100 protein-coding genes and 2 tRNA genes are annotated in these 115,343 nt (G+C 39.8%); 41 read left to right on the top strand and 61 right to left on the bottom strand.

Translation table 11 applies throughout. The annotated features are described in order from the left end of the window. The first annotated feature begins 356 nt into the window (after positions 1 to 356). The 3 genes from H5201_RS02740 (at position 357) to H5201_RS02730 (ending at position 3,415) form a co-directional block, all read left to right on the top strand. The gene (locus H5201_RS02740; protein ID WP_182739260.1) at positions 357 to 1,643 is read left to right on the top strand and encodes a citrate synthase; all 1,287 of its coding nucleotides are present in this window, start codon (positions 357 to 359) and stop codon (positions 1,641 to 1,643) included. Between the two features lie 130 nt (positions 1,644 to 1,773). Beyond that, positions 1,774 to 2,988 (top strand): aminotransferase class V-fold PLP-dependent enzyme, encoded by a 1,215-nt coding sequence (locus H5201_RS02735; protein ID WP_182739259.1) that lies wholly within the window; start codon positions 1,774 to 1,776, stop codon positions 2,986 to 2,988. A gap of 13 nt (positions 2,989 to 3,001) precedes the next feature. Next, positions 3,002 to 3,415 (top strand): SufE family protein, encoded by a 414-nt coding sequence (locus H5201_RS02730; RefSeq protein ID WP_145233851.1) that lies wholly within the window; start codon positions 3,002 to 3,004, stop codon positions 3,413 to 3,415. Here the strand turns inward: H5201_RS02730 and tcdA are convergent. From tcdA to H5201_RS02695, 7 genes are read right to left on the bottom strand one after another with little or no spacing between them, the layout of a single operon-like run. Continuing rightward, on the bottom strand, positions 3,412 to 4,212 hold the full coding sequence (tcdA, locus tag H5201_RS02725; RefSeq protein WP_182730946.1) for a tRNA cyclic N6-threonylcarbamoyladenosine(37) synthase TcdA: 801 nt from the start codon (positions 4,210 to 4,212) through the stop codon (positions 3,412 to 3,414). The two genes, H5201_RS02730 and tcdA, sit on opposite strands and share 4 nt — an antisense overlap. Then, on the bottom strand, positions 4,213 to 4,890 hold the full coding sequence (locus H5201_RS02720; protein ID WP_182717867.1) for a TIGR01621 family pseudouridine synthase: 678 nt from the start codon (positions 4,888 to 4,890) through the stop codon (positions 4,213 to 4,215). It abuts the gene before it with no gap. After that, positions 4,891 to 5,649 (bottom strand): 3-deoxy-manno-octulosonate cytidylyltransferase, encoded by a 759-nt coding sequence (gene kdsB / locus H5201_RS02715; protein WP_149981069.1) that lies wholly within the window; start codon positions 5,647 to 5,649, stop codon positions 4,891 to 4,893. Beyond that, on the bottom strand, positions 5,637 to 5,834 hold the full coding sequence (locus H5201_RS02710) for a Trm112 family protein (RefSeq protein WP_145233843.1): 198 nt from the start codon (positions 5,832 to 5,834) through the stop codon (positions 5,637 to 5,639). The genes kdsB and H5201_RS02710 overlap by 13 nt, the downstream gene beginning before the upstream one ends. Next, entirely contained in the window at positions 5,824 to 6,804 is a 981-nt protein-coding gene (gene lpxK / locus H5201_RS02705) for a tetraacyldisaccharide 4'-kinase (protein WP_182783665.1), read from the bottom strand. The genes H5201_RS02710 and lpxK overlap by 11 nt, the downstream gene beginning before the upstream one ends. Continuing rightward, positions 6,801 to 8,546 carry a lipid A export permease/ATP-binding protein MsbA gene (msbA, locus tag H5201_RS02700; RefSeq protein WP_182783662.1) on the bottom strand — a complete coding sequence of 582 codons (1,746 nt, stop codon included), beginning with the start codon at positions 8,544 to 8,546 and terminating at the stop codon, positions 6,801 to 6,803. The genes lpxK and msbA overlap by 4 nt, the downstream gene beginning before the upstream one ends. Before the next feature lie 58 nt (positions 8,547 to 8,604). Continuing rightward, complete coding sequence (locus H5201_RS02695) at positions 8,605 to 10,638, bottom strand: DNA internalization-related competence protein ComEC/Rec2 (protein ID WP_259399647.1); 2,034 nt, start codon at positions 10,636 to 10,638, stop codon at positions 8,605 to 8,607. Positions 10,639 to 10,863: 225 nt separating this feature from the next. Here H5201_RS02695 and H5201_RS02690 point away from each other — a divergent pair, with 225 nt between their 5' ends. After that, complete coding sequence (locus H5201_RS02690; RefSeq protein ID WP_182783657.1) at positions 10,864 to 11,373, top strand: DUF2062 domain-containing protein; 510 nt, start codon at positions 10,864 to 10,866, stop codon at positions 11,371 to 11,373. A gap of 111 nt (positions 11,374 to 11,484) precedes the next feature. Here H5201_RS02690 and H5201_RS02685 read toward each other — a convergent pair whose 3' ends face one another. The 21 genes from H5201_RS02685 to H5201_RS02585 all read right to left on the bottom strand — a co-directional run bounded on the left by H5201_RS02685 (position 11,485) and on the right by H5201_RS02585 (position 40,502). Beyond that, complete coding sequence (locus H5201_RS02685) at positions 11,485 to 13,218, bottom strand: DUF3466 family protein (protein ID WP_182783654.1); 1,734 nt, start codon at positions 13,216 to 13,218, stop codon at positions 11,485 to 11,487. 11 nt (positions 13,219 to 13,229) lie between these two features. Next, positions 13,230 to 15,149, bottom strand: a complete 1,920-nt coding sequence (locus H5201_RS02680; RefSeq protein WP_182783652.1) for an ABC transporter ATP-binding protein — start codon at positions 15,147 to 15,149, stop codon at positions 13,230 to 13,232. Between the two features lie 15 nt (positions 15,150 to 15,164). Continuing rightward, entirely contained in the window at positions 15,165 to 15,401 is a 237-nt protein-coding gene (locus H5201_RS02675) for a glutaredoxin family protein (RefSeq protein ID WP_182783650.1), read from the bottom strand. Further along, positions 15,394 to 17,511: a bifunctional 23S rRNA (guanine(2069)-N(7))-methyltransferase RlmK/23S rRNA (guanine(2445)-N(2))-methyltransferase RlmL gene (gene rlmKL, locus H5201_RS02670; RefSeq protein ID WP_145233826.1), complete on the bottom strand. Its 2,118-nt coding sequence runs from the start codon at positions 17,509 to 17,511 to the stop codon at positions 15,394 to 15,396. Before rlmKL ends, H5201_RS02675 begins: the two co-directional genes overlap by 8 nt. Before the next feature lie 90 nt (positions 17,512 to 17,601). After that, entirely contained in the window at positions 17,602 to 18,132 is a 531-nt protein-coding gene (locus tag H5201_RS02665) for a cell division protein ZapC domain-containing protein (protein ID WP_145233823.1), read from the bottom strand. 120 nt (positions 18,133 to 18,252) lie between these two features. Beyond that, positions 18,253 to 19,263: a quinone-dependent dihydroorotate dehydrogenase gene (pyrD, locus tag H5201_RS02660; protein ID WP_145233821.1), complete on the bottom strand. Its 1,011-nt coding sequence runs from the start codon at positions 19,261 to 19,263 to the stop codon at positions 18,253 to 18,255. Positions 19,264 to 19,377: 114 nt separating this feature from the next. Then, positions 19,378 to 24,219 (bottom strand): NAD-glutamate dehydrogenase, encoded by a 4,842-nt coding sequence (locus H5201_RS02655; protein WP_182783648.1) that lies wholly within the window; start codon positions 24,217 to 24,219, stop codon positions 19,378 to 19,380. Between the two features lie 210 nt (positions 24,220 to 24,429). Then, positions 24,430 to 26,754 carry an RND family transporter gene (locus H5201_RS02650; RefSeq protein ID WP_182783645.1) on the bottom strand — a complete coding sequence of 775 codons (2,325 nt, stop codon included), beginning with the start codon at positions 26,752 to 26,754 and terminating at the stop codon, positions 24,430 to 24,432. Continuing rightward, positions 26,754 to 27,755 carry a YCF48-related protein gene (locus H5201_RS02645; RefSeq protein WP_149981058.1) on the bottom strand — a complete coding sequence of 334 codons (1,002 nt, stop codon included), beginning with the start codon at positions 27,753 to 27,755 and terminating at the stop codon, positions 26,754 to 26,756. The genes H5201_RS02650 and H5201_RS02645 overlap by 1 nt, the downstream gene beginning before the upstream one ends. A gap of 153 nt (positions 27,756 to 27,908) precedes the next feature. Continuing rightward, on the bottom strand, positions 27,909 to 29,273 hold the full coding sequence (locus tag H5201_RS02640) for a DUF1329 domain-containing protein (RefSeq protein ID WP_149981191.1): 1,365 nt from the start codon (positions 29,271 to 29,273) through the stop codon (positions 27,909 to 27,911). Positions 29,274 to 29,283: 10 nt separating this feature from the next. Beyond that, positions 29,284 to 31,380: a DUF1302 domain-containing protein gene (locus H5201_RS02635; RefSeq protein WP_149981057.1), complete on the bottom strand. Its 2,097-nt coding sequence runs from the start codon at positions 31,378 to 31,380 to the stop codon at positions 29,284 to 29,286. A gap of 245 nt (positions 31,381 to 31,625) precedes the next feature. Then, positions 31,626 to 31,847, bottom strand: a complete 222-nt coding sequence (locus H5201_RS02630; RefSeq protein WP_149981056.1) for a DUF2835 domain-containing protein — start codon at positions 31,845 to 31,847, stop codon at positions 31,626 to 31,628. 3 nt (positions 31,848 to 31,850) lie between these two features. Next, a complete protein-coding gene (pepN, locus tag H5201_RS02625; protein WP_182783643.1) occupies positions 31,851 to 34,445 on the bottom strand; it encodes an aminopeptidase N in 2,595 nt (864 codons plus the stop codon). 49 nt (positions 34,446 to 34,494) lie between these two features. Next, the gene (nhaC, locus tag H5201_RS02620; protein WP_182717879.1) at positions 34,495 to 35,973 is read right to left on the bottom strand and encodes a Na+/H+ antiporter NhaC; all 1,479 of its coding nucleotides are present in this window, start codon (positions 35,971 to 35,973) and stop codon (positions 34,495 to 34,497) included. A 162-nt stretch (positions 35,974 to 36,135) separates the two neighbouring features. Then, on the bottom strand, positions 36,136 to 38,175 hold the full coding sequence (gene prc / locus H5201_RS02615) for a carboxy terminal-processing peptidase (RefSeq protein ID WP_149981053.1): 2,040 nt from the start codon (positions 38,173 to 38,175) through the stop codon (positions 36,136 to 36,138). A gap of 26 nt (positions 38,176 to 38,201) precedes the next feature. Beyond that, positions 38,202 to 38,852, bottom strand: a complete 651-nt coding sequence (gene proQ / locus H5201_RS02610) for an RNA chaperone ProQ (RefSeq protein WP_149981052.1) — start codon at positions 38,850 to 38,852, stop codon at positions 38,202 to 38,204. A gap of 15 nt (positions 38,853 to 38,867) precedes the next feature. Continuing rightward, positions 38,868 to 39,146, bottom strand: a complete 279-nt coding sequence (locus H5201_RS02605; protein WP_064666123.1) for a hypothetical protein — start codon at positions 39,144 to 39,146, stop codon at positions 38,868 to 38,870. Then, complete coding sequence (locus H5201_RS02600) at positions 39,143 to 39,604, bottom strand: GAF domain-containing protein (RefSeq protein ID WP_149981051.1); 462 nt, start codon at positions 39,602 to 39,604, stop codon at positions 39,143 to 39,145. Before H5201_RS02600 ends, H5201_RS02605 begins: the two co-directional genes overlap by 4 nt. A gap of 125 nt (positions 39,605 to 39,729) precedes the next feature. Then, positions 39,730 to 40,125, bottom strand: a complete 396-nt coding sequence (locus H5201_RS02595) for a hypothetical protein (RefSeq protein ID WP_182783641.1) — start codon at positions 40,123 to 40,125, stop codon at positions 39,730 to 39,732. Between the two features lie 143 nt (positions 40,126 to 40,268). Continuing rightward, positions 40,269 to 40,359: transfer RNA gene (locus H5201_RS02590), tRNA-Ser, on the bottom strand. 52 nt (positions 40,360 to 40,411) lie between these two features. Beyond that, positions 40,412 to 40,502 (bottom strand) — tRNA-Ser (locus tag H5201_RS02585). Positions 40,503 to 40,754: 252 nt separating this feature from the next. On the opposite strand from H5201_RS02585, the gene H5201_RS02580 reads away from it, so the two are divergent. Genes H5201_RS02580 through H5201_RS02555 form a run of 6 tightly spaced genes read left to right on the top strand, consistent with a single transcriptional unit; the run spans position 40,755 to position 43,458 of the window. Next, positions 40,755 to 41,420, top strand: a complete 666-nt coding sequence (locus H5201_RS02580; protein ID WP_145233793.1) for a Bax inhibitor-1/YccA family protein — start codon at positions 40,755 to 40,757, stop codon at positions 41,418 to 41,420. Between the two features lie 55 nt (positions 41,421 to 41,475). Beyond that, positions 41,476 to 41,829 carry a sulfurtransferase complex subunit TusD gene (gene tusD / locus H5201_RS02575; RefSeq protein ID WP_149981050.1) on the top strand — a complete coding sequence of 118 codons (354 nt, stop codon included), beginning with the start codon at positions 41,476 to 41,478 and terminating at the stop codon, positions 41,827 to 41,829. Continuing rightward, positions 41,826 to 42,182, top strand: coding sequence for a sulfurtransferase complex subunit TusC (gene tusC, locus H5201_RS02570; RefSeq protein WP_145233789.1), 357 nt, complete (start codon positions 41,826 to 41,828; stop codon positions 42,180 to 42,182). The genes tusD and tusC overlap by 4 nt, the downstream gene beginning before the upstream one ends. Next, positions 42,179 to 42,445, top strand: coding sequence for a DsrH/TusB family sulfur metabolism protein (locus H5201_RS02565; RefSeq protein ID WP_149981049.1), 267 nt, complete (start codon positions 42,179 to 42,181; stop codon positions 42,443 to 42,445). The genes tusC and H5201_RS02565 overlap by 4 nt, the downstream gene beginning before the upstream one ends. 3 nt (positions 42,446 to 42,448) lie before the next feature. Then, the gene (locus tag H5201_RS02560) at positions 42,449 to 42,778 is read left to right on the top strand and encodes a TusE/DsrC/DsvC family sulfur relay protein (protein WP_145233784.1); all 330 of its coding nucleotides are present in this window, start codon (positions 42,449 to 42,451) and stop codon (positions 42,776 to 42,778) included. A gap of 2 nt (positions 42,779 to 42,780) precedes the next feature. Next, entirely contained in the window at positions 42,781 to 43,458 is a 678-nt protein-coding gene (locus tag H5201_RS02555; protein ID WP_182717880.1) for a pseudouridine synthase, read from the top strand. Between the two features lie 58 nt (positions 43,459 to 43,516). Here the strand turns inward: H5201_RS02555 and H5201_RS02550 are convergent, their stop codons facing one another. After that, positions 43,517 to 44,800, bottom strand: coding sequence for a sensor domain-containing diguanylate cyclase (locus H5201_RS02550; RefSeq protein WP_182717881.1), 1,284 nt, complete (start codon positions 44,798 to 44,800; stop codon positions 43,517 to 43,519). Between the two features lie 477 nt (positions 44,801 to 45,277). Here H5201_RS02550 and H5201_RS02545 point away from each other — a divergent pair, with 477 nt between their 5' ends. From H5201_RS02545 to H5201_RS02535, 3 genes are all read left to right on the top strand, one after another. Then, a complete protein-coding gene (locus H5201_RS02545) occupies positions 45,278 to 45,853 on the top strand; it encodes a hypothetical protein (RefSeq protein WP_182730960.1) in 576 nt (191 codons plus the stop codon). 92 nt (positions 45,854 to 45,945) lie between these two features. Then, entirely contained in the window at positions 45,946 to 46,860 is a 915-nt protein-coding gene (locus H5201_RS02540; RefSeq protein ID WP_149981045.1) for a M14 family metallocarboxypeptidase, read from the top strand. Between the two features lie 175 nt (positions 46,861 to 47,035). Continuing rightward, the gene (locus H5201_RS02535; RefSeq protein WP_182717884.1) at positions 47,036 to 47,461 is read left to right on the top strand and encodes a hypothetical protein; all 426 of its coding nucleotides are present in this window, start codon (positions 47,036 to 47,038) and stop codon (positions 47,459 to 47,461) included. A gap of 1 nt (position 47,462) precedes the next feature. On the opposite strand, the gene ccoG is transcribed toward H5201_RS02535, so the two are convergent. Together ccoG and H5201_RS02525 are read right to left on the bottom strand one after the other, a co-directional pair. Next, positions 47,463 to 48,845: a cytochrome c oxidase accessory protein CcoG gene (gene ccoG / locus H5201_RS02530; RefSeq protein ID WP_149981043.1), complete on the bottom strand. Its 1,383-nt coding sequence runs from the start codon at positions 48,843 to 48,845 to the stop codon at positions 47,463 to 47,465. A 141-nt stretch (positions 48,846 to 48,986) separates the two neighbouring features. Then, positions 48,987 to 50,405 (bottom strand): sigma-54-dependent Fis family transcriptional regulator, encoded by a 1,419-nt coding sequence (locus H5201_RS02525; RefSeq protein ID WP_149981042.1) that lies wholly within the window; start codon positions 50,403 to 50,405, stop codon positions 48,987 to 48,989. Positions 50,406 to 50,792: 387 nt separating this feature from the next. Here H5201_RS02525 and H5201_RS02520 point away from each other — a divergent pair, with 387 nt between their 5' ends. Together H5201_RS02520 and H5201_RS02515 are read left to right on the top strand one after the other, a co-directional pair. Further along, positions 50,793 to 51,731: an ABC transporter ATP-binding protein gene (locus H5201_RS02520; protein ID WP_182783639.1), complete on the top strand. Its 939-nt coding sequence runs from the start codon at positions 50,793 to 50,795 to the stop codon at positions 51,729 to 51,731. After that, positions 51,728 to 52,927: an ABC transporter permease gene (locus H5201_RS02515; RefSeq protein ID WP_182783637.1), complete on the top strand. Its 1,200-nt coding sequence runs from the start codon at positions 51,728 to 51,730 to the stop codon at positions 52,925 to 52,927. The genes H5201_RS02520 and H5201_RS02515 overlap by 4 nt, the downstream gene beginning before the upstream one ends. A gap of 38 nt (positions 52,928 to 52,965) precedes the next feature. Here H5201_RS02515 and H5201_RS02510 read toward each other — a convergent pair whose 3' ends face one another. After that, positions 52,966 to 53,514 (bottom strand): TIGR00645 family protein, encoded by a 549-nt coding sequence (locus H5201_RS02510; RefSeq protein WP_145233766.1) that lies wholly within the window; start codon positions 53,512 to 53,514, stop codon positions 52,966 to 52,968. Between the two features lie 227 nt (positions 53,515 to 53,741). Between H5201_RS02510 and H5201_RS02505 the strand changes: the two genes are divergently transcribed. Continuing rightward, positions 53,742 to 53,984, top strand: a complete 243-nt coding sequence (locus tag H5201_RS02505) for a hypothetical protein (protein WP_149981038.1) — start codon at positions 53,742 to 53,744, stop codon at positions 53,982 to 53,984. 99 nt (positions 53,985 to 54,083) lie between these two features. On the opposite strand, the gene topA is transcribed toward H5201_RS02505, so the two are convergent. Beyond that, positions 54,084 to 56,804: a type I DNA topoisomerase gene (gene topA / locus H5201_RS02500; protein ID WP_182739243.1), complete on the bottom strand. Its 2,721-nt coding sequence runs from the start codon at positions 56,802 to 56,804 to the stop codon at positions 54,084 to 54,086. A 250-nt stretch (positions 56,805 to 57,054) separates the two neighbouring features. Beyond that, the gene (locus H5201_RS02495) at positions 57,055 to 60,729 is read right to left on the bottom strand and encodes an Ig-like domain-containing protein (RefSeq protein WP_182739242.1); all 3,675 of its coding nucleotides are present in this window, start codon (positions 60,727 to 60,729) and stop codon (positions 57,055 to 57,057) included. Between the two features lie 204 nt (positions 60,730 to 60,933). On the opposite strand from H5201_RS02495, the gene H5201_RS02490 reads away from it, so the two are divergent. Further along, positions 60,934 to 62,265, top strand: coding sequence for a dicarboxylate/amino acid:cation symporter (locus H5201_RS02490; RefSeq protein WP_182739241.1), 1,332 nt, complete (start codon positions 60,934 to 60,936; stop codon positions 62,263 to 62,265). A 70-nt stretch (positions 62,266 to 62,335) separates the two neighbouring features. On the opposite strand, the gene sohB is transcribed toward H5201_RS02490, so the two are convergent. Beyond that, on the bottom strand, positions 62,336 to 63,352 hold the full coding sequence (gene sohB / locus H5201_RS02485; protein ID WP_182783635.1) for a protease SohB: 1,017 nt from the start codon (positions 63,350 to 63,352) through the stop codon (positions 62,336 to 62,338). A gap of 96 nt (positions 63,353 to 63,448) precedes the next feature. After that, positions 63,449 to 65,854, bottom strand: coding sequence for a VolA/Pla-1 family phospholipase (locus H5201_RS02480; protein WP_182783632.1), 2,406 nt, complete (start codon positions 65,852 to 65,854; stop codon positions 63,449 to 63,451). Positions 65,855 to 66,104: 250 nt separating this feature from the next. Here H5201_RS02480 and H5201_RS02475 point away from each other — a divergent pair, with 250 nt between their 5' ends. After that, the gene (locus H5201_RS02475) at positions 66,105 to 66,851 is read left to right on the top strand and encodes a YciK family oxidoreductase (protein ID WP_182734863.1); all 747 of its coding nucleotides are present in this window, start codon (positions 66,105 to 66,107) and stop codon (positions 66,849 to 66,851) included. A 220-nt stretch (positions 66,852 to 67,071) separates the two neighbouring features. On the opposite strand, the gene rluB is transcribed toward H5201_RS02475, so the two are convergent. The 3 genes from rluB to H5201_RS02460 all read right to left on the bottom strand — a co-directional run bounded on the left by rluB (position 67,072) and on the right by H5201_RS02460 (position 69,129). Further along, on the bottom strand, positions 67,072 to 67,941 hold the full coding sequence (gene rluB, locus H5201_RS02470; RefSeq protein WP_145233749.1) for a 23S rRNA pseudouridine(2605) synthase RluB: 870 nt from the start codon (positions 67,939 to 67,941) through the stop codon (positions 67,072 to 67,074). Next, the gene (scpB, locus tag H5201_RS02465) at positions 67,938 to 68,528 is read right to left on the bottom strand and encodes an SMC-Scp complex subunit ScpB (RefSeq protein ID WP_149981032.1); all 591 of its coding nucleotides are present in this window, start codon (positions 68,526 to 68,528) and stop codon (positions 67,938 to 67,940) included. The genes rluB and scpB overlap by 4 nt, the downstream gene beginning before the upstream one ends. Before the next feature lie 169 nt (positions 68,529 to 68,697). Continuing rightward, positions 68,698 to 69,129: an exonuclease III gene (locus H5201_RS02460; RefSeq protein WP_145233745.1), complete on the bottom strand. Its 432-nt coding sequence runs from the start codon at positions 69,127 to 69,129 to the stop codon at positions 68,698 to 68,700. Between the two features lie 247 nt (positions 69,130 to 69,376). Between H5201_RS02460 and xthA the strand changes: the two genes are divergently transcribed. From xthA to rlmA, 3 genes are read left to right on the top strand one after another with little or no spacing between them, the layout of a single operon-like run. Next, positions 69,377 to 70,183: an exodeoxyribonuclease III gene (gene xthA, locus H5201_RS02455; RefSeq protein WP_182783630.1), complete on the top strand. Its 807-nt coding sequence runs from the start codon at positions 69,377 to 69,379 to the stop codon at positions 70,181 to 70,183. Between the two features lie 29 nt (positions 70,184 to 70,212). Then, complete coding sequence (locus H5201_RS02450) at positions 70,213 to 70,860, top strand: energy-coupling factor ABC transporter permease (RefSeq protein ID WP_182783681.1); 648 nt, start codon at positions 70,213 to 70,215, stop codon at positions 70,858 to 70,860. Beyond that, positions 70,857 to 71,669, top strand: coding sequence for a 23S rRNA (guanine(745)-N(1))-methyltransferase (rlmA, locus tag H5201_RS02445; protein ID WP_145233741.1), 813 nt, complete (start codon positions 70,857 to 70,859; stop codon positions 71,667 to 71,669). The genes H5201_RS02450 and rlmA overlap by 4 nt, the downstream gene beginning before the upstream one ends. Here rlmA and yfbV read toward each other — a convergent pair. Further along, positions 71,650 to 72,096 carry a terminus macrodomain insulation protein YfbV gene (yfbV, locus tag H5201_RS02440; RefSeq protein WP_145234096.1) on the bottom strand — a complete coding sequence of 149 codons (447 nt, stop codon included), beginning with the start codon at positions 72,094 to 72,096 and terminating at the stop codon, positions 71,650 to 71,652. The two genes, rlmA and yfbV, sit on opposite strands and share 20 nt — an antisense overlap. Positions 72,097 to 72,414: 318 nt before the next feature. Here yfbV and H5201_RS02435 point away from each other — a divergent pair, with 318 nt between their 5' ends. From H5201_RS02435 to H5201_RS02405, 7 genes are all read left to right on the top strand, one after another. Further along, positions 72,415 to 73,626, top strand: a complete 1,212-nt coding sequence (locus H5201_RS02435; RefSeq protein WP_182717894.1) for an acetate kinase — start codon at positions 72,415 to 72,417, stop codon at positions 73,624 to 73,626. 2 nt (positions 73,627 to 73,628) lie between these two features. Further along, complete coding sequence (pta, locus tag H5201_RS02430) at positions 73,629 to 75,779, top strand: phosphate acetyltransferase (protein WP_182759802.1); 2,151 nt, start codon at positions 73,629 to 73,631, stop codon at positions 75,777 to 75,779. 224 nt (positions 75,780 to 76,003) lie between these two features. Next, positions 76,004 to 76,402, top strand: coding sequence for an ACT domain-containing protein (locus H5201_RS02425; RefSeq protein ID WP_145233734.1), 399 nt, complete (start codon positions 76,004 to 76,006; stop codon positions 76,400 to 76,402). Continuing rightward, complete coding sequence (locus tag H5201_RS02420; RefSeq protein ID WP_145233732.1) at positions 76,402 to 76,896, top strand: PTS glucose transporter subunit IIA; 495 nt, start codon at positions 76,402 to 76,404, stop codon at positions 76,894 to 76,896. The genes H5201_RS02425 and H5201_RS02420 overlap by 1 nt, the downstream gene beginning before the upstream one ends. A gap of 5 nt (positions 76,897 to 76,901) precedes the next feature. Beyond that, positions 76,902 to 77,249, top strand: a complete 348-nt coding sequence (locus H5201_RS02415; RefSeq protein WP_182739236.1) for an ArsC family reductase — start codon at positions 76,902 to 76,904, stop codon at positions 77,247 to 77,249. Then, on the top strand, positions 77,246 to 78,376 hold the full coding sequence (gene dapE / locus H5201_RS02410) for a succinyl-diaminopimelate desuccinylase (RefSeq protein ID WP_145233727.1): 1,131 nt from the start codon (positions 77,246 to 77,248) through the stop codon (positions 78,374 to 78,376). The genes H5201_RS02415 and dapE overlap by 4 nt, the downstream gene beginning before the upstream one ends. Then, a complete protein-coding gene (locus H5201_RS02405; protein ID WP_182717898.1) occupies positions 78,373 to 79,074 on the top strand; it encodes a M15 family metallopeptidase in 702 nt (233 codons plus the stop codon). The genes dapE and H5201_RS02405 overlap by 4 nt, the downstream gene beginning before the upstream one ends. Here the strand turns inward: H5201_RS02405 and H5201_RS02400 are convergent. Continuing rightward, on the bottom strand, positions 79,055 to 79,936 hold the full coding sequence (locus H5201_RS02400; protein WP_182739235.1) for a DMT family transporter: 882 nt from the start codon (positions 79,934 to 79,936) through the stop codon (positions 79,055 to 79,057). The genes H5201_RS02405 and H5201_RS02400 overlap by 20 nt on opposite strands. 341 nt (positions 79,937 to 80,277) lie before the next feature. On the opposite strand from H5201_RS02400, the gene H5201_RS02395 reads away from it, so the two are divergent. From H5201_RS02395 to H5201_RS02380, 4 genes are read left to right on the top strand one after another with little or no spacing between them, the layout of a single operon-like run. Beyond that, a complete protein-coding gene (locus H5201_RS02395; protein ID WP_182783628.1) occupies positions 80,278 to 81,642 on the top strand; it encodes a tetratricopeptide repeat protein in 1,365 nt (454 codons plus the stop codon). An 8-nt stretch (positions 81,643 to 81,650) separates the two neighbouring features. Then, a complete protein-coding gene (locus H5201_RS02390) occupies positions 81,651 to 82,076 on the top strand; it encodes a YcfL family protein (protein WP_145233718.1) in 426 nt (141 codons plus the stop codon). An 11-nt stretch (positions 82,077 to 82,087) separates the two neighbouring features. Then, the gene (lpoB, locus tag H5201_RS02385; protein WP_145233716.1) at positions 82,088 to 82,723 is read left to right on the top strand and encodes a penicillin-binding protein activator LpoB; all 636 of its coding nucleotides are present in this window, start codon (positions 82,088 to 82,090) and stop codon (positions 82,721 to 82,723) included. Positions 82,724 to 82,743: 20 nt separating this feature from the next. Next, positions 82,744 to 83,211 carry a glycine zipper 2TM domain-containing protein gene (locus tag H5201_RS02380; RefSeq protein ID WP_149981188.1) on the top strand — a complete coding sequence of 156 codons (468 nt, stop codon included), beginning with the start codon at positions 82,744 to 82,746 and terminating at the stop codon, positions 83,209 to 83,211. Positions 83,212 to 83,282: 71 nt separating this feature from the next. On the opposite strand, the gene H5201_RS02375 is transcribed toward H5201_RS02380, so the two are convergent. Together H5201_RS02375 and H5201_RS02370 are read right to left on the bottom strand one after the other, a co-directional pair. Then, a complete protein-coding gene (locus H5201_RS02375) occupies positions 83,283 to 84,500 on the bottom strand; it encodes a pyridoxal phosphate-dependent aminotransferase (protein ID WP_145233714.1) in 1,218 nt (405 codons plus the stop codon). Positions 84,501 to 84,606: 106 nt separating this feature from the next. After that, the gene (locus tag H5201_RS02370; protein WP_145233710.1) at positions 84,607 to 84,951 is read right to left on the bottom strand and encodes an Hpt domain-containing protein; all 345 of its coding nucleotides are present in this window, start codon (positions 84,949 to 84,951) and stop codon (positions 84,607 to 84,609) included. A gap of 150 nt (positions 84,952 to 85,101) precedes the next feature. Between H5201_RS02370 and H5201_RS02365 the strand changes: the two genes are divergently transcribed. Continuing rightward, entirely contained in the window at positions 85,102 to 85,707 is a 606-nt protein-coding gene (locus H5201_RS02365) for a tRNA-uridine aminocarboxypropyltransferase (protein ID WP_182783626.1), read from the top strand. Next, on the top strand, positions 85,704 to 86,483 hold the full coding sequence (locus tag H5201_RS02360) for a CLCA_X family protein (RefSeq protein WP_182717904.1): 780 nt from the start codon (positions 85,704 to 85,706) through the stop codon (positions 86,481 to 86,483). The genes H5201_RS02365 and H5201_RS02360 overlap by 4 nt, the downstream gene beginning before the upstream one ends. On the opposite strand, the gene H5201_RS23430 is transcribed toward H5201_RS02360, so the two are convergent. The 3 genes from H5201_RS23430 to apbC all read right to left on the bottom strand — a co-directional run bounded on the left by H5201_RS23430 (position 86,434) and on the right by apbC (position 90,841). Further along, on the bottom strand, positions 86,434 to 88,953 hold the full coding sequence (locus H5201_RS23430) for a bifunctional diguanylate cyclase/phosphodiesterase (RefSeq protein WP_182783624.1): 2,520 nt from the start codon (positions 88,951 to 88,953) through the stop codon (positions 86,434 to 86,436). The genes H5201_RS02360 and H5201_RS23430 overlap by 50 nt on opposite strands. A gap of 217 nt (positions 88,954 to 89,170) precedes the next feature. Further along, complete coding sequence (dcd, locus tag H5201_RS02350) at positions 89,171 to 89,758, bottom strand: dCTP deaminase (RefSeq protein WP_145233702.1); 588 nt, start codon at positions 89,756 to 89,758, stop codon at positions 89,171 to 89,173. A gap of 3 nt (positions 89,759 to 89,761) precedes the next feature. Next, positions 89,762 to 90,841 (bottom strand): iron-sulfur cluster carrier protein ApbC, encoded by a 1,080-nt coding sequence (gene apbC, locus H5201_RS02345; protein WP_182783622.1) that lies wholly within the window; start codon positions 90,839 to 90,841, stop codon positions 89,762 to 89,764. 176 nt (positions 90,842 to 91,017) lie between these two features. Between apbC and metG the strand changes: the two genes are divergently transcribed. After that, entirely contained in the window at positions 91,018 to 93,042 is a 2,025-nt protein-coding gene (metG, locus tag H5201_RS02340; protein ID WP_149981018.1) for a methionine--tRNA ligase, read from the top strand. Between the two features lie 133 nt (positions 93,043 to 93,175). Here metG and H5201_RS02335 read toward each other — a convergent pair whose 3' ends face one another. The 3 genes from H5201_RS02335 to lepB all read right to left on the bottom strand — a co-directional run bounded on the left by H5201_RS02335 (position 93,176) and on the right by lepB (position 95,107). Next, complete coding sequence (locus H5201_RS02335; RefSeq protein WP_182739230.1) at positions 93,176 to 93,565, bottom strand: hypothetical protein; 390 nt, start codon at positions 93,563 to 93,565, stop codon at positions 93,176 to 93,178. A gap of 115 nt (positions 93,566 to 93,680) precedes the next feature. Beyond that, on the bottom strand, positions 93,681 to 94,109 hold the full coding sequence (locus H5201_RS02330; RefSeq protein ID WP_182717908.1) for a hypothetical protein: 429 nt from the start codon (positions 94,107 to 94,109) through the stop codon (positions 93,681 to 93,683). A gap of 347 nt (positions 94,110 to 94,456) precedes the next feature. After that, the gene (gene lepB, locus H5201_RS02325; protein WP_182717909.1) at positions 94,457 to 95,107 is read right to left on the bottom strand and encodes a signal peptidase I; all 651 of its coding nucleotides are present in this window, start codon (positions 95,105 to 95,107) and stop codon (positions 94,457 to 94,459) included. A 163-nt stretch (positions 95,108 to 95,270) separates the two neighbouring features. On the opposite strand from lepB, the gene H5201_RS02320 reads away from it, so the two are divergent. After that, positions 95,271 to 95,996 carry a flagellar brake protein gene (locus H5201_RS02320; RefSeq protein WP_257325865.1) on the top strand — a complete coding sequence of 242 codons (726 nt, stop codon included), beginning with the start codon at positions 95,271 to 95,273 and terminating at the stop codon, positions 95,994 to 95,996. A 54-nt stretch (positions 95,997 to 96,050) separates the two neighbouring features. Here H5201_RS02320 and H5201_RS02315 read toward each other — a convergent pair whose 3' ends face one another. The 4 genes from H5201_RS02315 to aceK form a co-directional block, all read right to left on the bottom strand. After that, positions 96,051 to 96,305 carry a DUF2999 family protein gene (locus tag H5201_RS02315; RefSeq protein WP_149981015.1) on the bottom strand — a complete coding sequence of 85 codons (255 nt, stop codon included), beginning with the start codon at positions 96,303 to 96,305 and terminating at the stop codon, positions 96,051 to 96,053. 62 nt (positions 96,306 to 96,367) lie between these two features. Continuing rightward, complete coding sequence (locus H5201_RS02310; protein ID WP_182717911.1) at positions 96,368 to 97,330, bottom strand: zinc-binding dehydrogenase; 963 nt, start codon at positions 97,328 to 97,330, stop codon at positions 96,368 to 96,370. A gap of 21 nt (positions 97,331 to 97,351) precedes the next feature. Beyond that, a complete protein-coding gene (locus H5201_RS02305) occupies positions 97,352 to 97,744 on the bottom strand; it encodes a hypothetical protein (RefSeq protein WP_182717912.1) in 393 nt (130 codons plus the stop codon). Positions 97,745 to 97,826: 82 nt separating this feature from the next. Next, positions 97,827 to 99,614, bottom strand: a complete 1,788-nt coding sequence (gene aceK, locus H5201_RS02300; protein WP_149981013.1) for a bifunctional isocitrate dehydrogenase kinase/phosphatase — start codon at positions 99,612 to 99,614, stop codon at positions 97,827 to 97,829. A 104-nt stretch (positions 99,615 to 99,718) separates the two neighbouring features. Between aceK and H5201_RS02295 the strand changes: the two genes are divergently transcribed. Further along, the gene (locus H5201_RS02295; RefSeq protein WP_145233680.1) at positions 99,719 to 100,666 is read left to right on the top strand and encodes a LysR family transcriptional regulator; all 948 of its coding nucleotides are present in this window, start codon (positions 99,719 to 99,721) and stop codon (positions 100,664 to 100,666) included. Between the two features lie 149 nt (positions 100,667 to 100,815). After that, positions 100,816 to 101,265: a hypothetical protein gene (locus H5201_RS02290; protein ID WP_149981184.1), complete on the top strand. Its 450-nt coding sequence runs from the start codon at positions 100,816 to 100,818 to the stop codon at positions 101,263 to 101,265. A 1-nt stretch (position 101,266) separates the two neighbouring features. Here H5201_RS02290 and icd read toward each other — a convergent pair whose 3' ends face one another. Beyond that, the gene (gene icd, locus H5201_RS02285) at positions 101,267 to 102,526 is read right to left on the bottom strand and encodes an NADP-dependent isocitrate dehydrogenase (RefSeq protein ID WP_182739228.1); all 1,260 of its coding nucleotides are present in this window, start codon (positions 102,524 to 102,526) and stop codon (positions 101,267 to 101,269) included. A gap of 167 nt (positions 102,527 to 102,693) precedes the next feature. On the opposite strand from icd, the gene H5201_RS02280 reads away from it, so the two are divergent. After that, on the top strand, positions 102,694 to 103,506 hold the full coding sequence (locus H5201_RS02280) for a hypothetical protein (protein ID WP_149981011.1): 813 nt from the start codon (positions 102,694 to 102,696) through the stop codon (positions 103,504 to 103,506). Here the strand turns inward: H5201_RS02280 and H5201_RS02275 are convergent. The 5 genes from H5201_RS02275 to H5201_RS02255 form a co-directional block, all read right to left on the bottom strand. Next, positions 103,495 to 106,197 (bottom strand): 7TM diverse intracellular signaling domain-containing protein, encoded by a 2,703-nt coding sequence (locus H5201_RS02275; protein WP_149981010.1) that lies wholly within the window; start codon positions 106,195 to 106,197, stop codon positions 103,495 to 103,497. The genes H5201_RS02280 and H5201_RS02275 overlap by 12 nt on opposite strands. 30 nt (positions 106,198 to 106,227) lie before the next feature. Further along, positions 106,228 to 108,498: a TonB-dependent receptor gene (locus H5201_RS02270; protein WP_145233672.1), complete on the bottom strand. Its 2,271-nt coding sequence runs from the start codon at positions 108,496 to 108,498 to the stop codon at positions 106,228 to 106,230. Positions 108,499 to 108,604: 106 nt separating this feature from the next. Next, entirely contained in the window at positions 108,605 to 110,851 is a 2,247-nt protein-coding gene (locus H5201_RS02265) for an NAD(P)-binding protein (RefSeq protein WP_182783620.1), read from the bottom strand. Between the two features lie 9 nt (positions 110,852 to 110,860). Further along, positions 110,861 to 111,817 (bottom strand): acetoacetate decarboxylase family protein, encoded by a 957-nt coding sequence (locus tag H5201_RS02260; protein ID WP_182783618.1) that lies wholly within the window; start codon positions 111,815 to 111,817, stop codon positions 110,861 to 110,863. Between the two features lie 68 nt (positions 111,818 to 111,885). Next, a complete protein-coding gene (locus H5201_RS02255; protein ID WP_149981006.1) occupies positions 111,886 to 112,437 on the bottom strand; it encodes a dienelactone hydrolase family protein in 552 nt (183 codons plus the stop codon). A 449-nt stretch (positions 112,438 to 112,886) separates the two neighbouring features. Here H5201_RS02255 and H5201_RS02250 point away from each other — a divergent pair, with 449 nt between their 5' ends. After that, positions 112,887 to 113,030 carry a hypothetical protein gene (locus H5201_RS02250; RefSeq protein ID WP_182717921.1) on the top strand — a complete coding sequence of 48 codons (144 nt, stop codon included), beginning with the start codon at positions 112,887 to 112,889 and terminating at the stop codon, positions 113,028 to 113,030. A 126-nt stretch (positions 113,031 to 113,156) separates the two neighbouring features. Then, positions 113,157 to 114,044 carry a TIGR02285 family protein gene (locus H5201_RS02245; protein WP_182717919.1) on the top strand — a complete coding sequence of 296 codons (888 nt, stop codon included), beginning with the start codon at positions 113,157 to 113,159 and terminating at the stop codon, positions 114,042 to 114,044. Between the two features lie 19 nt (positions 114,045 to 114,063). Here H5201_RS02245 and H5201_RS02240 read toward each other — a convergent pair whose 3' ends face one another. Beyond that, positions 114,064 to 114,642 carry a YceI family protein gene (locus tag H5201_RS02240; protein ID WP_145233661.1) on the bottom strand — a complete coding sequence of 193 codons (579 nt, stop codon included), beginning with the start codon at positions 114,640 to 114,642 and terminating at the stop codon, positions 114,064 to 114,066. Between the two features lie 3 nt (positions 114,643 to 114,645). Then, positions 114,646 to 115,200 carry a cytochrome b gene (locus H5201_RS02235; protein WP_149981004.1) on the bottom strand — a complete coding sequence of 185 codons (555 nt, stop codon included), beginning with the start codon at positions 115,198 to 115,200 and terminating at the stop codon, positions 114,646 to 114,648. Positions 115,201 to 115,343 lie beyond the last annotated feature (143 nt).

The raw sequence follows: 115,343 nt of genomic DNA, 5'->3' as shown, positions 1-115,343 counted from the left end.
CCAAAAAACGATTTTTCTGATGGAACTATCTAAGTAAAGCGTTTTGTTACGACTAAAATTCACATTTTTGCAAAGATTAGCTGTAAAAATAACGTTTACCTACAGACAATACGGTATAAAACCTTCGATAGTATATATAGCCAGAGGTCTTTTTACAATTCTTGTTTAGTTATAGCTATTTGCGAATTAGCCAATGGTATAATATTTAATCCCGTGAGAATATTTATTATACATTTGTGCATAATGTTTATAAAAATTGACTTTAACCCCCTCTTTCACGTTAAAATGAAAAGAATGTGCTTAAACAGATTCAGAACATAACAATCAGAGTTGTTATCTTAATAGGAGATAAATAGATGGCGGATAAGAAAGCCACAGTCCATATTGATGGTCTAGATCCAATCGAACTTCCAATTTACCAAGGTACTGCTGGTCAGGATGTAATCGATGTACGTACGTTAGGTGCTCATGGTCATTTCACATATGATCCAGGTTTCATGTCGACTGGTTCTTGCGAATCTTCAATTACATATATCGACGGTGGCAAAGGGATATTACTTCACCGTGGTTACCCAATTGAACAACTAGCCGAAGACTCAGATTATGTTGAGTTGTGTTATTTACTGCTAAATGGTGAGTTACCAACTAAAGAGCAATATGCTGATTTTGCATCACAAATTACACATAGCACGATGCTTGATGAGAAAATTGCAAACTTCTTCCAAGGTTTCCGTTTTGATGCCCATCCAATGGCTATGCTATGTGGTGTAGTTGGTGCATTATCATCTTTTTATCATGAAGATCTTGATATTACTGATGCAATACAACGTAAAACAAGTGCAGTAAAATTAATTGCTAAGCTACCAACTATCGCAGCGATGGCTTACAAATATAACGTAGGTCAACCATTCGTTTATCCACGTAATGATTTAAGCTATGCAGAAAACTTCTTACATATGATGTTTTCTGTACCAGCTGAAGAATATAAAGTTAATCCAGTGACTGCTAAAGCAATGGATAAAATCTTTATGCTTCACGCTGATCACGAGCAAAATGCATCAACGTCTACAGTACGCTTAGCTGGCTCTTCTGGTGCTAACCCATATGCATGTATTGCAGCGGGTATCGCATCACTATGGGGCCCTGCACATGGCGGTGCTAACGAAGCATGTTTAAACATGTTAGAAGAAATTGGCTCTGTTGATCGCATCGACGAATACGTTGCTAAAGCAAAAGATAAGTCGGACCCATTCCGTCTTATGGGCTTTGGACACCGTGTTTACAAAAACTTCGACCCGCGTGCAACTGTAATGCGTCAAACCTGTCACGAAGTACTTGCTGAGCTTAATATTCAAGATCCATTGCTGGATATTGCAATGAAACTTGAGCAAATTGCCTTAGAAGACCCATACTTTGTTGAGAAGAAACTTTACCCTAACGTAGACTTCTACTCAGGTATTATCTTAAAAGCAATTGGTATCCCAACAAGCATGTTCACTGTGATCTTCGCAATGGCACGTACTGTTGGTTGGATCACACACTGGGACGAGATGTTATCGCAACCTGGTCATAAGATCAGCCGTCCACGTCAGCTATATACTGGTCACACACACCGTGATTACGTAGCGACAGACAAGCGTTAATTTTAGTTAATGCTAAAAAGGGCCGCATTTGCGGCCTTTTTTGTATCTAGTCCTTGAGAAATATCACAAAGCCATTACAATTCCGATTCAGTTTTTAATTCGGCTTTGCTGTGCTTGGTGTTGAAAAGTTATGTTTAATATAGAAAAAATTCGCGCAGACTTTCCTGCCCTAAAACAACTCATCAACGGGCAACCGCTGGTCTATCTTGATTCGGCTGCAACCACACAAAAACCACTGTCAGTTATCAGCGCGACTGAGCAATTTTACGCACGCAATAATGCTAATGTTCATCGTGGCCGCCATACCTTAAGCGAACAAGCAACCCATGCCTATGAACAAGCAAGACAGACCGTTGCCAATTATTTTAATATCGATGCAAATGAATTAGTTTGGACCAAAGGAGCTACTGAGGCAATAAACTTAGTGGCGAATGGCTTAACTGAGCAGCTTGATAATGATTCAACCATCATCATTTCAGCCTTAGAGCATCACGCTAATATTGTGCCATGGCAACAGTTAGCAAAGCGCACGGGAGCAAAGCTACTGGCACTTCCGTTACAAAAAAATGGCTGCTTTGATGTTCAAGCATGTGTTGAATTCATCAGTCAGCATAAGCCATCTGTACTTGCTATCACTCACGCGTCTAATGCGCTTGGTAATATCACAGATCTTGACCCAATATTACATGCCGCAAAACGCCATGATGCAATTACCTTAGTGGATGGTGCGCAAGCTGCGCTGCATTTACAGCCAAATTTACCTCAACTTGGTTGTGATTTTTATGTTTTTTCGGCTCATAAAATGCTCGGCCCAACCGGATTAGGTGGATTATATGGTCGCTATGATCGATTAAATAGTTTAGCTGTGTATCAAACTGGTGGCGAAATGATTGAAACTGTAACATTAGCAAAAACAATATTTCGTCAGGCACCAGCAAAGTTTGAAGCAGGTACACCAAACATTGCTGCAGTGATCGCTTTTGCAACTGCAATCGATTATCTAACCAGTTTAAATAAGACTAATGTATATACTCATGAACAAGTAATTTTTAATTATGCGGCAGAAAAACTGCAAGCCATCGCAGGAATTACCGTTTATAGCAACATTGAGAACAATATTGGTACCCTTTGTTTCAATTATAAAGACGAACACCCTTTCGATATAGCAACACTTTTAGATGGTTATGGTATAGCAGTTCGCAGCGGTCATCATTGTGCGCAGCCATTAATGCAACATTTAGGTATTAATGGCAGTGTTCGAGCCAGCTTTGCATTTTATAATAACCATAGCGATGTTGATTTATTTATCGCTGCTTTGCAAAATTGCTTAGAGTTATTAGACTAATTATGGATAAGACATGATTAAAACGTTTAAAGAAATTGCTTCATCGCTTGAGAGCTCGCCATCATGGCAACAAAAATACCGTGAAATAATGCTACTAGGTAAACAATTACCAGCTATGCCGGCTGTTTTAAAAACCAGCGATGCCCTTGTACCTGGCTGTGAGAGTAAAGTTTGGCTGTATTTGGATTTTGATCTTGAAGAAAATTGCCTAGTTATTATTGGTGACTCAGATACCCGCATAGTAAAAGGATTATTAGCGATCATTCTGTCGCTTTATAATGGCTTAACCCCTGAACAAGCTATTAACACTGACGCATTTGCACAGTTTAATCATTTAGGGCTTATCCAGCACCTTAGTCCTTCCAGAGGCAACGGTATTAAAGCCATGGTTGAGCGTATTCAAACCATGGCAGAACAGAAAAACTAATTTTTCACGGTACGTGCGCAGCGATCTAAATATTTACGTATTGATTTTGCTGCGACAAAAAAACCAAAACTTCCGGTTACCATAGTCGCTGAACCAAAACCGTTGTTACAATCCATATTCATCGAGCCATCAGCCCCCTGTTTAGCATGACAAACGCTGCCATCAGTACTTGGATATACCAATTGCTCAGTTGAATAAACACAATCGATGTTGAATTTTCGCTTTGGATTGCTACTAAAGTTGTACTGCTTGCGCAAAATATATCGGACTTTTGCCAGTAATGGATCATGGGTGGTCTTTGCTACATCACCAAAAGTGATTTGACTCGGATCAGTTTGACCGCCAGCACCACCGGTGGTGATCACCGGTATTTTGTTACGTTTACAATGCGCTATTAATGCCGCTTTTTCTTTTACTGCATCAATGCAATCTATGACATAGTCAAAACCACTTATATGCTCACGAATATTATCTAAAGTAATAAAATCATCGACAACACTGACCTCACACAGTGGATTGATCAATTCACAGCGGGCCTTCATTGCGACAACCTTTGCTTCACCCACCGTGCCTGTTAATGCATGTATTTGCCGATTCACGTTGGTTGCACAAATATCATCAAGATCAATTAAGGTTATTTTACCAACTCCAGTACGTGCTAGAGCCTCTGCCGCCCACGAGCCCACGCCACCAATACCAATAACACAAAAGTGGGCTTGTTGTAGCCATTCAAATTCAGTGTTGCCATATAATCTTTTGATACCACCAAAACGGATATCGGTTACTTTTTCACTCATTTACCAATCCAGTTGCCATGGTGTCTGCCAAGGCTGAAAATTTTCATGTTCAATTAATGTTGTAAACTCATCATCGTAATGCGGTAACAAACTAAATTGCTGTAGTTTACCTTGCCACACAAAACTTAGTGCAAAAGCATGTAAATAGGTGCGCTCAGCAGCAGTACCACCGTATATTACATCACCTAAAATCGGCGCAGAAAGGCTTTTTAGCGCGACCCGTAGTTGGTGCGTTTTACCCGAGTAAGGCTTTAAAATAAATGCCCTTCTATTGGCTTTAAAATTAATAGAATAAAAGCGAGTTATGGCTGGGTTTTCTTTACTTGTTAGTAGCTTATAGGTACTACGGCGTGATTTAGCCATATCCCCTTTGATCCAACCTTGCTTTTTCTTCGGTTTGCAATCACTTATCGCCAAATAAAACTTATTAACTTGATGAGCAGTAAATAAAACTGTCAGCTTTGCAGCCGCTTCACTACTGCGTGCTAAAATTATTAGCCCCGATGTCACTTTATCAAGGCGGTGCACAGCATATAACTTTTCTGCGAGTTGTTGCTCAGCCAGTACTACAAAACCTGGGCCTTCTTCACTATGGAAATTAAGCCCGGCAGGTTTTTCTATAATATAAAAATCAAGGTGCTTTGCTATAACCTTGAGTAATGTGAACGTGTTCACCACTTAATGACTTTGCAGTATAGCGACTACACGCGCTAAATCATCAGGCGTATCAACCCCTGCTTGCGGTGTTATTTTTGCCTGTTCTATTTTTATTTTATAGCCATGATATAAAACACGTAATTGCTCAAGAGATTCAAGTTGCTCTAATGGGGATGGCGTCAGTGAGATGTATTGTTTAATAAAACCAGCGCGGTATGCATAAATACCCACATGACGTTGAAAATCTTGTATGTCTAATCCGTTATTTTCACCTGTGTACATATGACTTCGATCATAGGGAATGCTGGCACGAGAAAAGTACAGTGCGTTTTTATTTACATCGCTGACGACTTTAACTGCGTTGGGATTAAAGATCTCATCGACACTATCAATGGCAGCACTCAAGGTCGCCATTGGCGCACTTGAATTAGCAAGTAAAGCAGCAACTTGCGAGACATTTTCAGCGGCTAATAAAGGCTCATCACCTTGTACATTCACTACAATAATATCGTTATTGAGAGATAATAAATCAACAACTTCTGCTAGCCGTTCAGTGCCTGACTGATGATCATCTCGAGTCATTAATACATCATTAGTAAAACCTTTGACAACATCAAAAACCTGTTGGTGATCGGTGGCTATCACGACCTTACTTGCCCCTGACGCCATCGCCTTTTCATAAACATGTTGGATCATCGGTTTGCCACAAATATCAGCAAGTGGTTTACCTGGTAGACGACTCGATGCAAAGCGTGCAGGAATAACGACTACGAATTCCACTTTTCAATCTCTTCTAAGCTCAATTCACGCGCTTCATTTTCTAGTAATACAGGAATATCATCTCGAATAGGGTAAGCAAGTTTTGCAGCTGTGCTGATCAATTCACTGTTTTCTTTGTCTAAACGTAATTTGCCTTTACACACTGGGCAAGCAATTATTTCAAGTAATTTTGTATCAAAGGCCATCTAGGATCCCTTTTTCTCTCAGTAATAAGTTAAGTTTAGAAACCACCGCAGGGGATGGCTCTGCGTCAACGGGTAAAAAATACCACGTTGGTTTTGCAAATGAATGACATTTTACCGCATCTTTCTCCGTCATAAACACTATATCATCATTAAATTTTATGAAATCTTGTGCTGTATAACCATAATGATCTCGAAAATGATGGCAACTTAGCAATGTAATGCCTTGTTGACGTAAGCTATTTTCAAAACGTTGTGGATTACCAATGGCGCTCACTGCGTGACCGGTCAAAAGCGGGACTTTAGTTGCTATATTAGTGGCAACATTTACTAAATCAGCACTTTTTAGCTGATAATTAAACGTGGCGTTCCCCCCATTTTCAATAACTAAGTCAACTGATTTTAAACGTTTTTGTGTTTCTCTCAGTGGCCCCGCAGGCATTAACAAGCCATTGCCAAAACGCCGTTCACTATCAACAATACAGCACTCTATTGTTCTGGCCATTTTATAATGTTGCATACCATCATCGGAAATAATCACATCAAGCTGATAATGCGCAATTAATTGTTTTATATTCGCTTGTCGATCTGGGCCTACAACTACAGGGCAGTCAAGCCTGCGTTGAATAAGTACCGGCTCATCACCTGCCTGAGTCGTGTCGGTATGCTCAGTCACAGTAAGTGGATAGCTATCACTATTACCGCCATAGCCGCGACTAATAATGCCAACTCTTAAGCCACGCTGCTGTAAGTAATTCGCAAGCCAGATCACAAAGGGGGTTTTCCCATTACCACCAACGCTAATATTACCTACCACGATAACTGGCACAGGGCTTTGGTATGCCTTCATTAAACCTAGCTTATACGCTAATTTACGCAGATCACTTATAAACCAAAATAACACACTCAGTGGTAAAAGTAATATGGTAATAAAGCTTAGTTCTCGATACCAACTTTGTTCTATTTTACTCACCCGTGATCACCAAATTGCATCTTGCAAAGCGCTGCATACGTGCCATCATTAGCCAGTAAGCTGGTGTGGTCACCACTTTCTATCACTTGACCATTATCAATAACATAGATGCGGTCGCTTTGTTCGATTGTTGATAATCGGTGGGCAATCACAATAGAGGTTTTATTTTTCATTAATGCTTCTAAAGCTTGCTGGATCAGTTTTTCAGACTCAGTATCCAATGCAGAGGTTGCTTCATCTAAAATCAAGATTGGTGCATCTTTTAATATCGCCCGCGCAATTGCTATTCGTTGTCGCTGCCCGCCTGATAACATTACACCATTCTCACCGACCATGGTATTTAGACCATCGGGTAAATCTTTAACAAATTCCCACACATGTGCTTGTTTTGCCACATTCAACACCTCGTCATCGCTAAGTGAACGTGCAATGCCATAACTGATGTTATTAGCAATAGTGTCATTAAATAACACTACTTGCTGGGATACTAAAGCAAATTGGCGACGTAAATCAGTTAACTTATAATCCGCCAATGGCACACCATCGAGTAAAATCTCACTGGGCGGTTGTAAGTCATAATAACGCGGTAATAAGTTTGAAATGGTTGATTTACCAGAACCAGAACGCCCAACTAACGCAATACTCTCGCCTGCTTTTATAGTGAGCGATAAGTTTTTTAATACAGCTTCTGCTTTCGTTGGGTAATTGAAGGTGACATTTTTAACTTCAATCATACCTTTTACTTTATCTACACTAATTGTACCGACGTCTTTTTCAGCCTCTTCATCAAGCACTAAAAAAATACTTTGCGCTGCAGATATGCCACGCTGTAAATCACTATTTACATTAGCTAATTGCTTTAAAGGGCGTAATAACATCATCATCGATGAAATAAGCACCACAAAATCCCCAGAGCTCACTGTATCAATCATTGATGGCATGGAAACCACCCAGAGAATAACGGCCATTGCACTGGCAGCCAAAATTTGAATCACAGATACACTAAGCGCTTTAGTGGCATCCATTTTGATACGCTGCTGACGGTTATGGTTATTAATTTTTGCAAACTGAGTTATTTCTTGCGCTTGACCGCCAAAGCCATGAATAACTTTATGACCACTGAGCATTTGCTCTGAGCTACGGGTAACTTGTCCCATTGCTGATTGAATGTTTTTAGAGATATGGCGAAAACGTTTTGATACAACAGAGACAATAACGGCCACTAAGGGAATTATAACCAAAAAGATTAACGACAGCTTCCAACTGGTATAAAACATCACAGCTAGCAAAAACACCACAAACGCGCCTTCTCTGACCACAATGAGCATCGCTTTGGTGATCGCTTGCTGTACTTGCTCTGTATCGAACGTTATTTTTGAAATCAAATCACCCGTTGAATTTTGATCATGAAATGCAACCGGTAAATGTAAAATATGCTCAAATAATTGCTGACGTAACGAACGGACAACTTGTGAACCCACATAACTTAAACAATAAGACGAGATATAATTAAAAACACCTCGGCCAAATACTAACGCGATGACAACAAATGGCGCGTATTTTAATACTTCAGCGTTGCGTTGATTTAAGCCCTGATCTATAAATGGCTTCATTAGTTGGATAAATAAAGCATCCATCGCTGAGTAACCAATCATGCCAATAACAGCAAAAATGGCAACGCTTTTATAATCCCCCACATACGTCAATAAACGCTTATAAATTTGTGATGTAGTCTGGTCCATAATACTCTCTTATTCATAATCTGTGGCTATTGTAGCCTCCAGTTGCACAAAACTAAACTCAATCTTTTAGAAACCAATAACTTTCATCTTCACGAGCTAGGTTTACTGTGTAGTGATGTGGATAAAATTCAATTTTAACCTGCCCTTTATTCGCTGTTGTATATTGTAAAGCATGCTGTGTAGCATAACGTGCTATAACTTCTGTACGTGGAAATTGCCACTGTCCTTTATATGCCGTTGAATGAATAACAATCTCAGGAGCAACCGCAGCAATAAATGCATCACTCGATGAGGTATTACTGCCATGGTGAGGACTCAGTAATACCGTACTTTTAAGCACCCCTTGCTGCTGGATTAGTTGCGCTTCTCTTGTTGCTGAAATATCACCTGGAAGCAAAACACTGAACCTGCCATCGCTAATGCGCACGACACAAGAGTTATCATTATCAGTTATTAAATGCTGTGCTGGCTCGCTCACGGTAATGGTTAAGTCATAAAAACTATATTCGCCCGCTCTGCAAACTTGCTCTGGCCCATTTGGTTGTAGCAATTTAAAAGTATGCTGATAACCTTGCTCTAACCAATGGATAAGCCCTCCAGCATGGTCTTTATCCATGTGGCTGATGAGCGCAACTTCCGCCTCAATGCCGTTTCTTTTTAAATAAGGTATTAAGGTGCTGTTGACCCGCGTAAATGTATTAAAATAAATTGGGCCAAGATCATAGATAAAACCTTTACCTCGATTACTGACTAACACCATGGTGCCATGACCGACATCGAATACATTTAGCTGCCAGCGCGGTTTGGTCAGTAAATAATGATCGAGTACAACCAGTAATAATGGTATGCATGCCAATAAACGCCAGGGCAAAAAACACACAATTATTGCTGTAATGTAGCTACTAATAAGCCATTGCTGGCTAAAATTTGTGGTATCAAACCAACGAAAATCAACCGGGATCAACAATAAGAGTTGATAAATATGTTGTAATAATGAATCAAACACGCTAATCAACCCGCTAATATCAAAAAACACACTAATAGCAGAAAACATTACTAAGCAAGGCATGATAATTAAACCAAGTAATGGGATAGCCACTAAATTAATAACTAAGCCAATTACACTGACCCCATTAAAATAATAAAGTGATAATGGTAGTAAACCAATAAACAATGCAAACTGTAGAATAATAAGTGTTTTTATGATGGCTAAAAAGCCAGAGCTGGTTACGGTTATAACACTAAAAACCCAAAAGATAATTGCCACCGCAGTGAATGAAAAATAAAGCCCCGGATTAAGTAAACTAAATGGATCAATAAGTAATACACATACCAATGCAAACAAGATAAATCGCCAGCGTAGTGCCTGCTTAGCAAAGTAATAAATAACTAAATAACACCCTAGCATGGTCAGCGCACGCGTTGCAGAGACGATAAAACCACTTAAGTACACATAACTAAAAGCAAGCACAAATCCACCTAAACTATAAATAAGTGACAAATTGATCTGCTGTGTAGTTGGTTTAACCACAAAAATAAAAAGGCTTGTTAAATAGCGAGTTATAAAAAAACCGATACTAAACATCAAGCCAATGTGTAATCCCGAAATAGCCAATAAATGGCTAATACCAAATTGCTGTAATTCTTGCTTTTGTGAAAAACTCATAGCACTGCGGTCGCCAGTCATTAGCGGATAAAACAGCCAATTTAGTGAGTTATGCTGGTAGGTGAGTTTGATAAAATTACGATATTTTTCAATTAGCTCAAATTCATGGTTGTTAGATATTTCGATAATACTACCAACTTGCTTGCCTTTAAAAAATAGTCGCTCACTAAATGCGTAACGCTCTTTATCAAACACATCATAATTTTTTTGGCTGCGATATTTTTCTAATTCAAGCCACGTTGTAACGTGATCACCTACTTTGAGTCTCTGGTCGTTTTTTAAAGTGAGCAATGCAAAAGGAGGCTTAATATTTGATAGAGGCTGATTATCTATCTCATTGAGCTGAACTTTTAAATAATAGTTATCACGCTGAGAAATAACTTCAACAATCGTAATATTACTTAGATGTGGTTTATTTTCATCCAAAGCCAAGCTGGAAATTGCATAAAAGCTGGAAAAATGTCCCCATACACACAAAATTCCACAAATAAAACCTAACAATACACGGTAAAACGGCTTAAAATAGGCACTCGCAATTAACAGAGATAACGCGAAAACTGTAAATACAAGGGTCTGATAATAATAAACGGTTATAATACAACCAACGACAAACCCAACGCTTAACCAAACAGATGTAAATGGTTGCTTTAAATGGCTAAAAAAACGATCCAACGGTTTTTACCCGATCACAATAAAGTTAAACATCATAAATATTTAAGAATTTTTGGTCGTTTACTCCACGATGCTAATCTATGGCATTTAAATCGTCGCTCAGCTCGTGGGGCATTTTCAGTCGGTTTATTCTTCGCTTTCATCCCTGTTCCTTTTCAGATGGTGCTTGCTGCTGCGTTGGCTATTCCATTACGAGTAAATCTACCTATTTCTGTCGCCGTAGTATGGATCACTAACCCGCTAACCATGCCACCTATTTTTTATTGTTCGTATTTAATTGGTACGTTAGTGTTAGGGCAGCCGGAGCAACATTTTGCATTTGAACCAAGTTGGCAGTGGTTTATGGAAAGCTTAACCACCATTGGTCCTGCTTTTTTAGTTGGCTCGCTTATTTCTGCCTGTGTTGCCTCAATAATAGGCTATTTCGGTGTTGATTTACTATGGCGACGCTCAGTGCGAAAAGCATGGTTAAATCGTCATAAAAAATAACTGTTTCAATTTAAAGTATAGACAAAAAAAACCCTGCTTAGCAAAGCAGGGTTTTTTATTTTAATACTAAGTGACCGTTAATGCTGGATCACCTAGCAATAATTTCAATACTTATCGCAATATACGACGCAGACCAACTAACGGTAGTAACAATAACGTATACCAAGGGGAACTAGACGATTGACGTTCATAAGTTTCCGTTTCAGGAGCTGAACAACTATCAATAGTCCCGTTAATAGGAGATAACTTCACTGGCACTGCAATACTTTCGTATTCTATTTCACCATTGATATCTCGTACAACACCGCCTAATGAATCAGTTTTTTCGACCGTTTTAGTAGCAACACCAAAAATTTCGTTTTTATTGTTAATCACTTTAGCTTCTGCAACAACATAACCGTAACGTGTTTCACCATCTGCTTCGTAGCAAGGCAGTAAATCATTTATGTTTGTAATCGCATCTTCACCAATTTTGTACAGGAAACCTTCGCGGCGACGCGCACCAACATTAAATAGGTCAGTTTCACCTTCACCAACAATATAACCATTGTCATTAATATCATTGGCAACTGAGCTGGAGCTATTAAAGAAATCCGTTGGGAATACAGTACTATTACTGGCAACATCATGATAAAAGAATTTTTGACGATCTGAGCCATCAATTCTCTTTATTCCATAACCAACAATCGTATTATTATTATTAATTGCTACTGCCTTACCACCTGTCCAATCATCTTCTTGATTGAGCATTTCAACAACGTTTCCGTCTTTGTAATAAACAGGTAACGATCTAATTGTTGACGAGCTGTTATTATCACGAATGTCAGAGTAACCGGCAACAATACCATTACTATTAACAGCAAGTGCATTACTTATAAATGCAAACCCATCATCATCTTCTGGTGTAAGACCCAAACCAAGCGGTTCAGTTTTAGTAATGTTTAAATTTGTATCAAGTGTCCACTTAACTGCACGGGTATCGAACAATCGTGATGATGTGCTTCTATACAAATTCTCAATACAAACACTGACAGGTTCATCTTCACCATCACAATTATCATCAATATTTTCTTGTCTATCAACTGGGATCCCTGTTGATACTTGCCCAACGACAATATAACCGGTGTTTGTTTTAACGATATCGTTGGCTGAACTTAAGCCACCAAATTCCGCATACTCAGGCACTAACGGCACATTTAAACCCGATGGCGATACAACAACTCCCCGAGAAATAAAATCACGCACGAATCGTGTTTCTTCTTCACTTTCACCCTCAGGAAGAAAGCTAGTTTTCTCATAAGGTGCACTGCCCCAACCCGCAGTAACACCGTCTTCTGCTACTGCATTATAATTATTGCTAACGGAGCGTGTAAGGCCATCATAATCAACTGATGCAACATCAAAAAGAACTTGTTCTTGCGCTTCACCATTTAAAACATTGTAACCGATGATATTAGCCAATTTTTGATATTCTGAGTTGTTAGCTTGTGCTGATAAAAATGAAAGCATAAAACTGTGTGCATCTGGGTTAGTCGCCGCTGCATTATTATTTTCAATATCATCTAGAGTAAAGGTAATTTGCTTATCAATTAACTCGAAATTATTTTCTTGCTGATCGTATGCCCTTTCGATTAGGCTATCAGTAAAATCTATATAGCTAACATCAATAGGTAAATTGTAAATACCGTTAGCAACGCCGATTATATTGCCACTTTCGCTGACATCTTTAACGTAGTTATGCTTTGCTTCGTCTAAAGAACTCAGCTCTGTTAACTGATACGTGGCACTGAGTGCCGATGTACTCATCGTAGCTAAAATACTAGCCGCGAGTAATTTATATTTCATTTTAATCCTTACTACTGATTCTTTAAATCTTCAAGTTCTTCCCAGCGCTCCAGAGCGGCTTCAAGGTCAGACTCAAGTTGTGCTAAATGGTTCAATTCTTTGGTTGTCGCACTGGCATCTTGTTTAAAGAAATCAGCGTCATTAACCACAACTTGCTGCGCTTCTAATGCTTGTTCAAGTTGTTCCAGCTTACTGGGTAATTGTTCTAATTCAAGTTTTAATTTGTAAGAGAGTTTATTACTTTTGTTATCTGCTTTAGCCACAGGAGCTGGTGCAACGACTGCTTCTTTTTTAGCAGGTGTAGTTAGCTGTTTTTTTTGTTCCTGTGCTAAATAATTAGTATAGGCTTCATAATCACTGTAACCACCAACAATATCTGTAATTACCCCATTACCTTCAAACGCCCAAACACTGGTACAGGTATTATCAATAAACTCACGGTCATGGCTTACAATTAACACAGTTCCCTGATACTGATTAATAATATCCTCTAACAGCTCGAGGGTTTCTATATCTAAATCATTGGTCGGCTCATCAAGCACAAGAATATTTGATGGTTTTAAAAATAGTTTAGCTAATAATAAGCGATTTTTTTCACCGCCAGAGAGTGCTTTAACCGGTGTACGAGCACGCGCAGGTGGGAATAAAAAGTCTTGTAAATAACCGAGTACATGACGTGAGCGTCCGCCCATCATTACTTCTTGCTTACCTTCGGCAACGTTATCTTGTACGGTGGCTTCTTCATCAAGCTTTTGGCGGTATTGATCAAAGTAAGCAAACTCTAAGTTCACCCCTTGCTTAACAATCCCTGCATCAGCTTCAATATCACCAAATAGCAGTTTTAATAAAGTCGTCTTACCAATACCATTAGGGCCAACTAAGCCAATACGATCGCCACGCATAACAAGGGTTGAGAAATCCTGAGCAATCACTTTGTCTTTATTAAATGCATGATTTAAGTGCTTAGCTTCAAATACTAATTTACCTGAACGGTCAGCTGTTTCAATGTTGAAGTCAGTTTTACCCACTTGATCAACACGCTGTTTGCGTTCATTACGTAGCTGTTTGAGCTCGCGGACACGGCCTTCATTACGCGTTCGACGTGCTTTTACACCTTGGCGGATCCACGTTTCTTCTTCTGCTAAGCGTTTATCAAATAATGCGTTTTGCGTTTCTTCTACTTTTAAATCATGAGCTTTTTGCTCTAGGTATGTCGCATAATCACCAGGGTATGAAATTAACTTACCGCGATCTAAATCAAGAATACGCGTAGCAACTGCACGAATAAAAGCACGGTCATGAGAAATAAAGACAATACCGCCTTTAAACTCTTTTAAGAATTGTTCAAGCCACATCACACTTTCCATATCTAAATGGTTAGTAGGCTCATCAAGTAATAATAAATCCGGCTCACTGACAAGTGCCCGTGCAAGAGCAACTTTGCGTAACCAGCCACCAGAAAGTGATTCAAGTTTGGCTTCTGGTGCTAATTCTAACTGTGTTAATACAAGTTGAATTCTACTATCAAAACGCCAACCATCTGCGGCTTCGAGTTGATTTGATAAACGTTCAAGTTTATTGAGTAGTTTATCTGTGCAGTCAGTTTGTAACTCAGTGCTGACGTGATGAAAGTCAATTAATAAATTTGCAATCTCAGGCATACCTTGAGCAACATAATCGAACACCGAGCCACTAGCTCCTTTTGGTGGATCTTGCTCTAGACGCGATATTTTAATACTACCTAACTGATTTATTTCACCATCATCTAAAATAACTTGGCCATCAAGGACTTTTAGTAACGTTGATTTACCCGCACCATTACGACCAACCACACACACACGCTCACCAGTTTCGATGACGGCATCAGCGTTGTCTAACAGTGGATGCGTACCATACGCGAGTTGAGCTTTAGAAATTCTAATTAAATCCATACTATCTGTTTACTCTTATTCTGTTTGCGTAAAAAACTGACGCACATCTTGCGCAGTGAAAGGCCAAAATAATTGCGGGCCTTGATCGCTTTTTAAAACGGGTATACTGGTCTGATATTCTGTAATTAATTCTTCATCACTCATAATATCAACAAGCTGTAACAGATCATCACCCAACGACGGCGTGATCAAGCTCTGCGCTTGCTCACATAAATGACAGCCATCGGTATGATACAAAATCCACTTAGCCATGGGTTATCAACCAGCTATTATGTATTTTTTTATTGCGTTTAAAGTCAGGAGAAATCGTCTGCTCTGAAATATTAACAGCTTTTAAGCCTAAGCCAATCAAGCCAACTTCATCCATGGTGAAGCCACGCATATTATTCGAGAAAATCAACGTGCCAGATGGACTGAGGATTTTTTTGACCCATGTCAGTAATTTAATATGATCATTTTGTACATCAAAAGCATCTTTCATGCGTTTTGAATTTGAAAACGTTGGCGGATCTAAAAAGATCAAATCGTATTGGCTTGTGGCATGCTCAAGCCACTTCAAACAATCAGCTTGTTCGAAACGATAACGAGTATTGCTAATATTGTTCAGGTCAAAGTTATCTTGGCCCCATTTTAAATAGGTTTTCGATAGATCAACCGTGGTTATCGCTTTAGCGCCACCCAGAGCGGCATGTACAGAGGCTGTCCCTGTGTAGGCAAATAAATTCAAGAAGCGTTTATCTTTGGCATTTTCTTGGATATAACGACGCGCAAGACGGTGGTCTAAAAACAAGCCAGTATCTAAGTAATCAAATAAATTGACTTTAAACTTCGCGCCAAACTCCTCAACTACTTGAGTACGATTTTGCTTAGCCATCGGTGTGTATTGCTCTTCACCTTTTTGCTTTTTACGTACTTTTACAGCAATATTTCCAGGTGCTATATTGAGCTGCTGTGAGGTTAACGAAATCACGTCTTGTAAACGTTTGTGCGCTGTTACATCGTCAATTTCTTTCGGCGCAGCGTACTCAAATATTACCGCTGAATCACCATAAATATCAACAGCTACATTGTATTCAGGGATGTCAGCATCGTAGACACGATAGGCCTGCACATCATTTTGTTTGAGCCAATTTTTCAAGCCTTGCTTATTCTTTTTAACCCGATTAGCAAACGACATTGAACCTTCAAAGTTCAATGCAGGCTTATCTTCAGTTGTTTGGCTGACTTGTTTGTCATCAAGTTGATATAAATTAAGTACCACATCAAGTGGACCATTTTTAAATTTATAACGCTTGAGTTTCACCAGCTTTAATAATTTAAATAAACTCTCATCCATGCCTAGTAGAGCAAGTTTCCAGTTATTAAAATGTTTTTTAAAGCCTGTACCTAAAGCACTGTGTAAACTTACCAACTCAGCCATCGAACCAATACGTTCACCATACGGTAAATTTGAAATAACCACACCTGGTAATTTCGCCACTGAAGTAAGCTTAGTTGCATCGCTTTGTTTAAACTTGATCACATCGCCTAGATCAGCTCTACGAGCATTATCTACTGCTTTGCTTAGTACATTAGCGTCATTGTCATGGCCAATAAGCCATAGTTTAGGATCTGTAATTTGTGCTGTAAGCTGCTCTTTTAACTCTTTGTATTTAGCAATACGGAAACTTGGTAAGCGCTCAAATGCAAATCCCTCACGGAATAAACCCGGCGCTTCATTACGCGCCATGCCAGCAGCTTCAATCAAAATAGTGCCAGCACCACAGCAGGGATCAAATAGCGGCTGTTGAACATTATCAAGCCAACCACTGCGTTTGATCAGTGCTGCCGCTAAATGCTCTTTAATAGGTGCCTTACCTTGACCTTCTCGGTAACCACGTTCAGATAAACGCGGCCCTGAATAATCGATATACATGGCCACACCTTGACGCGATAAACGCGCAACAACGCGTACATTGGCATCTTGTTTATCAACATTTGGCCGCTGTTCAAATAAATCATTAAAATAATCAACAATCGCATCTTTGATCACTAAACCTGAGAACTGGGTATTTTTAAGTGAGTCGTTGGTACCATTAAAGTCGACTGCAAAAGTTTGCGTTGGACCAAACCATTCCTGCCAAGGCTGTGAGCGAGCAAAATTGTAAAGGCTTTCTTTATTATTAACGCCCTCCTTCTCTTCGATCAACATCAGCACTCGTGTCGCGAAGCGGCTCATTAAACAGACCTTTTGTGCTAATGTAGTGTCGGCGTCAAAACGCACAGAACCGACTGTTTGTTTGGTCACCGTAGCGCCAATGTCAGTAAGTTCATCAACCAATAAATTTTCGATTCCGATAGAAGTAAGTGCGATAAAATGCAAAGTAATAACCCTTAATAGCTAATTGCGCGGGATTATAACATAGGTTGGGCGACAAACACGCGATAAACAAAGGAACTACAAAAAATATGCTTAGGCTGTTTTACTATTTTGTGCGTGGTTATAAATTGGATGGACACGATTGTTAAGTATACGAATAGCTTCAAATTGATTAAGGCTTAAGTTTTCATCAAGCTTAAAATGCTCAGATAGACAAATGCATAAAGAGGCTTCTTTACAGTGGTCAACAATCAAAAACTCACCACTTTGTTCGCTAGTTTGCAATTTTATAACGGCTTCTATACTGGGCTCATTGCCTTTGTAGGGTTCGAAAAACCAACTTTTTGCCAGCATTGGCTTTAAATAAAATTTAGCTGCTGTCGCATTGAGCGCAATTTGACATAGCTGCGCGCCATTCCAAAGATTAAATCCAGCAAGATATTGGTAAACCTGCTGATAAAAGGCGGCATCTTCTAAACTAAAGTTAGGTTGGGTTAAAATAGCATCGGTGAGTTGACGTAGTTTATAAGGCGTGCACAGCTGCATATCTTGATCTAAATCGATCAATAAACGATTTCTTACTGGACAAGCAATCCATTTCCACTGCTTTGATGCTTGTAACATGCGTTCCCTACGCCCCTACTAATTAATCTTATGAATATTGTAGTATAGCGGCTTTTGACCAATTAATATATATTTCTTTAGAACATTTATTGAACGATCAAAAGCTTAAATAACGGATCCTTATAAGCCTTGCAGGATCGTTTTTACCAATTGCGGTCCTTTATATATAAATCCAGTGTATACCTGTACAAGATCCGCTCCTGCTGATAATTTTTCTTTCGCACTGGCTGCATCATCAATTCCGCCCACTCCAATGATTGGCAGTTTTCCTGCGGTTAAACGTTTTAATTCTTGCACTACATGAGTGGAGCGCTCACGTACTGGCTGACCTGAAAGGCCTCCGGCTTCATCAGCATATTGTTGTCCATGCACCGCAGCACGCTCTAAGGTAGTATTCGTCGCTATTACACCATCGATGTTGTTATTTAATAATGATTCACTAACTTGAGCTATTTGCACAGCATCAAGATCTGGGGCAATTTTTACTAGCATTGGCACTTGTTTATTATGTTTGGCGATCAAATCAAGCTGCTCATTTTTAAGGCTTTGCAATAGATCATCCAGTGCAGCACCATATTGCAGATCGCGAAGTCCAGGCGTATTTGGTGATGAGATATTGACAGTAATATATGAGGCATGTTCAAACACTTTGCGCATACAGTGGATGTAATCGTCTTTACCTTGTTCATTTGGGGTATCTTTATTCTTACCAATATTGATACCTAGAATGCCGTCGTATTTAGCAGCCTTAACGTTATTAATTAGGTTATCAACACCTTTATTATTAAAGCCCATACGATTGATAATTGCATTTGACTCCGGCAGACGGAAAATACGCGGCTTGTCATTACCGACTTGTGGACGAGGTGTCACAGTACCTACCTCAATAAAGCCAAAACCCATCTTTGCAAACGCATCAATGCATTCTGCATTTTTATCAAGGCCAGCTGCTAATCCTACTGGGTTTTTAAACTGTAAACCTAAAAATTCGACTGGACGATCTGCCACTGATTGCGACCATGCAGCACTGAACGGGGTATTGTTAAAACGGCGCAAGTTATGAAGTGCAAATTCATGGGCCCATTCCGCATCACGGGTGAACATAAAACGGCGAGCAAGATCGTAAAACATGAAATAATCCTCTTAATAAAAAAATACCCCAGACTAGGCTGGGGTATTGTATAACAATTTTAACGATTAACTCATTATTTTCATGTGGGAAAATAATCAGTCAGTATCAATTGCTTATTTTGCAGATGTATCACAGTTATGACTAAGTAGCATAAGTTCACGTAATGCAACTGAGAACTTAGCAAAATCATGACTTTGTGAAGTCTTAAATTCAGCTAACATTTGCTTCCAGCGTTGTAGTAACAAATCTTGGCTGTCCATCCACTGATCAATTTGACCGTCAACATCTTTGTTATCACCAGCAAAGTTATTTAAAACAACTTCAGATAGTGTACGTTGTTGCCAATCAAGTTCTTCACGGTATGAAGCGCGGGCCAATGCTTGCCAATGATTCGCCACTGGCTGATGAGTAATTTGGTCAAGGAACCAATGCAGTCCCATCCGTGCACCTAGTTTGAAGTAGGTATTAGATACCATATCAATACTACGCCCTGAATTTGCAGCAACTTCTGCTAAGTCCATTACTGAGAACAAGCTAGAGAGCGATACAATACGTGTTGCAAGCTCAGCTGGCACTGCACTTTCAATAAGCTTGTCTGCGGCCGCAGATAAACGTTCACTTTCTTTTTCAACCATGTAGGTAGTTAAGTTTGCACTTAAATCAGCGAAGGTCGGTGCAAAGAAGGCAATTGTTTGCTCAATATTTTGCGCTTTATTGCGATGACGTAAGAACCAACGCGTTGCACGGCGTACTGTACGACGTAATTGATACAACATTTCAGTTTGCACTGCGGCTGGGATCTTGTTATCAAGATCAACAATTGCAGACCACGTATCACGCATTTGGAATACTTCACTGGCAACAGAGTAACATAGTGCAACTTCAGCTTCATTAGCACCAGTTTCTTCATGCATACGTACCATGAAGTTAAGGCCCATATCGTTAACGATATTGTTAGCAAGTTTAGTTGCAATGATTTCTTTACGCAGTGGGTGATTATCCATCGCTGCATTAAATTTTTCACGCAGTGGTAATGGGAAAGATTTCACTAACAGCTGACGATAATACGGGTTTTCTGTAATCTCGTCTGTCACTAATGACTCTTTTAATACCATTTTCGCATAAGAAACAAGTACTGATAGCTCTGGACGAGTTAAATCTTTACCTGCTGCCGCGCGCTCGGCTAACTCTTCATCGCTTGGAATAAATTCAATTGCACGATTTAACTTGCCATCTTTTTCAAGGGCATGAATAAAGCGTACTTTTTCTTTAAGCGTTGATGAGCCTTTTGATTGCGTAATTGACAGTGTATGCGTTTGACGATAACAGTCTTTCAGTACCAGTTGTGCAACTTCATCGGTCATTGAATACAGTAGTTCATCACGTTGTTTACGCGTTAAATCACCGGCAGTAACTAAACCATTAAGTAAAATTTTGATATTTACTTCGTTATCAGAACACGCAACTCCACCTACGTTATCAATGAAGTCAGTATTAACGCGACCGCCTTTAGCAGCAAATTCAATACGTCCTAATTGGGTTGCACCTAAGTTGCCACCCTCACCGAGTACTTTTGCACCAAGCTCACTACCATTGATACGTAGGGCGTCATTTGCACGGTCGCCTACATCTGCATCGCTTTCTTTACTGCTCTTAATGTAAGTACCAATGCCGCCATTCCATAATAGATCGAATTCCATCATTAAGAATGCTTTGATCAGCTCGTTTGGTGTCATGCTGGCTTTTTTAGTGCCCAACATTTTTTTCATTTCTGGCGTTAAAGTGATTGATTTAGCCGCACGTGAGAACACCCCGCCGCCCGCTGAAATCAAGTCTTTGTTGTAGTCTTCCCACGATGAACGAGGTAAGTTAAATAGGCGCTCGCGCTCTGGGTAAGACGTCGCTGAATCTGGGTTTGGATCAACAAAGATATGCATGTGGTTAAATGCCACTTGTAAACGGATATGCTTGGATAACAACATACCATTACCAAATACATCCCCAGCCATATCACCAATTGCAACTACCGTAAAATCAGTTGTTTGTGTATCAATGTCCATTTCGCGGAAATGACGTTTAACCGATTCCCATGCACCTTTGGCTGTAATACCCATTTTCTTATGGTCATAACCTACTGAACCACCTGATGCGAATGCATCACCTAGCCAGAAGTTATATTCATTGGCAATGCCATTGGCAATATCAGAGAAAGTGGCTGTACCTTTATCAGCTGCTACAACCAAATATGCATCATCTTCATCATGACGAGTTACATCAACCGGCGGCACAATTTCGCCTTGGATAATGTTATCTGTGATATCTAATAAACCACGAATGAAGATTTTGTAACACTCTTGGCCTTCTTTGAAGAATGCGTCACGATCCGTTGGCAGTTGTTTACAAACAAAGCCGCCTTTTGAGCCTACAGGTACAATAACTGTATTCTTTACTTGTTGTGCTTTAACTAGACCAAGTACTTCAGTTCGGAAATCTTCACGACGATCTGACCAACGCAGGCCACCACGCGCAACTTTACCACCACGTAAATGCACACCTTCTACACGTGGAGAATAAACAAATATTTCAAATGCCGGTAATGGCAATGGCATATCTGGAATTAAGCTTGGATTTACTTTGAACGACACATAAGACTTAAACTGACCTATGCCATCTTTTTGGAAGTAGTTAGTACGCAGCGTAGCAATGATCATATCGACGTATAAACGAATAATACGGTCATCATCTAAGTTAGCAACGTTTTCAAGTTCTACATAAATTTGTGTAATTAGCTTATCAAGCGTTTTAACACTAGCAGGGCTTTTAACAGAGAACTTTTTAGCAAATAAATTAACAATTTGCGAACCAATGTGCGGGTAATTAGCTAATGTGCTCTCGATGTAGGTTTGCGAGAAAGTAACCCCAACTTGGCGCATGTATTTTGCATAAGCGCGTAATATTGACGCTTCGCGACCAGTTAAGCCACCCATTAACACTAAACGGTTAAAGCCGTCATTTTCTAAACGGTTACTCCACACACTAGTAAGTGCGGCACGAAAACGTGCTGATACTTTATCGAAATCTGCAATGCCTTTGCTATCAAGTAGCATTGAGAAATCCATGATCCAGTTGATACGGCCATCGCTGGTTTTAACTGAATAAGGCGTTTCACCAATGACGCGCAAGCCAAAGTTTTCAAGCATTGGCATAACGTCTGATAAATGGATTGGCTCATCTTTGTGGAATAAGCTCAGACGTACAATGTTGCTGTTCGCTTCTTCTTGCGGACGGTAAAACAACATTTCAAGCTTGTTATCGTCATTCAATAGTTCAAGCTTTTCAATATCAACAACAGCGGCACTTGGCAGTACTTCATCTTTGTATGAACGAGCAAACGCATTACAATATTTGCGGTTTAATTCGTTACCACGTGCTTCACCCGCAGACTCTAACAGTGCTGATTGTAATTTATCTTCCCAAGTACGAGCGGCTTCTACTAAATTATTTTCGATGTCTTTCACGTTATATTCTATATTGTTGTCAGTCACACGCACGGTATAATGAGTACGCGCCAGTGTAGACTCAGAGAAGAAGGTAGTAAATTCGACTTTATCGTCTGAATTAAATGCATTGCCTAAAATATCTTGTGTTTCACGGCGCAGCGCTGTGTTATAACGCTCACGTGGTACATAGACCATGCAAGAGAAAAAACGACCATAGGCATCTTTACGCACAAATAAGCGACACATATCGCGCTCTTGTACTTGTAAAACACCCATTGCAACTTCAAGTAACTCGCTTTCACGGGCCTGAACAAGTTCATCACGCGGATAGGTTTCAAGAATATTTAATACCGCTTTATAAGCATGAGTGCCTTTGGCAAAATCACACATTTCCATGATGCGATTTATTTTACTTTTTAAAACTGGCACATCAGCGGCGCTGTTGTTATAAAAACTTGATGAAAACAACCCGATGAAACGGTCTTCGCCAATCACATTCCCCTCATCATCAAAACGTTTAATCCCTACATAATCTATGTATGCTGGGCGGTGTACGCGTGATAACGAATTGGTTTTTGTAAGGATCAACAGGTTATTGCTACGGGCTTCTTGACGGGCAACTTCTGGTAATTCAGATAACAGGCGAGAATGCTCTTCGGTTGAATTCTTCATTAAACCTAAGCTGCTCTCGATTTTACCTTTGAGCTGGTAATCGCCTTGTACTGGCGACAAATCGTATTGGCGATAGCCCATTAATGTGAAATTATCTTTTACTAACCAATCTAAGAATTCAACAGTCTCTGCGACTTCACTTGCATTGTTGTTATGGTTACGTTTTGGTAATTCTTTACTGACCGCAATTAACTTTTTGCGGATCGGTTGCCAATCTTCTACCGCAGTAGACACATCGTTCAACACTGACTCAAGCTCTTTTTTGAACGAGTCAATCACTGAAGAATCTGTTTGGCGATCAATTTCGATAAAAAACACTGTTTTTGTAGAGCTAGACTCTTGTTCGGCTTTTAAATTTGATAAAGCCGAAATTTTAGCGTTTTTATCGCGTTGAATCTTAAGTGGGCTGTGTAATAGCAAATGAGATGCGATATTTTCGCGGGTCATCGCCATACGAACAGAATCAACTAAAAATGGCATATCTTTAGCGATAATTTCGACGATTGTGTGTGATGACTGCCAGCCATCTTTTGCTACTTCAGGATTGAAAACGCGGATCACCGCATCATCAGAGGTATTTTTTTCTAGCGAGTTCCATAGGCTAAGTGCAGCGCCATATAAGTCACTATCATTGCGATGTGCCAAATCTTCTTTAGACATATTGCTGTACAAGGATTTGGCGAATTTCTCAACGAGTAACACATTATCAGCGTGAACTTTTTTCTGGATCAGCTTACAGACATTATCTAAGATAACCGAGGCTTGCCCTTCATTTCGTGTCATTACATGTTCCTTAAATCTATACCACCTACTTAGATGGAAAATTTGTACAGCAATTTATTGTGTGGAGTCAGGCAAATTCTAACCCTTTTAAAATTAATAAACAGCCCTTTCGATGAAAACATTTTAAGCATTTCAGTTATTTGGTCATCTATTCACAAATTATAGATATAAATGGCCTTTACAGGCCATTTAGGAGCAAAATTATTCACATTATTTTTTCTGGTCAGTCCAGATCAAACTACCAATTGCTGGTAAAAGTAATACTGCGCCAAGCATATTGACTAAAAACATGAAGGTTAACAATATTCCCATGTCCACTTGGAACTTAAGATCAGAGAAAATCCAGGTGCTCACACCAATAGCTAACGTGATACCGGTAAATAACACCGCACTACCACGCTCAACGAGTGCATTACGATACGCCACTGGTAAGGCAACACCTTGCTTTAATTGCCCCATCATCGATGACAAAATATAAATCCCATAATCCACCCCAATACCTACACCTAGTGCAATCACTGGCAACGTTGAAACCGTCAGACCGATTTCAAGTTGTACCATTAAAGCTTGCGCAAGAGTCGATACAATATACAAGGGTAACACTACCGCTATGGTCGCTTTTACACTCTTAAAGCTAATCAAGCATAAAATAATAACTGCACCATAAACGTATAACATCATAGGTAATTGTGCAGCAGAAACTGATTCATTCGTCGCAGCCATGACGCCGACAGGCCCTGAGGCCAACTTAAACTGCAGCATATCGGTTTGTTCTTCAATGGCAAATTGCTTAACACTGGCAATGATATGTTCAATGGTCTGCGCTTTATGATCATCTAAAAAGATAATCACTGGCATAACTGAACAATCACCATTGAGTAAACCGGTACTGGTTTCGACTCGTGAGGTAGATTGCACCAAACTTGCCGTATTACGAGGCAAACTTTGCCATTTTAAATTACCTTCGTTATACCCGGCATTAACCGACTGCGCTACTGAGCTTAGGGATACTGCTGATTGAACACCTGCTAAGTTTTCAACTTTATATTGAAAACGACTAATGCGATCCATTACGTCGTGCTCTGTACATGCTGCAGGGTAAGCTTCGACAATCACTTTTAGAATATCGGATGAAATTGTATATTTGTCCGATATTAAAAAGGTATCTTGGTTATAACGGGCATCTTGATGCAATGACGGTGCACCTGCATGTAAATCGCCGATATGCATTTTCCCTGCTTGCCAATAACCTACAGCAAACAATACTAAGGTGCAGCCAATAATGATTTTCGCGCATTTTGGATCCGTGGCTTTGACTAACAGATCACGAATTGAATCAAGTAAGTTTGGTTTTTCGCTGTTGCCTGATTGAATATGAACTGTGTTTTCAAAGCGCATATACGATGCCCATACTGGCAATAAAATCAAATTAGTAAAAATAATAACAGCCACACCTAAACTTGCTGTGATAGCCAGTTCACGAATTATACCTATATCTATGGTTAGTAACGTCAAAAAGCCGACCGTGTCTGACAGCAATGCAATACCACCGGGTATTAACAGCGATCTAAAACTAGCCTGACAGCAAAGACGCGTATTACTGCTTCCTTCGGCGACTTTTTTACCTATTGCATTGATCATCTGTACGCCATGACTTACGCCGATTGCGAACACTAAGAATGGTACTAGAATCGACATTGGATCTAGACCAAAGCCTAAGCTCGACAATATCCCCAACTGCCAAACCACGGCAATAATTGAACAGGCTATAGGTAAAATAGTGAGCTTGATGCTGCCGCAAAATAACCACACCATGATGAGAGTAAACGCGATAGCAATAGCAAAAAATAACACAACCCCTTTCGCACCTTCGGCAATATCACCGGCCATTTTGGCAAAACCAATAATGTGGATACTTACTTTATCAGTGCTCAATGGCTCTCGAATTTCGCTTTCTAGCTTTTGTGCAAACGCTAACGTATCTAATTTTTCTTGCGTTTGCGGATCAGTTTCCATCAACTGCGCGGTTACCATCGCACACGAATAATCAGAGGCAATCATCCTGCCTACGACTTTCGCTTTTTCGATATTCTCTTTAACAACCGCTAAACCTCGTTGATCAGCAGTAAAATTGGCGGGAATAATTGGCCCACCCGCAAAGCCGTCTTCAACAACTTCAACAAAACGTGCACTGGGTGAAAAAATTGAATTCACTAACGGACGATTCACCCCAGGAATAAAATATAACTGATCATGAACGGCTTTTAATTGGGTGAAAAACTCAGGATTAAAAATATCACCGCTATCATCACACACTGAGATCAAAATACTATTTGCGCCACCAAATTGCTTTTCATGCTTTAAATACACTTTCATATAATCATGATTAAGTGGAATATTTTTATTAAATGAAGCATCAAGTTGGATTTGTGTGGCTTTAAAACCTAAAAAACATGTTATTAAAATAAAACTTATCACCATCATTAATCGATGACGAAAAACTGCTTTCTCTAAAAAATTGACGATTGTGTGCATTATGGAGCCATCCCCTTCACTTTAATGCCATTTTCTGATGCCATAACCAATTGATTTTCAAAAATAACGGCATCAAGAATTGCTTTACCATCCGCTAACTGCTCAATAGTAAGTTGATTATTTTTATAGTGGAAAATCACACCGCTGTTGGCAAGTAACAACCATTGATTATCACCGCTAGCGATAATACTATTGATTGTGGCGGTTTTATTATTACTTATTGGTTGCCATTGCTCACCTACCTGACGGCTAAAAATATTGCCTCTTAAACCCGCGACTATTTCTTGCCCTTGTTCATCGCTGGCATAAGCAAAAAAAGAACCCCGGTAGATTTCTTCATCGCGTTGCCATGTTTTTCCGTTGTCTGTACTGTGCGCTAACAAACCCATTTCGCCCACTAACATAAGTTTATCTTTTGTTGTGACAATACGATTAAAGTGCGGCAATATTGATGCAGTTTCGGCTTCATAGCCTTGAGGATCGGATTCTTTTAAATCATTTAAGTAATCTCTATCATCTGCAAATAATAAAGAATCCAGAAAACGCTTTTGCCAATGTTTGCCACCATCACTGGTTTCATAAAACATACCATAGGCACCCACAGCAAAGCCGTGAAGTTCACTGGTAAATAAAATATCTAAGCAAGGTTTATCTAATTGCGTATTCACTTGTTGCAACTGCCAGTTTGCACCACCATCATTGGTATGAACAATAGTCGCATCATGCCCGCAAGCCCAACCGAGTTCACTGCCACTGAAGGCAACCGCCGTTAATAACACTTGCGTTGGAACGCTCGCTTGTTGCCAATTTTTTGCATTACTGCTTGTAATAATAGTGCCATGTTTTCCGACAGCGACCAGTTGCTTTCCTGTGTATTCAATATCAGTCAACAGGGTTTTATCTGCTTTAGTTGCGACAATTGCAGCAAGTGGTTCAGCTGCAATAGAAAGAGTTGAAAGGCTCGCCACAGCGGCAAGACCTGCATAAAGCATGTACTTCATAAATTAAAATCGCCTTGAAAAGAATGTGTTTGTCGGTATATAACGTGCAGTCGGGGGACTCGGTTAGTGTCATGACCCAGTGCGTGTCAGAGTGACAAACGCGATTTGAAATAATAAAAAAGCACCTAGATAATTCCAGGTGCTTAGAGTGTATTAACGACCTTCGCGGCGCAGTGCACTTGAGGTAAATTCATTATCATTAAACGATTGTGAGAAATCATACATTTTCTCTTGGTTATCTAAACCAATCGCTAGGTAACGGCGTGAATTCAAATCGTAGTAAACGTCTAATGTACTCCAGTTAGTGAGCGCATCGTAATAGTTAATTGTATGAGCCATCGCTACACGGTACATTTGGTCACGGTTATCATAGATATCCGTCACTTGAACTTGCCAGCTATCTTCATCAATATAAAATACGCGCTTCTTATAAATATGACGAGTGTCGCCTTTCAGATCTGCTTCTACAACCCAAACACGGTGTTTTTCATAACGTACATGTTCCGGGTTGATGTGACCGGCCATCAGAATATCGTCATACTGTAGCTTATCACTGTGTAGCTTATAACTATTGTATGGTACATAAAGCTCTTGCTTACCTTTGAGCGTCCATGTGTAGCGGTTTGGCGAACCGTTAAACATATCGAAATCATCGGTTGTACGCAAGCTATCAGCTGCTGTTCCTGGTGCATCATAAGCAACATTAGGGGCGCGGCGTACCCGACGCTGGCCAGAATTGTAAGTCCACGCTTGTCGCGGAGTTAAAATTTGGTCCATGGTTTCATGAACTAATAGCGCCGTGCCAGCTAAACGCGCAGGCTCGGTGACTTTTTGTTTAAATTTAAACAAAATATTAGATTCTTGTAACTCTGCTGGTGTTGCTTTTGGATCTGAGTACTTAACTAACAGTTGCTCATCAAAGCCAACTAAATTATATGAACCTGAGGCTATAGGAGCTGCTTGACCGCCAAAACGCTCAATTGACAGACCACGGTAGCGTAATAAATGGTTCCAAATTGCCTCTAAGCCAGTTTTTGGAATAGGAAAAGGAATACCAATTGCGGTATTTTTTATCCCATTACCTTCTTCTATCAACTCTGCAGTTGGTGCGTATTTTTTTGTCGCATCATAGACAAACTGTGGGTTTGAAGCACTGCGATGAGTAGTATAGATATTCATTTTAAACGTATCTGGATACGCTTCAAAAAGAGCTACTTGACCAGGACTTAAATTTGCTTTGTATTTATCAACATTCGATTTATCAATGGTGAAAAGTACTTTGTCGTCAGCGTACGGATCTGGATGATGCATTCCCGGCGTATAACCTGCCGGTGCTTTAGTAATACCACCTGTCCACGCAGGAATCGAACCATCAGCATTACCTGCTTTTTCTGCACCTAAAGGAGTTAGATCTGCACCTAAACGTGCTACTTCTTCACTGGTCATTTTGGCAACGACCGCTGTTGTAGAAAACAAACTACATAGCGTTAGTGCAATGAGGGTAGGTTTTTTTATCATCATGATACCCCTAAATTGAATATTTAATATTGAAAGAAACAAAATCACGGTCTGAGAAAGTATTTATATCACCGCCACCCCAGAAAGAGTTGTAGCTAAAGTCAAATGACCATGCATTTTGATAATTAAAGTTCGCTGTAACACCAAGTGACTTACGATCTTCTATAAATAAGAACATCGGATCGGGTGTGTTACCATTTACATCGTGCGAAAATACAATACGAGGTGAGAAGTTAACTCCTTTGAAGAAGTTATAGTAATCGCCTTTGGCAATTAAGCGATATCCCCACGATGATGCTGATGCAAACTCTTTTTGCTCTGGCCCATTTGATAAAGCCATATGAAGTGTTGAGTAATCATCGGTACCTGGTCCAGTCATAATACCGCTTCGACCAGTGCCTGATACATTTAAACGCATTTCATCATATTCAGGCATGTTATTAATGTGCACACCACCAATTTCACCCACAACAGCCCAGCTATCAGCCCAAAGTGATGGGCCAAATAAATGTGTTGCTGTAAACTGCAATTGGCTAGTATTACGCTCAATATAACCTTTTGCTAATTCGCCAGGTCCTACAACGCTAATCGCATCCCCCGGACTCATTTGTGAAATACCTGCAAACTCAGGACGAAGCCCCGCTACCGCTAACTGCTCAGGCATAGCAGCATAAAGCAATTCTACGTCATCGATTTGTAATGGTTCGTCTTCACGGAAGGTGAACTCACCAGCAAACGCTGTTTCACCAATTGATGTATTAAAGCTTAACCCATACAGTTTAATATCTTCTGGATACTCATTGGTTGCTTTAGCAAATGCTTTTAAATCAGAGACATTGTCAGAAGTGATTTTAGTCGTTGCTAACATGGCTAAATCTTGAGCCATTGAGGCTTGTGTAAAGTTAGATACGCGACCAGAGATAAGCGGGCGACGACTATGGTAGTTTACATGATAAAGTGCAACCTCAGTGTCATTAAACTCTGGTAAAAACATACCTAAACGTAAACCATATTGGCCACCATCATCAGGCTCAGTTTTACCATCCCCTCCTTTGCCTTTAAGCGCGACTTTAGTAGGGTACGCTAGATAAGTTTGTGCTAATAACGCTTTACCTTCAGGGCTTGCAGGATCGATCCCTTTAGCGGCAGCAGCTTGACCAAAGGTGGTCATCAAGTTATTTAAGCTATCAGTTAAAAACGCTAAATCTATATCAGGGTTAGAGGTAAAACCAAGCTGTACATTTTGCTGATAACCATTTTCTGCGGCAAAGTCATTGGTTGAAAAATACGTACCAGCTGCAGGTAAGCGTGTTTCATGCCATTGGTACTGGTAAAAGCCTTCCAAAGTCACATTTTCAGTGATCCCTAAAGATGCCCATAACATACCAACTGGAATAAAGGCTTCTTTTAACTCGGCACCAGGCGCTTTTAATCGGTCAATATCGACCGGATTTACGTTAATACCGTGAGAAATTAATGTGCTTTCACCCCAGTTTATAACTTGTTGGCCAAGGCGAATAGAAAGTGGATTATTACCCTCATTCAAATCAAAGTTGGCCCATACGTAAGCATCTAATAGACGAATATCTGCGCAGCTTTGTTTTTTAGTGTCTTTATCATCACAAGGATCAACTCCTTGGCCTGAAGTTGGATTAACATAGGCGCGATCGCCATCCATCAATTCAAAATCATAAAAATACATAAAACGGGTGAAAAGGCCGTAGTTATCTTTGTTGATCGATAAATCGTGTGTCCCTTTCAACAGCTTTGAAAAAGACTCACCACTATCAAAGTTCAAATCCCCAGCGTCACCGTTATTAGAGTAAGAGCCAGGTTGGGCCCAGACATCTTGCGCTGAATAAATAGGATTTAAAACGGAGTTGTAGCCTGTCCAATCAAAAGACGGGTTATTACTTTTCCCTATTAAGTTAAAGTTTCGGTCTTCAACACGAATACTTTGCCCATAAGAGAAAGTCGAGTCGAAGGTTATATCAAACCCTCCGGCCTCAAATGTTGCAGCCTGTGTTGGTGCTGCTGATAACCCTAAAGTAGCGGCTGCGATGCCTAGTACTAGTTTATTTTTAACAAAAAGCGATCTTCTTATCATTGTGTGTCCCCCTGTCGCGGGTAATTTTGTGATCAAGTTATTGTTTTTAGTGTAGTCGTAACGATAGAAGCGAAATAAAGAAATTACAAATAGAACGCGTTCAATCGGTCATAATTTTTCTGTTTAGTTGACGTTCACCTAATGGTAAGACGTCCTACCAGATAATTTATACACGTAAATTAACAATAGGACAAATCGAATTAACAAAAAAATAATATTATAAGTGATTATTTTAAAATATTGTTTTAGGCAACACGTTCCAAACGTAAAAATTTATGCTCTGGGGTAAGCAAAAGTCGAAAGCGCCCTCTTACTCCTAAAGAAGAAATAAAAGGACGCAAATGGCTGGCCGCAAAACGTACTTTTTTGCCACCATCTTCAATTACTTGAACTGATGTATACTTACCTTCATAGTAATCCATGCACTGTTTGTAAGTTAAGTTCAGTAAAAAATAATATTCGACCATAATTTATTGTAGTGCTTTATCAACTTTTTCATACAAGTCGTCACTTAAATTATCAAGCAAAGCAAGACGTTGCAGCTGAGCTTTGATAGCAACCGAACGTACTTCATCGTATCTACGCCATGACATAAATGGCGTTAACATACGTGATGCATTTTGAGGGTTGATTGCATTAAGCTTAACTAATAAGTCACCTAGCAATTGATAACCTGTGCCGTCTTCACGGTGAAACTGTGCGGTATTAAAATGGCTAAAACTGCCCACTAACGCCCTGACGCGGTTTGGGTTTGAAAAATCAAAACAAGGGTGATCATATAACTTTTTGATATTAATAATGGCGTCATCGCCACCTTGCATTGCTTGCAATGCAAACCACTTATCCATCACTAACACATCATGGCGCCACTGACTGTCAAATTGGTTTAACAACTCTTTTGCTAAGGGATTGTCAGCTTTTACCACCGCACTGAGCGCGGCGAGTACATTGGTCATATTGTGTGAATTAGCAGTACTAACAAGGAGTTGATTAATATCAAGCTCATTAATTTTTGCCAAATAATGTAAGCACATACCTTTTAATGCACGTATAGCGACAGCTGTTGCACTTACAGAGCCGTCATCAATTAAACTTTGATAACAGTCTAAGAGCTCACTACGCAATTGCTGAGCAATTTGTAACTCAAACTGATTTGTCACTGCAACCAATTGATCCACAGGGATCACATTAAACTCAGCTGCGAGGGTATCAAAACTAGGCAGCTTTAATAATTCCGCAATTAAAGCTAAATCTCCCTCCTGCTCAACTAATAAACTACGTAATGCAGAAATAATTGCTGGATCCAATTGATTATTTTCAGGTGTTGTAATGGCCCCTTTAACTGCCCCAATGAATAATTGTTGTTGAGCATCCCAACGCGAAAAGTCACTGCGCGCAAAGCGCATAATGTGTAATAATTCAGTGGCTGTATTTTGTTGCTCAACAATACACGGCGCAGAGAAATCCTCTAGTAGCACCGCTACAGGCTTCGCGGTTAAACCATCAAAGCTAAACGTTTGCTGCGCTGTTGTGACATCTAAGACATGATCAAGTGGCTGTCCTTCAAACTGTAAAGGGACAGACTCGCCCTGTTGATCAAGTAGCTCGATAGCAAATGGGATATGTAATGGCGCATTTTCTGGCTGATTAAGCGGTGCCAGCTGCTCTATGTGCAGTGAAAAAGTACCATTGAGCTTATCAAACTCTTGTTTTACGATTAGCCGTGGTGTGCCAGCTTGGCTATACCAACGTTTAAACTGAGTTAAATCGATACCTGAGGCATCACTCATAGCCGCAACAAAATCATCACAGGTGACGGCTTGCCCATCATGACGCTGAAAATAAAGTGCCATGCCCTGCTGGAACTTTTCTTCTCCCAATAACGTGTGCATCATGCGAATAACTTCAGCGCCTTTGTCATACACAGTTACTGTATAGAAGTTATTCATCTCAATCACTTGTTCAGGACGGATCGGATGTGCCATAGGACCGGCATCTTCACTGAATTGATGAGTACGCATTACTTTAACCGCATCAATTCGATTCAGTGCCCGCGAGCCTAAATCACTGCTAAACTCTTGATCACGAAAAACTGTTAAGCCTTCTTTTAACGACAGTTGAAACCAATCACGACAAGTCACTCGGTTTCCTGTCCAATTATGAAAATACTCATGGCCAACGATTGACTCTATGGTGTGATAATCTTTATCAGTGGCGGTTTCTTGATTCGCCAACACACATTTAGAGTTGAAAATATTAAGACCTTTATTTTCCATCGCGCCCATATTGAAAAAATCCACAGCAACGATCATGTAAATATCTAAATCATACTCAAGATTAAAACGCTGCTCATCCCACCGCATTGATTTTTTAAGTGATGCCATCGCATGAGGGGTTTTCGGTAAATTCCCTTTATCAACAAACAAGGCTAAATCTATTGTACGACCACTTTGCGTAACAAAGGTATCTTCAAGTACATCAAAGTCCCCTGCAACAAGTGCGAACAAGTAACTTGGCTTTTTGAATGGGTCTTGCCATTTTGCAAAGTGACGGCCATTGTCTAATTTACCTTCCGCTAATTTATTACCATTTGATAATAAATGAGTAAACTGCTCGTCAGCAATAATTGTCACGTCAAAGCTTGCAAGTACGTCTGGGCGGTCAAGATAATAGGTTATTTTTCTAAAACCTTGCGCTTCACATTGTGTACAATACGCACCGCCAGATAGATATAAACCTTCTAAAGATGTGTTAGTTTTTGGCGCTATTTCATTAACGATTGTAAGCTGACATTGCGCTGGTAAATTATGGATCACAAGTTGCTCATCACGTAGGTCATAATCTGTATATGCGTTGTTATCTACAGTAATTGAGATCAGCGTCAAATCAATGCCATCAAGCACTAAATCTGCCACACCAGCTATTTTTTTCGTGATCGTCATTACACTCGTAACACGGGTGTTTAACGGCAATAAATCAAAGGTCAAATCAATGTGATCAATTAAAAATGGTGGAGCTTGGTAATCTTTAAGATACTGTGCTTGAGGTTTTTTTAATGCAGTCATGTGAAACTCCAAAGTGGCTCCTCTTGACAGAGGAGCGTATAATTTATGGCTATTGTTTTGGCTTAATACGTAAAATTTTAATGCCTAGGTAAGCATAAATAACAGCTAGTAATGGATTAATAAGATTAAAAAATGCATATAGCGCATAATCAAATGGGTTGATCAGTAATACACTTTGCATATATGCACCACAGGTATTCCAAGGGATCAGAGGACTGGTTATCGTCCCGCCATCTTCTAATGTTCTTGATAAATTAACAGGTTTCAAACCACGCTTTGCATATTCTTCTTTAAACATCCGACCAGGGACCACAATAGCGATATACTGATCTGCAGCAATTACATTGGTACCAATACAGGTCGCAATAGTAGCAGTAATTAAAGAGCCAGTGCTTTTGGCAATTTTAAGAATACTTTTTACAAAAATATCTAATAAACCTGTTTTTTCCATAATGGCGCCAAACATCAATGCCGTCATGATCAGCCACGTTGTGGTTAACATGCCAGACATCCCACCACCACTGAGTAATGAGTCCATTTTTTCATCGCCTGTCAGGATACTAAAGCCATCAAAAAATGTACTCCAAACCAATTTAAAATAACCGACAATTTGCCCCTGGGAGCCATCAATTTGTGTTGCAATTAGGTCTGATTGAAAAATCATTGCCCATACTGCACCAAGTACCGCACCGATAGAAATTGCCGGAAATGCAGGCATTTTTTTAATTGCTAACACCAGTAAAACAATCAGTGGCACCAGCATCTCTAAACCTATATTAAAGTTTTGTTGTAGAATAGCGGTTATTTCATCAATACGCCCAGCCTCACTTGACGCTGTGGCATTAAAGCCCATAAAAATAAAGATGATTAATGCAATCACAAAACTTGGTACAGTCGTCCATAGCATATGATGAATATGCTCGAATAAATCAGCTCCCACAACCGCAGGAGCTAAATTTGTTGTTTCAGACAGTGGACTGAGTTTATCGCCAAAGTAAGCCCCAGATATTACGGCACCGGCCGTCACTGTTTGCTCTAATCCAAGGCCAGTAGCAACACCGAGTAGCGCTACACCTATTGTCGCCGCCGTGGTCCAAGAGCTACCAATACTCATTGCTACAATGCCACAAATTAAACAGCTTGCTGCGTAAAACCAACTAGGATTAATTACCTGTAAACCATAATAAATAAGTGTAGGTACAGTGCCTGACAGCAGCCAAGTGCCGATCAGCGCGCCAACCATTAACAAAATTAATATAGCGCCCAAAGATAGAGTGATCCCCTCTATCATCGCTTGTTCAAGTTTTTTCCAAGTATAGCCATTTTTAAGGCCAATAAGAGCAGCTGTAAATGTAGCAAACAGTAGCGCAATTTGATTCGGTCCTGATGACGAACTATCACCAAATAAATAGACAGCAGCACCTAATAAACAAATCAGTACAGAAATTGGGATCAAGGCATCGAAAAAGCTGGCCTGTAGGATGGGTTTTTCTTTTTGTGAATTCAAAATTAAGACTCCTACGCGCATTTTTATGCGCGTTTAATTATTATTTTTTAGCACAGACGCGACGCTTAGCCTAACTAAGTTACTTACTTTTGTCAGCGTTTAATCAGTAATTATAGCAATATCAAGAGTTTTAGGCAGCAAAAAAGGCGCCAAAGCGCCTTTTTTATTAATATGTAAAACAAGTTATTTCTTAGCTACACGACCAAACTTAATATAATCTTGGGTAATTAATGCAGCTTCTTCTAGGAATGGATCTAAGTCGTCTAAGACATCAGGCGCATCATCCAAGCTCTCAATCGGTTTTTCACCTAAACGAGTAAGCCTTTCATTAGTACGAGCTAATGCACGCGCTTCACCATCGTCTTTTTCTTTAATACGCTGCGCTTCTACAAGAGAAATAGTTTTCCGGTCTTTCTCTTCTTTATAACGCGTAATATCTTGAAAAACATAGTTAAACTCAGGTTCTGATTTAATGCGTTCAGCATGCGCTTTGCTTAAGTAAGCAATAGCTGGGTGTAAGTCATCAACCGAGTTATATTTGGCGCGTACGATACTGTCCCACGGTAATGCATTATCCTCTTGGCTTTCGCCCCATTCCGCTGGATCAATTGCTGATGGGAATGAAATATCTGGGATCACACCTTTATGCTGTGTACTACCACCATTGATACGATAGAACTTTGCAATCGTATATTGCACACTGCCAAGTGGATTATCGTATAAATCGTAAGCACGGCCTAAGCCCTTATGCTGTTGCACAGTGCCTTTACCAAACGTTTGCTCACCAATTATTACTGCTCGACCATAGTCTTGCATCGCTGCAGCAAAAATCTCAGAGGCAGATGCGCTGTACCGATCAACAAGTACTGTTAGGGGGCCGTCGTAAAACGTAACACCATCGCGGTCTTTTTGCTCTTCAATGCGATTATTTAGAGTATGAATTTGTACCACTGGACCTTGGTCAAAAAACAAACCAGATAGTTGTGTTGCTTCATATAATGAACCACCACCATTTTGGCGTAGGTCAATTATAATGCCATCTACTTTGGCTTCTTTTAATTTCGCCAATTCTACTTTAACGTCTTTAGACAAGTTGTTATAGAAACCAGGGATCTCAATAACACCTATTTTGCTGGTTAAATCAGAATATTTTGCTTTGAATACTTCTGATTTTGCCGCTCTATCTTCGAGGCGAATTTTATCGCGAATAATTTCAACTACTTTAGGCGCGCCATGATCATCAGCACCTTTTAAGTATTGTAACCGCACCTTAGTGCCTTTTGGTCCTTTGATTAAATCAACTACGTCATCTAAACGCCAGCCAATGACATCAACAAATTCTTCTTTGTCTTGAGCAACGCCGATAATACGGTCGTCAGCTTTAATTTGCTCCGATTTATCAGCAGGTCCGCCTGGAACTAAGCTGCGAATAACCGTGTAGTCTTCGTCGTAGCTAAGTACTGCACCAATACCTTCTAGTTCAAGATCCATGTCCATTTTGAACTGTTCAGCTCTGCGTGGCGATAAATAGGAGGTATGTGCTTCAATACTTCGCGCAAAAGAGTTCATTACGATCTGAAATACATCTTCACTATTGGTTTGCACTAAACGTTTTTGTGCATTGTGATAACGCTTAGTTAATAATTCTTTTATACCAGGCCAATCTTTGCCGGTCATTTTTAATCGTAGTGCATCATATTTTACACGTTCACGCCAAAGCTCATCTAACTCAGCTTGCGTTTTTGCCCAATCAGCATCTTCACGATCAAAGTAATATTCATCAGCCTTATCAAAGGTCATTGGTGTTTCAAGTAACTTTAAAGAATACTCATAACGCTCAAACCGACGCTGCATGCTTAGGTTGAAAATATCAAAGGTAAAATCAAGTTTACCGGTCGTTAATGCATTATCAAATTGGTTGCGGTATTGCTCAAATGAGGCAATATCCGCAGCCAAAAAGACGCTTTTATTAAAATCAAGGGATTCGATATAACGGTCAAACACTTTACTTGAAAGTGCGTCATCAAAACGAATTGGTTTATAATGTGCACGAGTAAATAAGTTTGTCACCCGTTTGCTAGCCGTACTATGCTGACTCTCTTGCGTAAGTACTGGCAAGTCTTTTGCTGTAACTACATCATTAACATCAGCAATATCTGATGCAAATAATAAACCTGAATACAGGGCGGCAACTAACGGAATGAGCTTAAACTTCTGACTCATACACAACTCCTTAATTTATATACAGCTTAAATAATGTACAGGCTGTCTGCTTTAGTTTTAACTTGCATGCCAGTTACCAACTCTACATGAACGTCTTCTTTGTTCACTTCAGTGATTACTGCATTAACAAGGGCTTGGCCAAGTTTAACTTTAACTTTGTTATTAACCTTGACCTCACTTGCTGGTAAAGGTTCAATTTTACCTGAACGTTTAACCGGCGCAGCTTTTGCTGGTGTGGCATTAACTTTAGCGTTTTTATCGCCTGGTTTAGCGAATTGGCCTGGTTTCTTTTTGTAAGATTTTGTGTCTGAATCATTACGTGGACGTTGTGACTTTTTACGTTTAGCCATTTTCGCACGACTTTCTTCAAGTGCTTTTTGAGCATGATCAATGTGCTCTTGTTCCACTTTAGCATCTTGATTTCCATCAAGATCAATACGAAATTCAGACTTAGTCACGGCTTCTAAATAACGCCAGTTAGACGTATATTTTCTCAGTGCTTGACGTACTTGCGTCTTACTAACTTTTTCAGAACCTTCAATTCGCTCAGCGATATCTTTAAAGATACCTACTTTCAGCGGCTTGATGCCGTCTTTTTGTTTAAAACATTGCGGAAATTCTTGATATAAAAATTCCAACACTTCATTAATATCTTTTAGCTTGTTTGTGGTTTCCATTTTAGAACCTATTTTTCACATCTTTTCATCAAGGGACGAATCGACGTAGTGTGTTACCCAGTCGACCAGCTCTTCAAAGTCGGCTTCAATTACAGCCATATCACCTCGAAGGTGTTCCCAAATACCATTTATAATTTCATCAATTAATTCACATTCAGTATCATCAGGAAGACGATCCCATGCAATGTGGATTAAATCGTTGAGCGTTTCCGCTACATGCTCTTCATCCCCTTCCCAATCACCTACATCAGTGATGGCAAACAGATAATCCTGTACATTTACTAAGTCTTTCATGCAATAGTTGCCTCAAAGCACGCGATCAGTGCTTCTAAACCTTGCTTATCATCAGCATCAAACCTAGCAATACTTGGGCTGTCGATATCTAATACAGCAAATACCTCACCATTTTTGTGGATAGGTATTACTATTTCAGAGTTAGACGCCGCATCACAGGCAATGTGGCCTGCAAATGCATGTACATCTTCAACAAGTTGAGTTTGCGCAGTTGCAGCGGCAGTTCCACAGACCCCCTTTCCGACAGGAATTCGGATACATGCAGGATTACCTTGAAACGGACCAAGTACTAATTCAGTTGGTGAATCCATCAAATAAAAACCAGCCCAATTTACATCATCGAGTGACGTAAATAACAGCGCGCTAATATTCGCCATATTGGCAATAATGTTAGGTTCACCAGTAATTAGCGATTCAGTTTGTTTAACTAATGACTGGTAAAATTCTTGCTTTTGCATACCAAACTACTTCTTATCAAACATACAGTAGCTAAAGGTACTCTTTGTCGCCAATAATTGAAACCTTTTCAGGGCAAAAAAAAGCAATTTGCCCTAATTTTCAGCAAGCTTGGTTAATAATTCTGCTATTGAGGAGGCTGTTGTTTTATCGCACCTAACCTTAATCCATATAAAAACAGTCCCGCCGCTAAAGCTGACATCGCGGTATTAATTAAAAAGACCATACCACCTGTTGCACTGAGTAAGTAACTAAAAATTGCACCACCGAGTAAACCTAATGTCAGTACTCCCGAATAATTAACTTTCGCGTACTTGTGCATCAATAAATATCCGGGTACTACAAAAGCAGCCATGGTTAAACCGACAATATGCGCGTTAGCTATCGCACTCATAAGTAACTGGAAAAAGGTAGTCAGCGGATCGGTATTGAGCGTTAATGCATAATAAACTCCTAACACACTGCCAATGATCACAGGTGAAAGTAATGATAACCCAACACTTTTAGCAAGCCGATGTTTCATAATGCGTCCTTAAAATCATACCTGAATAAATACTAAGAATGCATGATGTTTTACAACATCGAAATAGAGACTATGGTCGTAATTAAATAACTACATAAAACTTAGGCACAAAAAAGCCCGCTAATTTAGCGGGCTATTTTATATGGTGGAGAGATAGGGATTTGAACCCTAGAGGGGCTATAAACCCCTGCCGGTTTTCAAGACCGGTGCATTCGACCACTCTGCCATCTCTCCGAAACATTTATAAATCACGAATAAGAGTGTACTCGCAATTATTTTAATTAGGTGGTGGAGAGATAGGGATTTGAACCCTAGAGGGGCTATAAACCCCTGCCGGTTTTCAAGACCGGTGCATTCGACCACTCTGCCATCTCTCCGCACGGCCTGCATAATAGAGAAGGCAGTGCTCTTTGTGAAGCTTTTTTTTCAAAAAAGTGTTCAAGTGCTTAAAAAATCATTGATTTGTTTATTCTTAACTCACCACTGGGTAAAAATCACACTAAATTGAACTTTTCTTTTTAATTATCGGTCTATTGAACTACAAAGGTTTGCCCAAATATAGAAGTCTTGGTAATCTAACTTCAGTTTAATTATCGGAACTTACAATAGGTTTCTAAAGGAGCTCTAAAATGGCATTTAATCATTCGTACAATACCGCTAGACCGGTTATGTCGACCATTGAAACAAACAAGGTACTTAAAAACACCTATTTCTTATTGGCCATGACATTAGCATTTAGTGCTGTGACGGCTGGTATCTCAATGGCATTACAACTACCTTATTTTATGGGGTTAGTTTTTACTCTTATTTCATTTGGCCTTTTATTTGTTGTAAATAAAAAAGCCGAAAGCGCGTCAGGCGTTGCATGGGTATTCGCTTTTACGGGTTTAATGGGTGCGGGACTTGGTCCGTTACTTAACCATTATGCAGCGATGCCAAATGGCCCAATGCTTATCATGCAAGCGTTAGGATCAACTGCACTGATTTTCTTTGGTTTGTCTGCGTATGCACTAAATACTAAAAAAGATTTCTCTTTTATGGGCGGTTTTTTAACGGTAGGCCTTATTGTTGTGATTGTGGCCAGCATTGTTAATATCTTCATCGGCAGCTCGCTAATGTTTATGGTATTAAATGCAGCGGTTGTATTGATCATGTCTGGCTTAATCTTGTTTGATACAAGCCGCATCATCAACGGTGGCGAAACAAACTATATTCGCGCTACAGTCTCTTTATATTTAAGTGTATATAACTTGTTTACTTCATTGCTTGCACTGCTTGGCGCAAATAATGACTAATTAAATAGTTCTGTTAAAATAGCCCCTCTTTAGGGGCTTTTTTATTGGAATAGTTTTGGCACGATTTGTACTTTCTCTGCACAGCGCACCATCGGATCATGATACCACGCAACGTTTGGTGAAATTTGCACAAGCATGTTTAACACAAGGGCATAACATTGATGCCATTTTTTTGTATCAAAACGGCGTTTTTCATGCCAGCGAGCAACTAGATTTGGCAGCTGATGAATTAGCGATTAATGCTTTATGGCAACAATTACATGAGCAAGGGATTCATCTTATGTTGTGTGTTACTGCTGCCGAAAAGCGTGGCCTTGATATAAATAATACCGGTGTTTTTGCAGTCGCAGGGTTAGCTGAGTTTGCAATGCTTGCCAGTGATGCGGATAAATGGGTGCAATTTAAATGATCAATGTATTAGTTTTAAGCCACCATAGTCCTTTCGATGATTTACATATTCGTGATGCATTAGATATGACATTAATATTCGCTGCTGTTGAGCAAAATATTAGTTGGTTATTTAGCGGCCCTGCGGTACTAGCCCTAAAAAAACATCAACAACCTGAGCATATAGGTTTAAAGAACTACTTTAAGACCATCAGAACGCTAGAAATTTACGATGTTGAAAACATTTATGTATGTGAAAAGTCTCTGCTCGAGTATGGCCTTGATAAACATAACTTGTTAGTAGAAGTAAAAGCGCTTAATTATCAGCAGCAAACTCAACTTATAGCCCAGCAACAACACATAGTGAACTTATGAGCACTTTACACATATTTTCCAAGCCACTTGGCTATTACAACACGGATCAATTAGTTAACCTGATCCAGTCAGCAGACAAAGTATTATTATTAAGTGACGCATGCTTTGCGATTGCCCAATTTAGACAGCTTGCAACGCACTTATTAATACTTGCTGATGACGCCAAGGTACGAGATATCACAATCAATCAGCCCGATCACTCGCTTAGTTATGACGACTTTGTCGCACTAACATTAGCAACATCTCACTCTATTACGTGGTAATACATGCTTGAATTTAATAATCAAATTATCGACACGGATAAACAAGGTTACTTACTTGATCACTCGTTATGGAGTGAACAATTAGCCTGCGTTATTGCCGAGCAAGAAAACATTGAATTAACCTCCCAACACTGGGAAGTGATTCATTTTGTGCGTAATTTTTATTTGGAGTACAACACCAGCCCAGCAATAAGAATGTTAGTTAAAGCAATGGCAAAAGCACTGGGTGAAGATAAAGGCAATAGTATTTATCTGTATACTCTTTTTCCTAAAGGCCCAGCTAAGCAAGCAACTAAAATTGCTGGCTTACCAAAACCCGCACGGTGCATCTAGCAATGACAATAGCTAAACCAAATAATACAGCAAAACGCCGAAATAGCGGCCGTAGCTATAATCGCGGTGCAATTACAACCAAAAAAGTGAATAACTCAATAAAGCGCGAGATAAAACCAGCCATTGCCGCCAGTGAGCGAAAAATTGTCTTATTTAATAAACCATTTGATGTGCTGTGCCAGTTTACTGATGAAGCAAACAGACAAACCTTAGCTGACTTTATTACCATTAAAGATGTATATGCTGCAGGACGATTAGATAGAGACAGTGAGGGCCTGCTATTGCTCACTAATTGTGGGAAATTACAAAACACTTTAACAGCGCCAAACAAAAAAACCAGTAAAACTTACTGGGCACAAGTTGAAGGTGAACCAACTGATGCAGCAATTAAACAACTGTGCCAAGGCGTCGAGCTCAAAGACGGATTAACATTACCAGCCGTTGTTAAACGCATAGATGAGCCAACTTTATGGCCACGTAATCCTCCCGTTAGAGAGCGAAAAAACATTCCAACCAGTTGGCTCAGTATTACCCTTACCGAAGGACGTAATCGCCAAGTAAGAAGAATGACAGCACATATTGGCCACCCTACTTTACGTTTAATCCGCTATCGTATTGGTGACTATACGTTAAAAGGAATTGATAATGGCCATTTTAAAATAATCGCAGATGAACTATAGCTGTGCTTGAGCGCAGCTATTTCAAATATGCCTAGTAGCGCTCAGCTGATTTTTTGTATCAATCTTCACTAACAACGATACAATTACGCCCTTGTCTTTTTGCTTGGTACAAAGCTTTATCTGCCGCATCAGCAAAATAGATATAATCGCCAGTTTGGGGATTATGCAAAGTTTTAATGCCCATGCTTAGTGTTATATAGCCAATATCTGTATATTCATGCTTAATAGCTAATTGATTAACTGCTTGCTGGATTTGTAATGCACTATGTAAAGCCTTTTTCGGATCAGCCTCTGGCAGTAACACCACAAATTCCTCACCGCCAAAACGGGCAACAAAGTCCTTTTCGTGATTCATCGTGGCCACTGCAATACATTGTGCAATTTGATACAAGCATTCATCGCCTTTAATATGACCGTAGTTATCGTTGTATTGCTTAAAATAATCAATATCGATTAAGATCATTGATAACGGCTTTATTTTTTTATTCATTAATTCAAGTTCATTGGCCAACTTCTCATCAAAACAACGTCGATTGGCAATTTGTGTTAATGAGTCTAAAAATGCCATGTCTCGAAGTGTATCTTCAGCAGCTAAATGCTGTGTTACATCCTTAAATATAGCTAAAAATTCGTGCCTAAAATATCTTCCCGAAATTTCCATCATTATATGGGAGCCATCTTTACAAGTAACACAATAAACTTGTGGTTCAATATCAGTATCATTTTCTAACGCAAAGCTAAGAGCTTGTTGCCACGTTTGTCGCACCCACATCAGATAATGTGGATCTGGGTAAGCATTAAGCCACCAATCATTAAGTGTTGGAATATCCTCAATAGTGTAACCGAACACATCTACAAAACGTTGGTTTATACGGATTATATTCTCGGTGAGCATACATACATTACACAACGGTATTGGCACTTGCGTAAATAAATTAACGTACTCACTCAAATCATGCTGGCGGGTTAGTGGTTTATTATCTTGCGTTGAGTAATCACTATTTTGCACGATAACAGCATTATTTTGACTCGTTTTTACGCGCATCGATAGCGCGAAATGCCATTCTTGCCACCAGGTTGCTAACTGTGAAACGAGAAAATACTCAGACTCACTTGAAGTTTTCAAATTCACGGCAACACTTTTAAGTAGGCAATCTACTTTACTATATTCAATTACTCCCAATTGTTGATAATTTAAAAGAATATTTTCAAAAAGCCTATACGCATCAACTCTTAAAATACTGCGCGTGTCATCAACCATCGCTGTTAATTGTGATTTAGAATTACCAGCATATTGTGCAATGAAGTTAATTATTGATTGTTGATAGAAAATATAGTCCATATACATTGCCCATTAATTACGTGTGCATAAAAACATGCACTTGGAAGTACACCAGAATAATTTAAAGGAATGTAAGCAGATGCAAATATTCGGCGTGAGAAAATTCGTAAAGAGTAGTTGATTAATGTAAACAATATAAAAGTGAAATCGCAATTTAAAAATACCCTTAATAACTTTATCAGGTCCAGTAATTTACGTTATTTTAGCAATAAAACTTAGCCACTGTTTATTAAACAAACAAAAAACTATCATGTAAGAATAAATAGGGGTAGATTTATCATCTGACAGTGTATAAAAGTGCTAGCTCTTATATATTTTAACAATCCAAAAAGACGACTTTGTGGCGCACAATATGCTTATTTTGTTAAATAACTCAAGTATGTTACTACACTGCCGTTATACATTATTGTATGAATAAACTCTCGACTTAAAATACGGTATTAACTACATTATCGCCCGCATGGGATTAGATGCTAAATGGATATGACCAATGAAGAACTAAATTTTATATCAGATCTTTTCCAAGTGACGGTTCCTTCAAAATTGAGGGACAATCATACACTGACATTACAAAGCTCTATCCCTGCCAATATTGCTGAATTACTAAATAATACAAAATTAACACTACTGGCTGAAGTTGGCGATTATCAATTATGGTTTCCACTTGAAATAAGAATTGATAAAACAGGCGTTGTAACCCCTGTATTAAGCGCACCAGAGGTCATCGACACACAAGGAATAAAGCGCTGTTGGCGTGGCGGGAACCTCAATATTCAGAGCCAAGACTTTGAAGTTGAATCAATCTCAAGTACTGGACTTTTTCTAAAATCAACGACTCAAAAAGCTCCTTTAGCGATTGAGCAACAGATAAAATTAACCCTTCCAAACAAAAAAAATATTACTATCGACATCAAACCGGTACGCTTTAGTAAGCGAGGCATGGCTGCCAAGATCACTCATATTCATCAAGGGAAAGAACATCTAAGGGCTTATTTATTTGAAGCCCATAAGCGCCAAAATGCCAATTTATATGAGTCCACAAACAGCTTATAAATATAATTCACAGTTGTGTATTAGTCGCAGCTAGTTGCAGTGAGGTTAGTACAGAGATAAGCTAAACCTTTATTGTAATAAATGAAGGTTCTATGAGCGAAAATAACTATCCAATAGGTACTCAAGGCACGCCTTGGAATGATAAAGATAAACAGTGCTGGTTTAACCTACAAACGATTAAACGTAGTTATCAATCTGAAGTTGTAACTTTAATCAACGAACTGGATAATGATTTCGAGGTTGAGCAATATGGTGCGCTCAGTTTTGATCCTACTCGCTACCCTCTTTTTATTATTAAATCAAAACAGTGGGCATCGAATAAACCGAGCATATTGATCACCGGTGGCGTACATGGCTATGAAACAAGCGGTGTTCATGGCGCATTACATTTTATGAAAACGCTAGGTATGAAATATGCTAAAGAGTTTAACTTACTGGTTGCTCCTTGTATTAGCCCGTGGGGATATGAAACCATTAATCGCTGGAACCCAGCAGCCATAGATCCAAACCGTTCGTTTTATTCACCAAGCCCAGCACCAGAGTCAGCAGCACTAATAAATTATATTAAAGCACAAAATATACCTTTATTAGCGCATATTGATCTGCATGAAACAACTGACACTGACAACAGTGAGTTTCGCCCTGCACTTGCGGCTCGTGATGGCAAGGTTAACACTAATTGGAATATTCCTGATGGTTTTTATCTTGTCGCTGATAGCAATAAACCTGAACCGCAATTCCAAAAAGCGATTATTGACACTGTTGCTAATGTGACTCAAATTGCCCCCAGTGATGAAAACAATCAACTCATTGGAGTGCCATTAGAACAACATGGTGTGATCAATTATGCAGCACGAGAACTCGGTTTATGCATGGGCTTTACAGATGCACAGTATGTCACGACGACAGAAGTGTACCCAGATAGTCCGACGGCAACAGATGAGCTATGTATTACAGCACAGGTGGCTGCAATTAAAGGTGCATTAGATCACCTGCTTACAAAATAATTATGACTAGGGTCTATTGGTAATTATATTTAGGCCCTATTCTGACATTTTTAATCTGGTTATATATTAATCACTGATTAATTAATGCAAATTTATAAAAAATTAAAAAATACCTAGACTCCGCGTTTTAATTGTATAAAATTCGCGCTCTTAAATTTTCTTACAAGGAAGCACGTTGAAATTTAGCAATAAACATGGACAGGTTAGTTTACACCGCGAGCAAAATATAATCATTGCTAATTTTTGCGGGAATCTTAATGCAAGTTTAGTAACCTCATTTAGCAATTGCTTATTTGAGCAGGTTAGTCAGCTTGCCAATAAACCATGGGGATATATCAGTGATTCTCAAAATTTGTTGGCTGCAACTCCTCAGGCAGAGCAACAACTTACAGTGTTGGCCTCTGCCATGGTTCGTAATGGATGTATTGCTAGCGCTTATATTTTTGATTCAGCTATCGTAATCAATCAAATGCAACGCATTATTCACAATGCAGGCCTTAGCGTGGATATTCGTCACAGCTTGTTTAAAAGTTTAGCGCAAGCTAAAACCTTTATTAACCAAACAATGAACGATAAAGCAGCTCAGTTTCACTCTGTGTAAATTAGTTACGATAAAACACACTGCTTATTGATGTATTAATGCTGCTATCTTCTTCGGCTGTGATCACAAAATCAAGTTCATTGAGCTTACTTGGTAAATCATAGCCATCGGCAACCACAGTGACCGGGATGCGCTTCATTTGACCAGGCTCGACAGCTGTAAGTTGAGGACTCTGTAACTTAGCCACATCAAGACCGGTAATCGCTACTCGGTAATGCACTAACTGCTGTGTTTTATTAATTATTGTCAAGGTGTAAGGGTTTTCAACTAAGCCCTCATAATTTACTCGATATAATGCATTACGATCACGCAGTACTGACACTTCGATTGGCGTGCGTTGAACTAACCACGCTAACATACTGACCATTAATAAAACCGTGAGTGCGCCATAACCAACCAGTTTCAACCGGTATGGATTAGTTTGCTCGCCAGCCATCTGCTTTTCGCTTGCGTACTTGATCAAGCCTTTTTGATAGCCAAACTTATCCATTGTGTCATCGCATGCATCGATACATAAACCACAGTTAATACATTCATATTGTAAGCCGTTACGAATATCAATCCCTGCAGGGCACACTTCCACACATAAATTGCAATCTACGCAATCACCTAAATCTAAGGCTTTAGGATCGGCCTTACGTTTACGTGGACCACGACTTTCCCCACGCGCACTATCGTAAGTGACAAGTAATGTATCTTTATCAAACATTACAGCCTGAAACCGTGAGTATGGACAAGCAATGGTGCACATTTTTTCTCTTAAGAAACCGGCATTTCCATAAGTACAAAAGGCAAACAAAAATACCCAAAAACTAGTGATGCCCGACCATTGCAGAGTAAACATATCCCCATACAAGCTTTTAGCCGGAATAAAGTAAGCCATAAATGACGTTGCTGTAAACAATGATATGATTAACCAAGCGCTGTGCTTGATTGTTTTTTTCTGCCATTTTGATAACGTCCACGCGGATTTATCTAACTTTATACGTTGATTACGTGTTCCCTCTATACGTTGCTCCACCCATGAAAACATCAGCATCCAAATTGTTTGTGGGCATGTATATCCACACCATACCCGGCCAAGCCAATTGGTAACAAAAAACAACGCAAAAGCGCCTAACATAAATAACAACGCCAAGATCATAAAATCTTGGGGCAGTAAGGTCAGCCCAAAAATAGCAAACTTTTGACTCGCAACATCTAGCAATACCGCTTGCTGGCCTTTGTATGGGATCCAAGGAATAAGAATGAATGTAAGCATGAGTAACCAACCAAGGTTACGGCGAATACGCTGGAAAAATCCTTTTTGCTCACGGATATAAATAGGCCCTTCATGCTTATAGGGCTTGATGATCATATCTTCTTCTTTAATATCAAATTTCATAATAACTACTTACTGTGACGGTTAGGCCTGTAAGTTTGCAAGTTTCAGACCAAACTGAAATTAAATTAAGCAACTGAATATTAATGAATTTTTATTTAATAAATTCGCTAAAATCGCGATATTTAGCGAGTGTCGTGATATTTAACGATTTTTACGGATCATCAACTTGCGCATTTTTGATCGTAACGTACTCTCCGGCATGCCTAATTTAACTGCCGCGCCTTGACTGCCAGAAATTTGCCAATTTGATAGCTCTAATACTGCGATGATATGCTGTCTCTGCGCTTCGTCAAGGCTCAGATCCGTGTTTAGGTTAGCGCTAGCATTGGCATCAAGTGGTTGCGATAACTGCAATACAGACTGCTTTGATAAAATAGCCTCTCGCTCTAGTACATTCTGTAATTCACGAATATTACCCGGCCAATCATACGCTTGTAGCTGTGTTATGGCTTTTTCACTGAGTCCTTTGAGCTGTTTACCAAGACGTTTATTTAATTGCGCAATCAAATTACTACACAAGTATGGGATATCTTCTTTACGCGCTTTCAGTGGTGGAACTGTTATTGGAAATACATTTAGTCGATAATATAAATCTATTCTAAAGCATCCTGACTGCACCATTGCCCATAAGTCACGATTAGTCGCAGCAATTACACGAATATTAACTTTACGTGTTTGGCTACTGCCAACACGTTCAAATTCATGCTCTTGCAATACCCGTAACAACTTACTTTGCGCTTCAAGAGCAAGCTCTCCAATTTCGTCTAAAAAAATGGTGCCATTATTAGCCAACTCAAAACGTCCTTTACGATGCTCCTTAGCCCCCGTAAAAGCCCCCTTTTCATGACCAAATAACTCAGATTCAAGTAAGCTTGGCGTAAATGCGGCGCAATTGACCTTAATAAAGGATTGCCCACTGCGCCCACTTAAGCGATGTAAGTTACGAGCGACTAATTCTTTACCTGTGCCGTTCTCACCTAAAATCAACACAGTGCTATCGGTCGGGCTAACAAGTTTTATTTGCTCAAGCATGGTTTGAAATACGTGGCTTTTGCCTACCAAACCAGACTCTTGCCAATCTTCATTAAGTTCTGCTATCAAATAGCTATTTTGCTCTTTTAATTGCTCACTTAAGTGATTCACTTGCGCTAAAGCATCACGCAGTGCGTGCTCTGTCTGGTGTTGTTTTGATACATCGCGAAATATCGCGACAGCGCCGATCAACTGATTATTTTTATAAACGGGTGTAGATGTATATTCTACCGCAAAACAGCTGCCGTCTTTACGCCAAAATACCTCATCTTTAACATGGCGATGCTTGCCGTCAAACATAGTGCAATAAATCTGGCATTCATCTGCTGGATATGGCCGCCCGTCAGCATGGCTATGATGATGGTACTGATGAATTTTTTTACCCAGCAACTCATCTGCATGCCATCCAGTCATGCGTTCAGCAGCGGGGTTTACAAATACCGCATTACCACTTAAATCAAAGCCATATATTCCCTCACCAACAGCGTTGAGTAATAAAGTTGGATCGTCTAAAAACTGTTTTATCATTGCTTACACCGAATTCGCGAAATATCGCGTTCATTATGCCTATAATGGCGAAGATTTGCACCCTAAGTGACTAAATCATACCGCTCATTAAAGCGAAACTATCCGTCGTTTTGCTTCATCATGAACCGCATCTAAAGTAACTGTAAGACTACAGCACTCATTATTAATCAATTGAAAATAATATTAATAAATACCCAACTATCATCAAGGAAAAGTTAATCAACTTGTAATTTTACTATATTAGCTTTGCAAATATGTATTAACTGCAGTGTCTGCACACTTCTTATTTAATTATTGCATAATCTTTGCTTACAATTTCATCTCTGGTAGTAGTTACATTCTTGGTTGTAACCGATTAAACTCAAAAAAACAATATTGTAGGGTCACATGTCGTTAATTATTAACAACCTTGAAAAACACTATAAAACGGTTACTGCGGTGAATAAGCTGTCATTTGATGTGCAACCAGGAGAGATTTTTGCTTTACTTGGCCCCAATGGTGCGGGGAAATCATCATTAGTAAAAATGATCGTTGGTTTTTCTTCTCCAGATAGTGGCTCTATTCAACTCAATGATGCAGGACAAGCGTATTCATCGATTCCGGCACACTTACTGGGCTATCTACCAGAAGACCGAGGTCTCTATCCAGAAAAAACAATAAAACAAAACCTACAATTTTTTGCAGCATTACACGGCGTAAAAGATAGCGAATTTACGCAGCGCTGTGACTATTGGTTAGCGAAGTTTAATTTAACTTCGCGCTTGAATGACCCCTTAAAATCACTTTCTAAAGGGAACCAACAAAAAATCCAATTGATCACTGCAATTTTACATAAGCCCAAATGGGTGATTTTAGATGAGCCATTTTCTGGCTTAGATCCTATTAACCAGGAATTAGTTGTTGAATTTTTAGCGCAATTAAAACAGCAAGGCATGACCGTTATTTTAAGTGCACATCAGATGGCGATGGTAGAAAAACTTGCTGATCGGGTATTGCTATTAAATCAAGGTGAAAGTGTTTTATACGGCAAACTCAGTAATATACTTCAAAGCGCGCAAAATAATAGTATTCAAGTCGTATTCAACGATCCAATTAATCAAACTTACTTTGAGCAACTATGTGAACATTATTGTGTTGAGCAAATAAAAGTACAGCAACTAACTATCACCCTAAAGCAACACCAATCACTTAACCAGTTACTTCCTCAGTTAATCAGCATCGGGGAAATATGTGAATTCAAAAATAAAGCTCAGTCACTGCATGCAATTTATTTACACGCAGTAGCTGAGCATAACGCTAAACTGGATCAAGGAACGACGCTATGAATAAATCATCACTTACACAGCAACAGCTCTGGATTGTTGCAAAATGGGAGTTCTTGCATTTTTTTAAATTAAAACAAGAAATTATTTCGAAGTTGATCATGCTCGCTATTGCTGGAGTTATTTATTTTTTTGCCACTGCAAACAGTCAACTTGAACAAGGTTATCATTTAGCAAGCAACCTCGAGTTTAGCGTCAAAACAGAGCCTACATCGACACAATTTAAGTTTACCAAACATGATGATTTAACTGCCATCATTGCAAATTTAGCTGAGGATACTGGCTATGATGGCGTACTTAAGTTTGACCAAGCGACTCACTCATATACGTTAATAACGGCTGTAAAATCAGCATGGCAAACAACATTGCAATCGCTCCTTAGAGCGCAATTGCAACAAGCTCAATTTGATAGCTTAGGCTTAAGCGAGCAACAACGACTAGGATTGACGAAAAATATTTCAATTGAACATAGGGTACTTGACGAGCTTTTGAAAAATCAAGCTGATCGTAGTCAAACATACACAGCATTTGGGGTACTGATATTATTATTTGTTGCGATGTTTGGGATCTTTGGCCAACTCTTTGTCAGTATTACCGGTGAAAAGCAAAACCGCGTAACGGAGCAATTGCTAGCCACCATGACACCACAAACATGGATAGATGGTAAGCTACTTGGGCAAATATTACTTGCAGTAAAAACCATGATTGGCACCTTGCTATCGATTATTTTATCGATGCTATTTTTTACTGTTATCATTAAACAACAAGCCCTCAATTTAGACTTTATTAATTGGTCATTACTGCCTTGGTTGTTAGCCTATGCGATTGTAGGTCTTGGCATCTGCGCTGCATTTATGGCTGCGATCGCAGCGGGTATTGATGATCCTAATCACAGTAGTAAAAGTGCCTTAATGATGCTGCCATTGGCACCTATTGTGATTGCATTTTTTGTTATCGATGCACCAAACAGTGTTTTAACAATCGTGCTTAGTTACTTGCCGATCACGGCATTTGCGGTTATGCCGGTGCGTATGTCATTAGTTGAAATACCAATTTGGCAAGCACTCTTATCCCTGCTTCTCAGTATTGGCTGTTTTTATTACTTACGTGTATTTGCCGCTCGTATTTTTAAAATGGGTATGAATATGTACGCAAAAGAACCGAGTTTAAAGGCTATGTGGTTGAGTATCTTTAAATAACAAAACATATAGGCAGATAGCGTTGCGTTATCTGCTATTTAATGATTGTGAGTTTTGCTATTTATAAAATCAGTGAGAGCAAATAGCACACCTGATATCACAAAAGTAACATGAATTATTACTTTCCACATCAATTCATCACTTGAGTGACTAGTAGAGCTTATAAACACCTTTAACAGTTCGACTGCAGAAATGGCAACAATTGCGCTGATCAATTTCATTTTAAGACCAGAAAAACCTACTTTACCCATCCATGCAGGGCGATCTTCATGATTACCAATATTTAATTTAGAAACAAAATTTTCATAGCCACTAAAAATAATTATTAATAATAATCCTGCCAGTAATGCGGTATCAACCAAGGTCAAAATACCCACCAGTAGTTGCTCATTAGTAGCGCTAAATGTATTTATCGCCATTTGATACAGGTATTTAAAAAACTTCAAAAGTAACAGTACAATTGCAACGAGTAAGCCTATAAAAAAGGGAGCTAGTAGCCAGCGGGCTCGAAAAATAAAGCTTTCAACAAACTGTTCTAGTTTAGATGCAACACGAGGTGTGGTGTCAGGTAGTTGGCTTTGAGACATAATTATTCCTAAATTGATAGCTGGCGTAAGATAGCATTGATTAACATAAGTTTCTCATTATTTTACCGTCTCTTATTACATTATATTTGTCTTTACGATAAAAATATTTCGTTATCTTTTATTGTCATTTCGTTTAAGAATCACTTACCAACAGCATGTTGCTTGATTGGATCACTGTTGTTTTTGAATATAAAACAGCAGTCACTACATTTTTTAGGAATACACGAATGAAAAAAGCATTGCTAGCGCTTATCGTAGCGCCATTATTTGCAGTTTATGCAACTTTTGCTGTTGCTGACGATGCTGTTGAAGCTTCCGCCGAAACAATTAAAGAATACACTGAGATGTGTTTAAACTGGGCTAAAGACGACGACATCAGCAATGAAGAGCTTAAACCATACGTACTAAAGTGCGTAAATGATGAACTTGAATCAGAAGGCTATAAAAAAGTCACTGACGTAAAAATCTAACGTCAAAAATGCCTCTAAAGGCATAATTTTTGATATAAAAAAACCGGAATTGACACAAGAGTGTGCATTCCGGTTTTTTTGTTTTCAGAGCTTAGTATTCTACTCAGCGTCCTTTTTTGTTTTTGCAGCGGCTTTTTTAGGTGCGGCTTTCTTGACTGTTGCCTTTTTAGCGGCTGGTTTTTTCTTAGGTGCGGCTTTCTTCTTTGCCTCTTCAACCCACTTTCCTGCATTGAAATGTGCAGTCCAGCCTGTTGCTTTACCGTCAACCTCAGTCATTACATATTGTTCTTTATTCTTACGGCTATAACGAACAATTGCTAAGTTACCATCAGGATCTTTTACTGGTGCATCAGCTAGATAATAAAACTTAGGTGAAATACGATCTCTAAAACGCTGTAACTCTTCCACTTTAGGGGCACGAGTTTCACGTGATTTAGGGAAGGTATTCGCTGCTAAGAAAATACCTGCAGCGCCGTCACGTAGCACAAAGTATGCATCAGATTTTTCACACTCTAACTCTGGTAACTGAACAGGGTCTTCTTTTGGTGGCGCTGCTTCGCCGTTACGCAGTAATTTACGGGTGTTTTTACACTCATCATTACTACAGCCAAAGTATTTACCAAAGCGCCCTGATTTAAGCTGCATATCTGATGAGCATTTATCACATTCAATGATAGGGCCATCATAGCCTTTAATTTTAAACGTGCCCTGCTCAACGACATAACCCTTACAAGCAGGGTTATTACCACAAACATGTAATTTACGAGTTTCATCTATCAGGTATGAATCCATTGCCGTTTCACAAATTGGGCAACGCTTCATTTGCATCAATGTTTCGGTTTCGACATCTTCAACGTCAGCGGCAACCGCTTCATCACCTGACACTAAGTTCATAGTGGTAGTACAACGTTCTTTTGGCGGTAAATTATAGCCTGTACAGCCTAAGAAAACGCCAGTAGAAGCTGTTCGAATACCCATTTTTCTGCCACATGTTGGACAGTCAATATCAGTTTCGACCATTTCATTTTTACGCATCCCACCTTCATCTTCTTCACCACTGGCTAAAGTCAGTTGTGTAGAAAAATCAGCGTAAAACTTGTCAAGTACCTGTGTCCAGACACGCTCACCTTCAGCGATATCATCTAACCGGCCTTCCATTTTTGCAGTAAAGTCAAAGTTCATCAGATCAGTAAAGTTCTCAACTAAACGATCGGTGACAATTTCACCCATTTTTTCTGCAAAGAAACGACGGTTTTCAACACGGACATATCCACGATCTTGTATCGTTGAAATAATTGATGCATAGGTAGATGGACGACCAATACCACGTTTTTCAAGTTCTTTTACTAAACTCGCTTCACTAAAGCGTGCTGGCGGCTTAGTAAAATGCTGTTTTGGATCAAGTTCAACAAGGCTTAATATCTCGCCTTCTTTAATAGCTGGTAGTGATTGATCTTCTTCGTTCTTTTTTCGAACTGCTGGTTGTACTTTAGTCCAACCATCAAAACGTAACACCCGTCCTTTGGCTCTTAATTGGAAATCGGCGGCAGTAACAGTTAATGTTGTTAAGTCATATTCAGCAGGGACCATTTGACACGCAACAAATTGACGCCAAATTAATTCATAAAGCTTTTTAGCATCCGGGTCTACGCCATCTAGGTGACCAGATAATACAGTAACACTTGAAGGACGGATCGCCTCATGCGCCTCTTGTGCATTGCCTTTTGAACTATAACTAATAGCTTCTTTTGGTAAATACTTATCACCAAACTGCTGCGAAACATACTCGCGACACATTGCAACTGCATCTTTCGACAAGTTGGTTGAGTCAGTTCGCATATAGGTGATATAACCTGCTTCATACAAACGTTGCGCTAACATCATGGTCTTTTTAACGCCATAGCCTAAACGCGTACTCGCAGCTTGTTGCATTGTTGAAGTAATTAGTGGCGCACTAGGACGACTTTTACTTGGCTTTTCCTCAACACTAACAACTTTATATTCAGCTTGCTCTAAAGATGCAGTAGCTGCCATAGCTTGCGCTTCATTGACTGGCTTAAAGGCTTTATCACCTTGTTTGAACACCTCTAAACGAAGTGCCGACTCGGTATTTTTCACATCGGCATGAATATCCCAGAACTCTTCAGGAATAAACGCTTTAATTTCACGCTCGCGCTCAACTAACAAACGTACTGCGACAGACTGTACTCGTCCAGCGGATAAACCACGGGCAACTTTTTGCCACAATAATGGCGATACCATAAAGCCTACAACACGATCTAAAAAGCGACGAGTCTGCTGGGCATAGACCATGTCGGTATTTAGCTCACCAGGGGCCTCAAAGGCGGCCTGAATGGCATTTTTAGTTATCTCATTGAATACGACACGCTTATACTTTTCTGGCTCTCCACCGATAATTTCTTGCAGGTGCCAAGCAATCGCTTCTCCTTCCCTATCCAAATCCGTTGCGAGATAGATTTGGTCAGCGTTTTCAGCGAGCTTTTGTAATTCTTGAACAACTTTTTCTTTACCTGGTAATACTTCGTAATGTGGCTCCCAGCCTTTATCTGGATCAATCCCCATTCGAGCTACTAAATTTGTATAATCACGCTGTTTTTTGTACGCGGCCTTTTCTTCTGGTGCCATTTTACGTACTTCTGCAGGTGTTTTTACAGCAGCCGTTTTGGTTTTGCCTGAACCGGAGGTAGGAAGATCTCGTACATGCCCAATAGAGGACTTGACGATAAAATCGTTTCCTAAATATTTATTAATTGTTTTAGCCTTAGCAGGAGACTCTACAATTACTAGCGATTTGCCCATAGTTGCCTATTTCTAACCAAGTATTTTAAATGTGTTTTGCCCATTTACGGGCGCGAATATTTATAGGTATATCTACAAACACCAATTGTTACAAGCTTTTAATACAAACTTTTCTGCTTTTAATGAATAATTAAACAATTATTGTCGTTAATTTAGACAAAACGGTGTTTTAAGGTATTTGCAGTGGAATATATAGAATAGCAACAAAAATGCCAACCTTATGGTTGGCATTTTTTAAAACTAAACAATCTTAAGGTACTTTTGGATCATCTCTAACTGATACAGATAAAGATGAAACTAATCCTGATGGTGCTGTTGTTTTAATTTCTAAAAAGCCACTTGTGATATCATTGCGATTATCTGCAGGCTCACGACCAAGCGCAAATGATAAGCTAACCGGAACCCGACTCGTTGTATTCGGGAAGGCATAATTTTCTGGCTCGCCACTGAGTACACCATTATCCGTTAATATCGTTACTCCTGTACCTACAGGCAATGGATTATTAAATATATCAGCAATAAACACGGTCAAATTAATACTCTCTTGGCCGGTAGCTGACGTTAAATCCACTTCAGTTATTTGACACATTTTTTGGCTAGTTAAATCATTTTGTACCTTACGTACTAAGTTACTATTTATGTCACTATTAACATGTACTTCTGTAGCAGTTACGCCTTGTACATCAGTACATTCGTCGGCATATGTTACCAATCTAAAGTGAGCGTTATCACTCGACATTACGATCTCTTGATTTTGAAATACATTTATCATTTCTCGTGTACATATACCTGCTGCATCATCTTCTGGGCGACACAATAAGCCATTGTATAAACCATTTTGTTGAGTCCACTGGGCATTGCCATCAAAATCTATAAATTCCTCAAATTCATCCCCTGCAGAATTAGCCGCAGAGCACAGTTCAGCTGCGGTTTCACAATTTTTTCCACCAAATGTTCCATCTTCATTATTATCAATAAAGGCTTCTGGCTTATCAAAAAGATCATCAAAGAAGTCTTCTTCATCAAAATAACCATTGCCATTTAAATCAGAAAATGTTTCTTCACCTATAGCATAAGCGAGTACCGTTGCTCTCCCGCCTAAAGGTAAGTCAAACGCTGTATTATCATTATTTTTAATACCAAGCGGACATGGTAGTCCACTATCGCATTTATCTGCGATAGTATTTCCGTAAAAGCTGCGAGTAATTCCGCCCTCAACTATAAACTCAGCAAACGGCCGTGGGTTGCTACTACGCCACTTAACTGAACATCCCCCGTTAGATGTAGTACAACTGGGCTCAATAACCCCACCTTCGGTAATAAAACTAACCGCAGTTCCATCGGGCACTGGATTGTTAAAATGGTCAGCTAAGCGAACATTAACATCGACTTCAGTGCCATCAACATTTAAACCATGCACATTAAATTGCGAACGAGATAGTGAAAAACTATTTTGGTCAGCAATACCAGTGCTGACCACTAAAACATCAGATGGTGCTGTTACAATTACATTCTCACCATCAACGTTTTGCTCACTGGAAGCTATCACTTTGACTGGCGTTGGCACTACTCCTGATTGCACAACAGTTTGTACTACACCATCAGCATCAGTGAAACCTGATAACTGACCTAACTTCAATCCACCGACTTCCGTTGCTAACTTAAAGTTTACAGTTCGAGCTGGGAGTACATTGCCATTTTCGTCAATTAACCTAAAGCGAACAACAGAGGTTTCTTTTCTGTTTGCGCCGCCGGTACCTTTAAGCGCAATAACTGGTTCAGATACATCTAAAAACTCTAAAGAGCCAACATTTGCAGCAGAGACGTTCACTACCGTAGAAGCAGAAACAGTATTACCACCAGTAATAACTGTTGCTGTTATTAAGTCAGCGCCAACACAACCTTGTGCTCTATATGTTGAACGCGCAACACCACCGATACTAGTCACACTGGCATCTATAACAGCTAGGCCTGCATCAACACAACCTGATGTAAACTCAACAGATAATGGAGAAACGAAGGTTTCTCCATTTTTGCTCAGGTTTACTGAGATTAAAGCGGTTGAACCTGCTGATAAAACTTCTGATTCTGCCAAAGAACTATTGATACTAACATCAACATCTACTGCTGATATTTGAAATGCTTTTTTTATAGAGCTTTGAAGAACAGTAACTGTTATCTCGCCTGCACCTACATCCCTTCCAGGCACAAGGTCCAATAGTGCGATACCATTCTCATTTGATATAGCAGTACCAGTGCTTGGTGAAATAGCGCCAATAGTCGTCGTTGCAGTTACAAGAGTTTGTGCTAATGGCGTTGTTGATCCTTGCTTTGTTAATTCAATAAACACGATTGCTGCATCTTCGCCCGATATGCTCGTTGTTTCCTCGCATAAGTTAGGGTCTCGCGTCGTTCTAAAATCAGATTGGCAATTAATCAAAATTTTAAAAGCGATATCAGCATTATTTTGATTTGGGTCTATCGCATCCCCCCGAGTATAAAAGCCAATGGAAGACTCTACAGCTTCATATTGGGCTGTTATAAGCCCCGCCCCTTCAATAGTTCCTGTCGTGATATTGAGCGTAGCGACACCATCTTGATTTGTAAGTGCAGTGCCCGAGCTTGGCAGTAAACTACCAAGCGTCGAGGTAAAACTCACCACTCTATTGACTACGGGGTCACCATTTGAGTCTGTAACTCTTGCTTTGATAATACCGCTCTGCTGTGCATTAATTTCATTCGTGTCAGATAAGTTTACAGATGAAGTAAGGCTTAAATTGACATTAAAGTCTTCTGACACGCCTTGAACTGGAGCATCACCCGCAGCAGTATAAGTATAAGCATTCGAATTAATAACTTGCTGCGACTCAGAAAGATAACTAGCAGAAATGTTACCTGCTCCCGCTTCAGAACCTGTAAGTAAATCAAGTTTAGCAATACCTTCGCTGTTGGTCATAGCGGTACCATTTGAAGGGTTTAGAATACCAAAACCTGACACATTAAACTGTATTAGCTTAAAGGCCGCCGGCTGTTGATTTAATAGCAATTTAGCTTGAGCTACTGATGGTTCTGAAAAAGTAACGTTTCGTGTTGCGGTGTTATCTGATGAAAGTAAAGTAACAACCAAATCTGCTGAGGCACTTGCGTCTATGAGGGTCTCAAAGCTAAATGGTTGTGAAGTTATTGTTTCCCCATTATGAGTATACGTTGCTGTTGCTTCTCCAGCTCCGATGACATCACCAGCGGATAATTCAACCGTTGCTATACCAAGGTTGTTAGTTAAAGCCGTTCCAGAAGAAGGCGTTATTTCACCTATATTGTCAGCTAGATTAAAAGTGATTCTAACATTCGATAAAGGCTCTCCTTGTTGCTTTAATGTTGCTTGTAAATCCAGACTATTCAAAGTAGTAACTGTATTAGTAGGCTCTGCAGTTAATTGAGATAGTCCTTTCAAACTAAGTGTAAATGCACCTTGGTTACTTTCTCCTTGCCCACCCGTAGATGTAAAAGCAAAACTGCTATTAACATTGATGTCATTGCCGGTGTAAGTCGCCGTTATCTCACCAGCGCCTGCTTGTAGTCCAGCTGAAAGCTCAACAGTGGCTATCCCTTCGCTATTGGTAAGTGCAGAATTTAAATTTACAGCACCTATATTATCAGCCAAGGTAAAAGTGATTCTTTGCCCACTTGCCGGCTCATTATTTTTTAATAGAGTTATCTTTATATCTATCGGATCAGCTTCGGTTACTGCATTAATAGTTTCATCGCTTGCTTTTACGTAACCCTGAACAGATAAGGTATAAATGGGATCAGCAGTAGTACCATCATCAATTGTTCCACCGTCCTTTTCAAGTGTTCCACCGCCACCACACGCGGTGATAAAAAAACTCAACAGTATGACACTGAGCCATCGCATTAAAGGCATTGCCCTCTCCCTAGCGTTTGTAATTAATTATTTAAATATAAAATTTACCCAATATTAACCTATATCAAGCTTTAAAATCACAACTTTTATTACTTTTTTATGGTTTTTTTCAACAATATTTTTTTTCATATTTAGCGATTTTTTCTGTATAAAAATCTGCATGCTGGTAGGCTATGGCAAATTTATAAAAAATAGATTGTTACTATGTCAAAAATCCGTTCAATGAGTTTAACCACCCGTATCATGATAGGTATGTTTCTGGGGGTTGCTGTAGGCTTCATTTTCCAAGCAATATTAGCTGGCGAAGACGATTTTCTAATCCCACTTGGATTATTCTCTTTGCCAATTAAGAGCTTTTTTGTTGATGGTTTATTTCATATTGGTGGACAAATATTTATCGCCAGTTTGAAAATGTTAGTTGTACCGCTGGTATTTGTATCACTTGTTTGTGGTACATGTAGCTTAAGTGACCCGAAAAAATTAGGCCGTTTAGGCGGTAAATCAATCGCTCTTTATCTTATTACTACCGCAATTGCAATTACGGTTGCGATTACCTTGGCATTATTAGTTAATCCAGGGGAAGGGATTAACTTACCTTCTGAAGCGACTTATAGCGCAAAAGAAGCACCAACTCTTGCACAAGTAATCATTGGCATGTTCCCAACCAATCCAATTGATGCCATGGCAAGCGGCAATATGTTACAAGTAATTGTATTCGCATTGCTATTTGGTATTGCAATGGCTCTTGGCGGCAGTGCTGGTAAACGAGTAGCGGTTGTTTTTGAAGATTTAAACACCGTGATCTTAAAGTTAGTTACCTTATTAATGAATGTGGCTCCTTATGGGGTGTTCTGCTTAATGGCGAAGCTATTCACTACTATCGAGTTGAACTTGATAGTCAGCTTAGCTAAATATTTTGGTGTTGTGGTGGCTGCATTATTTTTCCATGCATTTATTAATTACAGTTTATTACTGAAATTTTTAACTGGATTAAACCCGATTATCTTTTTGAAAAAAATGAAGCATGCCTGTTTATTTGCATTTAGCACTTCAAGTTCAAGTGCAACAATGCCTATTACACTTGAAACAGCCACTAAAAAATTAGGGGCAAAAAATTCAGTTGCGTCATTTACAATTCCACTCGGTGCCACTATTAACATGGACGGTACAGCAATCATGCAAGGTGTGGCTACGGTATTTATTGCACAAGTCTTCAGTGTTGATCTAACAATTTCAGATTACTTAATGGTAATTTTAACCGCCACTTTAGCGTCTGTAGGCACCGCTGGTGTTCCTGGCGTAGGCTTGATCATGCTTGCCATGGTCCTGAATCAAGTTGGTTTACCTGTTGAGGGCATTGCCATCATTATTGGCGTTGATAGGTTACTTGATATGACTCGTACGGCGGTCAATGTCACAGGCGATTGTATGGTGACATGTGTGGTTGCTAAATCTGAAGGTGAACTAGATGAGGCAGTATTTAACGACCCAAATGCAGCCAAAGACTTAGAGGATTATCACAAATCAACTGACTAAAGTTGTCCGTGTATAAATGAAAAAAACCCGCAAATTTGCGGGTTTTTTTATCATTTAATAACGGAAACCTTTATGGGTTTAGCCCTTTTAAACGAGACAATAATGATATACCGGTTTTGTTAACAGTGTTACTCAACCCGATAGCAAGCTTGTCGCTTAAGCTCTTTTTAACTTTATATTTAATTTTATATATTTGTCGCTCATCTTGATACTTAAGTAATGTGTCATCACTGGTTTCTATAGTATCGACTAGACCTTTTTCAAGCGCTTGAGTCGCAAACCAGTGCTCACCTGTTGCCACTAAGTTAATATCTAAACTTGGCCGTTGACTGCTAACAAACTGTTTGAATAAGTCATGAGTTTGCTCTATTTCTTCTTTAAACTTCTCCCGTGCTTTATCTGTATTTTCACCAAATAAAGTTAAGGTACGTTTAAACTCACCCGCAGTGATTTGTTCAAAATCAACATCGTTTTTCTTCAGAATTTTATTAAAATTTGGAATTTGTGCTATCACACCAATAGAGCCAACGATAGCAAACGGTGCGGCAACAATTTCATCAGCGACACAGGCCATCATGTAACCACCACTGGCAGCAACTTTATCAATCGCAACCGTAAGGTGAATACCTCTATTTTTAATGCGTTGTAGCTGGGAAGCAGCAAGTCCATAGCCATGAACCACCCCGCCACCACTTTCTAGCCTAACCAACACTTTGTCTTGCTTAGGATCGGCAATTGCAACAATTGCGGTAATTTCTTCACGTAAGCTATCGACTTCATGAGCATCCATACTACCATTAAAATCAAGTACATATAATCGTGGTTTCGAATGTTCATCAGTGCTTTTTTTAGCATCATTCTTTTGTTCTTTATGGTGTGCTTTTAATGCTTTTTTAGATAAGGTGCTTGCAATAAAATCATTTTTCAAATCATCTAACTGCTCAGAAATATCATCAATCTCAATCTCACCTTTTTTACTTTTAGGCTTTATCGCTGCAGCGACACTAATTAATATTACCGCAGCGGCGGCAATCACAAATGTCGCCGTTTTAGCTAGAAACAGCCCGTACTCATATAGAAATTCCAATCGTATTCTCCAAACAAAAATTTGACCTAATTTACCATTCAAACAAAAAAAAGCCACTTTTCAGTGGCTTTTCATTTATTTTAATACTCTAAAAAGTTAATCAGTGACAATCTCGGTATTTTGAATAGATAACGCACGACCTCGAGTTACTAAGTAAGTTGCAATCTGTAATTGCATTTCACTTGTCACTGCTGCACTCGCTTGTGGCGATAATACCGAGCTGTGACCACCATCTGTAAACTTAACTAAATAACTGCTAGGCTCAGCATTTGGCCCTTGTGTAGTCGCCACAGTAGAAAGCCCCATTAATCTAGCAAGTGTTAGCGACCCTGCAATTGGGTTATTGACGGTTGTTGGTGGAATAACTTGGTCAGGAAGATTACCTGCACCATCACCAACCACGACATTCATATAAACTGGTGTGCCAAGAGCATTCAAACTGGTCGCATAGTTTGTTGGATCTCCACTATCAAGGACCGTTTGTGCAGCAAATGCAAATTGTGTCATTACACCTTGGATCTTGGCCGTTTTAGCCGTTTCACCTGCAACAGTTAATGAAGTTATATATTCAGGATAAGCACAACTTACATATGCTTGCTGGTTTTCGGCAAACACACCACAATTAGATACTGCATCAGTTTGTAAGTAAGTCGCAAATTCAGCTGATTCTGCCGTACCTGCGGCCAATAAAACAGAGCCTTGTACAAATGGCCCAAAAGACGCTGACTCTAATAAGAAACTGGCGATACCACCACCACCACTGGCAAGAGCAACAGTGTTCACTTTGAACAATCCATCAACTTGTTCATCGAGTGGCGTATTAGCTTGTGCTATAAAAGCGGGTGCTACTACAGCTCCTAATGAATGACCTATAAATGACACGTCTTGTGTATTCAATGACGTATCGTTAGTCAAGTTTAAGCCTAAACGCAGGCCTAGTAAGTCGGCCGCAGACTGTCTTAAATTGTCGCGCGCAACGAGTAATGATTGCAAGTTCATATACGCCAAAACAGAGCCAGTTGAGGCATTAAAATCATCTATACCATCATCATCCACGTCGATACCACGCTCACCATGAACCGGGTGATCAATGGCAACTGTTGCAAAGCCTTGAATGGCTAAACTAGCCGTTAATGCCAACATGTCTTCTTTTTTAGAAGTAATACCGTGCTGCATAATCACCACAGGCCAACCACCCGCAGGCATTTCAAGTGCAGACATACCAAGACTTTGTGTTCTGATAAAATTTATTACAGGCAAAATAGGTTTTGTTATCTGAACAGGTACTTCTTGCTGGCTTTGCACTTTAGGGATTGAGTTGTATTTAGTTAGATGTCTTGTTGTATCTAGTCCTAAATCACGTAATCGTCCATCACTTAATGCTGAGCAAGTGCCATCGCTGACACTAACTGGAGCTGTCGGAAAGTTTTCTCCTTCAGCTGCTTTATACCCTAATACTGCAACTGCGTTATCGCACATGCCTTGCCAGTATGTAGCAGCTAAATCTGAAATTTCTTTTCCTTCAGGCTGAGATAAATACATGGGTAATGTAACGCTGCCTTTTTGATATTGAACACCTGCAAATGCTGGCGAAAGTCCCGTAATACCTTGTGAAGCAAAGACTTGCTCAACCGTTAACATTGGTTGTTCAGGAATTTGAACCATTGGCGTTGGCAAGGCTGGATTTTGTAAGCTCGCTGCTAGCAATTTTTTAATAGTACCAAGCACTGGACCTACAGATTGAATGGTCATCGCTGCTGAATATATAATCTCATCTTTAGTGATCGTGCCGCCTGAAATAAGTACATTTTCATAGCTATTTACCACGCCCTGCAGCGCGAGTTGCGATTCAGTTACTAATGGGGCTTCCTGTTTTACTAATCCGTAGGTTGAAGATGGCTGGATTGAACGCCCTAATGAGTCTTTAAGCTCAGTCGTCAGCACATTAATATACGAGCTGCCAGCTTTAAACGGTTTTAATGGAATAATAGCAACCGCATTGCCACTTGCTTTAGTGATGAAATCAACGCCAAAGGTTAATTCACCTAATAATTTACATCCTGCTCCAGCGGGTACCGCTGCGCAATCTGCATCTGTTAAACTAGCGCCCATAACAACTTCAAAAATACGCACAGATCCCGGCGCACCAGCCGAACTTTCATCAAGGCTCACATTCGCAGGAAAGGTAAGATCTACTTTATAGGGAACTTGGCTAGACCAGCCATCAAGTGCACCTAGTGCCAGTGACGGGTTAGCATAGGCGCTTCTTGGCACTGATGCACCATTAGCACTCAACTCACCGGGGATATTTATAGTGCCATCTTTTGTACCACTCATTAATAAATCATTTGGTACTGAAATAACCCCATTTGCGGGATCAAACTTCACTGTAGCTGATGGAATAACTGGTGGTGTATCATTTTTAACATCTTCTAACGTTTCACCGCCGCCGCAACCAGCTAGAGCAGCTGTAATTGCAAGTGAGAGTAGCATTTTTTTCATATTGTTTGCTCCGCACGTAATCTTTTTTTTATGTGTGTTGATAAATAAGTGTAGCTAATTTTGTTACTAATTCTTTTAAGTTTTCGCGTAATATTTAGTTAAAATAATGTAATTAGGTTATTAATAAGACATTAGACCAGTTAAAGTTAACGTAAAGTTTCAAATTTCGCCACCTTATTTTGCAATAAATTCGATAACTTGGTGTTTTGCTATGTTAAAATCAATCAAATTGATTTTTTGGACCTTTATTATGCAAACCTATAAAGCGGCTGATAATGCCCTACAAGACAAAGTGATCTTAGTAACTGGTGCAGGTGACGGCATTGGCCGAGTGGCTGCAATAACTTATGCCAAACATGGCGCAACGGTTATATTATTGGGTAAAACCACCAGCAAACTGGAAGCGGTATACGATGAAATCATTGCCGTTGGCGGGCCAAAACCTGCGATTGTACCGATGGATTTAAAAGGTGCAAGCAAACAAAACTTTCGTGATTTAGGCGCTACCATTGAACAGCAATTTGGTAAACTAGATGGCTTGCTCAATAATGCAGGAATAATTGGCTCACTGGGTCCACTTGAGCATTTTTGTTCATCAACGTTTGATAACATCATGAAAGTGAATGTTACCGCTCAAGCGATGATCACAAAATATATGTTTCCAGTTTTACGTAAATCTCCAAGTGCTTCAATTATTTTCACCTCTTCTGGGGTTGGTCGCCAAGGCCGTGAGTTTTGGGGCGCGTATGCCATTTCAAAATTTGCAGTTGAAGGAATGATGCAAACATGGGCATGTGAAGTAGGTAAAACGAATATCCGGATAAATTGTATTAATCCCGGCGCCACCCACACAGCTATGCGTGCCAGTGTCTATCCAGGCGAAGATCGCGATAAACTAGCCTGCCCTGAAGACTTAATGCCAACTTATTTATACTTAATGAGTGATGATTCAAAAGACGTCAATGGTCAATCATTAGACGCGCAAACAAAAAAATAATACCAGTCGTGTTAAGTTACTGACCATTTATAGCGACAGATAAATACAGTGATAACAAGGCAGGAATTTTGACATGTATTGCTCTACATAAAAAATCCCTAACGCAATTAGCACTTTATTTAGCCTGCTAGAATGGTTAAATATTTAAGTCGATTGGTATAAACCAAGTACTAAACATAAAAAGCCGCTAATTAGCGGCTTTTTTAATGCAAGGCAGATATTAACGGCGTTTAGTTTGTTTAACGCGATTATTATGTTTTTTGACTGCTTTACGAATTTGATTAATTTTAGCGCGTTTATCTTTGCGTTTTTCAGGCATAACAGATAATTTTGTTTGCGTTTCACGGCCAAGCTTAACTGTTTTACGTAAGTAATTTACAGTCTCTAAATCTAGCTCAGCCCAACCACCTTGTGGTAGACGTTTATCGAGCTCTAACTTACCATAACGAATACGAATAAGACGAGAAACCTCAACGTCTTGAGACTGCCATAAACGACGAACTTCACGGTTACGCCCTTCTGTCAGCGTTACATTATACCAGCGGTTAATACCTTCGCCGCCCAGTGGTTTAATAGTAAGAAATTTTGCCATACCATCTTCAAGCTCAACCCCTTTGGTTAAATTTTTGATAGTTTCTGCTGTTACTTCACCAAATACACGTGCTGAATATTCACGCTCTACTTCGTAACTTGGGTGCATTAAGCGGTTAGCAAGCTCACCATCATTGGTGAACAACATTAAACCTGCGGTATTTATATCTAAACGACCAACAGCAATCCAACGTTCACCATCAACGCGCGGCAGGCGGTCAAATACTGTTCTACGTCCTTCAGGATCTTTACGTGTACATAACTCACCTTCAGGTTTGTTATACATAACAACGCGACAGATACGTTCAGCTTTTTCTTCAATTTTTACCGTATGGCCATCAACACGGATCTGGTCGGTTTCTTCAACACGATCACCCAGCTTTGCTACTTTACCATTAACACTGACACGATTTGCATCAATGTATTTTTCCATCTCACGTCGCGAACCTACGCCCGCTCTTGCTAAGACTTTTTGTAACTTTTCACCTTGTATACTCATTCGGATAGTTCTCTCACAGAAGGATCACTCAATAACTGGTCAATTTTACTTTGCTGCTGTTTTGGCAGTGGCGGTAAGTTATCTAAACCTGTTAACGAAAAATAATCTAAAAATTGTTTGGTTGTGGCATATAAAGCGGGCCTACCTGGCACCTCTTTATGACCAACAACATGTATCCACTCACGCTCGAGCAGACTTTTAATAATAGTTGAGCCTACGGTCACTCCACGTACTTGCTCTATCTCGCCCCGAGTTATCGGCTGACGATAAGCAATAAGCGAAAGAGTTTCTAATAGTGCACGGGAATATTTAGGCGCCCGTTCTTGCCAAAGGTTATTTAACCAAGGGGCTAAGCTGGCACACGCCTGAAATCTAAATCCACTACCGACTTCAACTAAGCGAATACCACGGGTTTGATAATGAATTTGGATCTGTTCAATCGCGAGGTTAATACGTGTCATAGACACACTTAACTCAGTTAATACGGTGTCTTTTAAATGCCGTTTACTGACTGGTTTTCCCGCAACAAAAATCGCCGCTTCAATGATCTCAACAAGCTGCTCATCACTGATTCGTTTCGTAGCCATTTTCGTAGCAGATTTTGTCACCATAGGCACCAAGACGTTGCGGTATATTCAGCGCGCTATTATGCCAGATCAATGCAAAGGTTGGAAAAGTTATTCTATAAAAATGTAAAATAGCAGCGATTAAAGCGCTGCTATTTTAGATAAACGAGCTAGTGCGTTACATTTTTAATCAAATTGTCGCACCTTGATATCGTTTCACAAACTCAGTAACCACTTCACCATTACAGATCAATGAGTTTAAGTTTGCTATTTTTTCTTTCACTGGAGCCAAACCTTGCTTCAAGGCAGTAATACATAGCTGTGTTTCTGCCTGTGAGTTTTTAGCAAACACTTCAATTACTTTTTCTTGGCGAACTTTATCATCCACTTTTTTTGCAATATCACGAATATCATCACCATTACACAAAATACTTTTTGAATAACGTGATAAATACACCCCGTGCTGGGCTGCAACTTTGCGTGCTGCAGTAAATCCTTCGTTAGCACTGATTGAGCATAATTTAGATTCAATTTTATGATCAGCATTATAATAATGTGCTGCACTGGCAGTCTCAGAGAAAGCAGTCGCTGCGACGAATAATGCTAATAATTGTAGTTTCATGATTTACCTTTAAGTGGAGTTATATTGTGAGCAATTTTTGCGCATTATATAGACCGAAGTTTACAAATCAACCGAATTATTTATTTAATTTTTTATTTAAAAAAGCGTTAACAATGTTTAATCAAAATTCATACTTTGTTCAACAATTGAGCGGCTTATTATTATAAATAAGCGCATGTACCATACGCTAATTGATGGTAGAATTTGCCATAATCTGCAAAAGATAACTCTAATTAAAGGTCAAGCCATGAAAGTAATTTCATTTAACATTAACGGGCTGAGAGCTCGTCTGCACCAATTACAAGCAATCATAGATAAACATCAGCCTGATATAATCGGCTTACAAGAAATAAAAGTACATGATGAAGCTTTCCCACTCGAAGATGTTCAAAATATGGGTTACCACGTTTATTTTCATGGTCAAAAAGCACATTATGGCGTAGCTATGTTATGCAAAACTGAACCTAAGTCTGTGGTTAAAGGATTCGCAACCGATACTGATGAATCACAAAAGCGCATGATCAGCGTCACTGTTAGCCAAGAAAATGGCCGTGATCTAACCGTAATGAATGGCTATTTTCCACAAGGCGATAACATTACTCATGAAACAAAATTTCCGTATAAGCGACAGTTCTACCGTGATCTAATGACTCACTTACAAAGCCACCACAGTAACGACGAGGATGTCATTGTCATGGGCGACATCAATATTTCTCCTACTGATCTTGATATTGGCATTGGTGAGGTTAATCGCAAGCGTTGGTTAAAAACTGGCAAATGTTCATTCCAGCCTGAAGAACGTCAATGGCTTGCAACCTTGCTAGATTGGGGCTTTACAGACACCTTCCGTGAACTTCACCCATACACAAGCGAACAGTACTCTTGGTTTGATTATCGCTCTCGAGGCTTTGATGATAATCGTGGTCTACGCATTGACGTTATCCTAGCGACTCCAACTTTGGCTGCTCGTTGTATTGAAGCGGGAATTGACTATGAATTACGTGGTATTGAAAAGCCATCAGATCATGCGCCAATATGGTCAACCTTTAGTTAACGCTAATGGATAAGCTAACGACAATCCCGATAATAAGCATTGAACTTCAGGCAATTGCTTGGCTTGTTATCGGCAGTGTTTTTTGGTCGAGTGTCAATAAATCACACTACCAACATTTAATAACCACGCCAGCCCGTCAAACAGGCCTATTTGTCTGTGCGTTAGCATTTGCCTTATTGTGGCGAATTAAAGCCGGCATATTACCCGGTCTTGAACTGCATATTTTAGGTGTAACTGCCATAACGCTTATTTTAGGCTGGCGCTTTGCATTATTGAGCGCCACCCTAGCAAGTCTGCTATTAACGGCTTTCAATCAAATAAGCATTGCGCAATTACCTATCCACTTATTGTTAACCGCTTACTTACCCATTTTAGTCAGTTATGGGATATTTATACTGTGTTATAACCTATTACCACGGCATTTTTTCATTTACATTTTTGTATGTACTTTTATTTGCGCCGCTTTCATCGCCTGCTTTAAGATTATCACCATTAGCTTATTTTATTATTTAACCGGCAATTACAATTGGTTTGAGTTAAGTGAAAACTATCTCTATTTATGTGTCATTATTTGCTTTCCTGAAGCGATGTTAAACGGCATGGCTATTACCCTATTGATCACCTATCGCCCACATTGGGTAAAAACATTTTATGATAAGGATTACCTAGATCCATGAGTCTCGATTACCAATGCCCGCTCTGCCAACAATCGCTTGAGTTACATGCCAAAGTGCTAAAATGTATTAACAACCATAGCTTTGACACTGCAAAAGAAGGCTATGTGAATTTATTACCTGTGCAACAAAAGAACTCTAAGCAACCTGGCGATAATCTTGACATGGTACAAGCAAGGCGTGCTTTTTTAACCACTGGGCACTACCAGTTTTTACAACATGCCGTTGCACAGCGAGTTGCTCTGCAAGCACCACAACAGGTAATTGATTTAGGGTGCGGGGAAGGTTTTTATACTCATGCGATTGCCAATGCATGTACTGCACACGTTTATGGCGTCGATATATCAAAATCAGCGGTTAAATATGCTGCAAAGCGATACAGTAATTGTAATTTTAGCGTTGCATCAATCAGCCAAGCTCCATTTAATGATGGCTCAGCAGATGTATTAGTGAGTATTTTTGCCCCATTATTTGATGCTGAATTGGCTCGATTAGCAAAACCAGACGCTACATTGGTAGTTGCAAGCCCTGGCCCTTGGCATTTAAAAGAACTCAAGCACTATATTTACCGAGACGTCAATGCGCATACACCGATTGCTGCGCCTGTAGGGTTTGAGCTTATAGAGCAAACATTATTAGAACAACAGATAAGCTTGCCATTTAAAGATGTGAAGAACTTGATCACCATGACTCCCTTTGCTTGGAAGTTTCGTCCTGAACATTGGCAACAACTAGAACAACAAGGTGAGCAAGTCGTCACCCTGTCATTTTATGTTAGTCAATTTAAACGTGTTACAGATTCTCTCGGGTAAACGCGCGGTCCATTTTATCAAACATATCATTGAGTAAATGGGCCAACTCTGCATAACGTGGTTTATCTTTAGGGACATGCCCTTGGTAGCCATTGGCTACCATTTTTGTATGAAGCTCTTTATACCAATGCTCCATCGCAGGCTCAAGTACAGTATCTGCACGCTTGCCTAACCACAGCAATCCCTGTAGCGGTAGAGATAAAAAAAACAACGCGATAGCGACTGCTTGAGGTAAAAAACTGCTGCCTAAATAATTAATTTGCATAAATAAAGTGAGCATTGCCAAAATCGGCATTACTGTAATTGCCAGCTCGGTGGCTTTGATCACTCTAAACTCCGTGAACAGAGGCGCTAATTCTTTACGCATAGGCCATTTTTTTGCATATTCACGACCAGTTTGGACTTGTGACATCACACTTTTTTGCATCATGACTCCTAGGTGTCGCTGGTATATTTATTAATGTTACCGCAATGAGTGTATCATATTCACGGTAACATTCCTGTGTAAAATCCCTTCCACCTTTTTCGTCCAAAACGTGTTTTTGATCATGGTTTAAACTTACCTTAAAACAATTAATGAGTTAAAATAAGCGCACGTTAAGTCAACTAGACTTTAGTATAGTCATTACAGATATCCATAGCAATTTATCGACCAATGACTCTTTTACTTTAATCACTATGCTCGAGTACTTGGTTATATAACAACTAAGCTTAATGCGCAATTGTCAAAAAATGGGATCCTGTTATGTCTTCGCAATCATCACCTCATCATGTTCTTGTACTGAACTGTGGAAGTTCGAGTTTAAAATTCGCTATTTTAGATGCCACCACATCTGAAGAAATCATTTCAGGTCTTGCTGAACGCCTAGGCTCATCGTCGCCATCTGTGAAATACAAATACCTTGGCAAAAAACAACTGATTGAACTTGCGCCTAATCAAGCTCACAGTGCAGCAATCGATACCTTAGTTAGCCTTATTAACGAACACCATTTAGCTGAAAACCTTATTGCAGTAGGTCATCGCGTGGTTCACGGCGGCGAGCACTTTACTAAATCGGTACTGATTGACGACGATGTAATTAAAGGAATCACTCAAGCCGCTACGCTTGCGCCATTACATGGGCACGCTAATTTATTAGGCATTGCTGCTGCGCAAGCATCATTCAAGGGACTACCGCAAGTAGCAGTGTTTGATACCGCGTTTCATCAAACCATGGGCAATGTTGCCTATTTATATGCCCTCCCTTATAAACTTTATACTGATTATGGTGTTAGACGTTACGGCTTTCATGGTACCAGCCATTATTATGTTTCAGGTCAAACAGCAGTCCTTTTAAACCAGCCTATTGAGCAAAGTAATTTTATCAGCGCTCACTTAGGTAATGGCTGCTCTGTGTGTGCTATTAAAAATGGCAAAAGTGTTGATACCAGCATGGGCTTAACTCCACTAGAAGGCTTAATGATGGGCACCCGCAGCGGAGATATTGATCCGGGTTTATTTAACTTTTTAACCACCCAACTTAACTACGATGCACAACAAATTGATGACTTATTAAACCAACAAAGTGGCTTACTGGGTATCAGTGAACTTTCTAATGACTGTCGTACAATAGAAGAAGCTGCTGTTGCCGGAAATGAAAAAGCCATTTTAGCATTGGAGATGTTTTGTTATCGTTTAGCAAAACAAATAGCCGCATTTATGGTGCCATTGCAACGCCTTGATGCGTTAATTTTTACCGGTGGTATTGGGGAAAACTCCGATATTATTCGTGATAAAGTAATAACACAGCTGAGCTATCTTGGCCTTGATTGCGACAGTGCAGCCAACCTTGCAGCCCGATTTGGCACACAAGGTGTTATCAGCAGTAATAATGCAAAAACAAAAGCAGTAGTAATGCCAACAAATGAAGAGTGGATCATTGCTCTTGATGCCGCCTCAATTGCACAGGAGTTATAATTATGGCACGTCGAATTATGCTAGTACCTATCTCTACTGGGGTTGGTTTAACATCGGTCTCAGTCGGGTTAGTGCGTGCATTAGAACAAAAAGCGGTCAAAGTTAATTTTTTCAAGCCCATAGCCCAGCCTCGCTCAGGTGAAACGGGCCCTGAAAAATCAACACAAATTGTCACCCAAGGTTCGCCTATTACACCACCTACTCCCTTTGCACTAAATTATGCAGAGCAAATGATCGGGGATGGTAAAGGTGATGATTTACTTGAAGAAATTGTTGAGCGCTTTGAAAATGCCATAGGCAACGATGTGGTCGCAATTATCGAAGGTATGGTCCCTACTCGCCGCCAACCTTATGCAGGTAGAGTAAACCGCGAAATAGCACAAACTCTCGGCGCTGACATTGTGTTTGTGCTCACTCCTGGTAATGACAGTAACGATCAAATTGAAGACCGCCTAGAAATTGCAGCCGGGTATTATGGCAGTGTTGACCATGCCCGCGTATTAGGCTGTATTTTTAATAAAGTAAATGCACCACTGGATGATGAAGGCAGAGCACGCGCCGATCTCGTGGAAGCACATAAACCCGACGAGCTTGACAATGAGCTCAATCGCTTAGCATCTTTACCTATTTTTAGAAAACATCCGTTTATGTTACTTGGCTCGATCCCATGGGATTTTGAGCTGGTTGCGCCGCGCGTTAAAGATTTATGTGCGTATTTAAAAGCTGACGTGATCAACGAAGGTGATATGGCTCATCGTCGTCTTCGCCGCGTAACATTTTGTGCCAGAACAGTGTCAAATATCTTAAATCATTTCACCCCAGGCGCACTGCTGGTGACCCCAGGCGATCGTTCAGATGTGTTAGTTGCGGCCTGTTTATCAGCCATGAATGGCACTAAATTAGGAGCTATCTTATTAACTGGTGGTTTTAAACCTGAGCCACGGATCATGACCTTGTGCGAACAAGCGATGGCCACCGGCCTGCCAATCCTCAGTACAGATGCTGACACCTGGCGTACTTCATTGCTACTGCATAACTTTAATATGGAAGTACCGTGCGATGACGTACAACGAATTGATAAAGTAAAGCATCATAATGCCAGCCATATTGATTCTGACTGGTTAGATACGCTTGCTAAAAGTGTCGGCAAAACTCGTAAAATGTCACCTCCAGCATTTCGTTATTTACTCACGGATAAAGCCCGCCAAGCGGCAAAAACTATAGTGTTACCTGAAGGCAATGAGCCTCGCACAATAAAAGCCGCCGCTATTTGCGGTCAACGTGGTATTGCGAAGACCATTCTATTGGGCGATCGAGAAGAAATTGAACGTATCGCTATACAACAAGGTGTTGAGCTAAACGAAAATGTAACCATTATCGAACCTCATGATGTGATCAACGACTATGTTGCGCCTATGGTTGAAATTCGTAAAAGCAAAGGCCTGACTGAAGTGGTTGCCCTTGAACAGCTCCAAGACAACGTTGTGCTTGGCACTATGATGTTAGAGCGTGGTCAAGTTGATGGTCTGGTTTCGGGTGCAGTAAATACAACTGCCAACACCATTCGTCCGCCGCTGCAATTAATAAAAACCGCACCAGGGTCATCATTAGTCTCGTCGGTGTTTTTTATGTTGCTGCCTGATCAAGTACTGGTATACGGAGATTGTGCTATTAATCCTGATCCAACCGCTGAGCAATTAGCCGATATTGCCATTCAATCCGCAGACTCAGCCGCCGCATTTGGTATTGAGCCACGAGTAGCGATGATAAGCTACAGCACCGGCACATCAGGCACTGGGGCTGATGTAGAAAAAGTCCGTCTGGCAACAAAGTTAGCGCAACAAAAGCGCCCTGATCTGATCATCGATGGTCCATTACAATATGATGCAGCGATTATGGAAAATGTCGCACTTAAAAAAGCACCAAATAGTCCAGTGGCTGGTAAAGCGACGGTGTTTATATTTCCAGACTTAAATACCGGGAATACCACTTATAAAGCGGTGCAACGAAGTGCTGATTTGATAAGTATCGGCCCAATGTTGCAAGGTATGCGCAAACCCGTCAATGACTTAAGCCGCGGTGCTTTGGTTGATGATATTGTCTATACCATTGCGCTTACTGCCATTCAAGCGGCACAAGCCGAAAATATTTAATACCATGGGTAAAGTGATTGCGTGGTGATCACTTTACCCTGAGCATTTCTTTAGCTAATAATAATTATAAATAAAATAAATAACTTAGCGTTGTTATACCTCCCTATTCCCAACCTTATCCACAGAAATTGTGGACAACATTGCTCTTTTATTTAAGTAAGATAATCTATACTATTGATCAGTATACACAGATGGGAAGTCTCACAATTAAAAAAGGGGTAGCAATGTCTAAGCAAACGTTACAACTGCATAGTACGGCCTTTACCATTCATAGCCTTGATGTTGATAGCGAGATCCCCGCTGCTTTATTCAAACAATCAATGTTTATTATCGCCAAAACCAACGATGAGTTATCTATTGTTTGCCCTAGCCAGTTCGCCATTGAAAGCCTTGATGCTGAGCACGATTGGCGCGCGTTAGAAGTGATCGGTCCACTTGGTTTTTCATTAACCGGAATAATGGCAAATATTTCTGGAGTTTTAGCCAGAGCAAATATCTCTATTTTTGCTATTTCAACCTACGACACCGATTACGTTTTAGTAAAACAACAGCGTATTAAAGATGCCATCAGCGCGTTAAAAAAAGATGGCTATCAGTTCCTCAATGAGCCCAAATTAACATAATGAAATACACGGATATTAGTTATTTACCACAACGTCAGTTAGCGGCTAACAGCATTGCAATTTGTAGCCCTTTTAGTGGTAAAGTTGCCCCATTAAGCGAGCACCCAGAACCCTTCTTTAGCTACGGCACACTTGGCCCAGGGATTATGGTTGCCCTGAGCAATCATAAAATATTAGCGCCCTTTGATGGTACATTAATGCAAGTAAAAAATGCCGGTACTGAATTTATTTTACAAGCCAACAATGGCTTAAAAGTGCTTCTAAATTTATATTTAGACCAACAGCAACACATTAAACACACTCATATAGCCCAACTCAACGGCAGTAAAATAACCAAAGGGCAACGGCTCGCTTATTTTGATCTTAGAGATCTCAATAGCCCCTTACTTGCCAGCCTTATTTTACTTAACGGGCATCAACTTAAACCAATACATTATTCTTTATCTCAGGTTACAGCTGGGGTAGATACTCTTTTAACACTAACTAAGAAGTAATTAATATGACGACTCTTTACGGCATTAGTAACTGCGACACTATAAAAAAAGCCAAAAAATATTTAACCGATAACAACATTGACTTTAATTTTCATGATTACCGTAAAGACGGCATAAGCCTTGATATGATCACTGAGTTTGCAACGCACATCGACTGGCAAGATCTGGTCAATAAACGTGGCACAACCTATCGCCAATTATCAGATGAGCAAAAACAGAACCTTGATAAAGACACTGCCTTGACAATTTTGGTAGCACAACCGGCAATGATCAAGCGCCCAGTGCTTATTCACAACAACAGCTATCATTTAGGTTTTAAATCAGCGCAATACGATGAGATTTTTGCATCATGAATCATCCCGTCATCGAACTTGCGCAAGCCTTAATACAGCGTCGCTCAGTCACCCCCGAAGATGCAGATTGCCAAACTATAATGAATGAGCGATTGGCACAGCTTGGTTTTAATATTGAATCACTGTTTTTTACTGACACCCAAAATACATGGGCGCGAAAAGGCGACAGTTCACCGCACTTTTGCTTTGCAGGTCACACTGATGTAGTACCAACTGGACCAGAAAAGAACTGGCAGCACCCGCCTTTCTCTGGCTTTCTAGCCGATGGCATGTTGCATGGCCGTGGTGCGGCTGATATGAAAGGCTCTTTAGCTGCCATGGTGGTAGCAACCGAGCGATTTGTAACTAAACACCCCGATCATAAAGGCTCAATTTCTTTTTTAATTACCTCTGATGAAGAAGGCCCTTTTATCAACGGCACCACGCGAGTAATCGATACGCTGGAGGCCCGAGGTGAAAAAATAGATATGTGTTTGGTTGGCGAGCCTTCATCGCGTGATGTACTGGGTGATGTCGTTAAAAATGGCCGCCGAGGCTCACTGACTGGCTTTTTAACTGTTAAAGGCATACAAGGTCATGTGGCTTATCCGCAACTTGCTCTAAACCCGATTCATATTGCAGCGCCAATGCTTGCCCAGTTGAGTCAAACGGTATGGGACAACGGCAATGAATTTTTCCCTGCTACTAGTTTTCAGATTTCAAATATTAATGGCGGTACGGGAGCTGGCAATGTGATCCCAGGCGAGCTTGAAGTGCAATTTAATTTTCGCTTTAGTACCGAAGTAACTCATCAGCAACTCCAGCAACGAGTTAACGACATTCTGGCTGAATATGATTTTGCATACGAGCTGAGTTGGATTGTTAACGGTCAGCCATTTATCACCGAAGGCGGCCCGCTTATTGATGCGACGGTTGCAGCCATCAAATCAATAACTGGCTTAAATACCGCACTTGAAACCACTGGCGGTACTTCAGATGGACGTTTTATAGCACAAACCGGCGCTAAGGTTATTGAACTTGGACCACGTAACGACACCATTCATAAAGTGAATGAGTGCGTTAATTGTGATGATCTCATTGCACTTGCTGATATTTACGAGCAAATTCTAGAGCAACTTTTAACATGATCCCTGCTAAGCTCACATCGCAACAGTTGGCTGAGTGTGCCTGTGGTAAAGACGAGCTACTGCTTGTTGATTATCAAGCTCATAAACTGCATAAAGACATTATTGATGACTTTATGCAGTTGCAAAATGCAGCTCGCGATGCAGGCTTTGCACTGACTATTGCATCAAGCTTTCGTAACTTTGAACGTCAAGCATTGATTTGGAATGCTAAATTTAATGGTCATCGACCTGTGCTCAATAAGCAGCAACAGCCAGTTGATTTAGCCTCCATGACAGACATTGAAAAATGCCATGCCATTATGCTTTATTCAGCCCTACCGGGAAGCAGTCGCCATCACTTTGGTACTGATCTGGATATTTTTGACAAAGCCAGTGTTTCTGATGACTATCAGCTGCAGTTAGAGCCGCACGAATACCAAGACAATGGCCCTTTTGCAGCGCTGACCAAGTGGCTTGATAGTCATATAGAAAAGTATGGCTTTTATCGCCCTTATCAACATGATTTAGGCGGCGTTGCGCCTGAACCTTGGCATATTAGCCACATAGTGCAATCTGACATTTTACTACAACATCAGAGTTTAACCGTATTAGCTGATACTATAAATAACAGTCAGCTTGCCGGCAAAGCTGCTATTTTGGCGAATTTGCCGCAACTGTATCAGCGTTACGTGCTCAATGTCAGCCCTGCGGTTGTTTAGCCAGTAAAAAAACCAGCACAGCGCCAAGAATAACTGCGCTGGCAATAACAAACTGAATGCTTAGTTCTTCCGCTAAAAATAACATCCCTGCCAGTGCAGCTATCACTGGCACACAAAGCTGAACCACTGCGGCTTGACTGCTTTTTAATAAGGGTACGGCAACATACCAAACACTATAGCCAATACCCGACGCAAGAGCACCAGATGCACATGCAAGCACGATCCCCTGCCAACTGATCCCCGATAAATAACCAAAACCCACGATCAACAATATCGGTAATGCAAATAAACTACGCACAAAATTAAACGTTGTGGTTTTCAGTGGGGATAGGCACACTTTTCCGCGAATACTGTATATCCCCCACGCAATACCGCTAATAGTCATTAATAATGCAGGGCTCATTGACGGCATCGTTGCCGATGGCAGCATTAAATACACAAAACCAAGGACAGCGATAATAAATGCACACCACTGTACAGTTGTGAGTCGCTCCTTGTTGAAAATCCCCCAGCCAATCATAGTCAATTGAACAGCAGAAAATAAAATCAACGCGCCAGTTCCAGTGTCCAATTCTACATAGGCAATTGAAAAACATAACGCATAAACCAGTAAGCTAACACTGCTGCGCCAACTACCACGTTCATGCTCTGCATTATTAAGATTGTTATCTTCCCTAGCTAAAGACTCTGTTGGTACTGCTTGTATAAGGAAAATAAATCCTAAACACAATGCGCCACTGAATAGCCGCAAAGCTGTGAAATTCCATGGATCAATGTAATTTTGTGCTAATGCCATACGACATAAAAGAGAATTAGCTGCAAATGCCACTAGGGCGAGTACCGTAAACAATGTTGCTTTCAAAGTGATCCTTAGTTTTAATCTTGCTAAGCATTAAACCCTATGAGGTGAGTTATTCTATCGTTTAGTAGTCGGCAACCACTCGAGCCATTAATTTAATCAACATAATAAGAAAATCAGCTACCTGTTTGCCTGAAGTATCTATTTATACAGGATTGCCATAATAGCGCAAAGCTTACCTATTGTTTTGATCATTCGAATGTATCGTGCAACAACTCAGTGACCAATGATCGCGTAACTATTTCTTATAAACACGGTGATTACTACGCTTTTTTACATTGTTTAACATCTCCTCTGGATTAGATTATGCTAATCTGTATTAACGCTTATAAAAGGAGTGCCATGTGCAACGCAGTGTTATTTTTGGCTTTTGTGTCATGCTAAGTGGATGCAGCACCATTGGGTTTAGTGATCTGTTTTCAGATTACGCTACCCAAATGAAGCCTGTACGCCAAGCTATTAAGACCAACAATATCGACCAAGCCCAACAGCTTTTGCCGACTAATGGGCAGTCACATAGTAACTACTTGCTCAATCAATTAGAGCAGGCCCGTTTAAGCAATTTAAATAATCAAAATGAGGCTGCAAAACCACAGTACGAAGCGGTATATCAGCAAATGGAAATAAAACGCCAAGCAGCAAAAATACAAGTAAGCGCAGGGCTTGAACAAAGTAACGCCCTTTTAACCAATGATTCAGTCATTAGCTATACGCCAGCGGCTTATGAAATGAGTATGCTGCACAGTTACCAAGCACTTAATTATATATATCAACATAATATCGAAGGCGCATTAGTCGAAGTTCGCCGTGCAAATAAAGTACAAACAGATGCGTTAACGGCTAATCAAGACGACATAGATGCTAGCGTGAAAGCAGCACAAAAACATTACCCAAGTATGGATGAGGTGATCAAAAACGTAAAAAATGGCTATCAAAATGCGTTTACATTTTATCTGTCAGGTTTGCTCTATCAAAGTAATAAACAATACGATGATGCATATATAGATTATAAAAAGGCACTAGAGATCAACCCTGAAAACACCTATTTGCAGCAGGTTGTGCTGCAATTAGCAAAACAGCAAGGGTTTGATCAAGATTTTTCCGAGTATAAAAAACGCTTTGCTGAATTACCAAAACAAGTCGCCAACAGCGGTGACGTTGTGATCTTGATCGAACAAGGTTTAGTGCCAGAAAAAGACGAATTTGTGTTGCGTCTGCCTATTTATACATCCGGTGGTGATGCCCGTTTTTATAGCTTAGCGATGCCCGTTTATAAAGATAGAGCTTATATACCAGCGGTTAGTGATATTAGTATCGGAACACAGATTTTACCTTTGAGTCCATTGGTAAGAATAGAAGCGTTAGCGGCTAAAACACTTGAAGAGCAAACACCTGCAAGAGTATCGAGGCAAATACTGCGGTTAGTCGCTAAAGAAAAAGTACGGGCAGAGCTGGCTAGAAGTGGCGGCGATGTGGGTAATATACTCGCTAATCTATACAACCTAGCCTCTGAGCAAGCAGATACCCGCAGTTGGTTAACTTTACCTAATCAAATAAGTGTTGCGCGCACCCAGTTAACAGCAGGAGACCATGTTTTAAAACTTGCCAATCAGAAAGACATAAACTTTACGGTTAGTAAGCAAGGGTTAACCTTGATTTATCTAACCTCTATTAACAACTATTTTAATTCCCATGTAGTGCAACTTTAGGAGCTATCATGAAATATTTAGTGCCATTATTAACGGTCTGTCTACTTGCTGCCTGTACCAGTAGACCGACTACATCAGGTATAAGTGTTGAACAAGCTTCAGCGCAATACCAACAACAGCTAAAAGTCGATAATCCTGCACTAGGTAAAAAGCTGGCCATTAGTGATGTAAAAACTCGCCAAACGAATCAATTAACTGATGTTGTTGTCACACTTTCGAGTCAGTATAAAAAATCACAATATTTACAGTATCAATTTACCTGGTATGACGGCGATGGTTTTGTGATCAAAGGCAATCATTCTCCTTGGCAATCATTGACTTTATTTGGTTTTGCTAACGTGCAACTGCCAGGCCTTGCACCTACATCTGATGCGGTTACATTTTCATTAGCGGTACGCGAAGTATCGACACAAGCACAAGAATTTAAAGATTAAAGGACACCATTATGAATACAGTAAACACAACTAAAAAACCAACGCTTAAAACACTCTCGGGTTTTGCGTTGTTAGGTTTGAGTGCGCTTGCCCTCAGTGGCTGTGCCAATAAAGCCGTAGTCAGCTACGGAGACGCACAAGCTGTAGAAACAACTGATATTAACTTCGGTTCAACTGACTTACAAAAAGTCGCCAGCCAAATGACGGATTCACTGCTGGCATCACCTGTGGTCGGCACATTAACAGCTAATACTCGACCAATCGTATTTGTTGAACGTATAAAAAACAAAACCAGTGAACACATTGATACTGAATCAATTACCGATTCAATTTCAACACAATTATTGCGCAGTGGTAAATTTCGTTTTGTTGATATGGGCCGCGTAGAAGCCGCTCGAGAACAATTGAACTTTCAAAATGATGATGCCCTAGTAGACCCAACTAAAGCGATTGCATTTGGCCAACAAGTTGGCGCGCAGTATATGCTCTATGGCAACCTGTCGAGCATCGTAAAATCGAATGCTGATAAAGCCGACGTATACTATAAATTCACAATGCGCTTAATGGATTTAAAAAGTGGCTTAGTAGAATGGGCGGACGAAACAGAAATTCGTAAAACCCGCGAAAAATCAACCTTTGGCTGGTAATTCAGCTGAGGAGGTAAATGATGAATAAACTCATACTTGGGCTGTGTACAGCCCTGCTCATCAGTAATCCAAGCTTTGCCGCATACGAACGCAATAAAGCCGTTCCTGTCCAGCAAGTACTATTTGGCAGTGTTCAATCTGTACGTAATATTACCGAGCAAGAACTTGTTCAAGACAAAAATAGTGGCTGGAAAACCTTTGGCGGTGCATTACTTGGTGGCGTTATTGGTAACCAATTTGGCGGCGGCAGTGGTCGCACCGCAGCGACTATTCTAGGCTCGGTCATCGGTGGCAGTGTGGCGAACAACAGGCAACAAAGCAGCCATTATAATCAATACCACTTAGTCGAGTTAATGATCAAAGTTGAAAACGGTGAACAATTTATGGTGGTACAAGACAAAGACAATCAAATGATATTTAGAACTGGCGACAGCGTGCGCTTAGTATATTTATCAGATAATACAGTCCGCGTTGATAAAGCCTATTAAGCTATTACATTAAACTAAAAAGCGAGCAGTATTAATGCTCGCTTTTTAGTATTTATAACTTTATTACTACGTTAGCTTTGTCTGTAATCGCTGAAAAAGCGTTGCATCTTACTCATAGCAGTCGTTAAATCATCTTTGTTAGGTAAAAATACCAATCTGAAATGATCTGGATTTGGCCAGTTAAATGCTCTTCCGTGAACCAGTAAGATCTTTTCTGCTTTGAGTAAATCTAAAATCATTTTTTCATCATTTTTGATATTAAAACGCTCAGTATCTACTTTGGCAAATGCGTACAATGCTCCTTTTGGTTTTGCACACGAAATACCTTCTATCGCATTTAAACCACGCCATGCAATATCACGTTGTTCGTATAAACGCCCACCGGGATTTATTAAATCATCAATCGACTGTACGCCACCTAATGCTTGCTGGATCGCATATTGTGCCGGCACATTGGCACATAAACGCATAGAGGCTAAAATATCTAAACCTTTACGTAAATCATCCATCAATGCAGTACGGCCACTTAATACCATCCAGCCCATACGCAAACCCGCTGCGCGATAGGTTTTTGCTAAGCCATTAAAAGTAATTATCGGCACATCATCACACAGTGCACCAATGGAGCTGTGCGTGATCCCATCGTATAAAATCTTCTCATAGATTTCATCACTCAATAACAATAATTTATGTTCACGTGCAATATCAATTAACTGCTGTAAAAGTGCGTCGTCGTATACTGCACCCGTCGGATTATTAGGGTTGATCAGCACTAATGCTTTAGTTTTTGACGTGATTTTACTGCGAATATCAGCAATATCAGGGAACCAATCTTGCTCTTCATCACATAGGTAATGGACTGGATTACCACCCGCAAGTTTGACTGAAGCGGTCCACAATGGATAATCAGGTGCTGGGATCAACACCTCATCATCATTATTCAGCAAAGCTTGGGTCGTCATTTGAATTAATTCACTGACCCCATTACCAATATAAATATTATCGACGTCTAGGTTATATAAACCACGTTGTTGGTAGTGCTGATAAATAGCCACACGGGCTGAGTAGAGGCCTTTGGAGTCACAATAACCTTGGGCTGAATACAAGTTACGAATAATATCGCGGTGCATATCTTCAGGCATATCAAACCCAAATGCCGCAGGATTACCAATATTCAATTTTAAAACTTTTTGGCCTTCATCTTCCATTTTGCGAGCCTGAACTAACACCGGCCCACGAATGTCATAACAAACGCCTTGTAATTTATGACTCTTTTTAATTTCTGACATTTTTACCTCTACTAGTGGAACAGCTAGATTAACCTAGTAGAGGGGCTAAATACCAGTGGATTTAATACCTCAAAACTGAAATAAATTCACGTCTGGGTATAGCTAACTAACGGCTTTGTAACCAATCAGTTAACTTAGCGGCTGATCCGGCAACTTGGTTGTCAAGCTGCTGAGCTGCCGCAAGCGCCTGAGAAACATCATTATTATTTAAGCTTTGTTCAATTTCTCTGGCCACCTGAGATAGACTGCTGGCACCAAACTGCGCGGCATTTGATTTTAAACTATGAGCATGGCGACTTGCGACTTGGATATCACTATGTATTGTAGCCAATACTTCAGAGCCTAATCGTTCAAATTCAGCACAACAAAAAGTCAGCGTATCGCTAAATTGCTCGCCTAATAACGATTCCATACTTTCCAATGCGCTTTCATCAATGACTATTGTATTCATTATTCATCCTTTTGTATTTAGCAACACTAAACCAGTAACTTATACTATTTTTATACTTTATCGTTCTATAGAAAAAAAACCAACTAATTGTCTCATTAAGCGTATAATTAGCGGGTTTTTCAACTTATTGCTACTAAACAAGATTCTTTTATGTCCCGTTCTTTGTGTGTTAATTGTAAATTTAGTCTACAAACGTGTCTTTGTGAAGATTTGTCGGTACTGGAAAATAAACTCAAAGTTATAATTTTGCAGCATCCTAGCGAAGTAAAGATCACTAAAAACACCGCCCGTTTACTCACATTGTGCCTAACGCAATACGACATCATGGTAGGAGAAACGCAGGCTGATTTTGCACAACTAAACACACTACCCGTTGCCACAACTGCATTACTCTACCCTGATGATAATGCCATCTTACTGGATGATGAAAGTACCGCAGCACCACAATTTAAAAGCCGGTTAAGTCATCTAATTGTAATCGATGGCACCTGGAAAAAAGCATTTAAGATCATGCAACTTACCCCAGCCCTTGCGGCTTTTAAAAAGGTCAGCTTTACGACGATCCCACAAAACCGATATCGTATTCGCAAAGCTCCCCGTGCAGATAGCCTCTCCACATTAGAAGCGGTTGCACATAGTTTAGCCTTGATTGAACATATTAACCCTGAGCCTTTATATCAGGCACTGGAAGCGCTCAACAGCAAACAAACCCAGTTTATGCCTGAGCATATTAAAGCGCGTTATCAAGCCAAATGAGTGCCAGCAATCGCTTAAAGCGCGGGTTTTACCGCCAAGGACCGGATTACCGATTTGATGACCAAGTTGACTTTAGTGATATCCGCGATACATTTGGTTTTCGTACTATGGTGGTGGGTAAATGGGTCACCAAAGAAGAACGCTTTATTAGTGCTAATTTAATTTACGACGCACTAGCCGATTTAGCGCAAATACTGCAAGTGCCGCCAAAGACCATTGGTCTGAGGGGGAAACTCAATTTTGCTTTTGGCCATGGCGGGCAACAACACGTCCAAGCACATTATAATAGCCGTACTCGTACCCTTGCGCTGGCAAAAAATGCAGGCGGTGGCGCGCTGGCGCATGAATGGTTTCATGCGTTTGATCATCACATAACTAAACACATATTTCCCCAGCATTCGCCACAGCATTTTGCCTCTAAACTTTGGCTGGAGCACACGATTGGGCAAAGTCACCCACTAAACTTAGCATTAAATAAGTTTTACCAAGGGGTATTTCTAGAACCAACCGGTCAACACGCTAATCAGTATGTATTAGATTGTATAGAATTTGATAAACGCCATCAGCAGTTTTATATGAGTATGCCTGAAGAGTTAGCTGCACGTAGTTTTGAAGCATGTATTGCTTGTAATGAGCAGATCGTTAATCACTTTTTAGTCTCTGGGCTCAATAACTCAGCGCTAATTTACCCTAAGCGCGATAGCTTAAAAATTTGTAATAACGCGCTCAATGATTATTTTTCCCAATTAGGTCAACTACTTTTTCAAGATCATTGACAAATACGGTGGTGGTTTCAAGATTTTCTTCAAGCCACTGCATGTAATCGTCAAACGGTAATGGCCGTGAAAAAAAGTATCCCTGACCAACTTCACAGCCATAGCTTTGTAATTTAGCCATACTTTGGCTATCTTCTATCCCTTCAGCCACTACGTATGAACCCAGTGATTTGGCAATATCACAGGTAGCACGACAAATTGTTTGATCATTTTTAGAGTATTCAATATTCATTACAAATTGCTTATCTATTTTTATTTCATCAAAGCCCATTTTGCTCAAATACGCGAGTGACGAATACCCCGTGCCAAAGTCATCAATTGCTATTTTAACGCCAATTAAACGGTAATCATTCAGGGCATTTTTTATATCAACCCCCTCAAAGAGTGTTGCCGATTCCGTTAGTTCTAACATTACATTAGCCGGGTTGAGTTGATGCTCATTCAACAACGTTATAAATAACACGGGTAAATCTTTACGCAGCAAATCTTTAGCCGAAATATTGATAGATACAATATGCTCAGGCAATAATACAATCATTTTCTTTTGATATTGCAGTGCTTGCGTAATAACCCATTCGGTTAAATCTGAAATTATCCCTGATGATTCAGCAATAGGGATAAATAAATCAGGGGGAACATTACCCAACTGTGGATGCTCCCAACGTAATAAAGCTTCCGCGCCGTGCACTTTACCGGTGTTTAGATATATCTGCGGTTGAAAAAATAAACTAAGCTGATCGCATTCAATGGCTTCTTTTAAAGCTGATGCAATCGCAATGCGCCGTTGCGATAACGTCACATTCTCTATATTAAACATATGCCAGCGTTCACCATGAAGTGGTTTAACCGCCAATGCTTGCAGCCCTCGCTGGACTAGTTGTAATGAGGTACTGGCATGTAAGGGATAATTTGCTACACCAATTTCAACTTTATCAATTAAGTGAATGCGTTGATGAGTGAGACCCTCAGCAAAAACGCTATTGATCACACATACAAACTGCTCTACTTGGCTTAATTCTAACTTGCCGACTATTACAACCCCATAGGTGCTGTCATCTAACCTGGCAATACAACGGCTATGCTGAAGATTAGCTTCAACACACAGCACATTCATTGACGCTAATTGCTGGGCTAATTTGCCCATGGTTAATTTTATCTGCTCATTTACATGCTCATAGCCAAAATTTGCCCGAGCATTAATCAGTACAGCAGGCCTAAATAACAGTAAAGAATGCTCTGTTGATAATTTCACCTGACTATCAAGACGCTCTATTAGTAACTGTTTATTAGGTAATTTTGTATCGTCGTCGTGAGTGAGGCTGTAGCTATATTGCATAACACACTTACGCTCGTGAATGAGTAACACCATCACAAAAGTAATTACATTTAGCACCAGTAACATATCATTAAGTTGCTGTATCTGTGCACCTGCCACCAGCGTTGCTTGCCAACATAAAGTTTGTAAAACCACTGCAAACCAGACCAGTACAAACTTAAATTGCATCGCTTTTTTGGTATTACTAAGCCAATAAAAAAATAAATAACTCAGCACCACCAACATAGAACCCAAACACACGGTCACTACAGCAAACTGCACTGATTGCTTCATAAAACAGCTAAATAGTGCTGCAACACAAAATAAGCTTATATAAACTGTTAACTTATCTTGTCGAGCGTTTAAATGATTTTGCGACTGTAAATAATGAATAAAGTAAAAGTTGACCACCCCTAAGGCTATAACTTGAAATGAAAACTGTAACTTTGTGTACCATAAAGACGCAAATTCAATATTAAAGTAATTCAACACCCCTTTTGCTATTAAAAACTCACTTAATACACACACTAGGTAAGCAAGTAAATAAAGCGATTTTGCTTGATGAGATAAACCGTATACAGTGCCAACAACGGCAAGACACAGCAGTAATAGCCCCGTAATTAAAAAGAAATTTCGCAGTTTCTTGTTTATCAAATTGGCAAATTCATTACCAGTTGCAAGGCCAATGCTCAGCCTGTCATCTTCACTATGGCGAGCGTAAATTACAGCCCAACGAGCCTCATCTTTAGGTAACAGTGCGTGTGGCAGTACTTTATCAACATAACGGTATGCATCATTTTTTACTTCAACTAACGGGTTGAAACTCTCATCAAGAATATAAAAATTAAGCTGCGCTAAATGGGAATTGTCTGCATAAATCACCTCAACTTTTGATTGCGACCGTTTATTTAAATCAACAATAAACCAATAACCTTGCTCTGCCTTGATACGAACATGTGATAAATCTGTTTTTGAATCGGTAGTGACAACTTGTTCTAGTAAGGGTTTGGTAGTTTGAAAGGGCGTATTTGCTGGCACTAACCAGCCACTGGCAGGCACTTCATCAGCCATCACAGACGCTGTAGCAGTAATGCTTAACAGTATTAAAAAAATCTTTATACAATATGCTCGCGCTAATATGCTTGCCTGATCCACTGTCACTCCATGTGCATTGAACAAATAGTAAATTATAAAAAGATAATTAAAGTATGGAGGTATTAAATGAAATAGCCAGTAAATAACCTGAACCGTGGATAATATATCAATAAAATGCTTAAGCAGTGTTTATGGTAATAAAATCGAGTGAGTGTATTTCCAAGCAATAAAAAAGGCCTATCAAGTGATAAGCCTTTATTTTAAAACTATATTTTAATTAGTTACTATCATCACTAATACGACTTGCAACTGCGCTGGTTTGATCTTTATATTTGGCATCTTTGCGTGTATTGTACGGATTTTCAGCAGGACCTGACATGGTCTCAAAGCTCATAGCGCCGATTTTCATCATAGGTCGTAATGCCAACGGCAATTTACCCGAGTTATAAAACTCTAAAACAATATTACCAGACCAACCGGGATCAATCCGATGGGCCGTCACATGCACCATTAAGCCAAGACGTGCCAAAGATGAACGGCCGTCAAGCCAGCCAACGATATCTGCCGGCAACGTGACTTTTTCATAGGTCATCGCAAGGGCTAATTCACCTGGGTGTAAAAAGAATGCATCGCCCTCTTTTAACACTATTTCATCGCTCATTATTGATTCCATTGCTTTATTAAGCTGATCTTTTGGACCACTTAAATCAACATAAGCTGCTGTATGATCTTGAAATACACGAAACTTATTACCTAAACGTAAATCTGCCGTTACCCCAGAAATCATTTCATCGGTCGGACTTGGCTCAATAATAATACGCTGTTGGGCAATATATTCTTTAATATGGGTATCTGATAATCTCATTAGTTAATCATCCGTAATCACAATTTCGACTGAATTATGATGGGGTTGTTGATAGTAAAGCATACTGGCAATCAGCCGCGCAGCGTCAGCATAAGTTTCACTCACCGCAGCCTGATTATCCATGGCGATTAATTTGCCTTGCTCTGAGTATTCGCGAATATCAATCGCCAAAGGAATTTGCGACAACACTGGCACACCATGACGCTGAGCTAATTTTATTGCGCCATCCTTACCAAATACATGGTTTGGTTCGCCGCAGTGTGAGCACAAAAAATGACTCATATTTTCAATCAAGCCCAATACTGGCACATTCACTTTATTAAACATGGCAATGCCTTTTTGCGCATCAGCAAGTGCTAAATCTTGCGGAGTCGTCACAATCACCGTGCCACTGGCAGGTACTTTCTGACTCATAGTAAGTTGAATATCCCCAGTTCCTGGTGGCATATCTACAATCAGGTAATCAAGCTCACCCCATGCAGTTTCATTTAACAGTTGCGTTAATGCGCCCGACGCCATCGGTCCGCGCCAAACAGTGGCATCATCACTAGGCACTAAAAAGCCAATTGATTGTGCTTTGATGCCATTAGCGTCAAATGGTAGCAATTGCTTGTCATTTTTAGCCGTGGGTGTTGCTCCTTCAAGGCCTAGCAACATTGGAATAGACGGGCCATAAATATCCGCATCTAAAATCCCCACTTTCGCGCCTTCAGCTTTGAGTGCGCCCGCTAAATTTACCGCGGTGGTTGATTTACCCACACCACCTTTACCTGATGCAATCAACACAATATGTTTTATCGCTTTGAACTTACATGCTTCAGTCAGCTCAATGCTTGCGTTAATTGTCACTGCTTGATTAAGTTGTTGGCTTACAAACGCTGCTACCTTTGGCATTTCAGATAACGCAGCAAATGGCAGCGTTAAATGAAGCAATATTGATTTATCAGTTTTTGATTCAATGCTTTTAATGAATTTTTCATCAATGCCGACAGCAAAAGCGGCACTGCGATACCCTGCTAAGGCAGTAAGAATCGGTTGTTTTTGCACCGATTTAGAGGAGAATAGTTTCGACAATCCAAACATAACAATAAAATAGTGTTTCTTTGATGAAAATTGCCTCGGAATTATGTAACATTCAGGGCATTAACACCAGTCAATTAATGAAAATCGGCCAACCACGAAGGTGTTTCCTTTAGGTTTGCTGATAATATTATGATTTTCATCCGTTCCTTAACAGGAACCGTCAATTCGGAATGATTATGGCACAGCGAAAGATCCTCATTACCAGTGCATTACCTTATGCCAACGGCCCAACACATTTAGGCCATTTATTGGAATATATTCAGACTGATATCTGGTCACGTTTTCAAAAACTACAAGGCCACGAAGCTTATTATGTTTGCGCCGACGATGCCCATGGCACGCCAATTATGCTCAATGCACAAAAGCAAGGGATCACGCCGGAAGAAATGGTAAAAAATGTCAGCATTGAACGTCAACGTGACTTTGCAGACTTCAATATTAAATTTGATAACTACCACAGCACCCACAGCCAAGAAAACAAAGAATTCAGCGAGCTTATTTATAATCGCTTAAACGATGCCGGTCATATCAAAAAGCATACTATTTCACAGTTATTTGACCCTGAAAAAGGCATTTTCTTACCCGATCGCTTTGTAACTGGTACGTGCCCAACTTGTAAGTCTGAAGACCAAAATGGCGACAGCTGTGACGCATGTGGCGCAACATATAGCCCAACAGAGCTTATCAACCCGCGCTCTGTGATGTCAGGTGCTGAGCCAGTACTTAAAGACTCTGAGCATTACTTTTTTGACCTGCCAGCATTTGAAGGCATGTTAAAAGAGTGGCTTCACTCCGGCACTATTCAGCAAGAAATGGCTAACAAACTAGACGAATGGTTTGCCGATGGCCTGCAACAGTGGGATATCAGCCGCGATGCGCCCTACTTTGGCTTTGAAATCCCTGGTGCGCCTGGTAAATATTTTTATGTCTGGCTTGATGCGCCAATTGGTTACATGGCCAGCTTTAAAAACTTATGCGACAAACAAGGCATCGACTTTGATGCATTTTGGCAAGAAGGCTCTGACGCTGAGCTTTACCACTTTATCGGTAAAGATATTATCTACTTTCACAGCTTATTTTGGCCAGCAATGCTTGAAGGCGCAAAATTCAGAAAGCCAACCAATGTATTCGCGCATGGTTTTGTAACGGTTAATGGCGCTAAAATGTCTAAATCGAAAGGCACGTTTATTAAAGCGCGTACATATTTAGACAACCTCGACCCTGAGTTTTTACGTTATTACTACGCTGCTAAACTTAACAGCGGCATCACCGATCTTGACTTAAACTTAGAAGACTTTGCACTACGTGTAAATTCAGACTTAGTTGGTAAAGTGGTTAACATTGCCAGCCGTTGCGCCGGTTTTATTACTAAAAAGTTTGACGGTAAATTAAGTGACACTGTCATGGAGCCGCAATTATTAGCTGAATTCCAAGCAGCTACCGATACCGTTGCTCAGCACTATGAAAACCGTGATTATAGCCGTGCTATTCGTGAAATAATGGCGCTTGCTGATAAAGCAAACCAATTTATTGATACCTCAGCACCATGGGTATTAATCAAAGACGAAACGAAACAAGAACAAGCTCACCAAGTGTGTTCGCTTGGGCTTAACTTATTCCGCGTGCTAATGACTTACTTAAAACCAGTATTACCGGGTATGGCGGCAAACGTAGAAGACTTCTTAAATGATGATCTATCTTGGCAAGGCGCGCAAACTGCGCTTGTTAGCCACCCGATCAATAAATTTAAACCGTTAATGCAACGTGTAGAAATGGATAAAGTAAATAAAATGGTCGAAGAATCAAAAGAAAGCTTACTCGCTGCAAAAGACAAAATCGATCCAAACAGCCCTTTGGCAAAAGAGCCTATTGCAGCTGAAATCGAATTTGACGATTTTGCCAAAGTAGATTTACGTGTAGCTAAAATAGCCAAAGCAGAGCACGTTGAAGGCGCTGATAAGCTACTTAAACTAACGCTCGACTTAGGCGGCGAAACACGCCAAGTATTTGCTGGTATTAAATCAGCTTATGCGCCAGAAGATATTGAAGGCAAACTAACGGTTATGGTTGCCAACCTGAAGCCACGTAAGATGCGCTTTGGCATGTCAGAAGGCATGGTACTAGCAGCAGGCCCTGGCGGTAAAGAAATCTATATTTTAAACCCAGACGACGGCTCAGAGCCAGGTATGCGTGTAATGTAATTCGACTTTAACTAGTTAACACTAAAAAGCCGTTGTTTTAAACAACGGCTTTTTTAATTGCCACAACAAATTGTTTTTCCAGCACATAAAATTGTAGGTGCTGAAGTTAGCGACCTGCGGCTACCCGGTTAACTTAAAGTTTGGATGACCATAGCCAAATCATATAATTGGTAAAAGAAAAAATTATAAGTGGCATACCGAAAAACATTAGACCAAAATAAGGCCCTGTTAGTGCTGATATTAAGTAGTAACCTACACCTTTAAAAGGCTCACCTGAAATTAACTCAAATATACTTCTTAAAAAGCTCGATAAATACAGAGCTAGAAAGCCCATGCCCAAACCTAAAAGCTGTACTTGGTACTTTTTGGTTTGTCTGTGAGTTATTGGAGCAAAGTAATAGCCAACTATAAACCCTGAAAGTGCGCAAAAGCTACCGACGAGATCTGTGCCCAGCCAAATGAATAGTGGCCAACTGGCGAAAGATAAGATGACTGCATATTTCAGCCTTTCAGAAACTCTCAATATGGGCACCATGTTTAGTTAAGTTAACACGCGCATAAATTGCGGAAAATGCTTGGCTATAATTAGCGAAGAATGAGCGCCAGCCAAGCGTTTGAAGTCATTTCTGATGCGTTTATTATACCTTCTTTATCGGTAATTCACTTATTTTATAGACTCGAAAAGGTCCCATACAAAAAGTGATTAAGCCATCATTTTTCTTCGGAGCTCGGTAATTCACAGTAATATAAGCCTCATTTATCGTATCAGTCTTAATTGTAAAGGTTGATACTTTATAATCAGCTAGCTCATGATTGCTTTCAAAAGCATGTGGTTCAGAAATAATTGTAGGAACATACAAGGTTACCCTATCAATTTCACCTAGAGAGATTACAGCTCTTACAGCCTCAGCAACACCATAATTAACAGGGTAATAAACCGTTATTTCTGATAAATCAGCGAAATTATCTTGAGTTATAAACGCCGCTACTTTCTTTATTTCGCTTTTTTTATCACAAGAAAAAGTTGATATTGAAGTAAATAAAAATAACAAAACTAAAAGTTTCACTGAGCTTCCTTGAAGGTATAACAATTTTATCTACGACATTTATCTTTTTACAAACAGAAAAATATCCATATATTATAATGCATTTATCTTAGCTATCAAACAGATACCTGTAAACAACTAGTTAACTTCACCTCATTTTTTACAAATGCAGCAATATACAAAAATGCTAGAGATCAGTAATATCTGACAAAATCATAAACACTATTTTTATATACAGTTTATTGTTAGGTGAGAGTCAACAACGCTAAATTTAATCGCTAAGCTATTTTAAGTTTTAGCGCTGTTATTTTTTGCACTACTATCTTTTATCAGTGCTATCCTTTACCAGACTATAACAGCGCTTACTATTACTGTAATTCTTTTAGAAGCCTGTTTTTACGTGGTAAATAATAGTCATCGTAATCCAGTGAAACTATCACCCGCTTTGCCCTTCCGAGCAATTCAGCTCTTGGTACTAAGCCTATTACTCGTGAATCAGCACTGTTATCACGGTTATCCCCCATTGCTAAATACATATCTGTAGGGATGATAAGTGGATCAAAATTTTGCATATAAGAGCGCTGCTTAGCGAGTTTTACGGTATGTTTTATGCCATGCAAATTCTCTATTTCCACTCGGTTTATGGCGGTTTCAGCTACAGTTTCGTAATTAAGCTTTTCACCATTAATAACAAGTTGATTATTAACTAAAGCAACAGTGTCGCCCGGTACACCTATTACTCTTTTTATTAGGCGATTTTGTGCAGCAACAGAATCAAATACAATAATATCACCGGCCTGTGGCTCGGCTAGTTTAACCAGCGAAATTTTAGTAAAAGGCACTCGTAGGTCATACGCCATTTTATCTGTCAATATACGGTCGCCCTCAACAATGGTTGGCTGCATTGAACCTGTGGGTACTTCGTACCAGTCAGCCACTGCACTTCTAAAAACACACATCAGCGAGATAAATACGATTAACGAGCGGTTATTTTTCCATATTTTATAAAGGTATTTCACAGTTTTGTTCCATAAGTTAGTATGTTATTTAATAGACAAAGCAGATATTTATCAGTTCAATCAACTTTGTAACAAGGCGTGTATTACTTTTATTAATTAAGGCTTATAAACTAATACCAGTCGTTTTTCGTAGTGATTTTTTAGTTCTTTTGATGGATACTATTTGGAAACAAATAATAATAACTACGTATATATGGAAATTACACAAGACAGACCAGCGCAAGCTAGCAAAGCTAAGTTTTGCTTAGACTTACTGCCAGGTAAATTAATCGACATTCAGTTCACCAACCCATTAAGTGTCAGATTTAAACTCTCTTTAGTTGGCTATGAAGCTGGTAAGTATTTAATTTTAAAGTACCCTGTCCAAGCAAAAAAAAGCCAATATGCTGATGTGTTAAAAGAAGGCAATGGCGCAATTGTACGCTATATAGTCGAAGGTGAACGTGGGGAGTGCGTCGCTTTTTCGACCACTATATTAGCTATTTCTTTTCGACCAGAAAAATTACTTTACCTTGCTTACCCTAAGAATATTGAGAGTAGGCAACTGCGTGAAGTCAGCCGTTTACAAACCCATATACCAGCAAAGATTAGCATTAATAAATCGCATACTTATGACAGTGAAAATCTATTGCAAGGTTTGATCATCGATATTTCACCGACTGGTTGTCGCTTTACTGTGCATGTTAATTCAGGGTTTTTAGCGCTTAAAAAACGCCCCGTGTTTGTGCATGTTCTATCGCCTATCGACAACAGTGCCGTGGTGATCAGTGCGCATGTGCGCAACAATCAAATGCAGGGAGATCGTTTAAGTGTGGGCATCGAGTTTGCCGCACATGAACAACAAAAAATGCAAAACTTATTGGCCGCTTACACGATAGACATTGCTTAATAATTGCATGCTTAACAAATGAGAGTAACTAAATGTACTCTCATTGATAGCTCGTTATTGGTTTTTCAACTGCTGCTTAGCTTTTTCAAGCTCACCTTCACCAATACCAAGTGAATCAGCGGCTTCTTTGATTAAATGAGGCTGAGTCATTACCAAGCCCATTAGTGCTTGTAACTTCTCTGGTGGAATACCGAGTTGCTGCACAAGTGCCATTGCCATCATTGGGTTTTGAGTAAATGCTTGAAAAAGTTCGTGTACTTTTTCATCGCTAACATTGTGCTCTTTTAATGTTGCTATAATTGGGTTCATGTTTTTGCCTTAAATCGCTTTATAGTTGCCCATAGTTATATGGGCAAATATTGGTTTTTAAACTACTGAACTAATAATACAACTTTTCCGGCATTTTCGTTTCGTTCAAGAATCGCGTGTGCCTCACCAGCGTCTTGCCAAGGCAACGTTTTATAAATATTAAAATCAAACTGTTGATTTGCTATATCGTCATAAAATTTTGCTACAAACTCATCGCGTAGTTGGCGTTTAAACGCTTGACTGCGATTGCGCAGTGTTGAGCCATGAAACGAAATACGCTTTTGTAACAAGAGTGCAAAATCTACTTCTGCGAAGCGACCATCTAAAAATGCCAGCATAATTATTTGGCAATCCATTGCAGCGATTGCTGCATTTTTACTTAAATAGCGCCCAGATACCGGATCAACAATCACGTTCGCCGTTAAACCATGGTTTTGCATGTAAGCAACAAAATCGTCGGTTTTGTAGTTGATTACATGATCGGCACCAAGCGCTTTGGCATGTTCGCACTTTTCATCGCTACCTGCGGTAATAACAACCGTTGCCCCAATACGTTTAGCCATTTGTATAGCTGCCCCACCCACGCCACTTGCGCCTGCATGGATCAGTGCTGTTTGCCCTGCTTGTAACTTACCAAGTTGAAATAACGCACCAAACGCGGTTAAATATACTTCGCTGATCGCTGCACCTTGCGCCATAGTTAAATCACTTGGTAAAGCCATTAATTGTGCGGCATCGACCGCCACATATTCGCTATATGCACCGCCTGCACACAAAGTAAATACCGCTTTATTAAGCCAGCTTTGATCAACCTCGGTGCCAAGCTCAATCACAGTGCCTGCGCATTCAAGCCCTAGAATGGGGCTGTCGCCCTGTGGCGCTGGATACTTACCTTGACGTTGCATACAATCAGCGCGGTTCACGCCGATAGCAGCAACTTTAATTAACACTTCATTAGTTTTTAATTGCGGTTTAGCGGTGTCGCTTAATGTTAAATGCTGATCTTGATGAGAAATAAATTGCATTGCAGCTCCTGAATTGATGAGTTAATCGATTTTACGCCACACTTCGGCTTCAACTAACTTACCATTTTCTGTTAAAGAATGATGCCACAAATCTCCTTCAATTTTGTAATCAAAAGCCATGGTTTTGCCAAGCAACGATTCAATGTTACCGTAAACAAAAGTCTCTACAAATTGTTGGTTTTTTAAGGTGTACTGCCCGCCACCTGCATAATGAAACTGGCCATTTTTTTGGGTGATGTAATTAAAATGAGTGGCGGTTATTAGTTTAACTGAGGTCAACTCTGGTGCTTTGGCAGTCACATAACCTTGTTCAACTGCATATTTCCCTTCCACAAACTCCCAACTACCTAATAGCGGGTTAGCTAAAACCAGCGGTGAGGTGATGAGTAAACTTGCTAATAATAGAGATTTCATGATTTTCCTTGGATTTTGTTTTATGAAACTTTACCTTTTTACACGCCCAAAATTAATCAGACTTATGGGTAATAACCCCCGGCTAAAATCGCCAACTTTGTTTGTATGGATACACATCAGCCAATTGCCCAGCATTGATATCAGCTTGGCACTGCAGCCAAAAATCAGGACTAAATAAGTCTTGATGTTGCTGGCAAAAATGACTAAATGCTTGCTGATCAGCACTAAAAAACACTTTAAACTGACTCGGGAATACATCATTTTCGGCAACATCAAAGTAGCTTTCGCTGCTTAGTTCATCAAAACTATTTTCACTGCTCGGTAAGTCTCTAAAGTTACAATCCGTTAATGGGCAAATTTCATCATAATCATAAAATACCACGCGCCCCCAACGGGTCACACCAAAGTTTTTCATCAACATATCACCGGGGAAAATATTAGCCCCGGCTAACTCTTTAATCGCCTTGCCGTAATCAAGCATTACATTATTCAGTTGTTTATCGTCACATTGATTGATGTATAAATTAAGTGGTGTCATTTTGCGCTCAACGTATACATGCTTAAGCACTAAGGCTTTATTTGCAATAGCCATACTTGAGCCGATACTCGCTCGCATATGGGTAAGCAATTCATCGCTAAAACGATTTAAATCAAATGCTAAATAGCGAAATTCATGAGTGTCGACTAAACGGCCGACTCTATCCGCTTGTTTTACAAAGTCGTATTTTGCCATCACCTGTGCTTTGGTTGATGTTTTAGGCGCGCTAAATTTATCTTTTATTACCTTATAAACATAATCTGAGCCAGCAGTGGTAAATACTAGCATTACCATGCCTGGCGTGCCGGGGGCAATAATGTACTTATCATCTATTGGACTATTGTTGGTGGTGTCGACCTTATAGCGATAAAACTCTGTTTTGGCATGTTTAATAAAGCCAATGGCATTGAATAATTCAAATCGTTGCTTATGTGGCATTAGCACTGATAAGTAATCTACGTAGCGCGCGGGTTGGTCGGTATCAACCATAAAGTAGGTGCGAGCAAAGCCGAATAATAAACTCAGTTGATCTGCACCCATCATCACCGCATCAAGCTTTAAACCGCTTTGGGTATGTAAAATAGCGACAGCAAAGGGCATGTTATCGCCATTTTTAGCGATACAACGACCTATTAAGTAGCAGGCTTTATTTCTAAAAAACAGTGAATTAGCGTATTCAATATAGCCATCGTTTAAATTCATCAGCTCATACACTTGACGACATTGCTGCTGCGCACCTAACGCCAAAGTACGCTGCAAAATATCAACATCATGAGCTAAATCTGTAAATCCAACCCGAAAAGCTTGTCGATAAATAAGTTGCTCCACCGCCTGGCTAAAGCCATTTTGCAATGAAATACGACTTACTAAATTATCAAATGGCCGAGATTTAGCGCGGTATTTGGCTTTTAAAACAAATAAGTGCACGGTGCGAATTTTTTTATCATCCCAAATCGAGCCAAAAGTTGAATTAAAAAATGTATGCGCAATCGGTTGGTTTTCATGATCTTGCACCATTTGGCCATAAATATGCTTTGCCTGCTGCCACAGTCGCGGATCGTTGAGCTCTTTAAATGCAATGACTCGCACCGCTTCACTAACATTTTTAACTTGCCTTTCATATACTTGTAAACGCTCACGCATTGCCGATTGTACATTTTGCCATTGCCGTTGCTCAAAACGACTTTGTGCACCTAAGGTAATATTTAAAAACTCAGCAAACATCGCTTCAAAGCCTGCGAATACGGCACGCGCTAATTTGGTCGCAATGACTTGCTCAATTGCGTTGCTAGTTTGAGTCGATAACGTATTTGCTGTTTTTAGCTCTAGCATATTTCTATCACTTATGATGACTATGTCTATTTAGTGGTTTACACACCTTAGCAAGCACGCTTTAATTTAGATAATTAATACAGCGAATGAATAAGATTGATCAAATGAATATAAGAAATGTCGATCTCAACTTGCTTGTGTACTTAAATGTACTGATAGATGAGCGAAATGTCTCGAAAGCGGCAAATAAATTAGCATTAACCCAACCTGCAATGAGTAATGCACTAAAACGTTTACGTGATTTATTTGACGATCCGCTCCTAGTTCGTGCCGCAGGCTCTATGACTCCTACTGCAAAAGCGCTGAGTTTAAAACCTGAAATAGAAGCGCTGTTAAAAATGGCTGAGGCAATAACCCAACCCAGTGATATGTTTGATCCAACCACTGGCGAACTCACCTTTAGAATTATGGCGAATGATTATTTAGAATCAACGCTAGTCGCGCCTTTTATTACCCAGCAACTCAATAAACATCCAGGACTTAATTTTGATGTGCTTAGCCCCAGCGATGTTAGCCTGCAAGATATGGAAAAGGGCAGCATTGACTTAGCCATCAATCGCTTCAACGGCCTACCACGGTCTTTTCATCAGGCCAGTGTCTGGCGAGATAACTATTGCTGTTTAATGCATCCAGCTAACCCATACTTAAAACAGCCTGATCTAGAGCAATACTTAGCGTCAGAGCATATTTGGGTAAATCGTGCAGGCTGGGGGGCTGAAGCTGCCGTCACGAATAAATCAGGTAGCCAAAAGCTGGGATGGGTAGACGAAGCTCTTTGGCAGCTTGAACAAACCCGTCATATTCGGGTGTTTACTCGTCATTACATGGTGGCAAGTTTACTATGCCAATCGCCACAACTGATCGCCACACTACCAAGACGACAAGCAATGCTGCTAACTAAACATACCGAGTTAGTGATTAGTCCTGTGCCGTTTCAAATTGTCCCAATTGAAGTAAAAATGCTGTGGAGCCCATTACTGCATCATGCCAGCCCACACCAATGGTTACGCCGCGAACTGCAAGCGTTCGCTAATACGATTGCTGATCGCTAGAAAGCTCTAATTAAAATGGAGCTCTCTCGTTATTATTGATTAAATCAATATCAGTTATTGAAAACAACAATTTCATAAATAGTGTGCTTAGGGCTACAGTGAAGTCATACCAAATGAGTTAACCACTAACACTGAGAGACAACATTATGATGCAAACTACAGCAAGCTTCACCCAACAAGACGGATTATTTATCGACGGCCATTTACATGCGTTCATCGAACAACAACTTTGTAAGCAAACCACCCTTGAGTGTAATGATGTTTACCAAGCATTGGCGACTCTGGTTGATGAATTTGGCTGTCAATGTCGTAAAAACAAACATTTTGACAATGACAGTTTAGATGTACAAACGTTATTGCATGCGTATCAAGTTGAGCATAATCACCCGCATTGTCATGTTGATGCACAAACAACAACTGCGGTATTAGATGAATATTGCTGTCAGGTGCCAGCTATTATTGTTGTTGCTTTAATGGATACATTAAGCGGTACACCAAGCGATGAACACAATGCAAAAGCAATTTATCAACGTGCTGCAACACTGACTAATCGCCCTTGCATGTATCGTGCAAAGCTCTACAACGCCAATGCAGCGTAGTTCATGAAACTTTTAAACGCTCGATTATCCTTTGTGTAAAATCACTGCAACTGAGGATGGTCGAGTTTTGCTGCTCTGCCTGTAAATCAAAGGTCACTTCACCGGCTATAAATGTCTGTTGCAAAGCCAGCTCTATACTGTTGGCCGCTTCGTGCCAATTCATAAACTGTAGCATCATCACCGCACTTAAAATACTACTGGTAGGATTTGCACTATTTTGTCCAGCAATACGCTCAAACGTACCATGAGTTGGTTCAAAAAAAGCCACTTCATTATTTAAATTTGCTGCGGGCATAATACCAATACCACCCACTTGTGCAGTCAACATATCTGCTAGATAATCGCCATTTTGGTTGGTTGTTACCACTACATCAAATTGCTCAGGATTCATTAACGCTTGCTGGAGCATGTTATCTGCAATCACTTCTTTAATAACTAACGGTGCCAAGCCCTCACGCGGTATTTCTAGCCAACGGCCATTACTGTGTGGTATTGCTGAGAACTCAGTTTGCGCTACGGCAAACCCCCAACGCTTAAACGCACCATCAGTAAATTTAAGTACATTGCCTTTATGCACAACCGTTACCGAGTCACTATTTTGTTCAAGCGCATACGCTATTGCATAGCGCACTAGCCGCTCTGACCCTTCTTTAGAAATATTTTTAATGCCAATACCACATTGTTGATCAAAGCGCAGACGGGTTACGCCCATTTCTTGGCATAAAAAATCCAGCATTTTTTCGGCTTCGACACTGCCAGCTTGCCATTCAATTCCAGAGTACACATCTTCAGAGCTATCGCGGATCACAACAATATTGGTATTTTCAGGTTTTTTTAACGGTGACGGTAATGCGCAATAGCCTTTAATCGGCCGCATATTTACAAATAAATCCATTTCATGACGAAGAGCAACATTGAGTGAACGAAAACCTCCGCCAATCGGCGTGGTTAAAGGCCCTTTAATCGCTATTTTAAATTGCCGAACCGCATGAATCGTCTCTTGCGGAAACCAATCCCCATCATATAGCTGCGCAGCTTTTTCACCGTTAAAGACTTCCATCCAGTGAATTTTTCGCACTCCTTGATAACATAACTGCACAGCATGGTTCACAATGTCACGCATACAAGGGGAGATATCCTGCCCTACTCCATCACCATCAATATAAGCAATGATCGGCTGCGACGGAATATGCCACACGCCTTTATTATCAATGCTAATTTGTTCACCCTGAGGTGGGATTTCAATGTGTTGATAACCCATAACCTGCCATATTTTTATTATAAAATATCATATAAACATTAAACCATGGTTGGCAGTGAGTGTCGTGGTTTTAGCATCTATACTTATCATTCAACAATAAAATAGTGAACGGATTTTATCCTTTACTCGGTCTTTTGTGAGCAATTAAAAACCATTAAGTACCAGATATGAAACTGTTTAATCGAATTTTATTCGTTACTTGTTTAGCGAGTACATCTGTTTTCGCAGCCCAGCTTGATCCTCAAGGATTAACCGAGCTGTCAAAAAGCAAGCAGCAGATAATACTGCAATGGCTGAATTTTAGTCTTGAGCAAACTCAGGCAACTTTAGGCCCACTGCCATACTCTAATTTACCCATTTATTTACACCCTCGGTATATTGCATTTGAACCCGTGCCTTGGGGAAGTGTGCGCCGTGGTGATCCAGATGGCATAGAGTTACATTTTGATCGCTTTGCCAGTTTTACACAATTACGCGATGACTGGACCCTCTACCATGAAATGGCACACCTTTACTTACCGTTACTACCCTATTCGGGCTTCTGGTTAAGTGAAGGATTTGCAACCTATATGCAAAATATAATAATGCGTGATAGTAAAGTGATCACTAGGAAGCAATTTATACAACGACTATCTGCAGGGCTTGAACGCGGACGTCAGCAAACGCGAACAAAGCAACAGCCATTAAGTGAACTTGCCGACGATATGTGGCAACAAGGTGCACAACAAAGAGTTTATTGGAGTGGTAGCGCATTTTTTATTGAAGCAGAGCTGGCTTTACAGCAACAAGGACAAAGCTTGACACAATTAATAAAACGCTATCGCGAGTGTTGTTATAGCTCAAAAACAACAGCAAAAAAACTGATCACAACATTTGATCAGCTTTCACGCAGCGCCATTTTTTCAACCTTATATGCCCGTTATACACAGCGTACTGATTTTCCGGACATTACCCGTGAGCAGCTTATTTTACTGAGGTGAGTGACATAAAATATCATCAATTTCATCAAACACTTGATAAACTAAATGGCTATCTAACATCACGCTATCGGCTTTAAGGGCTTTGTCTAACTTGATTGCATGTTGGTACAATGTTTCGCACTCAAACATTCCAGCAGTTCCTTTTAGCATATGAACACTTTGTGCAAACCCTGTCATATCGCCATCTGTATATTGCTTGGTTATTGTTTCTCGCTGCTTTTTAAGCCCTTCTATGTACACCTGTTTAAGCACCTCAAATTCATGCTCTGGCAATTTTACATCTTCAAGCATTTCGATATCTAAATAACTAGCAATTTTATGACTAAATTCACTGCGGTCAATTGGTTTGCCTATATGATCAATAAACCCTTGTTTTAGATAGCGATCAACTTCATGCTTCATAGTATTTGCTGTAAGGGCAACAATGGGTGTCGTTAATCCTGTTGCCTGCATAATATGAATCGCTTGTTCACCATCCATTACTGGCATTTGAATATCTAATAAAATCAAATCAAATTGATGATCTAGCGTAGCTTGCACTGCATCTTTGCCATTTTCTACCGCAGTAACCGTTAACCCCATTCGCTCTAAAATACGTTTGATCAGTTCACGGTTTTCAGGATGATCTTCCGCTACCAGCACTTCACCCACGAGATTTCGCTGATCTTGACTTGGCAGCTCTTTTTCTTTGCTTATAGAGATCTCATCAAAACTATTGATCCAACGCACTCGTTCAGGCATATATAGCGCGATATTGAGGCTAAACTCACTGCCACTGCCAACATGGGAATGAGCGGTGATATTACCATCTAACTTTTCGGCTAAACTTTTTGAAATATTTAAACCGAGTCCTGTACCGCCATATTTACGTGAGATCGATGAGTCAGCCTGATAAAACGGCGTGAACAAGTCTTGTTGCTCAGCCTCTGTCATCCCAATGCCGGTGTCTTTAACTTTAATGATAAGCTGCTCTTTAGTGCAACTCACCACTAATTGAATATGCCCTACCGTGGTAAATTTTAATGCATTAGCTGTTAAGTTTAACAATATTTGTCGTAATCGGGTTGGATCAGAAATAATCCAATCAGGCAGTGGGAATTGGTAATCAACTTTAAATTTAAGACCTTTATCACGAATTTGTTTGCCTAATAGCGATTCTATATGCGCAATGGTTGCAAATAAGTCAGTCTCGACTAAATCAATTTCAAGGCGATTGGCCTCAATTTTTGACATATCAAGTATGTCGTTTATGAGTCCTAAAACATGGCGGCTGTTTTGTAAAATAACCCGAATACCATGATTTCGTTCGTGAGGCTTAATATCGCCTAAAATAATACCATCTGCGTAGCCTATAATAGAGGTCATTGGCGTACGTATTTCATGACTCATATTTGCTAAAAAACGGCTCTTAGCTTCACTGGCATCAGTGAGTTCTGACGCCAATTGTTGTAACTCCTGCGTACGCAATTGCACTTTTTGCTCGAGGTTTTTAGTAAGCTCAACATTCTCATCATGTAAAATACTAAATTTATTTGCCACTGCAAACGCGAGTAACATCGCATCTAAGGCGGTGCCAATCAAACCTAATAGGTACAAATCGATTGCAATCGGCGTCAGTACACCTAAATTAGTTAAATTTCCCACCATATTAGGAATTGCCATCGCTAGGTAAGCAAAGACAAAGTATCGCGCGGGTTTAAAACCACTCATCCAACTGCGAACCCCTATGTACATGCCTAAGCATAAGGTGCACCCCGTTACTATTGTTGCCCAAATAAACCCAAAACCTGGCCACATAGCAGCGAAAGGCAAACCTGCGGTTGCCACCACAGCTAATATAATTGATGCTTTGGCTAATTGTGGAAAACTGTCTTTTAGCTTAAGCAAATTATTGAAAAATAATATGTTAGTTAATGGTATTAAAACAAACCCTAGCCAATGAAAATGGGCATTATAAAAACCAAATAGTTGATCTGGAATATGGAAAAACTGGCTCCAGGCAAATACCCAGCATGCTGTAAATAAGGCGTAATAAAGGTGGGTTACATCCCGTGCGCCAAAATATATTAATAAGTTATACAAACCCAGCGCAATGCCTACTCCAAAGCACAACATCATCACCATATTTTCGATGGTGACCTGGGTAAAGAAGTCTGCATAGGGTTTTAATACCAGTTTAGGAGGAGTGTAAAAGTAGTCACTTTCATACTTGGTGATCAAAAAGTAACGCTTGCCTGGTGTAAGGGCTATTTTATTGCCGTAATGAAAAGCAAATTCGTTTTTTTCAATCCCCCCTGTTACGTAACGCGCGGCCTCAGATGTGGGATCGGCCATATCATATACACGTGTTTCAATACGCGATACTAAGGTGTTGTAAGGGAACAACACTAATTCAGCTAGCTGAGTCTGATTTTCAAGTTCGACAACTAACCAATAACTTCCGCCATAATATGTGGTACTTGTTTGTGGTTTTTTATTGTCAAGCCACGTCGCAATCTGAGTACTGTTATCAGGAAACCCTTCATAACTTGCCGCTAATAAGGTACCAACTTGAAACAAATTTATATCTTGTTGTTGCTCTGTATAAACAAACACATCCGCTGACTGTGTTGCTCGCACTTCGCAGACATATATTGTTAGCAAGCCTAAAAAGACTACATAGCAAAAACCTTGTATTGCTTTTAACAGCATACAATACGCCTCAGTTTAATGACAAAAAGATTAGAACTGATAACTAATATCCAAACCATAGCGACGACCTTCCCCTTTAAAATCTTCCAACATGCCAAGGAAAGAGCTCAAATCAAACTTCAAATTACTGTACTCACTGGCAAATAAATTTTTCCCCCACAGTACAAAACCTAGGTTATCTAATTGATAACGAATATTACCATTGACTAAACTGTAACCATCTTGCATAGCATACGGATTTTGGTTTTGATCAAAATAATAGTCTGATTGATAATCCACTAGTAATTGTGTTGTTAAGGGATTACCAGCAAGCTCTAAACGATATTCTACGCCTGCACTCACATTCCACTTTGATGTAAATGGCAGCCGATTATGAGTCAAACTGTTACCCAAAGGATCAACAAATTCTTCAAATTCCGCATGGGGAATGTAACCCATCGCAAAACGCATTGAAAGTGCTTTAGTCGCTTGATAATCGAGTTCAGCTTCAAGGCCATAGATCACTGAATCACCAACGTTTTCTAATAATTGCACGGGTGGCTTTTGTGGTGAGTCTGATGGTTGGTTCATAAACACTTGCTGATCATTATAATCATAATAAAAAGCAGCCCAATTAAACCGCACACCTTGCTCAGGCCACCATGATTTAGTACCAATTTCATGCGCATTGAGACGCTCTTTGCCATAGTCAGCTAATTCGGCTTGCTCTGGGGAAGATAAAAACCCGCCATTATAACCACCACTTTTAATCCCATTTGCAAAACGGTAATAGCCATGGGTTGTATCGTTAATAAGGTAGTTCACAGCAAACTGGCCAGAAAAACCATTATCGGATTGCTCGCCTTGCACATGATAAAATGGCACTAAAACCCCTGCTAAATCACTCGGATCAACTACCATATTTAATTGTGCCACTGAGTCATAATCAAGTGACTCATAGGAATAACGTAGTCCAACACTTAGCAACCAATCTGAATTAAGTTGATAGTCTAACTGGCTGAAAGCGGCAATATTTTGCGTGTCAATTTGGTTATCATAGAAGAAGGTTGCGGTTAAGTCGGTGGCTAATATACCGCGATAATCTCTTAAAATATCGTTAATATTATCTTGTTTGATTGATTCATCTGCGTAATATAAACCACTGGTTAAAGTATGTTTGTTCCATTGCGTTTGCAAGCGTAACTCTTGGCTAAATAAGTGAGTATCTAAACCTAGATTTCCTTCGCATAATCGCGCTGGTGAGCCATCACAATTAAATGCATGATCGCGCTCTAATTGGTTATAACTACTAATCGAAATAATTTCGTTAAACTCATTTAATTGCCAATTAATATGTGCACTAAACCCTTTACCATCCGTTTTATGCGGAGAATCGTTATTAACTTTAACCGTGTAAAAGTCATCACTGGCATCATTGAAGCCAAAGTTATCATAGCAATTTGTCGAACCAGCTTCGCTAGGACTACATAACTGACCTGTTAATGGATCCGCCACTACACCGATATTACCGACAGGCTGCACAATACCCTGCCAATCTTCGAGGTGCGCTTGTAACAATACCTGTACAGTATCAAACTCACTTAATAGTGATAGCCGTGCATTGGTTTGTTGCATTCCAGCGGTAGGTGATTGTGCAAAAGTATTGGTGGTTGAATAGTCATAGTCTTGATGATTTAAAGCAACACGAAACGCGCTGTTATCACTTAATTGATTGTTATACATAGCATCAATACTAAACGCGTTATTATTTGCTATACCCGCTGTTAAATACCCCGACTCGTTAAATTCAGGGCGTTTAGTGCGAATTAAAATTGCTCCGCCAGTTGAATTGCGGCCAAATAAAGTCCCCTGCGGACCACGCAAAATATCCACTTGCTCAATATCAAAGAAGTTAACGATCTGATTACTTGCAGATCCTACGGCAATGTCGTCTACATAAATAGCCACAGGCGAGGTGTTCGCCGTATTGTAGTCAACTAAACCAACCCCCCGGATATTTACCGCCGGTGGCGTACCTTCAGCCGCATTTTGGCTGATTTTTAAATTAGGCGCGAATACCGATAACTCTGTTGAATCTTTATAATGTTGATTTTTAAGGCTATCACCTTTGACCTGACTAATGGCAATACTAACATCTTCAATTGCCTGCGCGCGTTTTTGGGCGAACACCTCAATGACTTCGAGGCTTTGGCTAGAGCCACTCGAATCGTCATTTTTTGCCTGTGCAGCCACAGCAAAAACGAGGCTCGACGAGCACAGCAGCAATATATGATTTGAAAAAGGATAACGTTGGCTTTTCATTAGATGGTGAACCTTAATACCGACAATGTAAAGATATTGTAATTATTTACGATTATAGACTAATTTATTGATTAAAGTCGCCAAGTTATCCATTAATTAGCTAGTTTTACTGCGCTTCAAAGGCATTTTCACCACTGATCTGCTGCGGATACCCACACAGTGCTCGTGCTGTTTGCATTCCAGCCATAACCGCAGCTTCAACACAACCTGCATTAACACCTGTTTTGATCCAATCGCCGGTAATAAATAAATTACTAAATTGCGTGCCATCAGTTGCTAAACGATATTGACTGGAATCTGAAACCGACAGCACATAACGCTCACTTGGATCAACATTCACTCGCCAGTACTGTTGATCTAAGCGCGCTGATTCTGGCACGTCATGCTGTGTATATAAAATGGACCAATCAAAGTCATTATCGTTATAAGCTAACGGCCATAATGGCTGCATATTAGTTGTTAATAGTTGTGTTAAGTTAGTTTTTACTTGTGCTTTTGCCCGTGCAGGGAAACCATGATCACTCTGTGGTGGATACTCTTGACAAGGAAATGCACTACAAAAATAGGCAATATTCTGCGGACTATTGCTTGCAGGCCACTGCTCTTTATCAATTAAGTTTTGCATTGCAGCCCAAGTATCAAACGGTTCGCTAAAACCACTCAAAATAGGCCCTTCTTCACTTGGCGGCATATACTGCCAACCTAACTGTTGATCTGTTTTATTTAACCAAATCTGACTGGCTTGTGTAGCTACCGAAAGAACATTTTTAGCCTGAGCAGCAAAGTTGTCGTCTATTGCTAATAATTGTGGGCAAACATGCTCTAATGAAGCAACTGAGACCCCAAGGATCAGCCGGTCAAAATCATCTTTAAACTGCAGTGTTTTAGTTGGTAGTTGTGCGCCAAAATGTGCTTGGTAACAGCTGGGCCAATCACTCCAAAATGATTCTAAATTAATATTATTCTGCTTTAGTAACAGGGCCTGCTCGTGGTTTATCTGCTGATAAAGAGGCTCACTTGGCCAGCAAGCTAAGTTTTTCACATCAATTAATGGCTGATACTCTGATGAGTTATTTAAACTCACTTGCTGTTGTAATAACACAGAAGCAACACAGTTTTGGCCACTTTCATCAATCCCAGGTGTAAGTTGCTGTAGTTGATGGAAGAATTCAAAGTTAACGCCTCTTTGTTTTAATAGTTCATACAATGGCGCAAAAATAACATCGCCCATTCCCGCCTGCATTTTCCACATTACCCCACCGCGATAACACAATGCGATTCTAAGCATGGCAAGTGCAGCAACTCCAGCTTCTACATTTGGTTTTTTAAAATCACCTTGTGGGTAGGCAAACACTAAATCATAAAAACCACGCACGGGCGCAGAATCGACACTGTATTGTTTATTCGCACCATTTTTTAATAACCATTGACGAAAATCATACTTGTTAATGACCCCAAAACCATCGCGATAAACTTTATCTTTAATCAATCCAACCAGCATCGCTATCGCTAAATCGGCACAAATATAAATACGCCTCAACTCTGCATTGTCATCCAGTAACTCGGTTAACTCTTGGTTAATCCAGCGTTTTAGTTTTCTGACAATATACCAAATCACTAAACTATCTTTCTTCTCAGAAATTTGTGGCTGCAGTGTGTTGTTACTTTGCACAAAGCTATTTAATTTATCAACAAGTAAGCTAGGTGTTGAAGTGATTTCTTGATTGAGATTTTGTATATCGTTGGTAAAGGTTTGCCATGCATCACTGCCATCAGAAACCAAGGTCTGAATTTGTTGATGAAAATGGCGTAGTAGGTATCTATCTCGTGGTTTTTTTGTCGTTAATTGTGTGCTCTTAGCTTGGACTCTGGCGGCCAGTTCAAATTGTGGTATCCATTTTTTTAGCCATACAAGGGTCATTTTTACAAAGTCCCACACGGTAATATCTAAACTCCCATTCGCAGGATTGCCAGGTAAAACAGGAAAGTCTATAGGCCACGTTTGCCACTGTTCATCAATGTGCTCCTCAAGGGCAATAAAACTATGCGGTTTAAGTGCTTGTTGCCAGGTACTCAGTGCACTCGTTGGCGGACGCTGTAGCTTGTCGTATACAGTTTCAATGGTTTTAAAACTATTAACATAGGCACCAAACCAGACATGTAAACCATGCTCTTCTATGCGCTGCCCCATAACAGCATTACGGCCACTGGCTCCTTTTCCTCCTAAACGCCAACCTTGTTGGTACACTGTAATATGTCTTTTTTGCTGCCAATTAGGTTGTTCAGTCAGGTATAAAGCAGCCGTCATTGCGGCAACACCACCGCCTATAATAACTATTTTTTCTTGCTCCATAATGGATCCTTACTTAGGGAGTATTTGTGTAGCTTGAAGTTGGTCAAAATCCATCTTGATATAAAACGGCAAATACACAGCTTGCGCTCCTAGCTGTAAACCAAACATTTGCGCTAAAGGAAAACTATCTAGTAGCTGTAAATGTAGCTGATAAGCACCACTGAGTAGCTTAAATTGATGGATTTTCTTTATTTCTGAAGGAGAGTGCATAACCGCTTGAAAAACAGCCTTATCGCCTTGCCCGTCAGGTAATTGCTTAAATAGTATTTGATCCATCTGTGGATTCACAAAACCCTGTAACAGCTGCTTTAATAGCGAAAAATCAATACCAATATGATCCCCATCAAACAAATTGGCGACATGCTCGCCAAAGTCCTCTAATACAGATAATAAGCCATCGCTTTGCGTCTTGACGTTTTTGGTGACTGAAAATAAATGCTGTGATTGTAATTTTGACGTTGGCGAAAAATGCTTAAAACAATCCAATGAAACTGAAAAGTCCGTTATATCACTTACCGAACTGGGCATCTGGTAATCACATAAATATTTATTGTAACCCCATGTTTCTCTGCCGTTTATTAATGCATAAACATTATTTACGCAAATAAACGCCGGATACCAATAAAGATGAGTAATATCTTCATCATTGCCTTGCTTTTCTACCTTTGCAACTGGTAACCAAATAATAATATCAGTCTCTTGCATCCAACCGTGCTCACTAAAAGGCGGCGTTAATGAGGCAATTTTTTCTATGTCGGTAAAAGTTAATAATGCATATTCGCCTATGCCTTTAAAATATAACTCATCCGTTGCAACAATATTAAGCGTTGTATCGATATACTGTTGAACTTTATCCTGATCTATTTTTGCAAAAAAACCATACATATTTGCATTAGTCATTCGACATGGTGGCTTTGCAACAGGGTTTGATAAAAAGTGACTATAAGGAGGTAGTTGTACGGTCATGATTTATAATTATTTTATTGGATAAAAAATAAGTATAGCCAAGATTTTTTACAAGGTAGTAATTTCAGTTAATTATTTTCAGTGAGCAAGTATTGGCTATATTGTTGATAACCAAAGCTATCGAAGCCTTTTGACAAGGGATTCATAAACCCATGACCGTAGTCTGCACGCTGGCATTGCACTTTGATTTGCTGCTCTAAACAAGCGAGCACAGGATGAATATCAAAGTGCACTTCTTGCTTCGCAAAAATAAACTCGCAGGCCACGCTGGCAGACAAATCTAAATAATGACGAACTTGATTTGGATAAAATGCCACTAATCTTTTTATCTGTGAATTTTTCACAGTTGCTTGGCTTCGCCACGCAGCGGCTCCACCAGCACTAAAACCGATTACCGTAGTTGGTTTAGTTACTCTACTAAGAATGGTATTAAGCTTGTTGAAATAGTTATCGTGACCACACTCAGTGATAAATAAATCATACTGTAATTGCTCATCAATCACTGGCTGCAATTGCCCATCGTACGGATCGACAATTATGCTTTTAGCGTTAAATTGCCGTGCAAAGTGACTCAAATGAGCGGTTTTACCAAAAATATCACTAACGATAATGTATTCCATAGCCAAATCTTATTATTTACAGTTAAATTACCGCACAACAGTTAAAATACCGCTAAACGCCTTTTTCAGATTAGCTAATTAAAATACAGCAGTTAAAATACAATGGCTAGAATAAAGTTAAAATAATGCTTGCGTAAATAAAATTACTGGGGTAAATTGTCCTCTTGGCCCTAAAAAAGCCTCGCGGTTAACCTCTTTACCCTGATCCAGTAATCCCCGCAAAACGTATATTATAGAGCTAAGTTATTGTACGGCGAGAACCCCAATTCAGACTACGGCATATTTTTAAATAGTCGCATAAATGTCATAAAGATCGTCAACACTGTAATGAAGCTAAACACAACACGGTCTATCTAATTGTGCTTTGAAAGCTAATAAAGAAATTAGCGCACATTAAAGATAACAAGAAAAAAGTGAGTTTTATTATGTCTTATAGTTACAACGGATCTATGATCCAAATCGCACATCCAGTGCAATCAATTTCAGTAAATAAACAACGTGTTATTTTTTCTGATACACAAGGTTTAAAAAATACCTTATTTACAAAAGCAAGTGACGCACGTCAATTTGTTAAATGGTTAAAAGCCAATTAATCGATACTGATTTGCTTCCTCGCAATTTAAATGACGCCAGCTAATGCTGGCGTTTTGCTTTTTTTAAGCTAACTATTTAACAGCTGCTACACTTAGTATATTAATAATTTATCTGTGGTTGAATTAATGCATTATGCCTTTCGTTATGCTTTTTTATCATTGTTAATTAGCACTCCTTTGCATGCTAAAACAATTGATTGGATAGTCACTGACTTTGCCCCTTATTATATTTTTAACGATCAATACGCAGGAACAGGCCGCGATGAAGGTGTTATCGCCTTATTAGAACAACAGCTTCCTAGCTATACATTCAACCGTACTATTTTTCCATCAAGTCGCACAATACAGGAGCTGTCTAACCCAAATCATACTTACTGCATGCTCTCGCTATACCAAAGCCCGCACCGCAAACAACACATCAGCTTTAGTGAACAGACTTCGACGGTTGGCTTATCGCCTTCTATTGCTATTCACCAAGAGCTTGTGCAACATCTCAAGCTTGAAACAAGTACACCTGCATCATTGAAAACCCTACTCAATCAATACCAACTTGCACTGGGGATTTCTATGAGCCGATCATACGGTAATGCTATTGATGCAGTAATTAATAATAGTGCCGACGCATCGATAATTATTCGACCTGGTCGCGATACCCTTGCCAGTTTGACTTACATGTTAAAGAAAAAGCGCATTGATATTTTATTGGGCTACCCAAGCGAGCATTACTATTTAGCAAAATCGATGGGGTTTGAAGATCAGTTAATGCAATTGCCTCTGACTGAAGCTCCCGATCTGAGTTATGGCTATATTGGCTGTACTAATACCGAGCAAGGTATCGCGCAAGTTGAAGTGCTTAATGCAGCACTGAAAGAAATAAAACAACAACCAGCCTACCACGAAGTGTTATTACGTTGGTTACCAGATAATTTAAAACCGTTACTAGAGCAACGTTACAAGCAAACAAAAACGCCCCAACTGAGTGAGGCGTTTATCAATATTAGCATATTTATTTAACCTGAATTCAGGTTAGGTTTTACTTACGCACACCTTCAATATACAAACCAATATCAACATGTGTAGATGCAGGACCTAGGTTGTAATCAATACCAAAATCAGCAAGCTTTAAACTGGTTTCACCTTCAAAGCCAACTCGGTAACCACCCCATGGATCTTTACCTTCACCAATTTTATCGATTTCAAAGGTAATCGTTTTTGTTACACCATGAAGGGTAAACTCACCTGTTACATCAGCTTCATCACCCTCTTCATCAAACTTAATTGACGTACTTTTGAAGGTCGCTGTTGGAAACTTATCAACATTTAAAAACTCTTTACCACGTAAATGCTTATCACGTTCAGCATGGTTCGAATCGATACTTTTAGTATCAATATTAACCATGATCTGTGATGCGTCTGGGTTAGCTGCATCGTAGCTAAAGCCGCCGTCAAAAGTATTAAAACGACCGTGTAACCAGCTATAACCTAAATGCTTAATTTTAAAGTTTACAAATGCATGGGCACCTTGAGTGTCAATAACATAATCTGCAGCGTGTGCAGTATTAGCACCAAACAATGTTGCTGCTACTGCAGCTGAAAGTAATATTTTTTTCATTTATTAATCATCCTTTTGTGGTTTTATCATTCTAACTAAGGTTTTATCTTTATCGATAAAGTGATGTTTTAACGCCCCAAGAGCATGTAAAACCACTAATCCTATGAGGCTACACGCCACATAGTAGTGAACTTTACCTGCAATATCTGCTTGATTAGCTACTGAAAAATCAATTGCGGGAATACTAAATAAGGTAAACACCTCAATTGCACGACCATCCGCAGTAGAAATCAAATACCCTGAAATCACAATGACGCTAAGCAGTAGATATAAAAATATATGTACTGTATGCGCTACATTATTTAACGCTTTACTGCTGCCCGCTACTGGCTCAGGCTGCGTGCCCAATGCACGCCAAGCAAATCTAAAAATTAATAAAGCAACTAAGGTGATCCCTACGCTTTTATGTAAATCCAAAGAACCTTTATACCAACTATCGTAATAAGTAAGTTCAACCATGTACAAGCCAAGGCCAAATAAGCCAATCACCATTACCGCCATTAACCAATGTAATAAAATGGCAACCACACCGTACGAAGATTTTGTATTTTTAAGCATGTGTTATTAATTCCATTATCGAATGACATCAGAATAGCGCGTACCTAGATAGAAGAAAATAGCTAATAACAAACAAGTTATGTGCGTATATGCACAAGTAAGATTAAATTTAGCAAGTTAGCAAGTTAGCAAGTTAGCAAGTT

The sequence above is a fragment of the Pseudoalteromonas sp. SG43-6 genome (genome assembly GCF_014164365.1).
Taxonomy (GTDB): Bacteria; Pseudomonadota; Gammaproteobacteria; order Enterobacterales; family Alteromonadaceae; genus Pseudoalteromonas; species Pseudoalteromonas rhizosphaerae.
This window is presented reverse-complemented; position numbering and strand designations above follow the sequence as displayed.

Coding starts and splice junctions, on each gene's coding strand:
- apbC (WP_182783622.1), bottom strand. CDS start 90,841: ATGTTTGGATTGTCGAAACTATTCTCCTCTAAATCGGTGCAAAAACAA.
- ccoG (WP_149981043.1), bottom strand. CDS start 48,845: ATGAAATTTGATATTAAAGAAGAAGATATGATCATCAAGCCCTATAAG.
- prc (WP_149981053.1), bottom strand. CDS start 38,175: ATGAGTCAGAAGTTTAAGCTCATTCCGTTAGTTGCCGCCCTGTATTCA.
- H5201_RS02250 (WP_182717921.1), top strand. CDS start 112,887: ATGATCCAAATCGCACATCCAGTGCAATCAATTTCAGTAAATAAACAA.
- H5201_RS02680 (WP_182783652.1), bottom strand. CDS start 15,149: ATGGATTTAATTAGAATTTCTAAAGCTCAACTCGCGTATGGTACGCAT.
- dapE (WP_145233727.1), top strand. CDS start 77,246: ATGAATCATCCCGTCATCGAACTTGCGCAAGCCTTAATACAGCGTCGC.
- yfbV (WP_145234096.1), bottom strand. CDS start 72,096: ATGCAAAAAAGTGTGATGTCACAAGTCCAAACTGGTCGTGAATATGCA.
- H5201_RS02665 (WP_145233823.1), bottom strand. CDS start 18,132: ATGTTACAAGCATCAAAGCAGTGGAAATGGATTGCTTGTCCAGTAAGA.
- rlmA (WP_145233741.1), top strand. CDS start 70,857: ATGAGTCTCGATTACCAATGCCCGCTCTGCCAACAATCGCTTGAGTTA.
- H5201_RS02645 (WP_149981058.1), bottom strand. CDS start 27,755: ATGAAGTACATGCTTTATGCAGGTCTTGCCGCTGTGGCGAGCCTTTCA.
- pyrD (WP_145233821.1), bottom strand. CDS start 19,263: ATGTTTTACGATCTTGCTCGCCGTTTTATGTTCACCCGTGATGCGGAA.
- H5201_RS02240 (WP_145233661.1), bottom strand. CDS start 114,642: ATGAAAAAAATATTACTTTCAGCTGCAGTAGCAGCAACATTGTTTGGT.
- H5201_RS02255 (WP_149981006.1), bottom strand. CDS start 112,437: ATGGAATACATTATCGTTAGTGATATTTTTGGTAAAACCGCTCATTTG.
- H5201_RS02650 (WP_182783645.1), bottom strand. CDS start 26,754: ATGCACACAATCGTCAATTTTTTAGAGAAAGCAGTTTTTCGTCATCGA.
- H5201_RS02635 (WP_149981057.1), bottom strand. CDS start 31,380: ATGATAAGAAGATCGCTTTTTGTTAAAAATAAACTAGTACTAGGCATC.
- H5201_RS02640 (WP_149981191.1), bottom strand. CDS start 29,273: ATGATAAAAAAACCTACCCTCATTGCACTAACGCTATGTAGTTTGTTT.
- H5201_RS02515 (WP_182783637.1), top strand. CDS start 51,728: ATGAATAAATCATCACTTACACAGCAACAGCTCTGGATTGTTGCAAAA.
- tcdA (WP_182730946.1), bottom strand. CDS start 4,212: ATGAGTGAAAAAGTAACCGATATCCGTTTTGGTGGTATCAAAAGATTA.
- H5201_RS02460 (WP_145233745.1), bottom strand. CDS start 69,129: ATGAAACTACAATTATTAGCATTATTCGTCGCAGCGACTGCTTTCTCT.
- H5201_RS02510 (WP_145233766.1), bottom strand. CDS start 53,514: ATGTCTCAAAGCCAACTACCTGACACCACACCTCGTGTTGCATCTAAA.
- H5201_RS02275 (WP_149981010.1), bottom strand. CDS start 106,197: ATGCTGTTAAAAGCAATACAAGGTTTTTGCTATGTAGTCTTTTTAGGC.
- H5201_RS02550 (WP_182717881.1), bottom strand. CDS start 44,800: ATGGACTATATTTTCTATCAACAATCAATAATTAACTTCATTGCACAA.
- H5201_RS02365 (WP_182783626.1), top strand. CDS start 85,102: ATGTCCCGTTCTTTGTGTGTTAATTGTAAATTTAGTCTACAAACGTGT.
- H5201_RS02560 (WP_145233784.1), top strand. CDS start 42,449: ATGCTTGAATTTAATAATCAAATTATCGACACGGATAAACAAGGTTAC.
- H5201_RS02290 (WP_149981184.1), top strand. CDS start 100,816: ATGCAAACTACAGCAAGCTTCACCCAACAAGACGGATTATTTATCGAC.
- msbA (WP_182783662.1), bottom strand. CDS start 8,546: ATGGACCAGACTACATCACAAATTTATAAGCGTTTATTGACGTATGTG.
- H5201_RS02675 (WP_182783650.1), bottom strand. CDS start 15,401: ATGGCTAAGTGGATTTTGTATCATACCGATGGCTGTCATTTATGTGAG.
- H5201_RS02555 (WP_182717880.1), top strand. CDS start 42,781: ATGACAATAGCTAAACCAAATAATACAGCAAAACGCCGAAATAGCGGC.
- H5201_RS02360 (WP_182717904.1), top strand. CDS start 85,704: ATGAGTGCCAGCAATCGCTTAAAGCGCGGGTTTTACCGCCAAGGACCG.
- H5201_RS02545 (WP_182730960.1), top strand. CDS start 45,278: ATGGATATGACCAATGAAGAACTAAATTTTATATCAGATCTTTTCCAA.
- H5201_RS02525 (WP_149981042.1), bottom strand. CDS start 50,405: ATGATAAAACAGTTTTTAGACGATCCAACTTTATTACTCAACGCTGTT.
- lpoB (WP_145233716.1), top strand. CDS start 82,088: ATGAATACAGTAAACACAACTAAAAAACCAACGCTTAAAACACTCTCG.
- H5201_RS02505 (WP_149981038.1), top strand. CDS start 53,742: ATGAAAAAAGCATTGCTAGCGCTTATCGTAGCGCCATTATTTGCAGTT.
- H5201_RS02260 (WP_182783618.1), bottom strand. CDS start 111,817: ATGACCGTACAACTACCTCCTTATAGTCACTTTTTATCAAACCCTGTT.
- H5201_RS02420 (WP_145233732.1), top strand. CDS start 76,402: ATGAAATACACGGATATTAGTTATTTACCACAACGTCAGTTAGCGGCT.
- H5201_RS02380 (WP_149981188.1), top strand. CDS start 82,744: ATGAATAAACTCATACTTGGGCTGTGTACAGCCCTGCTCATCAGTAAT.
- topA (WP_182739243.1), bottom strand. CDS start 56,804: ATGGGCAAATCGCTAGTAATTGTAGAGTCTCCTGCTAAGGCTAAAACA.
- H5201_RS02235 (WP_149981004.1), bottom strand. CDS start 115,200: ATGCTTAAAAATACAAAATCTTCGTACGGTGTGGTTGCCATTTTATTA.
- xthA (WP_182783630.1), top strand. CDS start 69,377: ATGAAAGTAATTTCATTTAACATTAACGGGCTGAGAGCTCGTCTGCAC.
- H5201_RS02270 (WP_145233672.1), bottom strand. CDS start 108,498: ATGAAAAGCCAACGTTATCCTTTTTCAAATCATATATTGCTGCTGTGC.
- H5201_RS02265 (WP_182783620.1), bottom strand. CDS start 110,851: ATGGAGCAAGAAAAAATAGTTATTATAGGCGGTGGTGTTGCCGCAATG.
- pepN (WP_182783643.1), bottom strand. CDS start 34,445: ATGACTGCATTAAAAAAACCTCAAGCACAGTATCTTAAAGATTACCAA.
- H5201_RS02310 (WP_182717911.1), bottom strand. CDS start 97,330: ATGCAATTTATTTCTCATCAAGATCAGCATTTAACATTAAGCGACACC.
- aceK (WP_149981013.1), bottom strand. CDS start 99,614: ATGCTAGAGCTAAAAACAGCAAATACGTTATCGACTCAAACTAGCAAC.
- H5201_RS02495 (WP_182739242.1), bottom strand. CDS start 60,729: ATGCCTTTAATGCGATGGCTCAGTGTCATACTGTTGAGTTTTTTTATC.
- dcd (WP_145233702.1), bottom strand. CDS start 89,758: ATGAGATTATCAGATACCCATATTAAAGAATATATTGCCCAACAGCGT.
- H5201_RS02315 (WP_149981015.1), bottom strand. CDS start 96,305: ATGAACCCAATTATAGCAACATTAAAAGAGCACAATGTTAGCGATGAA.
- H5201_RS02480 (WP_182783632.1), bottom strand. CDS start 65,854: ATGAAAAAAATGCTACTCTCACTTGCAATTACAGCTGCTCTAGCTGGT.
- H5201_RS02730 (WP_145233851.1), top strand. CDS start 3,002: ATGATTAAAACGTTTAAAGAAATTGCTTCATCGCTTGAGAGCTCGCCA.
- H5201_RS02540 (WP_149981045.1), top strand. CDS start 45,946: ATGAGCGAAAATAACTATCCAATAGGTACTCAAGGCACGCCTTGGAAT.
- metG (WP_149981018.1), top strand. CDS start 91,018: ATGGCACAGCGAAAGATCCTCATTACCAGTGCATTACCTTATGCCAAC.
- H5201_RS02280 (WP_149981011.1), top strand. CDS start 102,694: ATGAAACTGTTTAATCGAATTTTATTCGTTACTTGTTTAGCGAGTACA.
- scpB (WP_149981032.1), bottom strand. CDS start 68,528: ATGGCTACGAAACGAATCAGTGATGAGCAGCTTGTTGAGATCATTGAA.
- H5201_RS02490 (WP_182739241.1), top strand. CDS start 60,934: ATGTCAAAAATCCGTTCAATGAGTTTAACCACCCGTATCATGATAGGT.
- H5201_RS02690 (WP_182783657.1), top strand. CDS start 10,864: ATGGCTAAAAAAACGATCCAACGGTTTTTACCCGATCACAATAAAGTT.
- H5201_RS02475 (WP_182734863.1), top strand. CDS start 66,105: ATGCAAACCTATAAAGCGGCTGATAATGCCCTACAAGACAAAGTGATC.
- H5201_RS02425 (WP_145233734.1), top strand. CDS start 76,004: ATGTCTAAGCAAACGTTACAACTGCATAGTACGGCCTTTACCATTCAT.
- H5201_RS02655 (WP_182783648.1), bottom strand. CDS start 24,219: ATGACACGAAATGAAGGGCAAGCCTCGGTTATCTTAGATAATGTCTGT.
- H5201_RS02435 (WP_182717894.1), top strand. CDS start 72,415: ATGTCTTCGCAATCATCACCTCATCATGTTCTTGTACTGAACTGTGGA.
- H5201_RS02580 (WP_145233793.1), top strand. CDS start 40,755: ATGGCATTTAATCATTCGTACAATACCGCTAGACCGGTTATGTCGACC.
- H5201_RS02415 (WP_182739236.1), top strand. CDS start 76,902: ATGACGACTCTTTACGGCATTAGTAACTGCGACACTATAAAAAAAGCC.
- H5201_RS02390 (WP_145233718.1), top strand. CDS start 81,651: ATGAAATATTTAGTGCCATTATTAACGGTCTGTCTACTTGCTGCCTGT.
- H5201_RS02375 (WP_145233714.1), bottom strand. CDS start 84,500: ATGTCAGAAATTAAAAAGAGTCATAAATTACAAGGCGTTTGTTATGAC.
- rluB (WP_145233749.1), bottom strand. CDS start 67,941: ATGAGTATACAAGGTGAAAAGTTACAAAAAGTCTTAGCAAGAGCGGGC.
- H5201_RS02740 (WP_182739260.1), top strand. CDS start 357: ATGGCGGATAAGAAAGCCACAGTCCATATTGATGGTCTAGATCCAATC.
- tusC (WP_145233789.1), top strand. CDS start 41,826: ATGATCAATGTATTAGTTTTAAGCCACCATAGTCCTTTCGATGATTTA.
- pta (WP_182759802.1), top strand. CDS start 73,629: ATGGCACGTCGAATTATGCTAGTACCTATCTCTACTGGGGTTGGTTTA.
- H5201_RS02595 (WP_182783641.1), bottom strand. CDS start 40,125: ATGAAACATCGGCTTGCTAAAAGTGTTGGGTTATCATTACTTTCACCT.
- H5201_RS02685 (WP_182783654.1), bottom strand. CDS start 13,218: ATGAAATATAAATTACTCGCGGCTAGTATTTTAGCTACGATGAGTACA.
- H5201_RS02245 (WP_182717919.1), top strand. CDS start 113,157: ATGCATTATGCCTTTCGTTATGCTTTTTTATCATTGTTAATTAGCACT.
- H5201_RS02295 (WP_145233680.1), top strand. CDS start 99,719: ATGAATATAAGAAATGTCGATCTCAACTTGCTTGTGTACTTAAATGTA.
- H5201_RS02405 (WP_182717898.1), top strand. CDS start 78,373: ATGATCCCTGCTAAGCTCACATCGCAACAGTTGGCTGAGTGTGCCTGT.
- H5201_RS02305 (WP_182717912.1), bottom strand. CDS start 97,744: ATGAAATCTCTATTATTAGCAAGTTTACTCATCACCTCACCGCTGGTT.
- icd (WP_182739228.1), bottom strand. CDS start 102,526: ATGGGTTATCAACACATTGAAATCCCACCTCAGGGTGAACAAATTAGC.
- H5201_RS02630 (WP_149981056.1), bottom strand. CDS start 31,847: ATGGTCGAATATTATTTTTTACTGAACTTAACTTACAAACAGTGCATG.
- H5201_RS02605 (WP_064666123.1), bottom strand. CDS start 39,146: ATGAAAGACTTAGTAAATGTACAGGATTATCTGTTTGCCATCACTGAT.
- H5201_RS02520 (WP_182783639.1), top strand. CDS start 50,793: ATGTCGTTAATTATTAACAACCTTGAAAAACACTATAAAACGGTTACT.
- H5201_RS02370 (WP_145233710.1), bottom strand. CDS start 84,951: ATGAATACAATAGTCATTGATGAAAGCGCATTGGAAAGTATGGAATCG.
- H5201_RS02710 (WP_145233843.1), bottom strand. CDS start 5,834: ATGGCCTTTGATACAAAATTACTTGAAATAATTGCTTGCCCAGTGTGT.
- proQ (WP_149981052.1), bottom strand. CDS start 38,852: ATGGAAACCACAAACAAGCTAAAAGATATTAATGAAGTGTTGGAATTT.
- nhaC (WP_182717879.1), bottom strand. CDS start 35,973: ATGCGCGTAGGAGTCTTAATTTTGAATTCACAAAAAGAAAAACCCATC.
- H5201_RS02565 (WP_149981049.1), top strand. CDS start 42,179: ATGAGCACTTTACACATATTTTCCAAGCCACTTGGCTATTACAACACG.
- H5201_RS02600 (WP_149981051.1), bottom strand. CDS start 39,604: ATGCAAAAGCAAGAATTTTACCAGTCATTAGTTAAACAAACTGAATCG.
- H5201_RS02735 (WP_182739259.1), top strand. CDS start 1,774: ATGTTTAATATAGAAAAAATTCGCGCAGACTTTCCTGCCCTAAAACAA.